The organism is Sphingomonas liriopis, from assembly GCF_024211255.1.
Taxonomy (GTDB): Bacteria; Pseudomonadota; Alphaproteobacteria; order Sphingomonadales; family Sphingomonadaceae; genus Sphingomonas; species Sphingomonas liriopis.
Map to the genome: position 1 here is coordinate 57672 of NZ_JAMLDY010000004.1, position 110059 is coordinate 167730.

Annotated in this window: 114 protein-coding genes and 1 tRNA gene (1 of these 115 running past the window's edge); 56 read left to right on the forward strand and 59 right to left on the reverse strand. The window is 69.1% G+C overall.

The features are described from left to right. The 4 genes from M9979_RS03970 to M9979_RS03985 all read left to right on the forward strand — a co-directional run. Positions 1 to 3011, forward strand: partial view of an error-prone DNA polymerase gene (locus tag M9979_RS03970; protein WP_254288039.1) — the 3' portion only. It extends 316 nt beyond the left edge of the window; 3011 of the gene's 3327 nt are visible here — the last part of the coding sequence; the start codon falls outside the window, past its left edge; the stop codon is at positions 3009 to 3011. A gap of 256 nt (positions 3012 to 3267) precedes the next feature. Then, positions 3268 to 4161 (forward strand): tetratricopeptide repeat protein, encoded by an 894-nt coding sequence (locus M9979_RS03975; RefSeq protein ID WP_254288202.1) that lies wholly within the window; start codon positions 3268 to 3270, stop codon positions 4159 to 4161. Next, positions 4158 to 4772 (forward strand): LON peptidase substrate-binding domain-containing protein, encoded by a 615-nt coding sequence (locus M9979_RS03980; RefSeq protein ID WP_254288040.1) that lies wholly within the window; start codon positions 4158 to 4160, stop codon positions 4770 to 4772. The genes M9979_RS03975 and M9979_RS03980 overlap by 4 nt, the downstream gene beginning before the upstream one ends. Further along, on the forward strand, positions 4769 to 4936 hold the full coding sequence (locus M9979_RS03985; protein ID WP_254288041.1) for a Trm112 family protein: 168 nt from the start codon (positions 4769 to 4771) through the stop codon (positions 4934 to 4936). Before M9979_RS03980 ends, M9979_RS03985 begins: the two co-directional genes overlap by 4 nt. Before the next feature lie 43 nt (positions 4937 to 4979). On the opposite strand, the gene M9979_RS03990 is transcribed toward M9979_RS03985, so the two are convergent. Next, positions 4980 to 5513, reverse strand: coding sequence for an MAPEG family protein (locus M9979_RS03990; RefSeq protein WP_254288042.1), 534 nt, complete (start codon positions 5511 to 5513; stop codon positions 4980 to 4982). Next, the gene (locus M9979_RS03995; RefSeq protein WP_254288043.1) at positions 5510 to 6724 is read right to left on the reverse strand and encodes a UbiH/UbiF/VisC/COQ6 family ubiquinone biosynthesis hydroxylase; all 1215 of its coding nucleotides are present in this window, start codon (positions 6722 to 6724) and stop codon (positions 5510 to 5512) included. The genes M9979_RS03990 and M9979_RS03995 overlap by 4 nt, the downstream gene beginning before the upstream one ends. A gap of 284 nt (positions 6725 to 7008) precedes the next feature. Here M9979_RS03995 and M9979_RS04000 point away from each other — a divergent pair, with 284 nt between their 5' ends. The 5 genes from M9979_RS04000 to ribA all read left to right on the forward strand — a co-directional run bounded on the left by M9979_RS04000 (position 7009) and on the right by ribA (position 14190). Then, positions 7009 to 9321 carry a DNA translocase FtsK gene (locus tag M9979_RS04000; protein ID WP_254288044.1) on the forward strand — a complete coding sequence of 771 codons (2313 nt, stop codon included), beginning with the start codon at positions 7009 to 7011 and terminating at the stop codon, positions 9319 to 9321. A 71-nt stretch (positions 9322 to 9392) separates the two neighbouring features. Next, a complete protein-coding gene (locus M9979_RS04005; RefSeq protein WP_254288045.1) occupies positions 9393 to 11324 on the forward strand; it encodes a S9 family peptidase in 1932 nt (643 codons plus the stop codon). A gap of 80 nt (positions 11325 to 11404) precedes the next feature. Continuing rightward, complete coding sequence (locus M9979_RS04010) at positions 11405 to 12022, forward strand: LolA family protein (protein ID WP_254288046.1); 618 nt, start codon at positions 11405 to 11407, stop codon at positions 12020 to 12022. A 327-nt stretch (positions 12023 to 12349) separates the two neighbouring features. Further along, positions 12350 to 13132, forward strand: a complete 783-nt coding sequence (locus tag M9979_RS04015; RefSeq protein WP_254288047.1) for an exodeoxyribonuclease III — start codon at positions 12350 to 12352, stop codon at positions 13130 to 13132. Beyond that, positions 13129 to 14190: a GTP cyclohydrolase II gene (ribA, locus tag M9979_RS04020; protein WP_254288048.1), complete on the forward strand. Its 1062-nt coding sequence runs from the start codon at positions 13129 to 13131 to the stop codon at positions 14188 to 14190. The genes M9979_RS04015 and ribA overlap by 4 nt, the downstream gene beginning before the upstream one ends. A gap of 100 nt (positions 14191 to 14290) precedes the next feature. On the opposite strand, the gene M9979_RS04025 is transcribed toward ribA, so the two are convergent. From M9979_RS04025 to M9979_RS04075, 11 genes are all read right to left on the reverse strand, one after another. Next, positions 14291 to 14788 (reverse strand): MmcB family DNA repair protein, encoded by a 498-nt coding sequence (locus M9979_RS04025; protein WP_254288049.1) that lies wholly within the window; start codon positions 14786 to 14788, stop codon positions 14291 to 14293. A gap of 63 nt (positions 14789 to 14851) precedes the next feature. Then, positions 14852 to 15484, reverse strand: coding sequence for a cell wall hydrolase (locus M9979_RS04030; RefSeq protein ID WP_254288050.1), 633 nt, complete (start codon positions 15482 to 15484; stop codon positions 14852 to 14854). Between the two features lie 189 nt (positions 15485 to 15673). Then, a complete protein-coding gene (locus tag M9979_RS04035; protein ID WP_254288051.1) occupies positions 15674 to 16000 on the reverse strand; it encodes a DUF1491 family protein in 327 nt (108 codons plus the stop codon). 118 nt (positions 16001 to 16118) lie between these two features. Next, positions 16119 to 16568, reverse strand: a complete 450-nt coding sequence (locus M9979_RS04040; RefSeq protein ID WP_254288052.1) for a PaaI family thioesterase — start codon at positions 16566 to 16568, stop codon at positions 16119 to 16121. Continuing rightward, positions 16558 to 17022: a PTS sugar transporter subunit IIA gene (locus M9979_RS04045; protein WP_254288053.1), complete on the reverse strand. Its 465-nt coding sequence runs from the start codon at positions 17020 to 17022 to the stop codon at positions 16558 to 16560. The genes M9979_RS04040 and M9979_RS04045 overlap by 11 nt, the downstream gene beginning before the upstream one ends. A 68-nt stretch (positions 17023 to 17090) precedes the next feature. Beyond that, positions 17091 to 17699: a ribosome hibernation-promoting factor, HPF/YfiA family gene (gene hpf, locus M9979_RS04050; protein WP_254288054.1), complete on the reverse strand. Its 609-nt coding sequence runs from the start codon at positions 17697 to 17699 to the stop codon at positions 17091 to 17093. A gap of 50 nt (positions 17700 to 17749) precedes the next feature. Then, positions 17750 to 18442 carry a DNA polymerase III subunit epsilon gene (dnaQ, locus tag M9979_RS04055; RefSeq protein ID WP_254288055.1) on the reverse strand — a complete coding sequence of 231 codons (693 nt, stop codon included), beginning with the start codon at positions 18440 to 18442 and terminating at the stop codon, positions 17750 to 17752. Between the two features lie 7 nt (positions 18443 to 18449). Continuing rightward, positions 18450 to 19043, reverse strand: a complete 594-nt coding sequence (gene coaE / locus M9979_RS04060; protein ID WP_254288056.1) for a dephospho-CoA kinase — start codon at positions 19041 to 19043, stop codon at positions 18450 to 18452. Continuing rightward, entirely contained in the window at positions 19040 to 19882 is an 843-nt protein-coding gene (locus M9979_RS04065; protein WP_254288057.1) for a shikimate dehydrogenase family protein, read from the reverse strand. Before M9979_RS04065 ends, coaE begins: the two co-directional genes overlap by 4 nt. After that, the gene (locus tag M9979_RS04070; RefSeq protein ID WP_254288058.1) at positions 19879 to 20472 is read right to left on the reverse strand and encodes a Maf family protein; all 594 of its coding nucleotides are present in this window, start codon (positions 20470 to 20472) and stop codon (positions 19879 to 19881) included. Before M9979_RS04070 ends, M9979_RS04065 begins: the two co-directional genes overlap by 4 nt. Positions 20473 to 20719: 247 nt before the next feature. After that, entirely contained in the window at positions 20720 to 21535 is an 816-nt protein-coding gene (locus M9979_RS04075) for a pyruvate, water dikinase regulatory protein (protein WP_254288059.1), read from the reverse strand. 313 nt (positions 21536 to 21848) lie between these two features. Between M9979_RS04075 and hemE the strand changes: the two genes are divergently transcribed. The 5 genes from hemE (at position 21849) to M9979_RS04100 (ending at position 25981) form a co-directional block, all read left to right on the forward strand. Then, positions 21849 to 22868 (forward strand): uroporphyrinogen decarboxylase, encoded by a 1020-nt coding sequence (hemE, locus tag M9979_RS04080; protein WP_340689042.1) that lies wholly within the window; start codon positions 21849 to 21851, stop codon positions 22866 to 22868. Then, positions 22868 to 23314: a CopD family protein gene (locus M9979_RS04085; protein ID WP_254288060.1), complete on the forward strand. Its 447-nt coding sequence runs from the start codon at positions 22868 to 22870 to the stop codon at positions 23312 to 23314. Before hemE ends, M9979_RS04085 begins: the two co-directional genes overlap by 1 nt. Before the next feature lie 34 nt (positions 23315 to 23348). After that, positions 23349 to 23606, forward strand: coding sequence for a type II toxin-antitoxin system ParD family antitoxin (locus M9979_RS04090; protein ID WP_254288061.1), 258 nt, complete (start codon positions 23349 to 23351; stop codon positions 23604 to 23606). Positions 23607 to 23814: 208 nt separating this feature from the next. Beyond that, positions 23815 to 25071, forward strand: coding sequence for a transcription termination factor Rho (rho, locus tag M9979_RS04095; protein ID WP_254288062.1), 1257 nt, complete (start codon positions 23815 to 23817; stop codon positions 25069 to 25071). Positions 25072 to 25276: 205 nt separating this feature from the next. Further along, entirely contained in the window at positions 25277 to 25981 is a 705-nt protein-coding gene (locus M9979_RS04100; RefSeq protein ID WP_254288204.1) for a TerC family protein, read from the forward strand. 38 nt (positions 25982 to 26019) lie between these two features. On the opposite strand, the gene M9979_RS04105 is transcribed toward M9979_RS04100, so the two are convergent. Both M9979_RS04105 and M9979_RS04110 read right to left on the reverse strand, forming a co-directional pair. After that, on the reverse strand, positions 26020 to 26187 hold the full coding sequence (locus tag M9979_RS04105) for a YegP family protein (RefSeq protein WP_254288063.1): 168 nt from the start codon (positions 26185 to 26187) through the stop codon (positions 26020 to 26022). 111 nt (positions 26188 to 26298) lie between these two features. Further along, entirely contained in the window at positions 26299 to 27021 is a 723-nt protein-coding gene (locus tag M9979_RS04110) for a dienelactone hydrolase family protein (RefSeq protein ID WP_254288064.1), read from the reverse strand. A gap of 72 nt (positions 27022 to 27093) precedes the next feature. Here M9979_RS04110 and M9979_RS04115 point away from each other — a divergent pair, with 72 nt between their 5' ends. From M9979_RS04115 to M9979_RS04140, 6 genes are read left to right on the forward strand one after another with little or no spacing between them, the layout of a single operon-like run. Then, complete coding sequence (locus M9979_RS04115; RefSeq protein WP_254288065.1) at positions 27094 to 27327, forward strand: DUF6489 family protein; 234 nt, start codon at positions 27094 to 27096, stop codon at positions 27325 to 27327. Then, on the forward strand, positions 27328 to 28602 hold the full coding sequence (mnmE, locus tag M9979_RS04120) for a tRNA uridine-5-carboxymethylaminomethyl(34) synthesis GTPase MnmE (RefSeq protein ID WP_254288066.1): 1275 nt from the start codon (positions 27328 to 27330) through the stop codon (positions 28600 to 28602). It abuts the gene before it with no gap. A gap of 54 nt (positions 28603 to 28656) precedes the next feature. Further along, positions 28657 to 30486 carry a tRNA uridine-5-carboxymethylaminomethyl(34) synthesis enzyme MnmG gene (gene mnmG, locus M9979_RS04125; protein ID WP_254288067.1) on the forward strand — a complete coding sequence of 610 codons (1830 nt, stop codon included), beginning with the start codon at positions 28657 to 28659 and terminating at the stop codon, positions 30484 to 30486. Then, on the forward strand, positions 30483 to 31097 hold the full coding sequence (gene rsmG / locus M9979_RS04130; protein ID WP_254288068.1) for a 16S rRNA (guanine(527)-N(7))-methyltransferase RsmG: 615 nt from the start codon (positions 30483 to 30485) through the stop codon (positions 31095 to 31097). Before mnmG ends, rsmG begins: the two co-directional genes overlap by 4 nt. Then, positions 31097 to 31879 (forward strand): ParA family protein, encoded by a 783-nt coding sequence (locus M9979_RS04135; protein WP_254288069.1) that lies wholly within the window; start codon positions 31097 to 31099, stop codon positions 31877 to 31879. Before rsmG ends, M9979_RS04135 begins: the two co-directional genes overlap by 1 nt. Then, complete coding sequence (locus M9979_RS04140; protein WP_254288070.1) at positions 31876 to 32784, forward strand: ParB/RepB/Spo0J family partition protein; 909 nt, start codon at positions 31876 to 31878, stop codon at positions 32782 to 32784. The genes M9979_RS04135 and M9979_RS04140 overlap by 4 nt, the downstream gene beginning before the upstream one ends. 88 nt (positions 32785 to 32872) lie before the next feature. Here M9979_RS04140 and holA read toward each other — a convergent pair whose 3' ends face one another. From holA to M9979_RS04160, 4 genes are all read right to left on the reverse strand, one after another. Further along, on the reverse strand, positions 32873 to 33892 hold the full coding sequence (holA, locus tag M9979_RS04145) for a DNA polymerase III subunit delta (protein WP_254288071.1): 1020 nt from the start codon (positions 33890 to 33892) through the stop codon (positions 32873 to 32875). Positions 33893 to 33902: 10 nt separating this feature from the next. After that, entirely contained in the window at positions 33903 to 34391 is a 489-nt protein-coding gene (gene lptE, locus M9979_RS04150; protein WP_254288072.1) for an LPS assembly lipoprotein LptE, read from the reverse strand. Next, positions 34388 to 36883, reverse strand: coding sequence for a leucine--tRNA ligase (gene leuS, locus M9979_RS04155; protein ID WP_254288073.1), 2496 nt, complete (start codon positions 36881 to 36883; stop codon positions 34388 to 34390). The genes lptE and leuS overlap by 4 nt, the downstream gene beginning before the upstream one ends. 114 nt (positions 36884 to 36997) lie before the next feature. Continuing rightward, positions 36998 to 37441: a DUF3576 domain-containing protein gene (locus M9979_RS04160; protein ID WP_254288074.1), complete on the reverse strand. Its 444-nt coding sequence runs from the start codon at positions 37439 to 37441 to the stop codon at positions 36998 to 37000. A gap of 261 nt (positions 37442 to 37702) precedes the next feature. Between M9979_RS04160 and M9979_RS04165 the strand changes: the two genes are divergently transcribed. Continuing rightward, positions 37703 to 38407: a hypothetical protein gene (locus tag M9979_RS04165; RefSeq protein ID WP_254288075.1), complete on the forward strand. Its 705-nt coding sequence runs from the start codon at positions 37703 to 37705 to the stop codon at positions 38405 to 38407. A 413-nt stretch (positions 38408 to 38820) separates the two neighbouring features. On the opposite strand, the gene M9979_RS04170 is transcribed toward M9979_RS04165, so the two are convergent. Continuing rightward, positions 38821 to 39354, reverse strand: a complete 534-nt coding sequence (locus M9979_RS04170; protein WP_254288076.1) for a thiamine phosphate synthase — start codon at positions 39352 to 39354, stop codon at positions 38821 to 38823. Positions 39355 to 39375: 21 nt separating this feature from the next. Between M9979_RS04170 and M9979_RS04175 the strand changes: the two genes are divergently transcribed. Continuing rightward, on the forward strand, positions 39376 to 40065 hold the full coding sequence (locus tag M9979_RS04175; protein ID WP_254288077.1) for a YggS family pyridoxal phosphate-dependent enzyme: 690 nt from the start codon (positions 39376 to 39378) through the stop codon (positions 40063 to 40065). Beyond that, positions 40062 to 40727, forward strand: coding sequence for an HAD family hydrolase (locus tag M9979_RS04180; protein ID WP_254288078.1), 666 nt, complete (start codon positions 40062 to 40064; stop codon positions 40725 to 40727). Before M9979_RS04175 ends, M9979_RS04180 begins: the two co-directional genes overlap by 4 nt. A 128-nt stretch (positions 40728 to 40855) precedes the next feature. Here M9979_RS04180 and M9979_RS04185 read toward each other — a convergent pair whose 3' ends face one another. Then, entirely contained in the window at positions 40856 to 41455 is a 600-nt protein-coding gene (locus M9979_RS04185; RefSeq protein WP_254288079.1) for an ankyrin repeat domain-containing protein, read from the reverse strand. 58 nt (positions 41456 to 41513) lie between these two features. Here M9979_RS04185 and M9979_RS04190 point away from each other — a divergent pair, with 58 nt between their 5' ends. The 3 genes from M9979_RS04190 to M9979_RS04200 are packed head-to-tail and all read left to right on the forward strand — an operon-like array spanning position 41514 to position 43207. Further along, positions 41514 to 42095, forward strand: coding sequence for an SCO family protein (locus tag M9979_RS04190; RefSeq protein WP_254288080.1), 582 nt, complete (start codon positions 41514 to 41516; stop codon positions 42093 to 42095). A 9-nt stretch (positions 42096 to 42104) separates the two neighbouring features. Beyond that, positions 42105 to 42533, forward strand: coding sequence for a YcgN family cysteine cluster protein (locus M9979_RS04195; protein ID WP_254288081.1), 429 nt, complete (start codon positions 42105 to 42107; stop codon positions 42531 to 42533). Beyond that, on the forward strand, positions 42530 to 43207 hold the full coding sequence (locus M9979_RS04200) for a M48 family metallopeptidase (RefSeq protein ID WP_254288082.1): 678 nt from the start codon (positions 42530 to 42532) through the stop codon (positions 43205 to 43207). The genes M9979_RS04195 and M9979_RS04200 overlap by 4 nt, the downstream gene beginning before the upstream one ends. Here the strand turns inward: M9979_RS04200 and M9979_RS04205 are convergent. The 4 genes from M9979_RS04205 to M9979_RS04220 are packed head-to-tail and all read right to left on the reverse strand — an operon-like array spanning position 43183 to position 48191. Then, a complete protein-coding gene (locus M9979_RS04205) occupies positions 43183 to 45330 on the reverse strand; it encodes a transglycosylase domain-containing protein (RefSeq protein WP_254288083.1) in 2148 nt (715 codons plus the stop codon). The genes M9979_RS04200 and M9979_RS04205 overlap by 25 nt on opposite strands. 52 nt (positions 45331 to 45382) lie before the next feature. Continuing rightward, positions 45383 to 46465 carry an NAD(P)/FAD-dependent oxidoreductase gene (locus M9979_RS04210; RefSeq protein WP_254288084.1) on the reverse strand — a complete coding sequence of 361 codons (1083 nt, stop codon included), beginning with the start codon at positions 46463 to 46465 and terminating at the stop codon, positions 45383 to 45385. Then, on the reverse strand, positions 46444 to 47133 hold the full coding sequence (locus M9979_RS04215) for a methyltransferase domain-containing protein (protein ID WP_254288085.1): 690 nt from the start codon (positions 47131 to 47133) through the stop codon (positions 46444 to 46446). The genes M9979_RS04210 and M9979_RS04215 overlap by 22 nt, the downstream gene beginning before the upstream one ends. Further along, positions 47130 to 48191, reverse strand: coding sequence for a type III polyketide synthase (locus tag M9979_RS04220; protein WP_254288086.1), 1062 nt, complete (start codon positions 48189 to 48191; stop codon positions 47130 to 47132). The genes M9979_RS04215 and M9979_RS04220 overlap by 4 nt, the downstream gene beginning before the upstream one ends. 181 nt (positions 48192 to 48372) lie before the next feature. Between M9979_RS04220 and M9979_RS04225 the strand changes: the two genes are divergently transcribed. The 7 genes from M9979_RS04225 (at position 48373) to M9979_RS04255 (ending at position 57617) form a co-directional block, all read left to right on the forward strand. Continuing rightward, the gene (locus M9979_RS04225; protein ID WP_254288087.1) at positions 48373 to 48858 is read left to right on the forward strand and encodes a hypothetical protein; all 486 of its coding nucleotides are present in this window, start codon (positions 48373 to 48375) and stop codon (positions 48856 to 48858) included. 315 nt (positions 48859 to 49173) lie between these two features. Beyond that, positions 49174 to 50091 carry a hypothetical protein gene (locus M9979_RS04230; RefSeq protein ID WP_254288088.1) on the forward strand — a complete coding sequence of 306 codons (918 nt, stop codon included), beginning with the start codon at positions 49174 to 49176 and terminating at the stop codon, positions 50089 to 50091. Between the two features lie 11 nt (positions 50092 to 50102). Then, entirely contained in the window at positions 50103 to 50576 is a 474-nt protein-coding gene (locus M9979_RS04235; RefSeq protein WP_254288089.1) for a hypothetical protein, read from the forward strand. A 50-nt stretch (positions 50577 to 50626) separates the two neighbouring features. Then, the gene (locus tag M9979_RS04240) at positions 50627 to 51745 is read left to right on the forward strand and encodes a hypothetical protein (protein ID WP_254288090.1); all 1119 of its coding nucleotides are present in this window, start codon (positions 50627 to 50629) and stop codon (positions 51743 to 51745) included. Positions 51746 to 51815: 70 nt separating this feature from the next. Then, positions 51816 to 56810 carry a DUF11 domain-containing protein gene (locus M9979_RS04245; RefSeq protein ID WP_254288091.1) on the forward strand — a complete coding sequence of 1665 codons (4995 nt, stop codon included), beginning with the start codon at positions 51816 to 51818 and terminating at the stop codon, positions 56808 to 56810. Then, positions 56807 to 57010: a hypothetical protein gene (locus M9979_RS04250; RefSeq protein WP_254288092.1), complete on the forward strand. Its 204-nt coding sequence runs from the start codon at positions 56807 to 56809 to the stop codon at positions 57008 to 57010. Before M9979_RS04245 ends, M9979_RS04250 begins: the two co-directional genes overlap by 4 nt. 7 nt (positions 57011 to 57017) lie before the next feature. Continuing rightward, a complete protein-coding gene (locus M9979_RS04255) occupies positions 57018 to 57617 on the forward strand; it encodes a PilZ domain-containing protein (RefSeq protein ID WP_254288093.1) in 600 nt (199 codons plus the stop codon). Positions 57618 to 57624: 7 nt separating this feature from the next. Here the strand turns inward: M9979_RS04255 and M9979_RS04260 are convergent, their stop codons facing one another. The 4 genes from M9979_RS04260 to M9979_RS04275 form a co-directional block, all read right to left on the reverse strand. Continuing rightward, positions 57625 to 58023, reverse strand: coding sequence for a hypothetical protein (locus M9979_RS04260; RefSeq protein WP_254288094.1), 399 nt, complete (start codon positions 58021 to 58023; stop codon positions 57625 to 57627). After that, positions 58020 to 58514, reverse strand: coding sequence for a hypothetical protein (locus tag M9979_RS04265; protein WP_254288095.1), 495 nt, complete (start codon positions 58512 to 58514; stop codon positions 58020 to 58022). The genes M9979_RS04260 and M9979_RS04265 overlap by 4 nt, the downstream gene beginning before the upstream one ends. 60 nt (positions 58515 to 58574) lie before the next feature. Next, positions 58575 to 59081: a hypothetical protein gene (locus M9979_RS04270; protein ID WP_254288096.1), complete on the reverse strand. Its 507-nt coding sequence runs from the start codon at positions 59079 to 59081 to the stop codon at positions 58575 to 58577. A 110-nt stretch (positions 59082 to 59191) separates the two neighbouring features. Next, positions 59192 to 59278 (reverse strand) — tRNA-Leu (locus M9979_RS04275). Positions 59279 to 59410: 132 nt separating this feature from the next. Here M9979_RS04275 and M9979_RS04280 point away from each other — a divergent pair. Continuing rightward, on the forward strand, positions 59411 to 60787 hold the full coding sequence (locus M9979_RS04280) for an MATE family efflux transporter (protein ID WP_254288097.1): 1377 nt from the start codon (positions 59411 to 59413) through the stop codon (positions 60785 to 60787). On the opposite strand, the gene M9979_RS04285 is transcribed toward M9979_RS04280, so the two are convergent. Next, complete coding sequence (locus tag M9979_RS04285) at positions 60750 to 61517, reverse strand: MJ0042-type zinc finger domain-containing protein (RefSeq protein ID WP_254288098.1); 768 nt, start codon at positions 61515 to 61517, stop codon at positions 60750 to 60752. The genes M9979_RS04280 and M9979_RS04285 overlap by 38 nt on opposite strands. A 172-nt stretch (positions 61518 to 61689) precedes the next feature. On the opposite strand from M9979_RS04285, the gene ftsE reads away from it, so the two are divergent. The 4 genes from ftsE to M9979_RS04305 all read left to right on the forward strand — a co-directional run bounded on the left by ftsE (position 61690) and on the right by M9979_RS04305 (position 64658). Further along, a complete protein-coding gene (ftsE, locus tag M9979_RS04290; RefSeq protein ID WP_254288099.1) occupies positions 61690 to 62400 on the forward strand; it encodes a cell division ATP-binding protein FtsE in 711 nt (236 codons plus the stop codon). 172 nt (positions 62401 to 62572) lie between these two features. After that, a complete protein-coding gene (locus tag M9979_RS04295; protein ID WP_254288100.1) occupies positions 62573 to 63442 on the forward strand; it encodes a cell division protein FtsX in 870 nt (289 codons plus the stop codon). Then, positions 63439 to 63975 (forward strand): YdcF family protein, encoded by a 537-nt coding sequence (locus M9979_RS04300; protein ID WP_254288101.1) that lies wholly within the window; start codon positions 63439 to 63441, stop codon positions 63973 to 63975. Before M9979_RS04295 ends, M9979_RS04300 begins: the two co-directional genes overlap by 4 nt. Next, positions 63972 to 64658 (forward strand): lysophospholipid acyltransferase family protein, encoded by a 687-nt coding sequence (locus M9979_RS04305; protein ID WP_254288102.1) that lies wholly within the window; start codon positions 63972 to 63974, stop codon positions 64656 to 64658. The genes M9979_RS04300 and M9979_RS04305 overlap by 4 nt, the downstream gene beginning before the upstream one ends. A 96-nt stretch (positions 64659 to 64754) precedes the next feature. Here M9979_RS04305 and M9979_RS04310 read toward each other — a convergent pair whose 3' ends face one another. Further along, positions 64755 to 65660, reverse strand: coding sequence for a prephenate/arogenate dehydrogenase family protein (locus M9979_RS04310; RefSeq protein ID WP_254288103.1), 906 nt, complete (start codon positions 65658 to 65660; stop codon positions 64755 to 64757). Then, a complete protein-coding gene (gene hisC / locus M9979_RS04315; RefSeq protein ID WP_254288104.1) occupies positions 65660 to 66754 on the reverse strand; it encodes a histidinol-phosphate transaminase in 1095 nt (364 codons plus the stop codon). The genes M9979_RS04310 and hisC overlap by 1 nt, the downstream gene beginning before the upstream one ends. A gap of 61 nt (positions 66755 to 66815) precedes the next feature. Here hisC and metX point away from each other — a divergent pair, with 61 nt between their 5' ends. The 4 genes from metX (at position 66816) to M9979_RS04335 (ending at position 69451) form a co-directional block, all read left to right on the forward strand. Beyond that, entirely contained in the window at positions 66816 to 67946 is a 1131-nt protein-coding gene (gene metX, locus M9979_RS04320; protein ID WP_254288105.1) for a homoserine O-acetyltransferase MetX, read from the forward strand. Continuing rightward, positions 67943 to 68374, forward strand: coding sequence for a GNAT family N-acetyltransferase (locus M9979_RS04325; protein ID WP_254288106.1), 432 nt, complete (start codon positions 67943 to 67945; stop codon positions 68372 to 68374). Before metX ends, M9979_RS04325 begins: the two co-directional genes overlap by 4 nt. Then, on the forward strand, positions 68371 to 68958 hold the full coding sequence (gene metW / locus M9979_RS04330; RefSeq protein ID WP_254288107.1) for a methionine biosynthesis protein MetW: 588 nt from the start codon (positions 68371 to 68373) through the stop codon (positions 68956 to 68958). The genes M9979_RS04325 and metW overlap by 4 nt, the downstream gene beginning before the upstream one ends. Before the next feature lie 79 nt (positions 68959 to 69037). Next, the gene (locus M9979_RS04335; RefSeq protein WP_254288108.1) at positions 69038 to 69451 is read left to right on the forward strand and encodes a response regulator; all 414 of its coding nucleotides are present in this window, start codon (positions 69038 to 69040) and stop codon (positions 69449 to 69451) included. A gap of 60 nt (positions 69452 to 69511) precedes the next feature. Here M9979_RS04335 and M9979_RS04340 read toward each other — a convergent pair whose 3' ends face one another. The 6 genes from M9979_RS04340 to M9979_RS04365 form a co-directional block, all read right to left on the reverse strand. Further along, positions 69512 to 71047, reverse strand: a complete 1536-nt coding sequence (locus tag M9979_RS04340; protein ID WP_254288109.1) for a sensor histidine kinase — start codon at positions 71045 to 71047, stop codon at positions 69512 to 69514. Between the two features lie 32 nt (positions 71048 to 71079). Beyond that, positions 71080 to 71631, reverse strand: coding sequence for a single-stranded DNA-binding protein (ssb, locus tag M9979_RS04345; RefSeq protein ID WP_254288110.1), 552 nt, complete (start codon positions 71629 to 71631; stop codon positions 71080 to 71082). Positions 71632 to 71653: 22 nt separating this feature from the next. Continuing rightward, positions 71654 to 73513, reverse strand: a complete 1860-nt coding sequence (feoB, locus tag M9979_RS04350) for a ferrous iron transporter B (RefSeq protein ID WP_254288111.1) — start codon at positions 73511 to 73513, stop codon at positions 71654 to 71656. Between the two features lie 3 nt (positions 73514 to 73516). Then, on the reverse strand, positions 73517 to 73807 hold the full coding sequence (locus M9979_RS04355; RefSeq protein WP_254288112.1) for a FeoA family protein: 291 nt from the start codon (positions 73805 to 73807) through the stop codon (positions 73517 to 73519). Between the two features lie 406 nt (positions 73808 to 74213). Beyond that, positions 74214 to 74867, reverse strand: coding sequence for a COQ9 family protein (locus M9979_RS04360; protein WP_254288113.1), 654 nt, complete (start codon positions 74865 to 74867; stop codon positions 74214 to 74216). Continuing rightward, positions 74864 to 75814, reverse strand: coding sequence for a DMT family transporter (locus tag M9979_RS04365; RefSeq protein WP_254288114.1), 951 nt, complete (start codon positions 75812 to 75814; stop codon positions 74864 to 74866). Before M9979_RS04365 ends, M9979_RS04360 begins: the two co-directional genes overlap by 4 nt. A 53-nt stretch (positions 75815 to 75867) precedes the next feature. On the opposite strand from M9979_RS04365, the gene M9979_RS04370 reads away from it, so the two are divergent. After that, a complete protein-coding gene (locus M9979_RS04370) occupies positions 75868 to 76941 on the forward strand; it encodes an alkene reductase (RefSeq protein WP_254288115.1) in 1074 nt (357 codons plus the stop codon). Positions 76942 to 77133: 192 nt separating this feature from the next. Here the strand turns inward: M9979_RS04370 and M9979_RS04375 are convergent, their stop codons facing one another. The 3 genes from M9979_RS04375 to recQ form a co-directional block, all read right to left on the reverse strand. Next, entirely contained in the window at positions 77134 to 77559 is a 426-nt protein-coding gene (locus M9979_RS04375; protein WP_254288116.1) for a hypothetical protein, read from the reverse strand. 8 nt (positions 77560 to 77567) lie between these two features. Then, positions 77568 to 78002, reverse strand: coding sequence for a protein tyrosine phosphatase family protein (locus tag M9979_RS04380; RefSeq protein WP_254288117.1), 435 nt, complete (start codon positions 78000 to 78002; stop codon positions 77568 to 77570). Between the two features lie 135 nt (positions 78003 to 78137). Continuing rightward, positions 78138 to 79910, reverse strand: a complete 1773-nt coding sequence (gene recQ / locus M9979_RS04385; RefSeq protein WP_254288118.1) for a DNA helicase RecQ — start codon at positions 79908 to 79910, stop codon at positions 78138 to 78140. A gap of 89 nt (positions 79911 to 79999) precedes the next feature. Between recQ and M9979_RS04390 the strand changes: the two genes are divergently transcribed. The 3 genes from M9979_RS04390 to M9979_RS04400 are packed head-to-tail and all read left to right on the forward strand — an operon-like array spanning position 80000 to position 81265. Continuing rightward, entirely contained in the window at positions 80000 to 80278 is a 279-nt protein-coding gene (locus tag M9979_RS04390) for a metalloregulator ArsR/SmtB family transcription factor (RefSeq protein ID WP_254288119.1), read from the forward strand. Then, positions 80275 to 80934, forward strand: a complete 660-nt coding sequence (locus M9979_RS04395; RefSeq protein ID WP_254288120.1) for an SdpI family protein — start codon at positions 80275 to 80277, stop codon at positions 80932 to 80934. The genes M9979_RS04390 and M9979_RS04395 overlap by 4 nt, the downstream gene beginning before the upstream one ends. Before the next feature lie 49 nt (positions 80935 to 80983). After that, positions 80984 to 81265, forward strand: a complete 282-nt coding sequence (locus M9979_RS04400; protein WP_254288121.1) for a GNAT family N-acetyltransferase — start codon at positions 80984 to 80986, stop codon at positions 81263 to 81265. 1 nt (position 81266) lies between these two features. Here M9979_RS04400 and M9979_RS04405 read toward each other — a convergent pair whose 3' ends face one another. After that, positions 81267 to 83114 carry an ABCB family ABC transporter ATP-binding protein/permease gene (locus tag M9979_RS04405; protein WP_254288122.1) on the reverse strand — a complete coding sequence of 616 codons (1848 nt, stop codon included), beginning with the start codon at positions 83112 to 83114 and terminating at the stop codon, positions 81267 to 81269. Positions 83115 to 83211: 97 nt separating this feature from the next. Here M9979_RS04405 and M9979_RS04410 point away from each other — a divergent pair, with 97 nt between their 5' ends. Further along, on the forward strand, positions 83212 to 83442 hold the full coding sequence (locus M9979_RS04410) for a hypothetical protein (RefSeq protein ID WP_254288123.1): 231 nt from the start codon (positions 83212 to 83214) through the stop codon (positions 83440 to 83442). Between the two features lie 237 nt (positions 83443 to 83679). Here the strand turns inward: M9979_RS04410 and M9979_RS04415 are convergent, their stop codons facing one another. The 3 genes from M9979_RS04415 to M9979_RS04425 form a co-directional block, all read right to left on the reverse strand. After that, positions 83680 to 84351 carry an energy transducer TonB gene (locus tag M9979_RS04415; protein WP_254288124.1) on the reverse strand — a complete coding sequence of 224 codons (672 nt, stop codon included), beginning with the start codon at positions 84349 to 84351 and terminating at the stop codon, positions 83680 to 83682. Positions 84352 to 84470: 119 nt separating this feature from the next. Further along, a complete protein-coding gene (locus tag M9979_RS04420; protein WP_254288125.1) occupies positions 84471 to 85805 on the reverse strand; it encodes a glutamate--tRNA ligase in 1335 nt (444 codons plus the stop codon). A gap of 39 nt (positions 85806 to 85844) precedes the next feature. Further along, entirely contained in the window at positions 85845 to 86375 is a 531-nt protein-coding gene (locus tag M9979_RS04425) for a YcxB family protein (protein WP_254288126.1), read from the reverse strand. Between the two features lie 73 nt (positions 86376 to 86448). Between M9979_RS04425 and M9979_RS04430 the strand changes: the two genes are divergently transcribed. Then, the gene (locus tag M9979_RS04430) at positions 86449 to 87384 is read left to right on the forward strand and encodes a ribose-phosphate pyrophosphokinase (RefSeq protein WP_254288127.1); all 936 of its coding nucleotides are present in this window, start codon (positions 86449 to 86451) and stop codon (positions 87382 to 87384) included. A gap of 338 nt (positions 87385 to 87722) precedes the next feature. Here the strand turns inward: M9979_RS04430 and M9979_RS04435 are convergent, their stop codons facing one another. Both M9979_RS04435 and M9979_RS04440 read right to left on the reverse strand, forming a co-directional pair. Then, entirely contained in the window at positions 87723 to 88073 is a 351-nt protein-coding gene (locus M9979_RS04435) for a PilZ domain-containing protein (protein ID WP_254288128.1), read from the reverse strand. Between the two features lie 25 nt (positions 88074 to 88098). Continuing rightward, complete coding sequence (locus M9979_RS04440; RefSeq protein WP_254288129.1) at positions 88099 to 88617, reverse strand: sterol desaturase family protein; 519 nt, start codon at positions 88615 to 88617, stop codon at positions 88099 to 88101. Positions 88618 to 88748: 131 nt separating this feature from the next. Here M9979_RS04440 and sucC point away from each other — a divergent pair, with 131 nt between their 5' ends. The 3 genes from sucC (at position 88749) to M9979_RS04455 (ending at position 91960) form a co-directional block, all read left to right on the forward strand. Further along, positions 88749 to 89948, forward strand: a complete 1200-nt coding sequence (sucC, locus tag M9979_RS04445; RefSeq protein WP_254288130.1) for an ADP-forming succinate--CoA ligase subunit beta — start codon at positions 88749 to 88751, stop codon at positions 89946 to 89948. Positions 89949 to 90275: 327 nt separating this feature from the next. Next, complete coding sequence (locus M9979_RS04450) at positions 90276 to 91034, forward strand: electron transfer flavoprotein subunit beta/FixA family protein (protein ID WP_254288131.1); 759 nt, start codon at positions 90276 to 90278, stop codon at positions 91032 to 91034. Beyond that, positions 91031 to 91960 carry an electron transfer flavoprotein subunit alpha/FixB family protein gene (locus M9979_RS04455; RefSeq protein ID WP_254288132.1) on the forward strand — a complete coding sequence of 310 codons (930 nt, stop codon included), beginning with the start codon at positions 91031 to 91033 and terminating at the stop codon, positions 91958 to 91960. Before M9979_RS04450 ends, M9979_RS04455 begins: the two co-directional genes overlap by 4 nt. A gap of 110 nt (positions 91961 to 92070) precedes the next feature. Here the strand turns inward: M9979_RS04455 and M9979_RS04460 are convergent, their stop codons facing one another. Beyond that, a complete protein-coding gene (locus M9979_RS04460; RefSeq protein WP_254288133.1) occupies positions 92071 to 92898 on the reverse strand; it encodes an acyl-CoA desaturase in 828 nt (275 codons plus the stop codon). Between M9979_RS04460 and M9979_RS04465 the strand changes: the two genes are divergently transcribed. Next, positions 92897 to 93076 (forward strand): hypothetical protein, encoded by a 180-nt coding sequence (locus M9979_RS04465; protein WP_254288134.1) that lies wholly within the window; start codon positions 92897 to 92899, stop codon positions 93074 to 93076. The two genes, M9979_RS04460 and M9979_RS04465, sit on opposite strands and share 2 nt — an antisense overlap. A gap of 113 nt (positions 93077 to 93189) precedes the next feature. Here the strand turns inward: M9979_RS04465 and M9979_RS04470 are convergent, their stop codons facing one another. The 8 genes from M9979_RS04470 to M9979_RS04505 all read right to left on the reverse strand — a co-directional run bounded on the left by M9979_RS04470 (position 93190) and on the right by M9979_RS04505 (position 101133). Beyond that, entirely contained in the window at positions 93190 to 93432 is a 243-nt protein-coding gene (locus tag M9979_RS04470; RefSeq protein WP_254288135.1) for a hypothetical protein, read from the reverse strand. Beyond that, on the reverse strand, positions 93429 to 94208 hold the full coding sequence (locus M9979_RS04475; RefSeq protein ID WP_254288136.1) for a gamma-glutamyl-gamma-aminobutyrate hydrolase family protein: 780 nt from the start codon (positions 94206 to 94208) through the stop codon (positions 93429 to 93431). The genes M9979_RS04470 and M9979_RS04475 overlap by 4 nt, the downstream gene beginning before the upstream one ends. After that, positions 94208 to 95176, reverse strand: coding sequence for a serine O-acetyltransferase EpsC (gene epsC / locus M9979_RS04480; protein ID WP_254288205.1), 969 nt, complete (start codon positions 95174 to 95176; stop codon positions 94208 to 94210). The genes M9979_RS04475 and epsC overlap by 1 nt, the downstream gene beginning before the upstream one ends. Before the next feature lie 135 nt (positions 95177 to 95311). Next, positions 95312 to 96541 carry an MFS transporter gene (locus M9979_RS04485; RefSeq protein WP_254288137.1) on the reverse strand — a complete coding sequence of 410 codons (1230 nt, stop codon included), beginning with the start codon at positions 96539 to 96541 and terminating at the stop codon, positions 95312 to 95314. Beyond that, the gene (gene nhaA, locus M9979_RS04490; protein WP_254288138.1) at positions 96528 to 97739 is read right to left on the reverse strand and encodes a Na+/H+ antiporter NhaA; all 1212 of its coding nucleotides are present in this window, start codon (positions 97737 to 97739) and stop codon (positions 96528 to 96530) included. Before nhaA ends, M9979_RS04485 begins: the two co-directional genes overlap by 14 nt. After that, positions 97736 to 98950 (reverse strand): MFS transporter, encoded by a 1215-nt coding sequence (locus M9979_RS04495; RefSeq protein ID WP_254288139.1) that lies wholly within the window; start codon positions 98948 to 98950, stop codon positions 97736 to 97738. Before M9979_RS04495 ends, nhaA begins: the two co-directional genes overlap by 4 nt. A gap of 235 nt (positions 98951 to 99185) precedes the next feature. Further along, positions 99186 to 100766, reverse strand: coding sequence for a lysine--tRNA ligase (locus M9979_RS04500; protein WP_254288140.1), 1581 nt, complete (start codon positions 100764 to 100766; stop codon positions 99186 to 99188). Between the two features lie 58 nt (positions 100767 to 100824). Next, the gene (locus tag M9979_RS04505) at positions 100825 to 101133 is read right to left on the reverse strand and encodes a hypothetical protein (protein ID WP_254288141.1); all 309 of its coding nucleotides are present in this window, start codon (positions 101131 to 101133) and stop codon (positions 100825 to 100827) included. Between the two features lie 96 nt (positions 101134 to 101229). Between M9979_RS04505 and M9979_RS04510 the strand changes: the two genes are divergently transcribed. From M9979_RS04510 to M9979_RS04520, 3 genes are all read left to right on the forward strand, one after another. After that, the gene (locus tag M9979_RS04510) at positions 101230 to 103959 is read left to right on the forward strand and encodes an ATP-dependent DNA helicase (RefSeq protein ID WP_254288142.1); all 2730 of its coding nucleotides are present in this window, start codon (positions 101230 to 101232) and stop codon (positions 103957 to 103959) included. Further along, positions 103956 to 104495 (forward strand): SixA phosphatase family protein, encoded by a 540-nt coding sequence (locus M9979_RS04515; protein ID WP_254288143.1) that lies wholly within the window; start codon positions 103956 to 103958, stop codon positions 104493 to 104495. Before M9979_RS04510 ends, M9979_RS04515 begins: the two co-directional genes overlap by 4 nt. A gap of 263 nt (positions 104496 to 104758) precedes the next feature. Next, positions 104759 to 105835 (forward strand): AI-2E family transporter, encoded by a 1077-nt coding sequence (locus M9979_RS04520; protein WP_254288144.1) that lies wholly within the window; start codon positions 104759 to 104761, stop codon positions 105833 to 105835. Between the two features lie 7 nt (positions 105836 to 105842). Here M9979_RS04520 and M9979_RS04525 read toward each other — a convergent pair whose 3' ends face one another. Next, positions 105843 to 106361: a DUF177 domain-containing protein gene (locus M9979_RS04525; protein ID WP_254288145.1), complete on the reverse strand. Its 519-nt coding sequence runs from the start codon at positions 106359 to 106361 to the stop codon at positions 105843 to 105845. Further along, on the reverse strand, positions 106358 to 106846 hold the full coding sequence (locus tag M9979_RS04530; RefSeq protein WP_254288146.1) for a ubiquinol-cytochrome C chaperone family protein: 489 nt from the start codon (positions 106844 to 106846) through the stop codon (positions 106358 to 106360). The genes M9979_RS04525 and M9979_RS04530 overlap by 4 nt, the downstream gene beginning before the upstream one ends. 140 nt (positions 106847 to 106986) lie before the next feature. On the opposite strand from M9979_RS04530, the gene M9979_RS04535 reads away from it, so the two are divergent. After that, on the forward strand, positions 106987 to 107499 hold the full coding sequence (locus M9979_RS04535) for an outer membrane protein assembly factor BamE (RefSeq protein WP_254288147.1): 513 nt from the start codon (positions 106987 to 106989) through the stop codon (positions 107497 to 107499). A gap of 157 nt (positions 107500 to 107656) precedes the next feature. On the opposite strand, the gene pbpC is transcribed toward M9979_RS04535, so the two are convergent. Then, positions 107657 to 109747, reverse strand: a complete 2091-nt coding sequence (pbpC, locus tag M9979_RS04540) for a penicillin-binding protein 1C (RefSeq protein WP_254288148.1) — start codon at positions 109745 to 109747, stop codon at positions 107657 to 107659. Between the last annotated feature and the right edge of the window lie 312 nt (positions 109748 to 110059).

Below are 110059 nucleotides of genomic sequence, written 5' to 3' on the forward strand. Positions count from 1 at the left end.
TGACCACCGGCAATTTGCGCGCGCAAAAGGGTGATTGCATCCTCGGCTTCGGCGATCTCTTGCGCCATGCCGACGACCTGCTGCTGATCGTGCTGACCGCGTCGAGCGAACGCCCGGCGCGCGCCTTTGGCGGGGCGATGCTGCCGCCGCGGCGCAGCGACCCCGATCTGCCCGAAACGCTGCGCCGGCTGAACAGGGCGGCGCCGGGGCGGGTGTGGCTGGGCGTGACGATGCCGCGCGACGGCCGCGACCGGCGGCGCCTGCATCGCCATGCGGGAATAGCGCGGGAGGCGGGCGTGCCGTTGCTTGCGACCTGCGACGCGCTGTTTGCGGAGGCCGGCGACCGGTCGCTCCACGACGTGCTCACCTGCATCCGCGAGGGAACCACCATCCAGGCGGCCGGACGCCGGCTTGCCGCCAATGCCGAACGCCACCTGAAGTCGGGCCGGGAAATGGCGCGTCTGTTCGCCGACCTGCCGCAGGCGGTGGCGGAGAGCATCGCGATCCTCGACCGGATCGACTTCGCGCTGACCGACCTCGCCTACGAATATCCGCACGAACCGGTGCCAGCGGGCTGGAAGGCCCAAGACTGGCTGGAGCATCTGACCTGGCAATGCGCGATCGAGCGGTATGACGGCTGGGTGCCCGACAAATTGCTGGCGCTGATGCGCGAGGAGTTCGCGCTGATCGAGGAGCGTGGTTACGCTCATTATTTCCTGACGGTCTACGATATCGTCCGCTTCGCCCGCACCGTGGAGCCGCCGATCCTGTGCCAGGGGCGCGGCTCCGCTGCCAATTCGGCGGTCTGTTACATCCTCGGCGTCACCTCGGTCGACCCGATGCGCTACGACCTGCTCTTCTCGCGCTTCGTCTCCGCCGAGCGCGACGAGCCGCCCGACATCGACGTCGATTTCGAGCACGAGCGACGCGAGGAGGTGATGCAATATATCTACCGCCGCTACCGTCGGCATCGGGCGGCGATCGCGGCGACCGTCATCCATTATCGCCCGCGCAGCGCGGTGCGCGAGGCGGGCAAGGCGCTGGGCCTTAGCGAAGACGTGACGCAGCGGCTGACCAGCACCGTCTGGGGCAGCTTTTCGCAGCGGTTCGAACAGCGCCGCTTCGACGAGACCGGGTTCAGCACCGACAACCCGGAGATCGCGCGGCTGCGCGACGTGGTCGACAAGCTGCTCAAATTCCCCCGCCACCTGTCGCAGCATGTCGGCGGTTACGTGCTGACGCAGGGGCGGCTCGACGAGACGGTGCCGATCCACCACGCCGCGATGGAGGATCGCACCTTCATCGAATGGGACAAGGACGACATCGACGAATTGAAGATCATGAAGGTCGACATCCTCGCGCTCGGCATGCTGACCTGCATCCGCAAGGCGTTCGACCTGATGCGCGACCACGGGCTGGGCGACCACGATCTCGACAGCATCCCGCCCGACGAGGCGCCGGTCTACGACATGCTGTGCAAGGGCGACAGCATCGGCGTGTTCCAGGTCGAAAGCCGCGCGCAGATCAACATGCTGCCGCGTCTCAAACCGCGCAAATTGTACGACCTCGTCGTGCAGGTGGCGATCGTGAGGCCGGGGCCGATCGAGGGCGACATGGTACACCCCTATCTGCGCCGCCGCGCGGGCAAGGAAAAGCCGGAATTCCCCTCCCCCGCCCCGCCGCACGATCCGAACGAGCTGCGCAATCTGCTGAAGGAAACCTATGGCGTGCCGCTGTTCCAGGAACAGGCGATGAAGCTCGCCATGGTCGCGGCGGAGTTCACCCCCGACGAGGCCAACCAGCTGCGCCGCGCGATGGCGACGTTCCGCAACGTCGGCGGCATGGAGAATTTCGAGGAGAAACTGATCGGGGGCATGGTCCGCCGCGGTTACGAACGCGACTTCGCAGAACGCTGCTACAAGCAGATCGAGGGGTTCGGCAGCTACGGCTTTCCCGAAAGCCACGCGCTGTCGTTCGCGCGGCTGGTGTACGTGTCGTCGTGGATCAAATGCTTTCACCCGGCGGTGTTCGGCTGCGCGATCCTCAATTCGCAACCGATGGGCTTCTATGCGCCTGCGCAACTGGTCGATGATGCGCGCAAGCACGGCGTCGTGGTGCGGCCGATCGACGTCAACCACAGCGGCTGGGACAATGCGCTGGAGCGCACCGACGACGGCGATCTCGCGATCCGGCTCGGCTTTCGGCAGGTCGACGGCTTTCGCCAGGACTGGGCCGATGCGCTGGTCGCGGCGCGCGGCGATCTGCCCTTCGCCGATGTCGAGACGCTCGCCGCGCGCGCGGGGCTGCCGACGCGCGGGCTCAACACGCTGGCCGATGCCGATGCGTTCGGGTCGATCGCGATGGCGCGGCGCGAGGCACTGTGGGAGGTACGACGGACGCCGCCGAAACAGCTCGCCTTGTTCGCCGCGGCCGAGGCGCCCGAACTGGGCGAGGAGGTCGATCCCCGGCTGACGGCGATGCCGCGATCCGAACAGGTCGCGGCGGATTACCAGACGACGCGATTGTCGCTGAAGGACCATCCGATGCGCTTCCTGCGCCCCGTCTTCGCCGCCGAAGGCGTACTGTCGAGCGCGCAGGCGGCACGGACGAAGGACGGGCGGCGCGCGCGGATCGCGGGCGTGGTGCTGGTCCGCCAGCGGCCGGGCAAGGGCAATGCGATCTTCGTGACGATCGAGGACGAGACGGGGATCACCAACGCGCTGATGTGGGCGCACGATTTCGAGGCGAACCGCCGCGCGGTGATGGCGGCGCGGCTGCTGGTGCTCGAGGGCGTGATCCAGCGCAGCGAGGAAGGCGTGATCCATTTGATGACGGTCAAGGCCTACGACCGGACGGAGGAGCTGCGCCGGCTGTCGTCGGATTACGTCGGCGAGACGCCGCTGCTCCGGGTCGACGAGGTGATCCGCACGAAACCGATCGTCAGCCAGGACGTCCGCGGCCGCCATCCGCGCGACGTGCGGATCATGCCCAAATCGCGCGATTTCCATTGATCGGGAAGGCGATGCGCTTCCCTCAAGTCCTTCGTCACCCCGGACTTGTTCCGGGGTCCACCGGGCCGCAGACGTTTCGGCAAGAGGCTCCAGCCGCGCGCCTCGCCGCGGAGTGGACCCCGGAACAAGTCCGGGGTGACGAGGAGGTTGTGGCCTCCGTCCGCCGCAGCCACGCAAAAGCCTTGGCGTGGCCAGCCACGTGCCCCACATGGGCGGCAATTGAAAACGCAAGGAGCATGACGTGGCCACGCTAGGAATGTCGCCAGCCGAAAAGCAGGCGGTCGAGGATTTCCGCCGCGACGTCGTCGAACCGTCGATGACGCAATTGGTCATCATCGATTTCTGGGCGGAATGGTGCGGGCCGTGCAAGGCCCTGGGGCCGACGCTGGAAAAGGTCGCCGCCGCCTATGCCGACAAGGGCGTGCTGCTCGCCAAGATCGATACCGACAAGAACCAGTTCATCGCCGCGCAATTCCAGATCAAGTCCATCCCGACCGTCTATGCGATGTTCCAGGGCCAGCTGGTCGCCGACCTGACCAGCGCGCGCACCGAATCGCAGCTGCGCACGATCCTCGACCAGTTGCTCAAGCAATTGCCGATCCAGTCGGCCGAGGCGGATGCCGCCGCCGAGATCGAACCGCTGATCGCGATGGGCGAAGAGGTGCTGGCGAGCGGCGACGCGACACGAGCGCTGTCGATCTTCGACCAGCTGATCGCCATGGCACCCGACAACCCCGCGGTGCTGTCGGGCCATATCCGTGCGCTCGTCGCCGCCGGGCAGACCGATGCAGCGCAGGCGGCGATCGACGCGCTGCCCGCCGACATCAAGGATGCCGGCATCGACCGCGCCAAAGCGGCGCTCGCGCTCGCCCAGAGCGCGCCGCCGGTCGAGGACTTTTCCGGCCTCGCCGCGGAGGTCGCCGCCAACCCCGACGACCACGACCGCCGCTTCGCGCTCGCCAATGCGCAGATGGCGGCGGGGGATCGCGACGGCGCGGCGGATAACCTCCTCCACATCGTCGCCGCGGACCGCGAGTGGAACGAGGGCGCCGCACGCCAGCAGCTGCTCAAGCTGTTCGAGGTGGTCGGGCTGGTCGATCCCTGGGTCGCGGCGCAGCGGCGGCGGCTGTCGGCGATCCTGTTCGGATGACCGGCCCCACGCGCCTGTCGATCTTTCCGCTGCCGGGAGCCCTGCTGTTCCCCGGCATGCACCTGCCGCTGCACATCTTCGAACCGCGCTATCGCGCGATGGTCAGCGACGCGATGGCGCGCGACCGGCGGATCGGGATGATCCAGCCGATGTCGGGCGGCGATACGCCCGGGCTCTATGCGATCGGGTGCGTCGGCCGAATCGCCGAGGTCGAGGCGCTGGACGACGGCCGCTACAATCTGGTGCTGGAGGGCGTCGCGCTGTTCCGCGTGCTGCGCGAACTCGACGTGACGACGCCGTTCCGGCAGGTCGAGGCGGAGCTGCTGCCGGTGATCGAGGACGAGGCGCTGTCGCTCGGCCGGCGATCGTCGCTGGAATTGGAATCGCGCCGCTTCGCCGATGCCCAGGGCTATTCGGTCGATTGGGAGGCGGTCGGCCGATTGGATGACGAGAGCCTGGTCAACGGCATCGCGCAGATCGCACCGTTCGACACCGCGGCGAAACAGGCGCTGCTCGAGGCGACCGACATCGAGACGCGGGCCGAGCTCATCATCCAGCTGATGCAATTCTTCGGCCGCCACGACGGCGAGGACAAGGTGACGTTACAGTGAGCCTCGATCCGTGGTTGCTCGAACGGCTGGTCTGCCCGGTGACGCGGCAGCCGCTGCGCTACGACGAAGCCGCGCAGGAGCTGGTGTCGGAGGCGGCAGGGCTCGCCTATCCTATCCGCGACGGCGTGCCGGTGATGCTGGTCGAGGAGGCGCGGCGGATCTAAGCTGCCGATCCGTTCGTGCCGGACCTGTCGAAGCACGGACGGTTCAGGGGATCAGCGCAAACCCCGCGACCAGCAGCGCCGCGACGCTGGGGTAGAAGGTCAGCGCAAACCCCAGCGACCGCGCCGCCGCGCCGTCGCGATAGCCGCTCCAGAACAGCAGCCGCCCGGCCGAGAAACAGGCGACGAACAGCGCCACCGGCTCACGCGCATGGTCGTCGACGAGAACCAGCGCGGCATAGGCGAAGCCGGCAAGCAGCGCCTGTTCGATCGTGTTGCGCAGCACCGCATTGGCGGCGTCGACGCGAGGATCGACACCATCGCCGCCACCGATCGCCGCCGCCGACAGGAACCGCGCCCGCGCGACCGAACCGACGCTCACGGCGATCCACAACCCCAGCACCAGCGCAGCGATGCCGAACGTGGTCAGCCGCGCCTCCAGCGTCGCGGCATGGCTGCGCGCGAGGCCGACGACGACCGCCGCGATCGTCACGACCATGCCGATGGCCATGCCCCGCAGCACGCCGCGCTGCGCGGTGTCGAGCGGCGAGGTCGGCGGCGGCACTACCGGCCCGGTCACACCAGCAGCCCCTGCAACAATTTGGGCAGCGTCCCGCTCTCGCCGCGCGCCTCCGCCATGAACCGGTCCTTGAGCGGCGGCAGCCGGTCGACCGCGGCAATGCCGAAGCGGCGCACCGCGCTCGCCGTCTTGCCGGGGATGCCGAACAGCCGGGTCAGCGTGTCGGTGGCGGCGGCGACCATGAACGTGTCGAGCCCGCGCCAGCGCTGGTAGCGGTCGAGCAAGGCGGGATCGCCGAGGTCGAGGCCAAGGCGCTTGCCCTCGACCAGCACCTCCGCCAGCGTCGCGACGTCGCGCAGGCCGAGATTCAGCCCCTGCCCCGCGATCGGATGGATGCCGTGCGCGGCGTCGCCGACCAGCACCAGTCGTTCCGCGGTGATCCGCGCGGCATGGTGGAAGCCGAGCGGATAGCTTGCCCTCGGGCTCGGCGCGGTCAGTTCGCCGAGGAACCCGCCCATCCGCTTGCTCGCCTCCGCCAAAAAGGCGCGGTCGCCGAGCTTCATCATCGCGGGGCCGTCCGCGCCCTTCACCGACCAGACGATCGCCGAACGGTGGCCGATCTCGTCATCGGGCAGCGGCAGCAGCGCGAACGGGCCCGCGGGATAGAAGATTTCGTAGGCGACATCTTCGTGGGAATGTTCGTGATGGAAGGCCCCGACGATCGCGGCATGGTCGTACTGCCAGCGCGCCACCGGAATGCCCGCCGTCTCGCGCGTCGGCGAGTGGCGCCCTTCGGCGGCGATCAACAGCGGTGCGGTGATCGTCGCGCCCGAATCGAGCGTCGCCGTGACGCCGGCAGGGCCACGGACAACGTCGATCGCGCGGGTCCGCATGCGCAGGTCGACCTGTGTCGCGGCCGTCGCCGCGTCGAACAGCGCGCGGCGCAGCAGCTTGTTCTCGTACATCGTGCCGAGCGCGCCATCGCCGTCGGCGGGACGGAAATCGAGCTTGCCGGGCGCGAGGCCGTCGCTGACCCGGATGTGGCGGATCGCGCAGCCTTGGCCCCCCAGCGTCGCGCCGATGCCGATCGCGTCGAGCATCCGTCCGCTCGCGCTGGCGATCGCAGAGGCGCGCCCGTCGAAGCCGGGGGCGAGCATCACCGCCGGATCGGCGGGATCGACGACGATGCTGGTCATGCCGTGTGCGTCGAGCGCGAGCGCGAGCGTGGCGCCGACCAAGCCGCCGCCGAGGATGATGACGTCTGTGTCCATGGCGCTTCCCTATAGGCCGACGCGGCATGTGCCAACGGCAACGGCCGCCTACCCTACGTCGTCACCCCGGACTTGTTCCGGGGTCCACTCTGCGGCAAGGCGAAGGGCTTGAGGCGCAAACGCACGCCCGCGGCCCGGTGGACCCCGGAACAAGTCCGGGGTGACGGAGGAAATGGATCGGGTGTCCCGTCCTCTATGCCCGCCTGACCGCCAACCGCTTGACGTGGCGCCTGCGCCGGCCGATGAATCTTGGTGGATTTTCGCGACATTGAAGGGATCGGGCGATGGCGAGCCGTGCGCAGCCAGGCTTGTTGCGTGAGACGGTGAAGGCAGGGGCGGTGCGCGGCGGTGCGCTGATCGCCGCGATCGTGCTGTTCCTCGTCACCGCGCTGATGGTGCTGGCGCTGGCGAGCTATCATGCCAGCGACGCGGCGCTCAACACCGCGTCGGGCGGGCCGATCCAGAATCTGGCGGGGCCGCCCGGCGCGTGGTTCGCCGATCTGGCGCTGACGCTGTTCGGGCCGGCGGTGGCGCTGCTGCTGCCGGTCGCGCCGATCGTCGCGGCGCGGCTGTGGCGCGACCAGCCGCCGGGGCGTTGGCTGGCGATGCTGCGCAATGCCGCGCTCGGCGTCGCGCTGATGGCCGCCGCGCTCGCCTTCGTGTCCGATTCGTCGGTGCTGGCGCTGCCCGCCGGCTGGGGCGGGGTGATCGGCCTGTCGGTCGCGCATCTGGTCGAATGGGGCCTGTCCTTCGTCGGCCAGCCGGGGGCGGAACGCTGGGCGGCACGCGGCATCGGGTTGATCGCCGGTGTCGCCGGCATCATCGTCTGGGCGAAGAGCCTCGAGATCGATCTGGGCGATCGCCGTTTCCGCCTGCGCCGGTCGCGTGCGCCGCTCGATCCCGATGCGCTGTCCGACGGCTACGACCTCGACGAGGACGACGAGCCGTTGCAGCTGGCGCGCAAGGTCGTCGAGCCTCGCGCGGTCGCCGAGCCCGATCCGCGCCCTGCGCCGGTGATCGCCGACCGCAACCTTGCCCCTTCGGCGGCGAAGCAGAAGCCGCGCCAGCAAAGCCTCGACCTTGGCCATAGCTATACGCTGCCCGGGCTCGACCTGCTTACCCCTGCCCCGCCCGCGCCCAAGGGCCAGATCGACAAGGCCGCGCTGGAGCGCAACGCGCGCCTGCTCGAGAACGTGCTCGACGATTTCAAGGTGCACGGCGTCATCAACGAGGTACGCCCCGGCCCGGTCGTGACGATGTACGAGCTGGAACCCGCGCCGGGGATCAAGGCGAGCCGCGTCATCGCGCTCGCCGACGACATCGCGCGCAACATGTCGGCGGTATCGGCACGCGTCGCAGTGATCCCGGGGCGCAACGTCATCGGCATCGAACTGCCCAACCAGAAGCGCGAATCGGTGTCCCTGCACGAACTGGTCGGCAGCCAGACGTTCGAGGACCAGGCGGCGCAGCTGCCGATCATCCTCGGCAAGAACATCGCCGGCGATCCCGTCATCGCCGACCTCGCGCCGATGCCGCATCTGCTCGTCGCGGGTACGACGGGGTCGGGCAAGTCGGTCGGCCTCAACTGCATGATCCTGTCGCTGCTCTACCGGCTGACGCCCGAGCAATGCCGGATGATCATGATCGATCCGAAGATGCTGGAACTCAGCATGTACGACGATATCCCGCACCTGCTGTCGCCGGTCGTCACCGATCCCGCCAAGGCGGTGCGCGCCTTGAAATGGGCGGTCGAGACGATGGAGGACCGCTATCGCCAGATGTCGTCGGTCGGCGTGCGCAGCCTCGCAGGATTCAACGACAAGGTGCGGGGCGCGAAGGCGAAGGGCCAGCGGCTCGGCCGGCGCGTGCAGACCGGCTATCATCCCGAAACCGGCCAGCCGGTATACGAGGAGGAACCGCTCGACTACGAACCGCTGCCGCAGATCGTCGTCATCGTCGACGAGCTCGCCGACCTGATGATGACCGCGGGCAAGGAGGTCGAGTTCCTCATCCAGCGGCTGGCGCAGAAGGCGCGCGCCGCGGGCATCCACCTCATCATGGCGACGCAGCGCCCCTCGGTCGACGTCATCACCGGCGTCATCAAGGCCAACCTGCCGACGCGGATCAGCTTCCACGTCACCAGCAAGATCGATTCGCGCACGATCCTGGGCGAACAGGGCGCCGAACAGCTGCTCGGCAAGGGCGACATGCTCTACATGCCGGGCGGCAAGGGCATCGTCCGCGTCCACGGCCCCTTCGTCAGCGACGACGAGGTGCGCGGCATCGCCGATCACTGGCGCGCGCAGGGCCAGCCCGACTACATCTCGTCCGTCACCGAAGAGCCCGAGGATGGCTTCACGCTGGAGGGCGCGCCCGAGGGCGAGGATTCGGCGGAGGACCAGCAGTATCGCGCCGCGATCCAGCTGGTGTGCGAATCGCAGAAGGCGTCGACCAGCTGGCTGCAGCGCCAGTTGCGCATCGGCTACAACTCCGCGGCGCGGCTGATCGAGAAGATGGAAAAGGACGGTATCGTCGGCCGACCCGACCATGTCGGCCGCCGCGAGGTGCTGCGCGATACCGAGGGGCACGCGATCTGATCGTTTGCGCTTGATCCCTGCCGCCGCGGCGCCATGCTGCCGGGCGTAGCATCGCATTTCGGGGGATCATCATGAAGCGCATCACCGCCGCCGCCGTCCTCACCCTCGCCGATACGGCGGTGGCGCAGGACCGGCCCGCCAGCGTCGCGGCGCCGGCGGCGATCGTCGCCGACGGCACGCCGGCGGTGCCGCAGGCGCTCGCCGACGAGACGCGGCCGTATATGGAATCGCGCGCCGCCAGCTTCGACGGCTGGAACCCGGCGACGCGCGGGGTGCTGATCGCGACGCGCTTCGGCAATACCGCGCAGCTGCACGAGGTGGCGACGCCGCTCGGCATGCGCCGCCAGCTGTCGTTCGAGGCGGATACGATCGCGGGCGCGAGCTATGCGCGCCGGCGCGGCGATGTGCTGGTCGTACAGAAGGACGTCGGCGGCAGCGAATTCTGGCAGCTCTATACGCTGAAGGACGGCCGCCTGACGCTGCTGACCGACGGCAAGAGCCGCAACAGCATGAACGCGTGGAGCCACGACGGGCGGTGGCTCGGCTATTCCTCGACGCGGCGCAACGGCACCGACAACGATCTGTACGTCATCGACCCGCGCGATCCGAAGAGCGACCGGCTGGTCGCGAAGGTGTCGGGCGGCGGCTGGGCAATCGCCGATTTCGCCCCCGATGCGAAAACCGCGGTCGTCGCCGAATATCTGTCGGTCAACAAATCCAACCTGTACCTGATGACGCTCGCCACCGGCCGCATGGTGCCGATCGGCGATCCCAAGAAGCCGATCGCCTATGGCGGCGCACGGTTCGCGCCCGACGGCAGTTTGTGGGTGACGTCGGACGAGGGATCGGATTTCCAGCGGCTCGGCAGGATCGACGTCGCGACGGGCCGCTTCACGGCGATCGCCCCCGAGCCGAAATGGGACGTCGATGCCTTCGATATCGCCGAGGACGGCCGCACGATCGCCTATGTCGTCAACGAGGCAGGGATCAGCCGGCTGAAGCTACTCGACGTCGCCAACCGCCGGGTGCGCATTGTGCCGCTGCCCGCGGGCGGGATCGGCGGGGTGGAGTTCGCCCCCTGGGGTGCGCTCGGCTTCACGCTCACCTCGGCGAAGGCACCGACCGACACCTATTCGCTCGATCCCGCGACGCTGAAGGTCACGCGCTGGACCGCGAGCGAGACCGGCGGACTCGACGCATCGCGCAACGTCGAACCCGAATTCGTCGAGGTGAAGAGCTTCGACGGCGAACCCGTCTCGGGCTTTCTCTACCGCCCCGATGCCAAACGCTGGCCGGGCCGGCGGCCGCTGTTGTTCAACATCCACGGCGGGCCGGAGGGGCAGGCGACTCCCGGTTTCCTCGGGCGTACCAACTACCTCATCAACGAACTGGGCATCGCGGTCTTCTATCCCAACGTGCGCGGCTCGACCGGGTTCGGCAAACGCTTCGTCGCGCTCGACAACGGCCCGTTCAAGCGCGAGGATTCGGTGAAGGACATCGGCGCTTTCCTCGATCGCTTCGCCGGCGACCCGCGCATCGACGCGAAGCGGATCGCGGAGACCGGCGGCAGCTACGGCGGCTACATGTGCTATGCGGTAGCGATCCGCTACGGCGACCGGTTCAAGGCGGCGAACTGCATCGTCGCCATCTCCAATTTCGTGACGTTCCTGGAGAACACGCAGAGCTATCGCCGCGACCTGCGCCGCGTCGAATATGGCGACGAGCGGGTGGCGGCCGAGCGTGCCAAGCTGGTCGAGATCAGCCCCCTCACCCGTGCCAAGGAACTGAAGATCCCGCTGATGGTGGTGACCGGCGGCAACGACCCGCGCGTGCCCGCGTCGGAGGCGAACCAGATGGTCGCCGCGGTTCGCGCCAACGGCGTGCCGGCCTGGCACCTGCTGGCGAAGGACGAAGGCCATGGCTATGCCAAGAAGGAGAATCAGGACTATCAGTTCTGGACCAGCCTGATGTTCTGGCGCGCCAACCTGCTCGGCGGCAAGTGACCGGTGCGCCGCCGGGCGTGAACCCCGGCGGCGTTCGGCGGTTAAGCGGCCATTCAATGCACCCGCCTCACAGGACCCCCATGATCCGATACGCCTTCGCGCTCGCCGCCGCCCCGTTCGTCCTCTCCGCGCCCGCCGTCCTGCCCGCGCAGGCGACCGGCGATCTCGCCGCCGTGCAGCGGCACCTCCAGTCGGTCGAGACGATGACCGCCGACTTCACGCAGACCGATCGCAACGGCAAGGTGCTGACCGGCACCTTCACGCTCAAGAAGCCGGGCAAGCTGCGCTTCCAGTATGAAAAGGGCGTGCCGATCCTGATCGTCGCGGAAGGGGGCGCGCTGACCTTCATCGATTATTCGGTGCGGCAGGTGCAGCGCTGGCCGATCAGGAATTCGCCGCTGGGCGTGCTGCTCGATCCGACCCGCGACATCACGCGCTATGCGAAGCTGGTGCAGACCGGCAACGACCGCGTCGTCTCGGTCGAGGCGAACGATCCCAAACATCCCGAATATGGCAAGATCACGCTGATCTTCGCGCGCCAGCCGAACGCGCCGGCAGGACTCGCCCTGCAGGGCTGGGTGGCGCTCGACAGCCAGAACAACCGCACGACGATTCGCCTGTCGAATCAGCGCTTCGGCGTGCCGGTGAGCGACGGAACGTTCAAATGGAACGACCCACGGCGGCCGAACGTGCGTTGATGAACGCGAAATAGGTCAGCCATTCATCCACGCGACAGGTTCAAACGCCTAGAAGGGCCCTCGCGGATGTGGGGCGTTCGGGATTTTTCCCCCTGTTGCCCGGACGACATCAACCACTTCCCGCCTGCGTGACGAACGCCAGGTCGGCCCTCGCTCCATGCCCCCGGAGCGGGGGCCTTTCTGCGCAGGCAAGCCTGAACGGCTTCGCCGTCAGCCTTGCCGAGCACGGCCGGCGGGCCTGAAGGCCCGTCCGACGTCATGGGCTTTGCCCATGACGTGCTCCCGCAAACCTTGCCCGCCCCCCACGCCCCGCCTAGATGCGACCGCGTGAAGATCGTCTCCTGGAACATCAATTCCGTCCGCTTCCGGATCGCCATCGTCGAGCAGTTCCTGCGCGAGGCCGAACCCGACGTGCTGTGCCTGCAGGAAACCAAGGTGATCGACGCCGACTTCCCGTTCGCGATGTTCCGGAGCCTCGGCTACGACCATATCGTCATCCACGGCCAGCGCATGCACCACGGCGTCGCGACCTTGAGCCGCGTGCCGATCGTCGCGGACGACCGTTTCGACTGGCAGGCGAATGCCGAGGCGCGGCACGTCGGCGTGCGGCTGCCCAACGGCGTGCGGCTGGAGAACGTCTATGTTCCCGCCGGCGGCGATGTCCCCGACCGCGAGGTGAATCCCAAGTTCGGGCAGAAGCTCGACTTCGTCGCGCGGATGATCGACTGGTCGCGCGGGCTCGACATGCCGACGATCCTGACCGGGGATTTCAACATCGCGCCGCTGCCCAGCGACGTGTGGAGCCACAAGGCGCTGCTGAAGACGGTCAGCCATACGCCGATCGAGGTCGAGGCGCTCGACCAGTTGCAGGCGTCGAACGACTGGGTCGACCTGGGCCGGCATTTCCACCCCGCCCCGGCGCGGCTGCACACCTGGTGGAGCTATCGCTCGCCCGACTGGACGGTGAACGATCGCGGCCGGCGGCTCGACCATATGTGGGCGACCGCCGACGTGGCGAAGACGGCGACCGCGCACACGGTGTTCGAAGCGTGCCGCAGCTGGCTGTCGCCGTCGGACCATGTGCCGATCATGACCGAGTTCGATTTTTGAACGCCGCGCGCAGCGTCGCGCGGGCGATCGACGCGCTGCGCCGCGGCTGGCCGATCGCGATCCACGCGCCGGGCGAGGCACCTTTGCCCCTGCTCGCGATCGAGACCGCCGATCCGCTGGGCGTCGCGGCGTTCGCGCCCGGCGGCGACTATCCGCTGCTGATCTCGAGCGGGCGCGCGGCGACGCTCAAGCTGACCAACCAGCTGCCCGCCGCCGATCCCGACACGCCGGTTGCGATCGAGCCGGCGCCGTGGCTCGACTTTTCGACCGCGGTGGCACTCGCCGATCCGCAGTTCGACCTGGCAACGCCGCTGAAGGGGCCGTTCCGCACGATGGCGATCGACCGACCGGTGGCGAGCCTCGCCGCGATCAGGCTGGCGCGGATCGCGGGACTGCTGCCCGCCTTCGTCATCGACGGGCGCGATCCCGAAGTGACGATCGACCCCGCGGCGATCGACCGGCATCAGGACGCCGCCGGGCTGCATCTCGCGACTCGCGCGCGGCTGCCGGTCGAGGGCGCCGAGGACGCCGAGATCGTCGCCTTCCGCTCGCCCGATTCGGCGGACGAGCATGTCGCGCTGCTGATCGGCCAGCCCAATGGATCGCCGCCATTGGTGCGGCTGCACAGCGAATGCCTCACCGGCGACGTGCTCGGCAGCCTGAAATGCGATTGCGGGCCGCAGCTGCGCGCCGCGATCCAGGCGATCCGGGCGAACGGCTGGGGTATCCTGCTGTACCTGCGGCAGGAGGGGCGCGGGATCGGGCTGGTCAACAAGCTGCGCGCCTATGCGTTGCAGGATCAGGGGTTCGATACGGTCGACGCCAATACGCGGCTGGGGTTCGCCGTCGATGCGCGCGATTTCGGGGTGGCGGCGCGGATGCTCGACCTGCTCGGGCAGCGGGACGTGCGGTTGCTGACCAACAATCCGGCGAAGGTGGCGGGGCTGGAGGCGGCAGGCGTTTCGGTGGTCGAGCGGGTGCCGCATGCGCTGCCGGCCAATCCGCACAATGCGCGGTATCTGGCGACGAAGCGGGACCGGACGGGGCATCAATTGTAGGCGTCTCGCCCCTGCCCTCACCCCTCGACGGCCGCGCCGTCTTTTCCCTCTCCCAGCGGGAGAGGGAAGGAGCGCCGAAGGCGCGGGAGGGCGAGGGCGATCAGGCCGACAGGGTCAGTGCCTCGGGATCGACGAGCCCGGTCAGCCGCCGCGCCGCGCGTCGTGCGAAGGCGAGCGTGCAACGTTTGCGGACATGCGCCGGCAACGGCACGGTATGCGCCTCACGCACGATCGCAGCATCGTAGCGATCGGCGACGATCACCCCCGTGCGTTCGGGCAGGAACGCCACGCCATCCAGCGGTGACAGGTCGAACCCCGCCGGCACCGCCCAGTAATAGCGATCGCACGACCCAAGATAATCGGGCCATTTGCCGTCGCCCATCAGGTCGGCGCGCGACACCTTGATTTCGACGATCACCAGCTGCCCACGTGCGTCGATCGCCATCAGGTCGGCGCGACGGCCGCCGTCCAGCGGGACTTCGGGAATGGTGGTGAGGTCGTGGCGGAGCAGCATCCGCGTGACGCCGCGCGCGACATCGGCGGCGCAGATCGCGGGATCGCCGCCGTCCACACACGAAGCGGGGGCCATGTCCAACATGACCCCCGCTTAGGAACATTCGGCGAACGGGGCAAGCGCCCCGCGATGCGATCGGCGCCGGAATCAGCGATAGAAGACGTGGTTGCCGATCATCGCGATCTTGGTGAGGTTGCCGCCGGGACGGCGGTTGGGCGTGTTGAAGAACAGCGCCTTGGGGGCCGGGCTGTCCCAGGCTGCGGCAAGCGCGACGCGGGCGACGGCGAGCGCGGTGCGCCACGCGGCGCGACCTTCGTCGATCGACGGGATCTCGCCGCCGCGCACGAAGCTGAACTGCCCGCGCTGCTTGACGACCGAGCAGACGTCGGCGGGGAAGCGGCCCGACTTCGAACGGTTGATGATGACGTTGGCGACCGCGAGCTGGCCGGCGAGCGGCTCACCCTTCGATTCGAAATAGATCGCACCGGCGAGGCAGCGCTGCGTAGCGTCGGCATCGGCGCTGTCCTGCGCGGCGACGGCTTCGGCGAGGCTGTTGTAATCCTGGTCCTCTTCTTCCTCGACCGCCGGGATGGGCTGAACCATCGGCTGGGCGGGAGTGGCCTGCGGCGTGACGCTCGCGGCGGGAAGGGGAACCGAAACGGGGAGTACCGGGTTGATGACCCGGATGGTCGAGGCGGGCGCCGGAATCGCGGTGCGATCGAGGTCCGAGGCCTTAACCGGCGAGCTGTGGCTGATGAGGCCCGCCAGAGAGAACGTCATCGCCGCAATTGCTACGGCGCGCTGCATGATCGTCATTGAGGTATTCGATATGCGGTTGGACCACGGACCCGATCGGCAGGCCGATCGTCCGGGCATCCCCCCGACTGCGTCACCGACCCGGATCGCACCCAGGCGCGGCACAACGCGCTTTCAACGTGCGCGAGCCTTTCGTCACGCGAGTGTCACGAGTCAATTCGTCAGGATCGTTTCAGCGGCGAACCGTTCGGCTTCCGGGACGTCCAGTTCGATCACCCACAGATCGGGGTCGCGGTCCCGGCGTCGGCGCCAATAGGTTTCGGCCCCATCGGCAGGGACCGATTCGGCGAGAATCGCCTTGCCGTCGAAGTCGAAGCTGCGCTCCAGCACCCGAACCGGCGATGAACGACTCTCGATCAGAATCAGGATCGCGCCGCCTTGCGGGTCGCCCTTGGCGCGGACCATGGCGATGCCGCCGGCGTCGTTGACCCGGCGCAGCAGCGCGCCGACGGTGAGGTGGGTGGGGAGGCGATCGCTCATTCGACAGCTGCCCGCCCGCCGCTCCGTTCATGCTGAGCTTGTCGAAGGGCCTGAGTCTCATCGTACTTCGACAGGCTCAGCACGAACGGCAGGAGGGAGGCCGGCCCACGTTCGCTCATTAGGTACGATAGCCCGGCAACCCCGACAGCGGAATCTGCGAGCGCATGAACGTCCCCGTACCCCGCGCCGCTTCCTCGCCGTCGGCATCGATCAACCGCGCGTCCGCAACGTAGACGCGGCGCTTGCCGCTGATCCAGCGACCCTCCGCCACCACCGGCCCGGCCTTGAGCGGCTTGGTCAGCAGCAGGTTGAACGCCGTCGTCAGCAGGAAGCGGTCGGTGACCAGGCTGTTCGCCGCGTAGAAAGCGGCGTCGTCGAGCATCTTGAAATAGCTGGTGCCATGCGCCGCGCCGGCGGCGTGGTAATGGCTCTCATCGATGCGGAAATGGATACGCGCGACGCCCGTCTCGACGATCTCCAGCCGCGATTCGAACAGGCGGTTGATCGGTGCGGCCGCATAGAGCGATTCGAGCGCGCGGTAATGCGCCGACGCGCCGTCAGGCGGCATCGCGCGCCGCATCCGCCGTGAACAAAGCGTAGAGCGCGTCGGGCGAGCCCGCGCCGCGCAGCTTGGCGAGGAACGTCCGGTCGCGCAGCCGGCGCGAGACGCGGGCAAGGGCCTTCAGATGCTCGGCACCCGCATCGACCGGCGAGACCAGCATGAAGACGAGATCGACGGGCAGGTCGTCGACCGCCTCGAACTCGATCGGCTGGGCGAGGCGCATGAAGACGCCGGTCACCGCGGGCAGATCGGGCAGACGCGCGTGCGGGATCGCGACGCCGCCGCCGAACCCGGTCGAACCGATCTTCTCGCGCGCCGCCAAACGCTCGGCGGTCAGCCGGCCGTCGAGGCCGATCGCATCGGCGGCGGTGGCGAGCTGCGCGAACAGCGCCTTCTTATGCGCCGCGGCGACATCCTTGTAGACCGCCTCTGGGCGCAGCAGATCGCTGAAGTCGTGCATGCGTCACTCGAATGAAAGCAAAAGGGCCCCGCCGGGCCCTGTATCGGTTCCGGCGGGGTGGCGATAGATCAGCTGGCGGCGGGTTGCTGCGCCGCCTGGCGCTGCGGTTCGACCCAGCCGATCGTGCCGTCGCCGCGGCGATAGACCATGTTGTGTGCGCCGGTGCCGGCATTCTTGAACAGGAGCGCGGCGGTGTTGCGCAGGTCGAGCATCATCACCGCATCCGACACGCTGGCTTCGGGGATATCGACGCGCGTCTCGGCGATGATGAGCGGCGCATCGCCGACATCCTCCTCGCTCGCGGCAGGCTCCTGGAACAGCGTATAGCCGGCGTTGTCGTAGCCCATGTCCTCCTGGATCGCCGCCGCCTCGCCGGCATGACGGTCCTTAAGCCGGCGCATGTAGCGGCGCAGCTGCGTCTCGATCTTGGCGGCCGCGCCGTCGAAGGCGGGATGCGCCTCCTGCGCCTGGTGGCTGCCCTTGAGCACCAGCCCTTTCATGACGTGGACGACGATATCGCAGCGGAAGCCGACATCGTGCGGCCCCTTGCCGAACGTCACCTCGGCCGAGATGGCACGTTCGAAATGCTTGTTGGCGATACCCTGCAGTCGGTCGCTCACATGATCCTTGAGCGCGTCGCCTGTCGCGACCTGATGACCAGAGACCCGGATATCCATTGTCTTCTCCATTGTTGTGGGCCGGCCTGTTGGCCTTTGCCCGGTTGGCGCTAGTCGAACGCCCCGACCCCCCAAAGCGGATCCTGTAGCTTGGAAACAAATGCTGCGTGCGCCGCAAGTTCCGTGTCGGAGGCGCGGAAGCTGCGCGGCGGGCGGACGGTGACCGGGCGGCGGACGGCGACCTGCACCGTCTCGACCGCGGCGACCTCGCTGACCAGCCCGAGGCCGATCTGGCGACCGCCGAGCAGCTCGACATAGACCTGCGCGAGCAGCTGCGCGTCGAGCAACGCGCCGTGCAGCACACGGTGCGAGCGATCGACGCCGAAGCGCGAACACAGCGCGTCGAGCGTGTGCTTGGCACCGGGATGGCGGCTGCGCGCGATCTGCAGCGTATCGACCATCCGGTTGACGTGGACCGTCTGGCGCCCGCACTTCGTCAGCTCGCCGTTGAGAAAGGAAAAGTCGAAGCCGGCATTGTGCGCGACGAGCGGTGCGTCGCCGAGAAACTCGATCAGCGCATCGACGCCCTCGGCGAACCGGGGCTTGTCGCTGAGGAAGGCTTCGGAGATGCCGTGCACCGCCTGCGCCTCGGCCGGCATGTTGCGTTCGGGATGATAATAAGCGTGGAAGGTGCGGCCGGTCTCGACGCGGTTGACCATCTCGACGCAGCCGATCTCCACCAGCCGGTCGCCACCGGCGAAGCTGAGGCCGGTGGTTTCGGTGTCGAAGACGATCTCGCGCATTCGACCTTTATCCGCCTGCGCGCGCCGCCATGCAAGCGATGACGCGGCGAACCGCGTCGCGCGTCCGGTCGAGAGCGACGTCGGTGGCGATGACATGGGTCGCGCGAGCGCGCTTGTCGGCGTCGGGCAGCTGGCGGGCGAGGATCGCTTCGAACTTGGCGGCGGTCATGCCGGGGCGGGCGAGGGTGCGGGCGCGCTGCACGTCGGGGGCGGCGGAGACGACGAGCGTCGCATCGACGTTGCGGTCGCCGCCGGTCTCGAACAGCAGCGGCACGTCGAAGACGACGAGCGGCGCGTCGGCATGCGCGGCGAGGAAGGTGGCGCGCTCCTCGGCGACGGCGGGGTGGACGATGGCTTCGAGACGCTTCATCGCGGTGTCGTCGTTCAGGACGGCCGCGGCGAGGGCGGGGCGGTTCACGCCGTCGGCATCGGTGGTGCCGGGAAAGGCCGCCTCGATCGCCGGGACGACCCGGCCGCCGGACCCTTGCAGGCGGTGGACTGCGGCATCGGCGTCGAAGACGGGCACGCCCTCGGCGGCGAACATCGCCGCGACGGTGGACTTGCCCATGCCGATCGAGCCGGTGAGGCCCAGCACCTTCATGCCAGTAGCGCCTCGCGCAGTTCCTCGTCGCGGTCGCGTGGCGGCGCGGCGCCGAAGAACAGTTCGAAGGCGAGCGCGGCCTGGCCGATCAGCATCTCGAGCCCATCGACCGTCTCCAGCCCGCGCGCCCGCGCGGCGGCGAGCAGCGGCGTCTCGAGCGGCGAATAGACGATGTCGTAGACGACGCCGTCCTCGCCGAGGTCAGCGATATCGATCTCGAGCGGCGGCTGGCCCGCCATGCCGAGCGTGCTGGCATTGATCAGCAGCGCGGTGTCGGCGGGCAGGGGGGCGGTGAGCGGCAGCGCCTGGCCCTTGAGTCCGAACGTCGAGAGCAGCACCCCCGCCTTCAACACGTTGCGGTTGAGCAGCGTCACCGGCCCGACGTCCATCCGCGACAATGCGAAAAGGATCGCGCGCGCCGCGCCGCCGGCACCGACGACGGTGACCGCGCGACCGGTGAAGTCGAACCCGGCGAGCGGCGCGTAGAAGCCGCCGGCGTCGGTGTTGGTGCCGACCGCGACGCCGTCGTCGGCGCGGAAGACGGTGTTGATCGCGCCGATGCCGCCGCGCACGTCGCCGCGATCGTCGACATGGTCGAGCGCGGCGAGCTTGTGCGGCATGGTGATGTTGCAGCCGCGCCAATCGGGATCGTCGCGCCGCTCGGCGAAGAAGCGCGGCAGGTCGTCGGCCGTCACCAGCGTCTTGCGGTATTCGGCGTCGAGACCGAGCTGGTCGAGCCAGAAGCGGTGGATGATCGGCGATTTCGACTGGACGATCGGATCGCCGATCACTTCTGCGTAGGGCCGGCCTCCGCCGGCGGGTGCGTGGAGACGGGTCATGCGGGGATCACTTCGCGGATTCGGAGATAGTCGAGGACGTTGAGCAGCGGCAGCCCGAGCACGGTGAACTGGCTGCCTTCGATCCGGGTGAACAGCTGCGCGCCGGGCCCTTCGATCCGGTAGCAGCCGACGCAGCCGGCGATCGCCGGCCATTCCTGGTCGAGATACGACTGGATGAAGGCGGGCGAGAGCGGGCGGACGTGCATGCGCGCCGCCTCGACATGGCGCCAGACCGGGCGGCCGTTTTCGGCGATGACCGCGGCGCTCCACAGATCGTGGCGCGCGCCGGACATGCGGGCGAGATGGTCGGCGGCCTGTTCGCGGCTCTCGGGCTTGTCGAGCAGGCTGCCGTCGGCGAGCGCGACGACGCTGTCGCTGCCGAGCACCAGCCGGCCGGGGTGGCGGAGGCTGACCTTGATCGCCTTCAGCTCGGCGAGCGCATCGGCGAGGTCGCGGGGTTTGCTGCCGGCGAGCGACGCCTTGGCGGCGTCCTCGTCGACGCCGGCGGCAGTCGCGTCGAAGGGCACGCCAGCGGCGGTCAGCATCGCGCGGCGGGAGGCGCTTTGCGAGGCGAGGAGAAGGGGGGTCATGCTGCCGTCCCTCCTTCGTCATCCCGGCGAACGTCGGGACCCATGGACGCGCAACGCTGATGGTGAAGCGCCAACGCCGATCGATCGAAATCATGGGTCCCGGCGTTCGCCGGGATGACCGAGGAAAAACGCGTACCCTTCCCGCGAAGGTGGGAATCCATAATGGCTGACGTTAGGGATAGAGCCGCGCATTCGGCGACTATGGATCCCCGCCTGCGCGGGGATGACGGATGGAGGAGAAGAAGGCTCACCCCGCCGCCTTCCGCTCGTTGGCCAGCGCGATGATCGCGGCGGCGGTTTCCTCGATCGAGCGGCGGGTGACGTCGATCACCGGCCAGCCGTTGTCGGCGAACATCCTGCGCGCGAAGGCGATCTCGCGCGTCACCGCTTCCTCCTCGACATACGCCGTGTCGGGCATCTGGTTGAGCGACAGCAGCCGGTTGCGGCGGATCTGGATCAGCCGGTCGGCACTGGTGGTCAGGCCGACGACGAGCGGGTTGCGGAGCTGGAACAGGATCGGCGGCGGCGGGCTTTCGACCACCACCGGAATGTTCGCGGTCTTCCAGCCGCGGTTGGCGAGATAGATCGAGGTCGGCGTCTTCGACGAGCGCGACACGCCGGCGAGCACGATCTCCGCCTCCTCCCAATCCTCCGACGCGATGCCGTCGTCGTGCGCGATCGTCCACTGGATCGCATCGACGCGTGCGAAATAGGCGGCGTCGAGCGCATGCTGCCGGCCGGGTCGGGCCTTGGCCTGCTGGCCGAGCAGCCCCGACAGCGCATCGTTGACCGGATCGAGCGGCGCGACCGCGGGCAGGCCGAGCGCGAGGCAGCGCTGTTCGAGGATGCGGCGCGTCGCGACATTGACCAACGTGAAGATCACCAGCCCCGGATTCTGCGCGATCTCGTGCAGGATGCGTTCGAGATGCGCCTCGGTACGCACCATCGGCCAGAAATGGCGGACGGTTTCGACGTCGTCATACTGGGCAAGCGCCGCCTTGGCGATATTCTCGAGCGTTTCGCCGGTCGAGTCCGACAGGAGATGGAGGTGGAGGCGCATCATCGCGCGCTCCGGGGCAGACCTGTGGACAACATGGGCATAACGGATAGGGCAAGTCGGCACCCTCGCCAAGCGACCGGCGCGACGTGGACAACCCGCGGTTCATCCACAATTGCGCGCACAGGGCATGGTTTTATCCACAGCCTGTGGATCATGGTGACGGGGTGCGGCGAATCCCCGCGGAATCGGCGATCCTTGCCGGTCAACCTGTGGGTGATTACGGGACGAAACGCTTTATCCCGCGTTCCACGTGCCAACCACTGCATCATCCTTTTCTAGAATCTTCTTATATAGGAAGAAGGCCCTGTCCGATCCTGTGAACAAGCCGCTACTCGCCACGTTGCAGGGCGCCAAGCCGTCGGTGCCGCCGATGTGGCTCATGCGCCAGGCGGGGCGCTACCTTCCCGAGTATCGCGCGCTGCGGGCGGAGAAGGGGGGCTTTCTGGCGCTGGCCACCGATCCGGTCGCGGCGGCGGAGGTGACGCTGCAACCGATCCGGCGCTTCGGCTTCGACGGCGCGATCCTGTTTTCCGACATCCTGATGGTGCCGTGGGCACTGGGGCAGGACCTCACCTTCGGGCCGGGCGAGGGGCCGCGGCTGACGCCCCCGCTGGTCGATCATGCGCTGGACGCGCTGCAAGGCGTGCCTGAGCGCCTCGAACCGGTCTATGCGACCTGTGAGGCGGTGGCGGCGGCCTTGCCCCCTGAGACGACGTTCCTGGGCTTTGCCGGGTCGCCCTGGACGGTGGCGACGTACATGGTCGCTGGGCAAGGATCGAAGGATCAGGGCGAGACGCGCGGTTTCGCTTATGCCGATCCGGCGGCGTTCGGGGGGATCATCGATGCGATCGTGGCGATGACGATCGAGTATCTCGCGCGACAGATCGAGGCGGGGGTCGAGGCGGTGCAGCTGTTCGACAGCTGGGCGGGGTCGCTGTCGCCGGCGCAGTTCGAACGCTGGGTGATCGCGCCCAATGCGGCGATCGTCGCGGGCCTGCGCGCACGGTGCCCGGAGGCCGTCATCATCGGCTTTCCGAAGGGGGCAGGGGGCAAGCTGCCTGCCTATGCGCGCGAGACCGGGGTCGATGCGATCGGGCTCGACGAGACGGTCGATCCGGTATGGGCGGATGCGGTGCTGCCGAAGGGGCTGCCGGTGCAGGGCAATCTCGATCCGCTGGCGCTGCTCGCCGGCGGCGCGGCCCTGGACGACGGGATCGACCGCGTGCTGGCGGCGTTCCGCGACCGGCCGCATGTGTTCAATCTGGGGCATGGCATCGGCCAGTTCACGCCGATCGCACATGTCGAGCAGCTGGTCGCACGGGTGAGGGGATCGTGATGGCGATGTTGGCGGGCGCGTATCTGTGGATCGTCGCGGCGCATGTGATCTTCGTCATCTTCTGGATGGCGGGTCTGTTCATGCTGCCGCGCTACCTCGTCTATCATCAGGAGGCGCTGGCGGCGGGCCGTGCCGACGAGGCGGCGCTGTGGGTCGAGCGGGAGACCAAGCTGCGGTCGATCATCCTGACGCCGGCGATGATCGCGGTGTGGGTGCTTGGGCTGCTGCTCGCGACGGTGGGCCAGCATTGGGGCGCGGGGTGGCTGCATGCCAAGCTGGTCTTCGTGCTGCTGCTCTCGGGCTATCACGGCTGGGCGGTCGGCTATGCGAAGCGGCTGGCGAAGGGCGTGATGCGTCTCGACGGCCGGACGCTACGCATGCTCAACGAGGTTCCCGCGCTGGTCGCGACGGCGATCGTCGTGCTGGTGTTCGTCAAGCCGTTTTGATAATAGTTGATAACGGCCATCGAGGGAGACCGATATGATCAGCGCGGATCTGGGGCAGCCACTGGAAACGTTCGTCGCCGATCTGGTGAAGACCGGGCGCTACAATTCTAAGAGCGAAGTGCTGCGCGAAGGCGTGCGGCTGATTCAGGATCGCGAGGCCCGGCTGGCCGTGTTGCACGCGGCGATCGATCGCGGGTTGGCAGATGCGGATGCAGGCCGGACGCATCCGGCTGAGGAGGTGTTCGCCGAATTGGAAGCCCGGTATCGGGCCATGCTCCCTGCCGCCGAATGATCGTCCGCTTCACGTCCGAGGCAAGAAGCGACCTTCTTGCCATCGGCGACTATTAAGTCCGCTTGACGAACCCCGTCCCCCCTCTTACCTCCTGACCGCGCGTAGAGCTGCCGTCCGGTGGTTCCGCGTTCCTCTCCCGGCTTTCACGTCGTTGCGGTTCCTTCGCCGACCCAAGCTATCTCCCCCGACTACGCATTCGGATTATTCCATGCATCTCAAAGACTTGAAGAAAAAGACCCCCGCCGAGCTGGTCAGCATGGCCGAAGAGCTGGGGGTCGAGGGCGCCTCGACGCTGCGCAAGCAGGATCTGCTGTTCGCGATCCTGAAGGTGCAGGCCGAGAACGGCGACCAGATCATGGGCCTCGGCACGATCGAGGTCCTGCAGGACGGCTTTGGCTTCCTGCGTTCACCGGAGGCCAATTATCTCGCCGGGCCGGACGACATCTACATCTCGCCCAACCAAGTGCGCAAACACGGCCTCAGGACTGGCGACACCGTCGAGGGCGAGATCCGCGCGCCCAAGGATGGCGAGCGCTATTTCGCGCTGACCAAGCTCACCTCGGTCAACTTCGACGATCCCGAAGCGGTGCGCCATCGCGTCAATTTCGACAACCTCACGCCGCTGTATCCGGAATCGAAGCTGACGCTCGATCCCGCCGACCCGACGCAGAAGGACAAATCGGCGCGCGTCATCGACATCGTCTCACCCCAGGGCAAGGGCCAGCGCACGCTGATCGTCGCGCCGCCGCGCGTCGGCAAGACGGTGATGCTGCAGAACATCGCCAAGGCGATCACCGACAACCATCCCGAGGTGTTCCTGCTCGTCCTCCTCATCGACGAGCGGCCCGAGGAAGTCACCGACATGCAGCGTTCGGTGAAGGGCGAGGTGGTGTCGTCCACCTTCGACGAACCCGCGCAGCGCCACGTCCAGGTCGCCGAGATGGTGATCGAAAAGGCCAAGCGCCTCGTCGAGCACAAGAAGGACGTCGTGATCCTGCTCGACAGCATCACCCGCCTTGGTCGCGCCTACAACACCGTCGTGCCCTCATCGGGCAAGGTGCTGACCGGCGGCGTCGATGCCAATGCGCTGCAGCGCCCCAAGCGCTTCTTCGGTGCGGCGCGTAATATCGAGGAGGGCGGTTCGCTGTCGATCATCGCCACCGCGCTGATCGACACCGGCAGCCGCATGGACGAGGTGATCTTCGAGGAGTTCAAGGGCACCGGCAACTCCGAGATCGTCCTCGATCGCAAGGTCGCCGACAAGCGCGTCTTCCCGGCGCTGGACGTCGGCAAGTCGGGCACCCGCAAGGAGGAGCTGCTGGTCGACAAGGACAAGCTCAGCAAGCAATGGGTCCTGCGCCGCATCCTCATGCAGATGGGGACGATCGACGCGATGGAATTCCTGCTCGACAAGATGAAGAATTCGAAGACCAACGAGGACTTCTTCGACTCGATGAATCAGTAAGGTTTTTTTGCCTTCTACCTACCGTTCGCCCTGAGCTTGTCGAAGGGCAGGTGAGTCTCATCGTACTTCGACAGGCTCAGCACGAACGGGGGGAATTGGTAAACGATCGTCGATCCACAACGCGCGGAAGCCACATGGCTTTCGCGCGTTGCTGCGTTATGGGCTCATCCATCAACCGGGAGTGTGAAACGTGTCCATCATCGCCATGCTGAGCGCTGCCGCCGCCAGCGGGCCGGGGTCTCCGGCCGAAATCTGGCAGCATATCGTCAACGATTTCTCCAACATCGGCACGCCGGCCGCGCTGGCGGCGTTCGTGCAGGTGCTGATGATCGACGTCGTCCTGGCGGGCGACAATGCGATCGTCGTCGGCGCGCTCGCCGCAGGCCTGCCGGTCGACCAGCGCAAGAAGGTCATCCTGATCGGCATCCTCGCCGCGCTGGTGCTGCGCATCGTTTTCGCGCTGACGGTGAGCTGGCTGCTCGGCGTGATCGGGCTGATCTTCGCGGGCGGCATCCTGCTATTGTGGGTGGCGTGGAAGATGTGGCGCGAGCTGCGCGAGAGCCACAATGCCGGATCGCCCGAGGTATCGGGCGACGAGACGTCGGGGTTGAAGCCCGCCAAGAGCTTCGCCGCGGCGGCCTGGGCGGTCGCGGTCGCCGACGTGTCGATGAGCCTCGACAACGTCCTCGCCGTCGCGGGCGCGGCGCGCGACCATCCCGGCATCCTCATCATCGGCCTGTTGCTGTCGGTGGCGCTGATGGGGATCGCGGCGAACCTGATCGCCAAGTACATCGAGCGCTATCGCTGGATCGCCTACATCGGCCTGCTGGTGATCGTCTATGTCGCCGGCAAGATGATCTACGAAGGGGTCGTCGATCCCAACGTCGGGGTGCTCAAGCTGTTCGGATAAGGAAAGGGGGGCCGCGAGTCCCCCTTTTTCGTGCCGGATCAGACCTCCTTCACCGGGGTGGCGACGGTCGTGCTCTTGAGCAGCGCGATGACGTGTTCGCAGCTGGCCTTGGTGGTGTAAGATTCGCCCGACGCCAGCGTCTCGTGATTGCCGCCCTTCAGGCGCCAGCGCCATTGGCCGGCCTGCGGGTAGATTTCGTAGTACATGGCTTTCTCTCCTCGTGCGGACATTGCCGCGACGAGGGAGAGTAGCAGGCCGCCCGTCCGGATGGCGGGGAAGCGCATCCGGCGTGGCGACGATCGGCTCCCTTTCGGAGCCTAACCCAGATGCTCGGCGAAGAAGGCGGCGGTGCGTTCGTCGGCCTGCGTCGCGGCGGCATCCGAGCGGCGCGCGCCGAATTCGGTGGCGAAGCCGTGATCCTCGCCGGGATAGTCGTACAGCGTGACCTTGGGATGATCGTCGAGTCCGGCGTGCATCGCGGTCTGCGCGGTCTTGTCGACGAAATGGTCGTCCTGCGGGATATGGAGCAGGACGGGGTGGGCGATGGCATGGCTTTCGCCGAGCAAACCATCGATGCCGACGCCGTAATAGCCAACCGACGCATCGACGTCGGTGCGCGCGGCGGTCATGAAGGCGAGGCGGCCGCCGAGGCAATAGCCGACGACGCCGACCCGGGCGGCAAGGCCAGTGCCGGCCTGCGCATCGTTGAGCAGCGCGCGGGCGGTGCGGATCGTCGCCTCAATATCGCAGATGCCGGCGTCCTGGTCGAACTTGCCCATCAGGCCGAGCGCCTGCTGCATCTGGTCGGGGACGTCGGGGTCGAGCTGGATCCCCGGCGCGATCGGCCAGAACAGGTCGGGGGCGAGCGCCAGATAGCCGTCGGCGGCGAGTCGGTCGCACTTGCTGCGGATACCGGCGTTCACCCCGAAGATCTCCTGGATGACGACGATCGCGGCACGCGGCGTGCCGGCGGGTTCGGCGACGTAGACGTCGAAACGGCCGCGGCCGTCAAGTGTCTCGATTGGGATCGTCTTGCTCATGGGGTCCTCTCTCGCGCGTCGGGCTGCGCTCGGCTATGCAGGCGGGCTACGGGCTGCTCAAGGGGTGAAACGATGAAGGTGACGGTGAATGTGGACCTGACCCCGGAAGAGGCGCGGCGGGCGATGGGGCTGCCCGACCTGACGCCGCTGCACGACCGCTATGTCGCATCGTTGCTGGAAACGATGAACGGACAGGTGCGGCCCGAAATGCTCGAGAACATGATGAAGAGCTGGGCGCCGATGAACGAGGCGGGCTTTGCGATCTGGCGGCAGATGTTCGAGCAGGCGACGAAGACGGGCAATTAGATGACGACGATCTTCGCGCTGTCGAGTGGCGCGGCACCGGCGGGGATCGGCGTGATCCGGGTGAGCGGGCCGCAGGCGTTCGCCGCGGTGGCGGCGCTGGCCAGCCGCCTGCCGGAACCGCGGACGGCGCGGATACGGGGGTTGCGCGATGGCGCAGGTGCATTGCTCGACCGCGCGCTGGTATTGATCTTTCCGGGCCCTGCGACCGCGACCGGCGAGGATCTGGCCGAGCTGCATTGCCATGGCGGCCGCGCGGTGATCGCGGCGGTACTACGCGCGCTGGGCGAAATGCCGGGGTTGCGGCCGGCGTTGCCGGGGGAATTCACCCGGCGGGCGCTCGGCAACGGACGGATCGATCTGGCGGAGGCCGGCGGGCTCGCCGATTTGCTGTCGGCGGACACCGAGCGCCAGCGCGTCGCGGCGCTCGCCGCGGCGGAAGGGATCGTCAGCCAGCGGGTGCGGGGCTGGCTCGACCGGCTGGCGATGCTGGCGGCGCTGACCGAGGCGCAGCTCGACTTCGCGGATGAGGACGACGTCGGCGACGACGGGCAGGCGATCGCGGCGGTGCTCGCCGGCAAGACTGCGCTGGCGGACGAGTGGCGCGACATCCTCGCCAATCCACCGGTCGAGCGGCTGCGCGACGGCGTCCGCGTCGTCCTGGCCGGGCCACCGAACAGCGGCAAATCGACGCTCGTCAACCTGCTGAGCCAGCGCGACCTGGCGATCGTGTCGTCGATCGCGGGGACGACGCGCGACCGGGTCGAGGCGACGGTGACGCGCGACGGGCTCGTCTATGTGCTAACCGATACCGCGGGACTGACCGAGAGCAACGATCCGATCGAGCGGATCGGCGTGACTCGTGCTGGGGAAGCGATGGCGGGGGCGGACGTCCTGCTGTGGCTTGGCGATACGCGTCCGCCGCGCGACGACGCGCTGTGGCTCCACGCCCGTGCCGACGTGGTGGGGCGTCGCCGGATCGAGGGCACCGACGTCGCCGTTGCGCAGAGCGATCCGGCCAGCATCGAAACCCTCTGGCGGCAGATCGCGCTTCGGGCCGAACGGCTGATGCCGCGTGGCGATGCGCTGGCGTTTCGCGAGAGCGAGCGGGCGGCATGTCGGGAGGCACTGTTTGCGATCGATGATCCTGCCGACGACCCCTTGCTGGTCGCGGAGCAGTTCCGCGTCGCGATCCGTGCGTTGGGAACGATCCTCGGGATCGACGCGACCGAGGCCATGCTCGACACGCTCTTCGGACGCTTCTGCATCGGCAAGTGATGTTCCACGTGGAACAGTTTTGACGATCCTCATCGAGTGGCATAGGCGCATGGCATGTATGACGTGATCGTCGTGGGTGGCGGCCATGCCGGCACGGAGGCCGCCGCTGCCGCCGCCCGGCGCGGTGCGAACACCCTGTTGATAAGCCATGACCGCCGTTACATCGGCGCGATGTCGTGCAACCCGGCGATCGGCGGGCTGGGCAAGGGGCATATCGTCCGCGAGGTCGATGCCTTTGATGGGCTGATCGGACGCGCTGCCGACGCTGCGGCGATCCATTATCGCATGCTCAACCGCAGCAAGGGCGCAGCGGTGCAGGGGCCGCGGGTGCAGGCGGATCGGCGGCGCTATGCGGTGGCGATCCAGCATATGCTTGCGGCCCTGCCGACACTGACGATCGTCGAGGGCGACGTCGATGCGCTGCTGCTCGATGCGGGGCGGGCGATCGGGGTGATGCTCGGCGACGGCAGCGGGATTCCGGGACGCACCGTCGTGCTGGCGACCGGCACCTTCCTGGGCGGGCGGATGTTTCGTGGCGACGAACGCCACGAGGGCGGGCGGATCGGCGAACGGCCGGCGCGCAAGCTCGCCGAACAATTGCGCGCGCTGGGATTGCCGCTCGAGCGGCTGAAAACGGGAACACCGCCGCGGCTCGATGGCCGCACGATCGACTGGGCGCGGCTGGAAGAGCAGCGCTCGGACGCCGATCCATGGACGATGTCGCCGATGACCGCGGAGCGTGAATTACCGCAGGTCGCCTGTGCGATCACCCGGACCAGCGAGGCGACGCATGCGGCGATCCGTGGCGGGCTCGACCGGTCGCCGCTGTTCGGCGGGGCGATCGCGGGGCAGGGTCCACGCTATTGCCCGTCGATCGAGGATAAGGTGCATCGCTTCGGCGATCGCGACGGGCATCAGGTCTTTCTCGAGCCTGAAGGACTCGACGATACGACGGTCTATCCCAACGGCCTGTCGACCTCGTTGCCGGTCGATGTGCAGCAGGCGATGATCCGCAGCATCGCCGGGCTGGAACGCGCGACGATCACCGTGCCGGGCTACGCGGTGGAATATGACTATCTCGATCCGCGCAGCCTCGATGCGACGTTGGCGCTGGCGGCGATCCCCGGCGTCTATTGCGCGGGGCAGCTTAACGGCACGACGGGGTATGAAGAAGCGGCGGGGCAGGGGCTTGTCGCTGGGCTCAATGCGGCGGCGGTCGCGTGCGATCTGCCGCCGTGCGTGCTCGATCGCGCATCGAGCTATACCGGGGTGATGATCGACGATCTGGTGTTGCAGGGCGTGACGGAGCCGTATCGCATGCTGACCGCGCGCGCGGAATATCGCTTGTCGCTACGCGCGGACAATGCCGAGACGCGATTGGGGCCGATCGCCGAGGCTCTGGGATGTCTGGGTAAGGCGCGGCTGGCGCACCAGCACAGCCGACGCGATGAGGGAAATGCCGTCCGCGAGGCGCTGCGAACATCGGTCACAGCATCGCATCTGGCGTCGCTGGGTGCACAAGTCGCACAGGATGGCAGCCGGCGGAGCGGGTATGAGTGGCTGCGGATGCCGAGCGTGACCCTTGCCATGGTCGCGCCGGATGTTGTGGCGCCACCTGCCGTCCTCGACGAAGTGATCGAGGACGCGCGCTATGCCCCCTATCTCGAACGGCAGGCGGAGGAGGTCGCACGGATGCGACGCGAGGAACATGCGCTCCTGCCCGCCGATCTCGATTATGCCGCGGTCCCGGGGCTGTCGAACGAGATGATCGACCGGCTCGGCCGGGCACGTCCGGCGTCGCTCGGCGCGGCGGCGCGAGTGCGGGGCGTGACGCCGGCGGCGGTGTCGGCGATCTATCTCTACTCGCAACGGTGGGCGGCATGAACGAAGACGATGCCAAGGCGGTGATCGTCGAGCGCTTCGGCGCGGCGAAAGCCGATCGCGTCGCGGCCTTTCTGACGCTGGTGGCTCAGGAGAGCGACCGACAGAATTTGATCGCTCCGTCGACGGTCGCGACGATCTGGACCCGCCATGCGCTCGATTCGGCACAGCTATTGTTCCACGTGGAACAACCGGAGTGCGAGTGGCTCGATATCGGCACCGGGGGCGGCTTTCCGGGATTAGTAGTCGCGCTGCTATTCGACGGCCCCGTCACGATGGTCGAACCGCGAAAGAAGCGTGCCGCCTTCCTCCGGCAATGCGTAGACGATCTTGGCGTCGACAATGCTCGCGTGCTGGCCAATAAGGTTGAGGCCGTCGATGGGCAGTTCGCGATTATCTCGGCGCGCGCGGTGGCATCGGTCGAAAAGCTTTTGCAAGCGGCCGAGCATTGCGCCACACCGGACACACGCTGGATCCTGCCGCGCGGGCGGATGGAGCCAGAGCAGTTGACCGCCCTGCGGCGTGACCGCAGCCGAGTGTTTCACGTGGAACATAGTGTAACCGATCCGAACTCGACGATCCTGATCGTCGATCGCCGCAAGGGACGCGTGTGATGACCTGTATCGCAGTCGCCAATCAGAAGGGCGGGGTGGGCAAGACGACGAGCGCGATCAACCTTGCCACCGCGCTGTCGGCAACGGGCAAGAGCGTACTGCTGATCGACCTCGATCCGCAGGGCAATGCCTCGACCGGCCTCGGCGTCGGCAAGGCACAACGCGAACGGTCGAGCTATCACGTCCTCGTCGGCGAGGCGGAGATCACCGACGCGGTCGTCACCACGCGCGTGCCGCGGCTCGATCTGGTGCCGGCGACGCAGGACCTGTCGGGCGCGGAGATCGAGCTGGTCGAATTCGAGCATCGCACCCATCGGCTCGACCGTGCGCTGGCGCGGGCCGTGGATCGCTGGGACATCGTGCTGATCGATTGCCCACCGTCGCTCGGACTGCTGACGATCAACGCGATGGTCGCGGCGGACAAATTGCTCGTGCCGCTGCAATGCGAATTCTTCGCGCTCGAAGGGCTGTCGCAGCTGCTGACCACGGTCGAGCGCATCCGCGAACGCTTCAATCCGGGGCTGGCGATCCTCGGCGTCGCGCTGACGATGTACGACCGGCGCAACCGGCTGACCGATCAGGTCGCCGCCGACGTGCGCGCGGTGCTGGGCCAAGTGGTGTTCGACACGGTGATCCCGCGCAACGTGCGGCTGTCGGAAGCGCCGAGCCATGGCCTGCCCGCGCTGATCTACGACCATCGCTGTTCGGGGTCGGTCGCCTATATCGACCTAGCGCGTGAGATGATCCAGCGCCTGCCACAGGCGGCGGCGGTGGCGGCATGAGCGACAGCGGCAAGCGCGTCCGGCCGGGCGGGCTGGGGCGCGGGCTGAGCGCGCTGCTCGGCGAGATGGCGAGCGAGGCGCCGGTTGCGCCGGGAACCAAGGGCCATGTACCGAGCGGCGTACGGATGCTGCCGGTGAGCGCGCTGTCGCCGCATCCCGACCAGCCGCGCCGGCATTTCGACGACGCCTTGCTCGACGAACTGGCGGCGTCGATCGCCTCGCGCGGGCTGATCCAGCCGATCGTCGTGCGGCCGCATGGCCATGACTATCAGATCGTCGCCGGCGAACGCCGCTGGCGCGCGGCGCAGCGCGCGCGGCTGCACGAGGTGCCGGTCGTCGTCCGCGATTTCGACGATGCGCAGACGCTCGAGATCGCGCTGATCGAGAATATCCAGCGCCAGGATCTCAACGCGATCGAAGAGGCGCAGGCCTATCAACGGCTCGCCGGCGAATATGGCCATACGCAGGAAGCGCTCGCCAAGATCGTCCACAAATCGCGCAGCCATGTCGCCAACCTGTTGCGATTGCTGGAACTTCCCGCCGCGGTACAGAGCCGGGTGACCGACGGATCGCTGTCGATGGGGCATGCCCGCGCGCTGCTCGGTGCACGCGACGTCGAGGCGCTGGCCGAACAGGTCGTCGACCGCGGACTATCGGTGCGCGAGACCGAAAAGCTCGCGAAGGGCGCGAAGCCCGAACGCGGCGGCAGCAACGGTGCGCGCGACCGCGCTACCCCCGCGGCGCACGATCCGGATATTGCGGCGCTCGAACGGCAATTGTCCGATCTGCTCGGCCTGCACGTCCGCGTCGCGCATAGCGACAAGGGGGGCACGCTGACATTGTCCTATTCGACGCTCGACCAGCTCGACATGGTCTGCCAGCGGCTGACCGGCGATACGATCTGACGCTTTTAATTACCACCGTTCGCCCTGAGCCTGTCGAAGGGCCTGAGTCTCACCTGTGCTTCGACAGGCTCAGCACGAACGGGTCGCTCTAACCCCGCCGCTCGACGCCACGCGTCAGCTCGGTCAGTGCATGGTCGGCCAGCACGCTCCCCGCATTGCCGCTCGCCATCACGGCCCGTTCGGCCTGGCGGACGCGCGACAAGGCAGCGGCGAGCATCGCGGCGTTCCAGCGGCGCAGCGCCTGGGCGGTGCTCGCTTCCTCGCGAAAGAAGATGCGGTGGCGTTTGAAGACGGTGTCCTGGCCTGCGCCGGCGTCGATCTCCGCCTTCATCTCGGCGAGCGTCATCAGCCTGCGGGCGAGCAATCGCAGCCAGGGGATGGGGGAGGTGCCCGCTTCGCCCAGCCGCGCGAGTTCGGCGCCGAGCGCGGCGGTATGGCCGCCGACGACCGCCTCTACGACCTGACCCATCTCCGCTTCGCCCAGATCGGCGCCGATCGCGTCGAGCGCTTTATCGTCGAGGTCGTGCGGCCGGTCGGGCGCGGCATCGAGGAACAGCGCCAGCTTCTCGATCTCGCGCGCCAGCACCGCGCGATCGCCGCCGCACGACGCCGCCAGCCGCGCCGCGCTGGTGCCACCCGGGCGCAGGCCATGGTCGCGCGCCATCGTCGCGGCGAGCCGCTCCAGATCGGCGGCGCTGGGTTCGTAGGCGGCGAACGCCATCGCACGACGCGAATCGATCGCGAGCTTGACGATCTTGGCGGTCGATTTGACCGTCGGGGCGAGCGCGACGACCGGATTGCCGGCGTGATCCGCCTCCAGCAGCGCGGTGAACGCCTCGAGGCATTCCTCGCCCGCCGGCGACACGCGGATATGGCGCGCGCCGCCGAACAGCGACAGCGAGGCGGCCTCGTCCGACAGCCGCGCCGGATCGGAGCGCAACGTCGCGCCGTCGAGATCGACGCGCTCCGCCTCCAGCCCCATCGCCTTGGCGAGCACCCCGGCCAGTTCGGCGGTGGCGGATCCGTCGGGGCCATGGAGCAGGTACAGCCGGATATCGGCGGAAGGCCGTTCGAGCGCGGCGCGGATATCGCGCGCGTTCGCCTTCACAGCATCGGCCTCATCGCGCCGGGCGGCGCTGTGCGTAGAGCGCGAGGCGGGAGACGATCTGGTCGGCGACGATGCCGGATAGGCGTTCCAGCGCGGTATTCTCCGCCGCGATCGTCGCATATTCCGACTGGACGACGTCGATCCCCGCATCGGAGCCCGCGGTCGCGTCGATCAGCACGCTGCCGTCGGCGAGGTCGACCAGCTGATAGCGCGCGCGCAACGTGCGCCGCTCGCGGCTGACGCTGTCGTCGCGGCGGACGCCGAGGCCGGCGATCTTGTCGTCGAGCCGGACGTCGAGCCGATATTGCGGCGTGCCGTTCGCGGTCAGCCGATCGCGCAGCGCATTGGTCATCAGCCAGCCCGACTTGCCCTCGATCGGCGCGACCTCGACCCGCGTCAGCGTCGCCGCGACCGTGCCGCCGGCACCGCCGCCATACAGCGGCTTGAGCCCGCAGGCCGCGAGCAGCGCCAGCGGCGCGAGGATCAGCAGCCGCCTCATGCGACGAGGTTCACGAGACGTCCGGGCACGACGATCACCTTTTTCGGGGGCCTGCCCTCCAGGATACGCACGATCTTGTCCGACGCCAGCGCCGCCGCCTCGATCTCCTCGCGCGGCATGTCCTTGGGCAGCGTCAGCGTGTCGCGCAGCTTGCCGTTGACCTGCACCGCGATCGTCACCTCGTCCTCGACGAGCAGCGCGGGATCGACCTCGGGCCAGGCGGCATCGGCGATCAGGCCGTCGAAGCCCTTCGCGGCCCAGGCTTCCTCGGCGACATGCGGGACCATCGGCGCGACGAGCAGCATCAGCGTATAGATCGCATTGCCGCGCGACGGCGACGGCACGGCGCGCTCGATCGCGGTGCACAGTTCGTAGATGCGCGCGACCGCCTTGTTGAAGGCGAGCGCCTCGATATCCTGTTCGATCGCGAGGATCGTCTGGTGCAGCTTGCGGTCGAGCGCGACGTCGCCGCCTTCGCCCGGCGCAATGCCTTCGCCGTCGAACAGCCGCCACAGCCGCTGGACGAAGCGCCACGCACCCTCGATCCCCGATTCGCTCCACGGCAGATCGCGCTCGGGCGGGCTGTCGGACAGCATGAACCAGCGCGTCGCATCGGCGCCGTAGCGGTCGACGATCGGTTCAGGATCGACCGTGTTCTTCTTCGACTTCGACATCTTCTCGACGCGGCCGATCGTCACCGGCTGGCCGGTCGCGGTTTCGATCCCGTCGCTGATGTCATCGGGCGACAGCCAGCGGCCATCCGACGATTTGTACGTCTCGTGCGTCACCATCCCTTGCGTGAACAGCCCGGTGAACGGCTCGGCGATATCGAGCTGCCCCATATGCTTGAGCGCACGCGTCCAGAAGCGCGCGTAGAGCAGGTGGAGGATCGCATGCTCGACGCCGCCGATATACTGGCCGACCGGCAGCCAGCTCTCGGCGACCGCGCGATCGAACGGCCGGTCCTTGGGCTGGCTGGCGAAGCGGATGAAATACCACGACGAATCGGCGAACGTGTCGAGCGTGTCGGTCTCGCGCACCGCCGGCTTGCCGCACGCCGGGCAATCGACGTGCTTCCACGTCGGATGGCGATCGAGCGGATTGCCGGGGATCGCGAAGCTCACGTCCTCGGGCAGCACGACGGGCAGCTGGTCCTTGGGGACGGGGACGACGCCGCAATCCTCGCAATGGACGATCGGGATCGGCGTACCCCAGTAGCGCTGGCGGCTGACACCCCAGTCGCGCAGGCGATAGACGGTCGAGCCCTTGCCCCAGCCGCCGTCCTCGGCACGGGTGATGACCGCGCGCTTGGCGTCCTCGACGTCCATCCCGTCGAGGAAGTGCGAGTTCACCAATGCGCCGGGACCGGTGTACGCCTCGTCGCCGGCAAAGACGGCGTCGGTCTGGTCGCCGTCAGACACGACGCGCTGCACGGCGAGGCCGTATTTGCGCGCGAAGTCGAGGTCGCGCTGGTCGTGCGCGGGCACGCCCATCACCGCGCCGGTGCCGTAGTCCATCAGCACGAAATTCGCGATATAGACGGGCAGCTGCCGCTCCGCATCGAACGGATGCGCGGCGGTGAGGCCGGTGTCGAAGCCGAGCTTTTCCTGCGTCTCCAGCTCGGCCGCGGTGGTGCCGCCCTGTTTGCAGCGCGCGATGAACGCGGCGACCGCGGGATCGCCGGCGAGCGCCTGCGCGATCGGATGATCCGCCGCGACCGCGACGAAGCTGGCGCCGAAGATCGTGTCGGGGCGCGTCGAGAAGACGTCGATCGTCTCGCCATTCGATACCCGGAAGCCGAACGTCAGGCCCTGGCTCTTGCCGATCCAGTTCTCCTGCATCAGCTTGACCTTGTCGGGCCAGTGTTCGAGCTTGCCCAGCCCCTCGATCAGCTCGTCGGCGAAGTCGGTGATCTTGAGGAACCACTGGTTCAGCTTGCGCTTCTCGACCAGCGCGCCCGATCGCCAGCCGCGGCCGTCGATCACCTGTTCGTTGGCGAGCACGGTCATGTCGACCGGGTCCCAGTTGACCGCCGATTCCTTGCGATAGACGAGGCCGCTCGCGACCATGTCGAGGAACAGCGCCTGTTCGTGGCCGTAATAGTCCGGCTCGCACGTCGCGAGTTCGCGCGACCAGTCGAGCGCGAAGCCGAGCCGCTTCAGCTGCGCCTTCATCGTCGCGATATTCTGGCGTGTCCAATTGCCCGGATGCACGCCCTTCTCCATCGCCGCATTCTCGGCCGGCATGCCGAACGCGTCCCAGCCCATCGGGTGGAGCACTTCGTACCCGCGCATCCGGCGGAAGCGCGCGAGCACGTCGCCCATCGTGTAGTTGCGGACATGCCCCATGTGGATGCGCCCCGACGGATAGGGGAACATCTCCAGCACGTAGCTTTGCGGTTTGCCGCTATCGTCGCGCGCGGCAAAGGTCTGGCGGTCGTCCCAGACCCTTTGCCAGGCCGAGTCCGCGGTCAGCGGGTTGAAACGAGTCATTGATCGTGAACTCCGTTCACGGTGCGGTGCCGGCCCACTCCCCCACCCGGCCACCCAATCAGGATACTATGTGGGCGGCCGGGTGGGGGAGTGGGCCGGCACCGCATGCGGGCGTCAGCCCGCGATCGACGCGCGGCGCAGGTCGCGGGCGCGGGTGAGGATCACGTCCTCCAGCTTCTGCGTCGTCGCGGCGGCGACGGGGGCGGAAACCCACTGGCCACCGCGGTTGACCTCGCGCAGCGCCGCGACGCGCACCGCGTCGGCGCGCAGGTCCTGGTCGAGGATCGAGACGGTCACCTTCATCCGCTCGCTCGGCACCTGCGGGTTGACGTACCAGTCGGTGACAATGACGCCGCCGTTGGAATCGGTCTGGACCAGCGGCATGAACGACAAAGTGTCGAGGCTGGCGCGCCACAGATAGGCGTTGACGCCGATCGTCGTCACCTTCGACGCGGCGAGATCGGTCTTGGCTACGGCGTTGCCGCCGCGGCCACCGCAGGCGGCGAGCGGCAGGGCGATGGCGGCGACCATGAGGGCGGTGCGCAACGAGCGGATCATGGGCGTGACTGTCCTGCAAAAATTGGAGCGCCCTTGCTCTATAGATGCGGGGGGTGCCCCGCAAGCGAGGGTTCTGTGCCGCCGGCTGCCATGTAGGCCGCCCACAAACCCACAATATGTGTGCGGATTGCAACAGTCGGACAAAATGATGCATCGGCCAGCGATACTTCCATATTGGCGCGGGCCGGAATCATGGTAGGCGCGTTGCAGCGGGAGTCGAGGGGACTGCTTGTGTTTGCGATGCGTGCCACGGGGCGTGCGATGGCTGGGATGATGGCGGTGGCGCTCGGCGTGACCGGTGTCGTCGTCGCGCCCGCCTTCGGTGCCGCCGAACGCGTGCAGCCCGCCAGGCGACCCGCCGCCACGTCGCGCTTCGCCGGATCGTTCACGCCCGCCGCCGCCGACCCGCGGCTCGCCGCGGCGATCGCGCGCGGTGGCCTGGACGGCGCCGATTTCCGCTTCACCCCGGCCGAGGCGCGTCAGGACAAGCGCGCGGTGACCGTCGCCGTCCGTGCCCGGTCGAGCCGCACGACGCTGGCCGATGCCGGCCGCGCCGCCGCCGCGGTGCAGGCGCCGACCGTCGGCATCCAGCCGATCGCCTACAACCTCGGCGTGTCGCTGGGCTGGAAGCGGTTCGCGGTGTCGGGCGCGATCAACCGCGTCGATCTGGGGCCGATCCCGGGCAGCCGCGAATCGACCGACGTCGCGCTGACCTATCGCGCCGGCCGCGCGAGCAGCCGCGTGCTGGCGGTCGCCGACCGCCCGCTCGAGACGACGGCGACGCCGAAGCTGACGCAGGACATGCCGAGCTATTCGGTCGACGTCAGCAGCTCCTACGCGCTGACCCGCAACCTCGATCTGACCGCCGGCATGCGCTATCGCTCGGACCGCGAGCGGCTGACGCGAGTCGACGACAACCGGCGCGACAGCCAGTCGGTCTACGTGGGCACCGCCTTCCGCTTCTGATCGGCGGCCCGCGACGTTGCGAGGCTCGCGCAAGTGCTCCGCGAAACCCACGGGTGCTCCCGCGAAGGCGGGAGCCCAGGAGCCGCAAATACCAGCAGCGGTTGCTCTGCTGGGCTCTGGGTTCCCGCCTGCGCGGGAACACGGGTTCGCAGCTTTCGACGTTTACCGGGCTATGCCCGTCCACTGACATTCGCGTCCCATGGCGGCGTGTGAAAGAAAAAAGAGTGTTTCGCGCGGAGGCGCGGAGGACGCAGAGGTGTCACGCCTGCCGCGTCAGCGGCGCTCTCCATCAGGCCGTCAAGATGACAGGACCACGCGCGCCCCACGCGCAACACCTCTGCGTCCTCAGCGCCTCCGCGTGAACATCTCTTCTTCTTCAGCAGGTCGGTGCCCCCGCCGAACGTCGATCGGCCCTATGCTGGATGACGGGACACAACCACCAGACCGTCGATCGCCGCCCAACCCTCGAACCCATAGCGCCGTACGCGCAGCCAGCGCGCCGCCGTCATGCCGCCCAGCGCCACGCGTCCCGCATCCAGCCCGTGCGTGATCGCCAGTGCCCGGCGCAGTCCCAGCGCTACGGCGCCCGGATGCGAGCGCGTGGCGAAGACCGGCGACACGAACAGCCACGTCGCGCCTGCGCGGACGCCGCGTATCGCCTCGCGCCGATCGTGCGCCGCATGGGTGAGCGCCCGCCGAACGCCATGCGAGGGCGCCCCCGCCAAATTACCCGCCGCGCTGATTCGCAGCCCGCGCGCGCGGGCCAGCCGCCGGACGCGCAGGAACAGCCGGTGACGCTCCGCGCGGGGCAGGCCGTAATGGCGGAACACCACGCCCGCGCCCGGCGGCAGCGCGCGCAGCGTCGGGAACAGCGCCTTGCCGATCCGTTCGTCGGTCATCAGCCAGGCGTGGCGGCGCGGATCGCAATTGCGGTTCAGATTGGCCACCACGCCGCTATAGCGACGCGCATGACCGCTGCCACTCCCCCGCTCGAGGCCCCTCCGCTTGAGGCCGTCGTCGCCGGCATCGCCCACGCCGCCCGCCTCGCCGGCCGCAAGCCCGCCGACGTGACGCTGATCGCCGTATCGAAGACGCACGAGGCGGCGGCGATCCGTCCGCTGCTCGACGCCGGGCACCGCGTGTTCGGCGAGAATCGCGTCGCCGAGGCGGCGGCGAAATGGCCGGCGCTGCGCGAGGCCTATCCCGGCGTCGCGCTGCACCTGATCGGCCAGCTCCAGTCGAACAAGGCGGACGAGGCGGTCGCGCTGTTCGACGCGATCCACGCGGTCGATCGCCCGTCGCTGGTCGAGGCGCTGGGCAAGGCGATGGCGAAGAGCGGCCGGCGGCCCGATTGCTTCGTGCAGGTCAATATCGGTGCCGAGGAGCAGAAGGGCGGCTGCGCGATCGCCGACCTGTCGGCGTTGCTCGATTCGGCGCGCGGCGCCGGGCTGCCGGTGGTCGGGCTGATGTGCATCCCCCCCGCCGATCTCGAGCCGGCGCCCTATTTCGCCTTGCTCGCCAAGCTGGCGCGCGAGGCGGGGCTCGACAGGCTCAGCATGGGCATGTCGTCCGATTATGCGACCGCGGTGACGCTGGGGGCGACGCACGTCCGCGTCGGCAGCGCGCTGTTCGGCGCGCGCGGGAGTGCCGCGGCGTGAGGTTCGCCGGGCTGCTGTTCGACTTCGACGGCGTGCTGATCGAGAGCGAATATGCCGGCAACCGCCAGATCGCCGAATGGCTGACCGGGGCCGGACATCCGACGACGCCGGCCGATTCGATGGCGAACTTCATGGGGCTGGCGGGCCCCGATTTCCTCGCCGCGATCGAACGCTGGATCGGCGGGCCGGTGCCCGACGGCTTCCACGCCGCACGCGCCGCGGAGGATGCGCGCGCGATGGCGGACGGGATCGACGCGGTCGCGGGCGCCGTCGCCTTCGTCCGCGCGCTGCCCGCCGATCTGCCCAAAGCGGTGGTGTCGTCCAGCCCGACGCAGTGGATTCGCCGCCACCTCGACCATATCGGCCTGGGCGATGCGTTCGGCGACCATATCTATAGCGGGCGCGAACATGTCGCGAAGGGCAAGCCCGCGCCCGATCTCTATTGGCACGGCGCCGCGGCGATCGGCGTCGCGATCGCCGACTGCGCGATCGTCGAGGATTCGCCGGTCGGCGCCACCGGTGCGGTCGCGTCCGGCGGCTATGTCATCGGCCTGTGCGCCGGCACCCATTGCGGCGTCGGCCACGACGCGCGGCTGCGCGCGCTCGGCGTCGATGCGGTGGCGGCGGATTTCGCGGAGGTCGCGCGGCTGGTGGGGGCCTGACCGTCCCGCCATAATCCGTCATCCCCGCGAAGGCGGGGATCCATACTGGCTGATCTTTCGGCTCGATCCGCTGGCGTCATCATTATGGATCCCCGCCTGCGCGGGGATGACGTGAAATACGGCGGCCGTCAGAACTTCGGCCCGGCCACCTGTGCGCGGACCTTCTTCGGCGCGTCCTTGAACAGCGTGACCATCACCGGATTACGCGAATCGCGCAGCGCATAGGCGCGCGCCGACAGGCCCGCCATATTGTCGGTCTGGTCGGGATCGGCGCCCTTGGCGAGCAGCGTCCGCGCGATCGGCTCGTTGCGCGCGTTGACCGCCAGGATCAGCGGCGTCTGCCCCGATCCGTTGGCGAGGTTGGGGTTCGCCTTGTAGCTCAGCAGCAGGTCGACGAGGTCCTCGCGCCCCGCCAGCGCCGCCAGCATCAGCGGCGTGTTGCCCTTGGCATCGCGGATGTTGGGGTCCGCCTTATGCTGCAGCAGATATTGCATGTAGAGGTTGCCCGAATGACCCACCAGGATGTGCAGCGCGCCCTTGCCGGTGGTCACCGCCTTGGTGTTGATGATCGTGCTGCCCGGCGTCTCGATCATCGTGGTGACGACCTTGCCGTCCTCCTTCTCGATCGCGGACAGGAATTTGTAGCTTTCCGACTGCTGCTGCGCGGCTGCGGGGACCGCAGCGGCGGCGAGCGCGAGGGTGAGGAGGAAACGGCGGCGAAGCATCATAGGGTCCCTTGACGAAGGCTTGCGGGGGCGGGGGTAACAGATCACAGCTGGCACGGTCATGAACATTCTGCGTTTCGCCCCGATTGCAGCCATCGCCCTTGCTGCCTGCCACCCCGCCGCGACCGAGGCGCCGCCGCTCGCCGGCGCGAGGATCGGCGGGCCGTTCACGCTGACCAACCAGGACGGGCGCACCGTCACCGACCGCGACTTCGCCGGCCAATATCGCATCATGTATTTCGGCTACACCTATTGCCCCGACGTCTGCCCGACCGACGCGGCGGCGATCGGCAAGGCGCTGGCACAGATCGACAGGAGCGATCCCGAGCTCGGCCGCCGGATCGTGCCGATCTTCGTCACCGTCGATCCCGAGCGCGATACGCCCGCCGTGCTCAAGGCTTTCGTCGCCAATTTCCACCCGCGCATGGTCGGGCTGACCGGCACGCCAGCGCAGATCGCCGCGGTGTCCAAGGCGTTCGCGGTGTTCGCCGGCAAGGGCGAGGCACAGCCCGGCGGCGGCTATCTGATGAACCACAGCCGCACTACCTATCTGATGGACCCCGACGGCAAGCCGCTCGCGCTGCTGCCGTCCGACAAGGACGCGCAGGCGGTGGCCGCCGAGATCGGGCGCTGGGCGAAATGACGAAATACCATGAGTAGATTTTGGGAGTTGCCGATCGAGCAGCTCGACCGCGGTCAGTGGGAGGCACTGTGCGACGGCTGCGGCAAATGCTGCATCCACAAGCTGGAGGACGAGGATACGGGCGAGGTCGTGCCGACCAACGTCGCCTGCCGCCTGCTCGACCGGCGCAGCGGTTTCTGTTCGGACTACAAGCATCGCCGCGCCTATGTCCCCGAATGCGTACGGCTGACCGCGGGCAACGTCCGCGATATCGACTGGCTGCCCTCGACCTGCGCCTATCGCCTGCGCGCCGCGGGGGAGCCGTTGCGCGACTGGCATTATCTCATCAGCGGGGATCGCGAATCGGTGCACACCGCCGGCATCTCGGTGCGCGGCTGGACGGTGAGCGAGGACGATGTCGGCGACCTCGAAAACCATATCGTCGATCGCGAATTGTGAACGAGCCGCCGTTCGAGGTGATCCGCCATCCAACGGCGCGGCGGATCCGGCTGAGCCTCGACCCCGCCAGCGGCCGCGCCCGGCTGGTGGTACCAAAGCGGGCAGCACTGAAACCGGCGCTCGCCTGGGCGGCGGGCAAGGCGGAGTGGATCGCCGAGCAGCGCGCCCGCCTGCCAAGCCCGCGGCCCTATGCGCCCGGCATGGTGCTGACCGTCGCCGACCGGGTGCTGACGATCGACTGGCAACCGGGCAGCCGCCGCCGTGTCGAGCTAGAGGGCGACACGCTGTCGCTGTCGGGACCGCTGGAAACGCTGCCGCGCCGCGTCGAGACGTGGCTCAAGCGGCAGGCGCTCGACCTGCTCGCTACCGAAACCGCCGAATATGCAGCGAAGGCGGGGGTGACCGTCGCCCACGTCGCCATCGGCGATGCCCGCGGCCGCTGGGGCAGCTGTGCGCATGACGGGACGATCCGCTACAGCTGGCGGCTGATCCTCGCCCCCGGCTGGGTGCGGCGCGCGACCGTCGCGCACGAGGTCGCGCATCGCGTCCACATGAACCACGCCCCCGCCTTCCACGCGCTGGTCGAGCGGCTGTACGACGGCGATCCCACCCCGGCGCGCGCATGGCTGCGCGACCATGGCGCGGCGCTTCACTGGGTCGGGCGGTCGTCCTGAAGCGGGCGTTGCAGCGGCTGGCGGACCACCGGCGGCACCGGCCGCGAATCGTCGCGGCCTGACGGTTCGCGGCGATCGTCGCGCGCCGGCGCGTCGCGGCCGGTGACGCGATCGATCAGATCGTCGAGCTGCTGCTGCGGCTGCGCGGTCGGCGCCGCCCGCGGCCCCTCCTCACCCTCCTGCGCCTGTTCGTCAGGCGATTGCTGGGGCAGGGGATTGCCGTCGGCATCGACCATCTGGCCCCCCGTTTCGGCATCGGGCTGGCCGAAATACGTCTCCTCGTCGGGCTCCAGCTGCCATTCGGGCAGCGTCACCTGCGTCTCGAACTGTTCGATCGGGCGGCTCGCGGTGGCGGGCTTCATGAACGCGGCGAACGCCTTGGCGGGCGCGGTGCCGCCGTGCAGCCCGGCGATCGGGCGCGCATCGTCGCGGCCCATCCACACGCCGGTGGTGAGGCCGCTGGAGAAACCCAGGAACCAGCCGTCCTTCAGCGACGTCGTCGTGCCGGTCTTGCCCGCCACCGGCCGGCCGATCTGCGCGGCGCGACCGGTCCCTGTGTTGACCGCGGTCTGCAACAGGTCGGTCATCTGCGCCGCGACATAGGGCGCGACGAGCACGCGGCTGCGATCGACCTCGTGGCGGTAGATTTCCTGCCCGTTCGCGGTGACGCGGGTGATGCCATAGGGGGTCACCGCCACGCCCTTGTTGGCGACGCTGGCGAAGGCGCGGGTCATGTCGATCAGCCGCACGTCGCTGGTGCCGAGCACCATCGCCGGATGCGTGTTGATCGGCGTGGTGATGCCGAAGCGGCGCGCCATGTCGGCGATGGTGGCAAAGCCCACCTCCTGTCCCAGCTTTGCGGCCACCGTGTTGAGCGAATAGGCGAAGGCGGTGCGCAACGTCACCGATCCCGAATTGCGCCGCGAATCGTTGCGCGGGCTCCAGCCGTCGATCGTGACGGGTTCGTCGACGATCGAATCCTCGGGCTTGTGCCCCGCCTCCAGCGCGGCGAGATAGACGAACAGCTTGAACGCCGATCCCGGCTGGCGCTGCGCCTGCGTCGCGCGATTGTAGATCGAGGCGACATAATCCTTGCCGCCGACCATCGCGCGCACCGATCCGTCGCGGTCGAGGCTGACCAGCGCGCCCTGCGCCCCCGCCGGCGCATTCTCGCGCACCGCCACGTCGGCGGCGCGCTGCATCGCGGGATCGAGCGTCGTCCACACCTCCAGCGGTGCGGTCGTCTCGTCGATCAGCGTATCGAGCTGCGGCAGCGCCCAGTCGGTGAAATAGCGCGCCGAATTCTGCTGCTTTTCAGGGGTCAGCCTCAGGTCGTCGACATCGGCGTCATCCGCCTGGCCCTGCGTGATCACCTCGGCGCGGACCATCTGCTTCAGCACCACGCCAGCGCGGCCCTTGGCGGCGTCGACGTCCGCGGTCGGCGAATAGTTGGACGGCGCCTTGACCAGGCCGGCGATCACCGCCGCCTCGGCGATGCTCAGCCGGTCGGCGCCATGACCGAAGAACTTGCGGCTCGCGGCGTCGATGCCATAGGTGCCGCCGCCATAATACATCTTGTTGAGGTACAGTTCGAGGATCTGGTCCTTGGAGAATTTGCGCTCCAGCGCCAGCGCCAGGATCCATTCGCGGAACTTGCGGCCGAACTTCTTCTGGTTGTTGAGGAAGACGTTGCGCGCCAGCTGCTGGGTGATCGTCGATCCGCCCTGGATCCAGCGGCCGCGTTCGTAGCGGACCTGGACCGATCGCGCGATGCCGATCGGATCGACGCCGGGATGGCTGCGGAAGCGGCGATCCTCGACCGCGACGGTGGCGTCGCGCATCACGCCGGGGATCTGCGCATAGGGCAGCCATTCGCCATAGCTCGGACCCAGCGAGGCGATGATGCTGCCGTCGGCGGCATGGACGCGGATCATCTGGCCGTTGGGCGAGGATTTCAGCTCGTCGAAGCTCGGCAGCTGCGAGCGCGCGACATAGACGGCGATGACCAGCGCCCCCAGCGCCAGCACGGCGAGGCCGATCAGGATCTGGAGGGTGACGACGATCCGCCGCCGCCAACGCGAGCGGGGGGCGGGAGCGGAGCGGGGGGTACGCGCACGGGCCATGAAGGACGTTGCAATTACGCGTTAACCCCCCTCCCGACAAGCGGTGTTGCCGTCACCACCCCACGCGCGTCGCCTGCGCGATCAGCCCGATCAGGCCGGGGGGCATCATGGCGATCGCGGCGGCGGCCCCGCGATGCTCGGCGATGCGGCGGACCAGTCCGGCGACCGCCATCGGCCGCGCCAGCTGTCCCGCGAACCGCACCTGCCATGCCGCAGCCGCATCCGGGCCGTCACGCAGGCACGCATCGGCGGCGGCGATGCCGCTGGCGAGCGCGATGCCCATGCCTTCGCCGGCGAGGGAGGGAATGACCCCGGCCTGATCGCCGAGCCGAAACAGCCCGGGCGTGCCGTGCCGCTCGCGCCAGCCATAGGGCACGTTGGCGATCGCATCGATCGGCGTGCCGGCGGAGAGATACGCCAGCCGTTCGCCCAGCCGCGGATGCGCGGCGCCGAGCATCGCGAGCAACGCCGCGGGGCTGCCCGCCTCGTGCAGCCGCGACCGGTGCACCGCCATGCACAGATTGGCGCTGCCATCCTCCTGCAGCGCGATGCCCGCATAGCCGCGGTCGAACAGGTGCAGCTCGATCCGCTCGCCCAGCGCCCGGGTCAGCACCGGCGCCGGGCTTAGCCGGACGCGCAGCCCCAGCGTCGGATCGACCCCGCGCGCTTCGGCGGGCCGGGCGAGGCCGCGCAGGTCGTGCTTGCCGGTGGCGAGGAACAGCGACTCCGCCCCGATCGCTCCGCCGTCGGCGAGCTGCGCGACCTGCCCCTCGACGCTGCGCACGGTGACGCCGGTTTCGATTTCGGCCCCCGCACGCGCGGCGGCGGCACGCAGCAACGTATCCAGCCGATGCCGCGACACGCCGATCGCCGGCCGCGGCAGCGCCGCCTCGCGCACCCGCCCGCCGGCATAGACCACGACGCGGGTCAGCCGCTGCCGGTTGAGGCTGTCGGGATCGACGCCCAGGCTGGCGATCCGGTCGAGCGTCCGCCAGCTGACGAACCCGCCGCACAAGGCATCGCCTTGCGGGTGCCGCTCGACCAGCAGCGGACGCAGGTCGCCCTGCGTCAGCCGGATCGCCGCCGCCGACCCCGCCGGCCCGCCGCCGACGATCAGCGCAGCCGTTCGACGCACAGCCGGAACGGAAAGGCGCGGAACACGCGCGCGTCGCGCACGCCCGCCGCGGCGAGCAGGGGCGGCCATTCCGCCGGCCGATACGATCGCGCGATCGACAGCGTGCCGTCATGGCGGACGATGGGGTGCCAGCGCGCGAGCCTTGCGAGCAATGGAAAGCCGGCATGCGCGACGCCATGACGGTGGAGGTCGTTGACCAGCCAGCCGCGCGCCGCCTCTGCCTCCATGAAGCGCAGGAAGGCGATCAGCTGCGCCCGCGTCATATGATGCGCGACGAGGCTGGAGATGACGACGTCCCAGCCTTGCCCGGCAAGATCCGCATAATCGCCGGTGCGCCATGCGATCGGCAGCCCCGGCGGCGTATGCGCGCGCGCCGCCGCTTCGCTGCGCGGGTTGAGGTCGACGCCGACCAGCTCGGCGGCGATACCCCGCCGCTCCGCCCAGCGCGCGATGCGGCGCAGCATGTCGCCGTCGCCGAACCCGACGTCGAGCAGCCGCAGCGTCTTCGCATCGCCCACCGCGCGGTTCAGGAAGGCCAGCGTCGGCCGTGCCGCGAGCGTCACGGTATTGACCCGCGCCAGATCGGCGACGACCGCGGCATAGACGTCCGGCGGCAGGTCGTCGGCGTCCATCAGCTCTTCGGCCTCGGCCCGCACGGCGAGGCTCATGCCGCGAACCGCAGCGCCAGCCCTTCGGCGGCAAGACCGGGACCGAAGGCGAGCGCGACACCGTCGCGCGCGGCGGGCGGATCGGCGAGCAACCGGGCGAGCACGAACATCAGCGTCGCCGACGACATATTGCCATTGTCGGCGAGCACGCCGCGCGACGGCGCCAACGCACCCTCGGGCAGCGCCAGCGCCGCCTGCACCGCATCGAGGATCGATCGCCCGCCGGCATGCACCGCCCAGAACAGGTCGGCCGCGTCTGCGCCGCCGGTGACGGTGCCGGCGAAACCGGCATCGGCCAGCGCGCCGGCGATCCGCCCCGGCACCGCCCCGTCGAGATGCATCGCGAAGCCGGTGTCGGTGATCGTCCAGCGGATCAGCGCGTCGCTGTCGGGCAACGTCGCCGCGAACGGCTGGCCGAGTTCGATCCCGCCCGCCTCGCCGGTGACCAGCGCGGCGGCGGCGCCGTCGCCGAATTGCAGCATCGCGAGCAGCGGCTCGATCGCGGCGGTTTCCTGCAGGTGCAGCGACGACAGTTCGACGGTGACGACCAGCACGCGCGCCTGCGGTTCCGACCGGACGATATGCCGCGCGCTACGCAACGCCACGACCGCGGCATAACAGCCCATGAAGCCGATCAGCAGCCGCTCGACCGACGGCGCCAGGCCCAATCGCGCGGCGATGATCTGGTCGATCCCCGGCGCGACGAAGCCGGTGCAGCTGGCGACGACCAGATGCGTGATCCCGTTCACGTCGACCTGCCCTGCCAGATCGGCCACCGCGGCGAGCGCCAGCGTCGGCGCCTCCGCGGCATAGACCGCCATCCGTGCCGCCGTGCCGGGCGCGGCGCCGGCGTAGAACCCGCCCGGATCGACCGGGCTCCCGCCGTCGTCCGTCGCCAGCACCGACCAGCGGTGCGCGATGCCGGCACGTGCCGCCATGCGCGCGAACAGCGGCGCGGTACGCGGCTGGACGCGCGTCTGCGCCCAGCCGATGAAGGCCTGATGGACGTCATTGCGGGGCACGGCAGTGCCGACGGCATGAAGGTAGGCGGGCACCATGTTCCTTTGTCACCCGTGACGATGCGGGCGGATAGCAGGAACGCAAGGGCGCGCGACAAGGATGCATGCGCCGACGACTTGGTCACTTGGCGATACTGCTCGCCATATGTCGGAAATTCTTGTCTTTTGTTTATGACGGATGATAGTTTGGACAAAAGACAACGACGCCGGGGGAAGCGACGTGCCACATGAGTCCATCGCCGGTCTGGTCAAGGACCTGACGACGCAGCTCTCCGCGATCGCCGTCGAATTCGGCACGCGGGCCGATCGGCTGGCGGATCATGCCGACGATGCCGGCGCCGACGCGGGCGATACGGACATCGCCGGGGTGGCGCCCGAACCGCGCGAACTCGCCAAGCAACTGCTCGCGCAGCGGCTGGCGCGCTTCGATCATTTCCCCGCCGAACTGTTCCACGAACCCGCCTGGGACATGCTGCTCGCGCTGTTCGTCGCGCACGAGGAACGGCGGACGATGAACGTCAAGACATTGGTCTCGAGCGCGCATGCGCCGGTCACCACCTCGCAACGCTGGATCGATCACTTGCACAAGTTGAAGCTGATCGACCGGGTCATCGACACCGTCGACCGGCGGCGGATGGAAATCTCGCTGAGCGATTCGGGCCATACCGCGGTCGTCGCCTACCTGCGCCGTCTCGGCGCCGCCTGACCTTTGCGATTCGCGCGCTAAGTCCTCGCAACCACGACAAGAATCTATTAGGTCAGCATCGGATAACCAATCCATCCGGCATGCGATCGCACCCGATGCGGGCGGGGATCGACCGCCGCATGCCTTGCAGGGGCCGAACAACAAACCGGCCGAAATGGGTGCAAGGCAACTATCGATCGCCGATTTGGTTCCGTAGTTTTTGTTTAAGCACGCAAGCCGATTTTCGTCTCCGGGCACATACCGGGGCGAAATTTGCGCAGACGACCATTCCTTGATCCACGAACGAACGGACGGACACCGGCAGCGGTAGCGGCTATGTCGCTGATCGGCGCCGCATTCCTGCTGCCCGGCGTGGCGGCGGCGGATACCCGCGCCGGCGCCCGGATCGTCAACGTCGCGACGTTGACTGCGCGCGATGGCGATGGCGAACGGACGCTGCCGTCGAACCCGGTATCGCTGACCGTCGCCGAACGGCTCGACGTCGCGCTGACCCGCACCGACGATGCGGTCCTCGCGGTCGCACCGGGCGGCGTCGCGGTGCCGCTGCTGCTCGTCAACCGCGGCAACGGGCTCGAGGCGTTCGATCTCGTCGCGCTGCCTTCCGACACCAGCGCGCGGGTGCGGCTGATCGCGATCGACCGTGACGGCGACGGCCGCTTCGATGCCGCGATCGACACGCCGCTCGCCGATGGCCGCACCCCCGAACTCGAACCCGGCGCGACGCTGCGGCTGCTCGTCGTGCTCGATCCCGCCGCCGCGGAGGTCACCGCCACGACGCTCACCGCGGTGGCGCGCGCCGCGACCGGCAGCGGGCCGGCGGGCACGATGTTCGCCACCCGCGGCGACGGCGGCAGCGACGCGGTCACCGGCAGCACCGATGCGCGCGCCGAGGTCGTCGTGCCGCTCGGCACGGAGGCGACCGCCGCGCCCGTCCTCGTCAAGTCGCAGAGCGTCCGCGCACCCGATGGCTCCACCAACCCGGTCACCGGGGCGGTCGTCACCTATCGGCTGGAGGCGCGCTTCGCCGCCGCCACCGCCGCCGCGCGCATCGCCGATCCGATTCCCGTCGGCACCGCCTACGTCCCCGGCAGCCTGACGCTCGACGCCGCCGCGCTCAGCGATGCGGGCGGCGACGACGCCGGCGAGGGCGATCCCCGCGGCATCGCGGTCGATCTCGGCGACGTCGCCGCCGCCGCGACGCGCACCGTCACTTTCCAGGTCACCATCCAATGAGGAACCCTGCCATGACCCTTCGCCTGCTGGGCGCCGCCGTCGCGGTCGCCGCCATCGCCGCACCGGCGCTCGCCGCCGGGCCGCTGACCATGACGACGCGGATGATGGTCGAGAAGCGCAGCGCCGCGGCCGACGGGACGACCCGCACGACGCTGGTCCCCGCCGTCCGCGTCGCGCCGGGCGACCGGATCACCGTCGTCCTCGCCTATCGCAACACCGGGCCTGCGCCGATCGGCAACGTCGTGCTCGCCAATCCGGTGCCGCGCAACGTCGCCTATCGCGCCGTCGCGCCCGGAACGCCCGCGCCCGACGTCTCGGTCGACGGCAAGACCTACGGCAGCCTCGCCGATCTTCGCGTCAGGACGCCCGACGGCGCGACGCGGGCGGCGGGCGCCGACGATGTCACCCACGTCCGGTGGCGCCTCTCCAGCCCAATTGCGGCCGGGCAGGGGGGCGAACTCGCGTTCCAGGCCGTCCTCAAATGATCACCCCCCGCACGAACCACAGACAAAACCACAGACAAGGAGCACGACATATGACCGCAACAGGGGCGCGGCGTTGGTTGCTGGCCGGAACGGCCGCGATCGCGTCGATCGGGAGCGCGCAGGCGCAGACCGTCAATCCCAACGCCAACGGCACGCTCGCCGGCACGACGATCACCAACACCGCCACCGCGAGCTACACGGTCAACGGCACCGCAGGCACCGCGACGTCGAACACCGCGACCTTCCTGGTCGATCGCAAGGTCAACCTGACGGTGGTGCCGGTCCAGAACACGGTGCAGGTCAATCTGGGCCAGACCGGCGCGTACACCAGTTTCCAGGTGACCAACGCGACCAACGACTATCAGGATTTCCTGCTGTCGGCGAACCAGACGATCCTGACCGGCATCCTGACCGGCACGGACACCTACGACCTTGCCGACCTCAAGATCTACGTCGATTCGAACGGCAACGGCACCTATGACGCCGGCGTCGACACCGCCGAATTCATCGACGAACTGGCCCCCGACGGCCGCGCGACGGTGTTCGTCGTCGGCAACATCCCGGCATCGCCGATCGGCACGATGGCGCAGGTCGGGTTGCAGGTGCGCACCGCCGCCGGCGGCGGCACGGGTACGCCGGGTGCGGTGCTCGTCGCCTCGGCGGTCAACCTCGACAACCAGACCGACGTGGTGTTCGCCGACGACGACAACGACGGCCTGCTCGGCTACGACGCGCTGCGCAACGGCGCCGGCTGGGCCTATGGCAGCTACGATATCGGCGTCCATGCGGTGAACCTGACCGTCGCCAAGAGCGCCAGCGTGGTCTCCGACGGCGTCAGCGCGCTCAATCCCAAGGCGCTGCCGGGTGCGATCGTGCAATATTGCCTGACCGTCACCAACGGCACGCTGACGACCCCGGCAAGCGGGATCAACCTGACCGACGTCATTCCGGCCAACACCACCTACGTTCCGGGATCGATCACCATCGGCGGCCTCGGCACCAACGGCGTGTGCCTGGTCGGCGGCTTCCCCCAGAACGACGACGGCACGCAGGCGACGGGTCCGTATCGCGGATCGTACGACGCCGGGACCAAGACGGTGACGGCGACGATCCCGACGCTGCTCGGCGGCACCTCGCTCGCCGCCAGCTTCCGCGTGAAGATCAACTAAGCCCCACCCCTCCCGCACAAGGAAACCTCCGATCCCGGCGCGGACCCCCGCGCCGGGAAAGGGACCCTGCATGCCCATCGTCCGGCCCATCCTCCACGCGCTCGCGCTTCTCGCAGGCCTCGGCACCATGCCGCCGGCCGTCGCGCAGACGCATGTCGAGAATGTCGCCACCCTGACCTGGCGGTCGGGGGCGGGCGACCGGACCATCCGTTCCAACACCGTCGCGCTCGACACCGTGCGCGGCAAGCGCCCCACCAGTTTCACCTTCCGCCTGCTGCCCAACGGCTACGTCCCCACGGGCATGAAGTGCGAAGGCACGCCGCCGATGTTCACCCCGGCGCCGATCGACGCCGCGACGCTGGCCGGTTCGCCGCCGCTCGCCGCGGTCGACGTCACCTCGCCGCTCATCATGGTCATCGATGCGGAGGGCAACAACCGCGATCCCCTGGTCCGCGAGACCGTGATGATCGATTTCACCACCGGCACGATCACCGGCAAGCTGCCGCTGCTCGAAACCGGGGCGAACACCGGCGTCTTCGCGGGCGCGGTCCCCGCCGCCAACGACCAGAGCGACCCGGCGCTGTCGCGCTGTTCGCTCAATCTCAAGCGCGGCGACCGGCTGCGGCTGAGCTTCGTCGAGGACCAGTACAGCTACGGCTCGTCCATCGACCTGCTGATCGATCCCGCCGGCTATACGTTCGATTCGCGCACCGGCGCCGTCGTCGACGGTGCGCAGGTGACGCTGCTCGACGAATCGGGCCAGCCCGCGACCGTGTTCGGCGACGACGGCGTCAGCCGCTATCCCGCCACCGTCGTCAGCGGCGCCGCGGTCACCGATGCCTCGGGTCGCCGCTACTCCGGTATGCCGGGCCGCTTCCGCTTCCCGTTCGCACGGCCGGGCCGCTATTCGCTGAAGATCGCGCCGCCCGGCGACTATACCGCGCCGTCGGTGGTCGACCGCGCCGCGCTGGCGGCGTTCCGCGACCCGGCAGGCAGTCCGTATATCATCGCCGATGCCAGCTATGGCGGCTTCCTGACGCTCGCCGACCAGAATCCGGTCTACGTCGACGTGCCGCTCGACCGGCCGGGCAACGGCACGCTGCTGCTGACCAAGACCGCGTCGGTGCGCGAGGCGTCGCCGGGCGACTTCGTCCAGTACCGGCTGCTCGTCCGCAACCGCGATTCGATCCCCGCCACCGGCCTGATCGTGTCCGATTACCTGCCGCAGGGGCTTCGCTACGAACGCGGCTCGACCCGCGGCGGCGGCGAGCCCACCGTCACCAGCGACGGCCGCAACCTCGGCTTCGCGATTCCCACGATCCCGGCGAACGGCACCGCCGACATCCGCTACGTCGTCACCGTCACCCCCGGCGCGCCGACGGGAGAGGCGCTCAACCGCGCGCAGCTATCCGGCACCGGCGGCGTGACGAGCAACCCCGCCGCCGCCTCCGTCCGCCTGCGCCCGCTGCTGTTCACCGACGCGATGACTGTCATCGGCCGCGTGACCGAGGGCGATTGCGGCGATCCCGTCGCCAGGCGCAAGGGGCTTGCCGGCATCCGCCTGCTGCTCGAGGACGGCACCTTCGTCGTCACCGACCGCGACGGCCTGTACCATTTCGAAGGGGTGCGCCCCGGTCGCCACGTCGTCCAGATCGACACCGCCAGCGTCCCCGCCAGCCACGAACCCGTCGCCTGCGACGTCGACACCCGTCAGGGCCGCAGCGCGATCTCTCGCTTCGTCGAGGCGGATGCCAAGATTGGGGGCGGCGTTCTCAAGCGCGTTGATTTCCAGCTCCGCCCGACCGGCAAGACCGCCGCCGCCATCGACGCGCTCCCCGTCACGGTCGCCTCCGATGGCGAGGCGGCGGGCAACCGCAACTGGCTGGCCGGCCAGACCCCGGGCATCGGCTGGCTGTTCCCGCAGGTCGATCACAACCCGCGCTCGCCGGTGCTGCGCGTCGCGATAAAGCACGCGCCCGGCCAACGCGTCGCGCTCACCATCAACGGCCGCGCCACCGATCCGCTCGCCTTCGACGGCACGGACGCGAGCGACGCGGTCGCGGTGTCCAAATGGACCGGCCTGCCGCTCACCATCGGCGACAATCGCCTCGTCGCGCGCATCCTCGCCACGGACGGCAGCGTCGTGCAGACGCTCGACCGTTCGGTCCATTACGCCGGCGCCGCCGTCCGCGCCGTCGTCGACCTGACCAAAAGCCGGCTCAAGGCCGACGGCCTCAACCGCCCGCTGATCGCGGTGCGGGTCACCGATGCCGACGGCCGCCCGGTGCGCGCCGGCACGCTGGTGCCGTTCCGCGTCGACCAGCCCTATCAGGCGGCGATCGAGGCGGCATTGCAACAGGGCCGCCAGCTCGCTGGGCGTGAGGCCGCGGCAACCACCGCGCGCGTCGTCGGCGACGACGGCTATGCCTTCATCGCGCTGCAACCCACGACGCAGGCAGGCGCGGTCCACGCCGTCGTCACGCTGACCGAGGACAAACAGGTCCGCAGCAGCGAGATCCGCGCTTGGCTCGACGCCGCGCAGCAGGACTGGATGGTCGTCGGCTTCGGCGCGGGGACGATCGGCTACGACATGCTCAGCAAGCACCGCAGCGCGCTGCCCCGCGCCGAGCGCAACGCGGTCGTCACCGACGGCCAGCTCGCCTTCTACGCCAAGGGCCGGATCAAGGGTTCGTGGCTGCTGACCATCGCCTACGACAGCGACCGGACCTACGATCCGACGCGGGGCCTGCTCGGCACGATCGATCCCGACCGCTATTACACCGTCTACGGCGACGGCAGCGCGCAGGGCTATGACGCCGCCACCCGCCGCAAGCTGTACCTGCGCCTCGAACGCCGCGAATTCTACGCATTGTTCGGCGATTTCGAGACCGGCTTCACCGACACGCAGCTGACCCGCTACAGCCGCACGCTCAACGGCGTGAAGGCGGCGTACGAGGGCCGCAAGCTGTCGGTGCAGGGCTTCGCGGCGAAGACCGACACGCTGTACGCCCGCGACGAGATTCAGGGCAACGGTTTGTCCGGTCCCTATCGCCTGCGCGCGCGCGGTATCGTGCCCAACAGCGACAAATTGCGCATCGAGGTGCGCGACCGCTTCCGCTCGGAACTGATCGTCTCCTCGACGCAGCTGACCCGTCATATCGATTACGACATCGACGTGAGCCTCGGCACGGTGCGCTTCCGCGAACCGGTGCTGAGCCGCGACGCCAACCTCAACCCCGTCTTCATCGTGGCCGATTACGAGGTCGAGGGCGGCCGCACCGAACGCCTCGCCGCCGCCGCGCGCGCCGCCGCCAAGCTCGGCCGCGTCACGCTGGGCGCCAGTGTCATCCGCGACGAGACCGATGGCAACGCGACGATCGCCGGCGCCGACGTCAAGGCGCGGATCGGCGCCGCCACCGAAGTCCGCGGCGAGATCGCGACGGGCGGTAAGCAGGGCCTGGGCCATGCGATCGCCTTCCTCGCCGAGGCGGAGCATCACGGTGGCGGCATCGATCTGCTCGGCTACGTCCGCCAGCAGGATGCAGGCTTCGGCGTCGGCCAGCAGAACCTCGTCGAGGCCGGCACGCGCAAGTTCGGCCTCGACGGCCGTGCCGCGCTCACCGACCGGCTCAGCATCACCGGCACCGCCTGGTATCAGGACATGCTCGCCAGCCTCGCGACTCGCACCGCGGGCGAGGCGCGGCTCGAATACCGCCGCGCCACCGGCACCGTCTTCGTCGGCGGCCAGTTCGCCTCCGACCGCGGCCTCGACGGCGGCAACCGTGATTCGCGCCTGCTCACCCTTGGCGGCAGCCAGGTGCTGTTCGGCGGCAAGCTCACCCTCGCCGGCCAGACGCAATTCGCCCCCGGCGGCGACAAGGCGTCGATCGACTTCCCCGTCCGCCATCAGCTGACCGCGGCATGGAAGGTGAAGAACGGCATCCGCCTGCTCACCGGCTACGAGATCGCCAGCGGCAAGGACTTCACCGCGCGCACCGCGCAGATCGGCTTCGACGTCGCGCCCTGGACCGGCGCCAAGCTGATGAGCACGCTGAATCAACAGGCGATCGGTGAGAATGGCGGCCGCACCTACGCGCAATACGGCCTCAGCCAGGCATTGCCGCTCGGCAAGCGCTGGTCGGTCGATGCGACGCTCGACGCGACCAGCACGGTGCGCGGGGCGCTGCCGGCGGGCGCGGTCGTCAACGCCTTCCAGCCCGTCGCCTCGGGCGGCGCACTCGGCAACGGCGGCGGCATCGGCGGGACGAGCGGCGGCGATTTCACCGCGGCGACGCTCGGCGCCACCTATCGCGCGCCGCACTGGTCGTGGACCGGGCGCATCGAATATCGCGACGGCCGCAACGACGACCGCTTCGGCATCGTCACCAGCCTGCTGCGCACGCTGGGCGAGGGCAAGACGATCGCATCGAGCCTGCGCGCCTTCCGCGTCCGCACCGCGGCGGGGGCGATGGCGACGCAGGCGAGTGCCGACCTCGCGCTCGCCTGGCGCCCGCTCGACAGCCGCTGGTCGCTGCTCGAACGGCTCGAATTCCGCCACGAGAGCGCGGACGGCGCGTTCGACGACGGCAACGTGCTCGGCGTCCCCGCCTACGGCGCCGGCGATCAGGTGACGAGCCGCGTCGTCAACAACCTCGCGCTCAACTATCGCAGCGGTCCCGAGGGGTTGGGCCACGGTTTCGAAGCCACCGCATACTACGGCGCGAAGTACGTCGCCGGCCGCTATGCCGACGACACCTATGACGGCTTCATCGACGTCGTCGGCTTCGACCTGCGCCAGGATATCGGCCCGCGCTTCGACATCGGCATCACGGGGTCGGTCCAGCATGCGTGGAACCGCGGTGTCTGGTCGTGGAGCGGTGGCCCCTCGGCGGGCGTCTCGCCGGCCAAGAACGTGTGGATCAGCGCGGGCTACAACATCGCCGGCTACCGCGACCGCGATTTCGAGGCGGATCGTTATACCCGTCAGGGGCCCTATGTGACGATGCGACTGAAGTTCGACCAGCGGACGCTGGGCGGCGCGACCCGCGCGCTGTTCGGCCGATGACCGCCGCATCGCCGACGCTCGAATGGCTCGCCCGCCATTATGCCGCGCTCGACGTTACTGTCGCGGAGGCGCTGATCGACGGCGAATCGGCGCAGGCGGTGCGCGAATGCCGGATGGCCGATGCGACCTTCTGGCAGCGCGTCCGCTATCGCTCACGCATGCTCCGCATCCTGCACGCCCCCCGAACCCGAGAGGATTGATCCGCCGATGCTGCACGAGCCCATCATGCCGGCCGCCGCCATCCCGATCGACCAGCGCAGCGGCCGGCGGCACGCCATCGTGCTGCTCGTCGGCCGGGTGCGACATGCCGATGGCGAGGCGGCGTGCCTCGTCCACGACATATCGGCGAACGGATTGATGGCGCGCTTCACCGCCGCGCCGATGGTCGGCGACCGGCTGTGGATCGAGGTGCGCGGCCTGCCGGAGGTCGCGGCGACCGTCCGCTGGGTCGACGGCTTTCGCGGCGGCGTCGAATTCGACACCGGACAGGATATCGCCGGCGTCTTCTGCCTGCGCGACGATCACGGCCACGTCGCGCGCACCCCGCGCTTCACGATGACCGCCAGCGCCAGCCTGCGCATCGCCGACCGCCGCATCGCGGTCGACATCCTCGACATCTCCCCCGGCGGCGCCAAGCTGCGCGGCGATATTCCCCTCGCCGCCGGCCAGGCGGGCAGCATCGTCCTGCCCGAACTGGAAACGCCGATGTTCGGCACGATCTGCTGGCACCGCGAAGACCGCCTCGGATTCCGCTTCGCTACCCCCCTGACGCTCGCCAACCTGTCGCGGGTACTCGGCTGCGGGTGAGGGGGGATCAATCGCCGGTCACCTCCCCCTCGTCGTCGCGCACTTTGGCCGCGAAACGGCGGCGACTGGCATCCTTGATGATCTCCTCCATCTCGAACAACACGGGATAGCCTTCATCGGTCTTGCCATTCTCGCCGTTCGGATCTGCAGCGAACAAGGCCTTGGCGCGCGCGGCGAGGCCGATCAGCGTCGCGTAGCGCTCCTCGCCCAGCTTGGATCGTACGACGGCGAAACCTTCCGTCAGCTGCTGAAAGCAATAATCGATGTCATGTTCCGGAAAATACCCGGTCTTGTCGACGAATGTCGGCGCACCCAAAATCATCGATCCCAGCATATCGTAGATTTCACTTAGAGATCCAGGAATATAGACAGCACGCTTGCCAATCGGCTTAGGGAGCATGTTCATCGGTTCATCTCCGGACGCGTAATAATGTAGGAATATCGGCCACCCAGTTGGCGAGGACGAATGATTACGACATGGCTAGGCCGAAAATCGGTATCAAAAAACCCTCTGATCTGAGCAGTCTTCAGTGTTTTTTCCGTGAGGGTTACGTCGAAGGCGATCTTGTCGACGCGGGCGTCGGGGCGTCGATAGGTCGTTTCATTTTCTGAACTTATATTCTCGCGACGATTGACACGCACAGGACCGCTGCCGCTGGTATCGATGCCAAGATTGCTATATTGTTCGCGCAATCTGGTACGGACTTGCCGATCTATATAATTACCTAGTGCTTCAGAATCCGATAGCCTCGGCTTAACGCGTCCCGCCCTTATGTGTGCTAGTCCCTGCTCATACGCGCTATCCGCCTGTAGCTGAACAAACCGGAAAGTCTCGACTTGAAGAGGTTTCGTGTCGCCCTTGATACGCAAAATCACCGCTGCACGCTGGAAGCGCAAGTCATTGAGAGCGTTACTTCGCCCTATTACCGAGGTGATCGGACCAATGCTGTCGTAATGCTATCTGGGATCGATCGTCTTGATTTCGGCGATCACATTGCGGATGTGGTTGTCCAAAATAGCACCGGCCGCCGCATCTGCCGGGCCGGTAATATCCAGTAGATTGTTTGCAGCTGCCAGGATGGTGCCGCCTGGCGTTCCTCGCAACCCGGGGAAGACATGCTCCAATGTCATCGGATCCTCAAACGCGCGACTGTTGCTTCCGCGGCCAGCCATCGGCGGCTCTCCAACGGGGCCCCTCGACTGGTTCGCGACCGCCGAGCGCGATGTGATTTCGCGGATCACGCGGGTTGCATAAGGAGCTGGTCGGCGTTTGGCATCCGGGGTGAACCTGGTGCCGCGTGCTCCTGCTAGACCGCCCGGTCCAAAAGTGAACCGGCCGTCATCGGGGTCATGCCAGGGATTGAACTTGAGTTCGACGCCGTCGACCGACCGTATCGTCGGCCAATGTCCCGTTCGCAGCCACGTCGTATAGGCGCGTCGTCGTGTCTCCGTCGATATCTCCATGCCACCGCTCCCGTCCGTTGCGGCTGGAACAGATCAGCAACATTTTCCAACAAGACAAGCGAAAACCCGCAATCGCTTGATTGCAGGTGACATATTCGCTCGGGGAAAAGTGGTGCGGCCGAGAAGACTCGAACTTCCACGGGCTTTCGCCCACAACGACCTCAACGTTGCGCGTCTACCAATTCCGCCACGGCCGCACGTGAAGAACGCCGGGCGAAGCCGGCATCTGGCAGGCGCAGGCCCCTAGCAAAGGCTTGTCGGCTCCGCAACGTCCCTTTTCGCATCGATGCGCCTTTTCGCCCGTGCGCCAAGCGGGTACCGCCGCGGCGATGACCCAAGCGCCCCCCGCCACGACGATGCGTGCCGAAACGCGGTGGCTGCTGGCGCTCGCCTGGCCGGTGGTGCTGACCAGCCTCAACTGGACGCTGCTGCAGGTCACCGACGTGATGGTCGTCGGCCTCGTCTCGACCGAGGAGGTCGCCGCATTGGGGGCGAGCCGCGCGCTGGGCTTCGTCGGCATCGTCACCGGGCTCGCCTGGCTGTCGGGGGTGCTGGTGATGGCGTCGCGCGCGGACGGAGCCGGCGACCTGCCGCGCACCGGCGGCGTGCTGCGCGAGGGGTTGCTGCTCGGGGCGCTGCTCGGCTGCGCGATCGGCGGGCTGTTCCTCGCCTGTGCCGAGCCGCTGCTCGCGCTGCTCGGCGTCGCCGCCGACCGAATCGACGCAAGCGCGCGCGTCGTGCGCGCCTTCGCGATCGCCTATCCGTTCCAGCTGGTCAACGTCGCCGCCGCCTTCTTCCTCGAAGGGGTCAGCCGCCCGCGCCGCGTCACGGTCGTCAACCTGTCGGTGCTGCCGGTCAACGCCGTCCTCGCCTGGGCGCTGTCGGCGGGGCATTTCGGCTTGCCGGCGCTGGGCGCGGTCGGCGCGGCGCTGGCGACCAGCATCGCCTCGCTGCTCGGCGCGGTCGGCATGGTGGCGAGCGCGCTGACGCTGCCGCGGGCGCGCGAACGCGGCGTGCGGCGCCGCGATGCCGCAGCCTGGTCGGCGGTGCCGCGCGGCGCGCTGGCCCTGGCGGGGTTCGGCATCGTGCCCGCGATCGCGTCGGGGTTGGAACTCGCCGGCTTTTCGGTGCTGATCGCGCTGTCGACGCAGTTGGGCGATGCCGCGGCGCATGCCTTCCAGATCGTCTTCTCGATGCACAACGTCACCTTCGCGGTGGCGCTCGGCCTCGGTTCGGCGGCGGGAGTGCGCGCCGGCAATGCGGTGGGCGAGGGGCGGCCGCAGGCGGCGGTGCGGCGCACGCTGATCGCGGTGGTGCTTGCCGCCGGCGCGCTGGGGCTGGGCGCGCTGCTGCTGGCGGGCGCCGCGCCTGCGCTCGTCGCGCTGTTCCCGGCGACCGCGGAGGTACACCGCGCCGCGACCGCGATGCTGCCGCGCTGGGCGCCGTTCATCGTCTTCGACGGGATCCAGGTGGTGCTGGTCTATGCGCTGCGCAGCCTCGGCGATCAGGTCGTCGCCGGGGTCAATTCGATCCTCGCCTATTTCGTCGTCACCGGCGGCGCGGGCTGGTGGCTGGTCCACCACGGCGTCGGGCCGATGGCGCTGGTCTGGGCGTCGGGCCTGGGGATGCTGGCCGCCGCGCTGCTCCACGGCGCGCGGTTCGCGCAGGTCAGTTGGCGGCTGCGCCATTCTCCCCGGCGAAGCTGAGCTCCAGCCGCTTCGAATTGGACGGTACGTCGAGCTTGGCCGAATTGAAGTCGATCGACCCGCCGGGGTTGAGCGTGCGCTGCTGCGGCGTGATCGTCCAGCTGTAGACGATGCGGCCCTGCGCATCGCGCAGCTCGGCGCGGATATCGGGGACGCGCTGGCGCTCGCCCGACGGATTGGTCACCTGCCCGCTGACCGCGAACAGCTCCGACCCGTTCTCCAGCTCGCGCCGCTCGATCGGATTGTCCTTCAGCCGCAGCGGCGATTCGTCGGTGCCGACCGGCAGCCCGATCCGCGCGAGCAGCCCCGGCGCGCCCAGGAACAGGATCGCGCCGATCCCGGCGATCATCAGCAGCCCCGCGGCGACCGCGATCACCGTCCAGCGCTTCGACGTGTTGCGGCGCGGGCGGAACGGCGGGCGGTGGGCGAAGGCGTCGTAATCGGGCGCGGCGACCACCGGTTCGGGTGCGACGGACGCGGCGGGGCGCGACGAGGGGATGACCGCAGGTTCGAGGAACGGCGGTGGCGCCGCGTCCGCCTCGTCATCAGCCTCGTCCGTCGGCAGCGCCTGCTGCGGCACGAGCGCGAGCGGCGGCTCTTCTTCGGGGATCGGCGGATCCTGGAACCAGCTGTGCCGGCAATTCGCGCAGCGCACGGTGCGCCCCTCCGCCCCGATCGCGCTGTCGGGCACCAGATAGCGGGTGCGGCATTCGGGGCATTCGAGGATCATGCGCGACGCTTCACGGAACGGGGCGCGGCCCGGTGACCGCGATCCCGGCGATTCTAAGCACGCCAGCCGCCCGCGTGGCAAGCTTGAAGCCGCGCGCCGCCCATGCGAAGGCTGGTCCGCAGGGCGGATGCCGCCCACGGGCACCTCAGACGGAGCGGTTGCGGCCAGGCGCATGGCAAATATCGTGCAGTTCGAAAATGTTGGGCTGCGGTATGGCACGGGCCAGGAAACCCTGTCGGACATCAGCTTCACGCTGGGCAGCGGCGCCTTCTATTTCCTGACCGGGGCGAGCGGCGCGGGCAAGACCTCGCTGCTCAAGCTGCTCTACCTCGCACAGCGCCCCAGCCGCGGCATCATCCGCCTGTTCGGCGAGGATGCGGTGACGATGCCGCGCCGCCGCCTGCCCGGATTCCGCCGCCGTATCGGCGTCGTCTTCCAGGATTTCCGGCTCGTTCCGCACCTGTCCGCCTGGGACAATATCGCGCTCCCCCTGCGGGTCGCCGGCGTGCCCGAAGAGGATATCGAGCAGCCGGTGCGCGAGATGCTCGCCTGGGTCGGCCTCGCCGAACGCGCGCAGGCGCGGCCCGCGACGCTGTCGGGCGGCGAGCAGCAGCGCGTCGCGATCGCGCGCGCGGTAATCGGCCGGCCGGAGGTACTGGTCGCCGACGAGCCGACCGGCAACGTCGATCCCGAGATGGCCGACCGGCTGATCCATCTGTTCGAATCGCTCAACAAGCTCGGCACCACCGTCGTCGTCGCGACGCATGATTTCCAGCTGCTCAACCGCGTGGCCGGCGCGCAGATGATGCGGCTCGACAAGGGCCGGCTGCTCGATCCGACCGGCGCGTTGCGCTACCCGCCGTCGATGAAGGGCCACCCATGAGTGGGGTGTGCGCCATCGGAGGGCCGCCTCGGAACGCGTCGAACCTTCCGCACCACCCTTCTGCCCGCCCCGGCGAAGGCCGGGGTCCAGTTTGGCCGGCCGCCGTACGTCATCCTGGACGTTCCCCCGACTGGACCCCGGCCTGCGCCGGGGTGGCATCGTGGGGGTGGGCATGAGCGGCGCCGACCGGCGCGTGCTCGACGAGGCGGGCGGCTTGCGCGCGATGACCTGGGTCATGGCGATCATGCTGTTCCTGACCTTGCTCGCCGCCGCCCTGGGCCTCGGCACGCGCCAGTCGGCGCAGGCGCTCGAACGCCAGCTCGCCGGCCGGCTGACGGTGCAGCTGGTCGAGGGCAGCCCGGTGGCGCGCGATGCACTGGCGGCGCGGACGCTCACCGTGCTGCGCGCTATGCCCGAGGTGCGCCGTGCGACGCCGGTCAGCCGCGCCGACCTGACCCGCCTGCTCGAACCCTGGCTGGGACGCGCCGATGCCGATGCCGATCTGCCGGTACCAGCGATGATCGACGTCGATCTCGCCACCGGTGCCGATCCGGACCGCGTCGTCGCCGCGGTGCGGCGGGTCAGCGCCGGCGCCCGCGTCGATCGCCATCAGCGCTGGATGTCGCCGGTCAGCGGCTTCCTCGACACGCTGACCTGGCTCGCGCTCGGCCTCGTCGTGCTGATGCTGGTCGCGACCGGCGCGGTGGTGGTGCTGGCGGCGCGCGCCGGGCTGGAGACGCATCGCGCGACGATCGAGGTGATGCACATGCTGGGCAGCACCGACGTGCAGGTCGCGCGGCTGTTCCAGCGACGGATCGCGCTCGATGCGGCGCTCGGCGGGGCGGTGGGCGGGATCGCGGCGCTGGCGGTCCTGGCCTTTCTGGGCACGCGGATCGCGGCCTTGGGATCGGAGCTGCTCGGCGGCATCACGCTGGGCCTCGGCGACTGGGTGCTGCTCATCCTGCTGCCGGTCGGTTTCGTCGTGCTGGCGACGGCGGCGGCGCGGGTGACGGTGGTCGGCGCGTTGAGGAAGGCGCTGTGATCGTCCGCCTGTTCGGCCTCGTCGCGCTCGCCTGGTGCCTCGGCTTCGCCGCGTTCATGCTGCTGCTGCCGCCGCCGCTGGAGGGCAATACCACCGATGCGATCGTCGTGCCGACCGGCGGCGCGGGGCGGATCGACCGCGGCATCGCGCTGTTGCAGCGGCGGCAGGCGCGGCGGATGCTGGTCACCGGCGTCGCGCCGGGGGTGCGGCCGATCGACCTCGCGCAGACCTATCGCACCCCGCCCAGCCTGTTCGCCTGCTGCATCGACCTCGGCGCCGATGCGGTCGACACGCGTTCCAATGCCGAGGAGACCGCGGCCTGGGTGCAGACGCACGGCTATCGCACCGTCCGCCTCGTCACCTCCGACTGGCACGTCCCGCGCGCGCGGATGGAACTGGCCGCGGCGATGGGGCCGGGGGTTCGCGTGCTCGGCGATGGCGTCCCCAGCACGCCGCGGCTCGGCACCTTGGTCAACGAATACAACAAGTTGGTCCTGCGCCGCGTGGCGCTGTGGCTGGGGGTGGGGGTATGAACCGGCTGCGAACGATCGCCTTCTCGGCGCTGTTCTACGGCCTGTCGGTGCCGATCGTGCTGAGCGTGCCGGTGTCGGCGCTGTTCGGCCGCGCGGCGGTGATGCGCCACGCGCACGTCTGGGCACGGATGCACCGCTTCCTCTATCGCCACGTCATGGGCATCCGCGTGGTGGTCGAGGGGCAGGCGCCGGCGGGCGCGGTCTTCTACGCCGCCAAGCATCAGGCGATGTTCGAAACGCTGGAGCTGCAGCTGGTGCTCGGCGGGCCGGCGATGGTCATCAAGCGCGAACTCAGCAAGCTGCCCTTCTGGGGCTGGGCGGCGATGCAATATGGCGGGATCGTCGCCGACCGCGAGGCATCCGCCGGCGCGCTCCGATCGATGATGCGCGCCGCCAAGGCGCTGCGCGTGGAGGGGCGATCGATCCTGATCTACCCGGAGGGCACGCGCGTATCGCCGGGCGAACGGCCGCCGCTGCAATCGGGCTTCGCCGGTCTGTACCGCACGCTCGGCCTGCCGGTGGTGCCGATCGCGCTCGATACCGGCACGGTCTGGCCGAAGCAGGGGGCCAAGCGCCCGGGGCTGGTGACGATCCGCCTTGGCGAACCGATCCCGCCGGGATTGCCGCGCGCCGAGATCGAGGAACGGGTGCATGCCGCGATCAACGTGCTGGATCGCGGATAATCCCCGCACCACCCCCCACCGTTCATGCTGAGCTTGTCGAAGCAGGGTGAGTCCCAATGCCCCTCGACAGTGGATGGGTGAGGGTAGGCAGCCGGATCAATGACTCCGCCCGAAATCGGGCTTCGCATCGTCCTGCCCCTGTTCGATGATCGACCGCCGGATCGCGCGGGTCCGCGTGAACAGGTCGAACAGCTGATCGCCATCGCCCCAGCGGATCGCGCGCTGCAGCATCGTCACATCCTCGGTCAGCCGCTGGAGGATCTCCAGCACCGCCTCGCGGTTGTTGAGGAACACGTCGCGCCACATCACCGGATCGGACGCGGCGATCCGGGTGAAGTCGCGGAAACCGCCCGCGGAGAATTTGATGACCTCGCTCTGCGTCACCTCCTCGAGGTCGCTGGCGGTGCCGACGATCGAATAGGCGATGAGGTGCGGCACATGGCTGGTCACCGCCAGTACCAGGTCGTGGTGCTTCGGCGTCATCACCTCGACCTGCGCGCCGAGCGCTTCCCAGAAGGCGCGCAGCCGCGCGACCGGCGCCTCGCCCGTACCCTCTTCGGGGGTCAGGATGCACCAGCGACCGCGGAACAGCGTCGCGAAGCCTGCCTCCGGCCCGCTATGCTCGGTGCCGGCGACGGGGTGGCCGGGAACGATCGTCGCGTGCGGCAGCACCGCGCGCAATGCCGCGAGCACGCTCTCCTTCGATCCGCCGACGTCGCTGACCACCGCGTCGGCGGGCAGATCGTCGGCGAACTCCGCCGCGACCGCCCCCATCGCGCCGACGGGCACGCACAGCATGACGAGGTCGGCATCGATCACCGCCGCGCCGGCGCTGTCGGCGATGTCGTCGGCCAAATCGATGCGGGTCGCGATGCTGCGTACCTCGGGATCGGCGTCATAGCCGGTGATCCGCACCGTCGGCATGTTGGCCCGAACGCTGCGCGCCACCGACGAGCCGATCAGCCCCAGCCCGATGATCGTGACGCGCGCGAACGGCAGCATCAGCCGGCCTGATCCGTCGCGGTGCGCAGCACGTCCACCACGTCGCGCATCTCCGCCTCGGTGCCGATCGTGATCCGCAACCCGTGCGGCAGGCCCTGTCCGGGCAACCAGCGCGTCGCATAGCCCGCCGCCATCAGCGCCTTGTACGCATCCTCCGCGGTCAGCAGCCCCTCGAACAGCACCAGCACGAAATTGGCCTTGCTCGGCACCGCGCGCAGGCCGGGGAGGGCATCGACCTGTTCGCTGAACCAGCCGCGCCACTGGCGGTTGTGCTCACGGCTGTGCGCGACGAACGCCGCGTCGCCCAGTGCGGCGATCGCCGCCGCCTGCGCGCCGATGCTGAATGCGAAGGGCGCGCGGATGCGGTGCATCGCCGCGATGATCTCCGCCGACGCGTAACCCCAGCCGACGCGTTCGGAGGCGAGGCCGAAGATCTTCGAAAAGGTCCGCGTCACCAGCACATTCGACGCGGTGCGGGCGAGCTCCAGCCCGCCGTCGTCATCCGCCGGGTCGAGATACTCGGTATAGGCCTGGTCGAGCACCAGCAGCACCGATTCCGGCAGCCCGGCGTGCAATCGTGCGATCTCGTCGCGGGTCGAATAGGTCCCGGTCGGATTGTTGGGATTGGCGACGAACACGATCCTGGTCTTCTCGGTCACCGCGGCGAGGATCGCGTCGACGTCGGTCGCATAGTCGCGATCCGCCACCACCACCGGCGTCGCGCCGACCCGCCGCGTCGCGATCTCGTACACCGCAAAGCCATAGCGGACGTGGATGATCTCGTCCCCCGGCCCGGCGAAGGTGCCCGCGGCGAGGTGCAGCACCTCGTCCGATCCGGTGCCGTAGATCAGCCGTTCCGCCTCGACGCCGTAATGTGCCGACAATGCCGCGCGCAGGTCGACCGCGGCGGCATCGGGATAGCGTTCCAGATGCCCGGCCGCCTCGCGATAGGCGGTGCGCGCGGGTTCGGGCGTGCCGAACGGATTCTCGTTCGACGACAGCTTGACGACCTTGCGGCCGTCCTCGCTGGTGGCGCGGCCGGGGACGTAGGGCGCGATGCCCAGGATCCAGGATTTGGGGGCGGGTGCGGTCATGGCAGCGGCCTTAGCGGGCGGCGGCTTGCGTTGACAAGAAGAGCACCGTAGCGAGACCGCGATGACCGGCGACGACCGTTTCGGATGCAACCGCCATGTGACGCTGCCGGGACCGCTCCGCCTCGACGGCGGCATGCTGCTGTCGCCGGTCGAGATCGCCTATGAAACCTATGGCACGCTCGACGCCGACGGCGGCAACGCGATCCTCGTCTGCCACGCGCTGACCGGCGACCAGCATGTCGCCTCCGAACATCCGCGCACCGGCAAGCCCGGCTGGTGGACGCGGCTGATCGGCCCGGGCAAGCCGATCGATCCGGCGCGCGATTTCGTCATCTGTTCGAACGTGATCGGCAGCTGCATGGGATCGTCGGGCCCCGCCAGCGTCAACCCGGCGACCGGCCGGCCATGGGGCATGGCCTTCCCGGTCATCACCATCCGCGACATGGTGCGCGCACAGGGCATGCTGCTCGACCATCTCGGCGTGGCGCGGCTGAAGGCGGTGGTCGGCGGCTCGATGGGCGGCATGCAGGCGCTGAGCTGGGCCGCGACCTTCCCCGAACGCATCGCCGCGGCGGTGGTGATCGCCTCGACCGCGCGCCATTCCGCGCAGAACATCGCCTTTCACGAGGTCGGGCGACAGGCGATCATGGCCGACCCCAAATGGCAGGGCGGCGACTATTACGGCGGCGAACCGCCCGCCGCCGGCCTCGCGGTCGCGCGCATGGCCGCGCACATCACCTATCTGTCCGAAGCGGGCCTCACCGAGAAATTCGGTCGCCGGCTGCAGGCGCGCCCCGGCAAGGAGGACGGCACCAAGAGCTTCGGCTTCGACGCCGATTTCCAGGTCGAAAGCTATCTGCGCCACCAGGGCCTCGCCTTCGTCGACCGGTTCGATGCCAACAGCTACCTCTACATCACCCGCGCGCTCGATTATTTCGACCTCGCCGAAGAGCATGGCGGGCTGCTCGCCAATGCCTTCCGCGATGCACCGACACGCTTCTGCCTCGTCAGCTTCGACACCGACTGGCTGTATCCGACCAGCGAATCGCGTGCCATCGTCCAGGCGCTCAACGCCGCCGGCGCGCCGGTCAGCTTCGTCGAACTGTCGTCGCCCTATGGCCACGACGCCTTCCTGCTCGACGCGCCGGAGATGAACCGAGTGGTCGACGGCTTCCTGAAGGGCGGGCGATGATCGATCTCGACGATGACCGCGACCGGCTCGATGTCGCGCGCATCCACGGCTGGCTGGCGTCGAGTTACTGGTCGCCCGGCATCGCCCGCGACGTGGTCGAGCGCGCGATCCTGGGATCGCATTGCCTCGGCGCGTATCGCGACGGCGAGCAGGTCGGCTTCGCCCGCGCGATCACCGATCACGCGACCTTCGCCTGGATCGCCGACGTGTGGATCGACGAGGCGGCGCGCGGGCAGGGCTTGGGGCGGCGCATGGTCGGCTGGTTCGTCGATCATCCGGCGTTCGCGGGCATCCGCCGCATCGGCCTCGTCACCGCCGACGCGCACGGCGTGTACGAAGCGCTCGGCTTCCACGCTTTGCTGCGTCCCGATCGTTACATGGAGCGGCTGTCGCCGGAGGCCGCGGCGATGCTGCGGGCGGCGCCATGAGCCTGCGTTCCGACCTCGCGGTGATCGCCGGCCATGTCGCGGAAGGAAGCCGCGTGCTCGACGTCGGCTGCGGCGACGGCGCGCTGATGGCGGCGTTGCGCGACGACCGCGGCTGCGACGCGCGCGGGCTGGAGATCGACGCGGGCAACGTCGCCTCCGCGGTCGCGCGCGGGCTGTCGGTGATCCAGGGCGATGCCGACGTCGATCTCGCCGGCTATCCCGATCGCAGCTTCGACTATGCGATCCTCAGCCAGACGCTGCAGACCGCGCGCGCGCCCGATGTCGTGCTCGACCATCTGTTGCGCATCGGCCGGCGCGCCTTCGTCAGCTTCCCCAATTTCGCGCAATGGCGCGTGCGCCTGTCGCTGCTGTGGGGCGGGCGGATGCCGGTGACGCGGCAATTGCCCGAGAGCTGGTTCGACACGCCCAACATCCATCACGTCACGATCGACGATTTCCGCGAGCACCTCAAGGAACGGGGCGTGACCGTGGAGGGCGCGTGGTTCCTGTCGGGCGACCGCCAGCGCAGTTCGGCCGCGGCCAATCTGCTCGCGCAGCACGCCGTCTTCCTGCTGCGCCGGTGACGATGACGACCGCCGCCAGCGCTCACTCGGGAACCAAAGGGGCGAATCGGAGTTTGCCTACTCCAAGTCTGGGAACATCATGACCAAAACCGCTTTGATCGTCGAAGACGAGATTTTCGTTGCCCTGGACCTGGAACGCATTCTGTTGGACGCCGGCTACGCCGTCGCGGCGATCGCCGCCGACAGCGCCAGCGCGCTGGAGGCGGCCCCCGGTTGCGGCTTCGCCTTCGTCGACGTCAACCTGCGCGATGGCGCGACCGGCCCCGGTATCGCCGAGCGGATGGCGCGCGATTACGGCGTCAAGGTCGTCTTCGTCACCGCCAATCCGGCGCAGATCGATTGCGGCAGCGACTGCGCGCTCGGCTATATCCGCAAACCGTTCAGCGAAGCCGCGATCCTCGCCGCCGCCGCGATGGCGAGCGACAGCGGGTCGATGCCCGCCAACGACGATATCGTGATGCTCGGATCGACCGGCACCGGCCTCACCGCCTGACGCGCAGGCCGGGCTCGCCGCGTACGACGGCTACACGCGCTCCAGCCAGGAACGTCGCCGCTAGGTCCGGCTGAACGCCGCCACCGGTACGCGCACGATCACCACCAGCCCCTCGGGCCGCCATTCGCGCATCACCGATCCGCCCAGCTGGCGCACCGCCGACAGCTCGATCAACTGGCTGCCGAACCCGTGCGGGCCATCGGGCTCGCGCACCGGCGGCCCGTCCTGCTCGGCCCAGCGCAGCGTCGCATGATCGCCTTCGCGTGCCACGGTGACGTCGACGCTACCGTCGTCGGTCGACAGCGCGCCATATTTGGTCGCGTTGGTGGCGAGCTCATGGAACAGCAGCGCCAGCGGCGTCGCCGAACGGTCGTCGATCGGAATCTCGTCGCCCGCAATCGCGATCGGCTGGCGATCCTCGCGCCGATAGGGTTCGAACAATTCGGCGAGCAGCCCGTGCAGGCTGTCCTGCTTCACCATCGGCCGCGACGCCGGGCTGTGCGGCCGGACGAAATCGTGCGCGCGGCCCAGCGCGGTGATCCGCTGGCGCAAATCGGCGGCGACCGGCGCGAACGCCGGCCGGCTGCGCGCCGCGAACGAGATCAGGCCCGAGATCACCGAGAAGATGTTCTTGATCCGGTGCGACAATTCCTGGCTGATGAGCTCGCGTTCGTGCAACGCCAGTTTCTGTTCGTGAATGTCGGTGCAGGTGCCGAACCAGCGCGTGATCCGCCCCGCCGCATCGCGGATCGGCAGCGCGCGGCCGAGCACCCAGCGATAGGTGCCGTCGAAATGCCGCAGCCGGTATTCGATCTGATAGGGATCGCCGGTGCCGAGCGAATGCCGCCACACGTCCCAGGCGCGCGCCTGATCCTCGGGATGGAAGACGTCGTTCCAGCCTTCGCCGTCGGTCGATCCTTGCGGAGTGCCGGTGAATTCGTACCAGCGCGCGTTGTAATAATCGTGGAATCCGTCGGGCAGCGTCGACCACACCATCTGCGGCATCGTGTCGGCGAGCGTACGGAATCGGTCCTCGCTGTCGGTCAGCTGGCGCCGCGTGTTGCGCTCGGCGGCGCGCCAGGCGGCGGCGTCGCGGCTGTCGCGCAGCCGCGCCATGACGTTGTCGGCCAGCGTCGCCAGCCCCTGCATCTGCAGCGGCGTCAGCCCGTCGCGCGGCACGGTATCGATGACGCACAGCGATCCCAGCGGAATGCCGTCGTCGGAGATCAGCGGCGCGCCGGCGTAGAAGCGGATGTGCAGGTCGCCGGTGACCAGCGCATTGTCGGCGAAGCGCGGATCGCGCGTCGCGTCGGGCACCACCATGATCCCGTCGCCCAGCATCGCATGCGCGCAGAACGACATCTCGCGCGGCGTCTCCGTCTCGGACAGGCCGGTGCGCGCGATGAAGGTCTGGCGCGTCGTCTCGACCAGGCTGACCAGCGCGACCGGTGCCTCGCACAGCGCCGCGGCGAAATCGGTGATCTGCTTCAGCGCGGAACTGTCACGTAGCGATTCGAGGTCGTAGGTCGCCATCGCCGCGGCGCGCGCGGCCTCGTCGACCGTCCAGCCGGGGGCGGTCGGCGCGGCGCAGAGCATCGCGGGATCGAGCGAAGGAGACGTCTGCGTAATCAGAACGGCACGTCGTCGTCGAGATCGTCGGCGAAGCCCCCACCCTGGCCGAAGCCGCCACCGCGATTGCCGCCGCCCGCGGGCGCACCGCCGCGGCTGCCGCCCGAACCGCCGCCGAAATCGTCGCCGCCGCTCCAGTCGCCGCCGCCGCTCCGCCCGCCGCCGGCCCCACCGCCCGCGCCGCCACCCTGGCCACCGTTCGGGCCGTCGAGCATCGTCAGCACGCTGTTGAAACCCTGCAGCACGACCTCGGTCGAATAGCGGTCCTGGCCCTGCTGGTCCTGCCATTTGCGCGTCGTCAACGCGCCCTCGATATAGACCTTCGACCCCTTGCGTAGGAAGCGTTCGGCGACGTTGGCGAGGCCTTCGTTGAAGACCTTGACCGTGTGCCACTCGGTCTTTTCCTTGCGCTCGCCGGACATCTTGTCCTTCCACGATTCGGATGTGGCGATGCGCAGTTCGACGACCTTGCCGCCGTTCTGGAAGCTGCGGCTTTCGGGGTCGCGCCCCAGGTTGCCGACCAGAATGACCTTGTTGACGCTGCCCGCCATGGAATGCCCCGAAAAAGTGAATCTAGAGGCCGGCGAAAACCGCGAGCCAATAGGTGATACCGGCCATGATGTAGGCGGCGGCGAACAAATAGCCAACCATGAACAGCGGCCATTTCCACCCGTTGGTCTCGCGCCGGGTCACCGCGATCGTGCTGATGCATTGCGGCGCGAAGACGAACCACATCAGGAAGGCGAGCGCGGTCGGCAGCGTCCAGCGGCCGCGAATCTGGTCGGTGATCCGGTCGGTGCCGCTGCCGTCGGTATCGTCGATTGCATACACCGTGCCGATCGCCGACACCGCCACCTCGCGCGCCGCCATCGCCGGCAGCAGCGCCAAGGCGATGTCGCGGTTGAAGCCGATCGGCTTGACGACGTACTCGATGCCGTGGCCGATCCGCCCGCCGATCGAATAGTCGACCGGGCTGATGCCACTACCCTCGGGGGGGTTCGGGAAGCTCAGCAGCAGCCACAGTACCACGGTGGTCGCGGCGATGATCGTACCCGCGCGCTTGAGGAAGATGACCGCGCGCTGCCACAGCCCGATCAGCACGTCGCCGATCCGCGGCACCTGATACTTCGGCATCTCCATCATGAAGCCCGACGACGCGCCCTTGGTCACCGTCCGGCGCAGCACCAGCGCGGCGACATAGGCGCCGGCGATGCCGATCACGAGCAGCCCGAACATCACCACCCCCTGCAACCGCACGAACGGCGCAATCTGCGTATTGGGGATCATCGCACCGATGATGAGCGTGTACACCGGCCAGCGCGCGCTGCACGTCATCAGCGGCGCGATCAGGATCGTGGTCAGCCGGTCCTTCTCGTCCTCGATCGTCCGCGTCGCCATGATGCCGGGGACGGCGCAGGCGAAGCTCGACAGCAACGGGATGAACGCGCGCCCCGACAGCCCGACGGTCGCCATCAGCCGGTCCATCAGGAACGCCGCGCGGACCATGTATCCCGACGATTCGAGGATCAGGATGAACAGGAACAGGATCAGGATCTGCGGCAGGAAGACGATCACCGCGCCGACCCCGGCGATCAGCCCGTCGGTGAGCAGCGAACGGAGGAAGCCATCGGGCAGCGCGCCCTTGATCGCATCCTGCAACCAGCCAAACCCTGCGTCGATCGCGTCCGCCGGCACCGCGGCCCAGGTGAACACCGCCTGGAACATCACGAACAGGATGGCGACGAGCAGTACCGGCCCGGCGACCGGATGCAGCGCCACCGAATCGAGCATATGCGCCCAGCGCCGCCCCGCGGTCTCCGACACCGTCGCCGCGGTCGCGATCTGCCGCGCGCGGCGTTGCAGCTGGACGATATCGTCCTGCGTCCCCGCCGACACGTCGGGCGTCCGCCGGCCACCACCGCCGACCGCCTCGCCCAGCGCGGCACGCAACGCGTCGAGCCCGCGCTTCCTCACCGCGACGGTCGGGATCACCGGCACGCCGAGTTCGCGCTCAAGGACGGCGGCATCGAGCGTCAGCCCGTCGCGCTCGGCGAGATCGACCATATTGAGCGCGACGACGACGGGCAGGCCGAGCGCGATCAGCTGCAGCGTGAAGCGCAGATGGTTGTCGAGATTGGCGGCGTCGACCACCACGACCAGCGCGTCGGGCAGCCGTTCGAGGCTGCTCGCGCCGGTGACGACGTCGCGGGTGACGCGCTCGTCGGGGCTGGACGGTTCGAGGCTATAGGCGCCGGGCAGGTCGATCAGCTCGACCGGCCGCCCGTCGTCGAGCACCAGCCGGCCCGAATGGCGTTCCACCGTGACGCCGGGATAATTGCCGACCTTCTGCCGCGCGCCGGTCAGCGCGTTGAACAGCGCGCTCTTGCCGGCATTGGGATTGCCGACCAGCGCGACCAGCGGGGATGCGTGCACCGGTTATTCGGCGGCGACGGCCGGCGCCACATGCACCGCACCAGCGACCGCGCGGCGCAGCGCGACGGTCATCCGGCCGATGCGGCAGGCGATCGGCCCGCTGCCCAGCGACGCGCGGTGCAGCACCTCGACCGCGACGCCCTCGTCGAAGCCCAGTTCGCGCAACCGCCGCGCCTCGGGCACCGCCAGCCGCGCCCAGTCGATACCGGCGACGGTCGCCGGCTGGCGCCGGGGCAGCGAGACGAGGTCCAGAGCGGTCTGTGGGGCGGGCACGACGGTACGCGACATATCCATGATGCGACTGATTATCATTTACGCGCGGACGAGTAAAGCAGGCGGTCGCTCGGTTCGACATTCGGATCGCCTGACGGCGTATCGAAGAAAGAAGGGTATTTCGCGCGGAGGACGCGGAGGTGTTGCGTGCGCGGCGGCGCGTGGTCCTGTCACCGCGACGGTCTGATGGAGCGTGCAAGCGCCGCGGCAGGCACGACATCTCTGCGTCCTCCGCGCCTCCGCGCGAACACAATTCCGGTTCGCAGCAGGCGAGCGCGCGGTCATTTGAGGTCACGCGAAGACGCGAAGACGCAAAGATGTTTGGCTGTCGGCACCGTCACCGCTCGAGCCGCCGATGGTGAAAAGCTGCCGCTTCCCCGATGACCGCCCTCTTCGCGTCTTCGCGTGTTCGCGCGAAAATCGAGAATCACACCACCGGGTAGCGCAGCCGCCCGACGAAGCGCGACAGGCTCGGCCGATGTTCGTAGCGCTTCACGAACCCCGCCTTGGCCTTTTCGAAGCGCATGATCCCGTCGATCCGCCGCGCCAGGAAGGCGCGCGTGTCGGCATGGCCGTCGCTGTCGTCGTCCAGGAACACCGTCACGCTCGCGGCGTAGACGCCGAGCAGGATCGTGCGCTTGGTATAGTGATTGTAGTCGGTGGCGGTATCGCCCGCCATCCGCCACATCAGGTCGACGCTGCGCCAACCGAGCCGCGCCCCTTTGGCGACGTTCTGCGGCAGCGCGAGGATGGTCAGCGCGCGGCGCAGCGATTCGCGGTTCGCCGCCACCGCGTCGAGTCGCGCCTCGACCAGCGCGGTGATCCGCGCACGGATCTTCATCGCCGCCAGCGTCTCGGGCGGCAGCGTCACCGCAAGGCCCGCATCGATCGACGCGAACCAGGCATCGATCATGTCCGCCGCGCCGCCGGGAAAGGCGAGGCGCGCGACGTCGCGGTCGATTCCCTCCGCGTCCGCCGCCATGTCGCGCGCCGCATCGCCCCAGCCGTCGAACGCGGCATTGGCGGCGATGCCGGGCGCCAGCACCGCGCGGATCTCGTCGAGTGTCAGGTCTTCGTTCATGGCCCCATCTCCTGCGCCGACGCGCGCGGTGGCGCAACCTCGCTCCGCCGCACCAGCACCAGCGCGATGGCGACCAACGCGACGCCGATCCAGTCGGCTCCCTGCAGCCGCTCGCCATAGACGACCCAGCCGACCGCGCCCGCGACGATCGGCTGGATCAGCAGCGCGATCCCGACGACCAGGGGCGACAATTGGCCGAGCGCGAAGATCATGCAGCCCTGTCCCACCACCTGGCTGACCAGGGCGAGGCCGAGCAGCGGCGTCCAATGGTGCGGCATCACCCGCTCGCCGAGCAGCAGCGCGAAGGCGAGCAGCGGCAGCGCCGTCGCCACGCTCGACAGCGCCAGCGCGGGCAGCGGCCGCATCGCGCCCCGCGCCCGCGCCATCAGCACGATATAGACGGTGTAGAGGATACCCGCGAGGATACAGAGCAGGTCGCCCGCCAGATGCCGCGGATCGAGTTGGTACGAGCGGCCGAGCAGCAGCCCCGCGCCGATCGCGGCGAGCAGCAGCGCCACGCCCTGCATCCGCGACGGCCAGGCGCGCGCGACGAGGAAGCCGTACAACGGATAGATCAGGATCGCCGAATTGCCGAACAGCGTCGCATTGGCCATCGTCGTGCGGACGATGCCGAGGTGCCAGCTGCCGAGGTCGGCGGCGAAGGCGACGCCGCCGATGGCGAGCATGATCCACAGCCCGCGCGCCATCCGCACCGGCCGCGCGCCCGCGGCGAACGCCAGCGCGGCGAGACAGGGGATGGCGATCGTGATCCGCCAGAACCCCGCCGCCACCGGCCCGACGTCGGCCAGCCGCACGAACCACGGCCCGAACGCCAGCGCGACATTGGCGAGGACCAGTGCGGCAAAAGCGAGACCCGCGGATGCCGTAGCGGCAGGTGCGTCGTTTGCGTCCGCGACAGTTTTTCTTGGGGGCCGGCGCTGGTGCATGCCGCCCTGTAGCGTCCTATCTTGCCGCCGTCAGGCCACTTACGGAGCATCCCATGCCGAGCCTCTTCGATCCGATCCAGCTGGGCGACATTTCCGCCGCCAACCGCATCCTCATGGCGCCGCTCACCCGCGGCCGCTCGACCGACGATCACGTGCCGACCGACATCATGGTCGATTATTACCGCCAGCGCGCCGGCGCCGGCCTCATCATCACCGAAGGCACCGGCGTCAGCCGTCAGGGTCTCGGCTGGCCGAACGCGCCGGGCCTGTGGACCGACGCGCAGGTCGAGGCATGGAAGCCGGTGACCGCCGCGGTGCACGAGGCGGGCGGCAAGATCGTCGCGCAGATCTGGCACATGGGCCGCCTGGCGCGCCCCGACGTGACCGGCGTCACGCCTTTGTCCTCTTCGGCGACGCGCGCGCCCTATCACAAGGAGGACAACCCCTATGCCGAGGCGCAGGCGGCGACGCTCGACGACATCAAGCGCGCGCAGGACGATTACGCCACCGCGGCGACCAACGCGATCCGCGCCGGCTTCGACGGCGTGCAGCTGCACGGCGCCAATGGCTATCTGATCGACCAGTTCCTGCGCGACGGCACCAACCATCGCGACGACGATTACGGCGGCAGTCCGGAAAACCGCATCCGCTTCATGCGCGAAGCGGTCGCGCGGGCGATCGACGCGATCGGCGCGGGCCGCACCGGTATCCGCCTGTCGCCCAACGGCGAGACGCAGGGCGCCGACGACAGCAACCCCGAAAGCGTCTTCGTCCCCGCCGCCGCCGCGCTCGACGCGCTCGGCATCGCCTTCCTCGAACTGCGCGAGCTGACCCCCGAGGGCACGTTCGGCGCCAGCGACGTTCCCAAGCTGTCGCCGCTGATCCGCCAGGCGTTCAAGGGTCCGCTGATCCTCAATCAGGATTACACGCTGGCGGGCGCGCAGGCCGAACTCGAATCGGGCGTCGCGGACGGCATCGCCTTCGGCCGCAAGTTCATCGCCAACCCCGACCTCGTCGACCGCCTCCGCCAGGACGCACCGCTCGCCAAGGACAACCAGGCGACGTGGTATTCCAAGGGACCGGAGGGCTACACCGACTATCCGGCGCTGGAAACCGCGGCGGCGTAACGTAACGGCCGTACGGCCTTATCTCCCTCGTTCTCTCCCCCCGTTCGTGCTGAGCTTGTCGAAGTACGATGAGTCTCACCTGCCCTTCGACAGTGAACAGGTGAAGCATCCCCCGGATGTTTCAGCCGAGCCTGGGAAGGCTCGGCGACCTGTTCACCAGGGCGAACGGGGGCACCTTCCCTCGCGGAAGACCTACCGCCCCATCTCCGGCACCAGCCGCTTGAGGTCCGCCGGCGCCAGCCGCCGCACGTCGAGCGCATCCACCCCCGCGACCAGCACCGGCCCCAACCGCCGCTCGCCGCTGTCGATCAATATCCCCTCCGCGGTCGAGCGCAGCGCCCCCCAGGCGACCTCGCGCACCACGATCCCCGCGCCCTGCCGCCGCATCACCGCGACGCGGCCGGCGCGATCGACCGCCAGCGCGCCGCCGCCGTCGGCACCGACCACCGCGCCCTGCGTATCAAAGCCGGGCAGCGCCGCCTCCGCGGCTTCCGCCGCTTCCTCGGGGCTGGCGATGCGCACCGGCCGCCGCCGCGCCAGCACCCAGCCGAGCGCGGCGAGCAGCAGCACGGCGGCCACGCCGCCGCCGATCGCATATCCCCACATGGCGTCGGTCATTGCCGGGCTCACTGCCCGCCGGCGAGCGCGTCCAGCGTCGGCCGCATGCCCGACAGGTCATAGCCCGCGCCCGCCGCCTGCCGCTCGAGCAACTCGGGGTCGCGCCCCGCCTTCGCTGCGGCCAGCGCCCACAGGTTGCAGCTGCGCGTCCCCGACCGGCAATAGGCGAGCACCGGCCCGTCCGCCGCGGTCAGCGCCGCGGTCATCGCGTCGATCTGCGGGTGCGAGAAGCCGGCATGCGTCACCGGAATCGCGGTATAGAGCAGCCCCGCCGCATCCGCCGCGGCGCGGATCGCCTCGCCCGCGGGCTGGCCCGCTTCCTCGTCGTCGGGGCGGTTGTTGACGATCGCGACGAACCCCGCCGCCTTGATCGCGGGCAGGTCGTCGGGCGTGATCTGGGGAGCGACGCTGACGCGGTCGTTGACGGTGCGGATGTCGGCCATCCGGTCCCGTTACGCGATCAGCCGAGCCGCGTCAGCCTGTTTTGGCGGGTGGCGATCCCTCTATTTCCGTTCGCCCTGGTGGACAGGTGGAACTCAATGTGCTTCGACAAGCTCAGCACGAACGGGAGGCGAAGCTCACCCCGCGTCGCGGATCACCTGCAGGAACGCATCGCCATAGGCCTCCAGCTTGCGCGCGCCGATCCCCGACAGGTGCATCAGCGCCGCGCGGCTGTCCGGGCGCTGCGCCGCCATCTCGCGCAGCACCGAATCGTGGAAGATGACATAGGGCGGCACCCCCGCCTCCTTGGCGAGGTCGCGGCGGCACGTGCGCAGCGCCTCGAACAGCGGATTGTCCGCCGGGTTCGCCGCCACCCCCGCATCGCGCTTGCGCCCACCCCGCGCGCGCTTGGGCGGCAGCACCAGCATCACCCGCGCGTCCTCCTTCAGGATCGGCCGCGCCGCCGGCCCGAACTCCAGCCCGCCATGCGCATTGGTCCTCAGCGCATCGCGCAGCAGCAGCGCCCGCGCCACCGGCTTGACCAGCGCCGCCTCCTCGCCATCGACGATCCCCCAGACCGACAGCGATTCGTGCCCGCGATCGACGCTGCGCTCGGTCGATTGGCCCAGCAGCACCTGCTCGACATAGCCGACGCCGAACAATTGCCCCGTGCGGAACACCGCCGACAGGAACTTGCGCGCCGTCTCGGTCGCATCGACCGCGTCCGGGCTCCCGAGGCAATTGTCGCAATTGCCGCAATCCTCATGGCGGTCCTCGCCGAAATGCTTGAGCAGGATGCGCCGCCGGCATCCCGCGGTCTCGACCAAAGCGCCCAGCGCGGCGAGCCGCGTCCGCTCGCCCGCCTGCCGGTCGGGCTCGACCTCGCCGATCCGCTGGCGTGCGCGCGCGAAGTCCTCCGCGCCCCAGAACAGATGCGCGACCGCCGGATCGCCGTCGCGCCCCGCGCGGCCGGTCTCCTGATAATAAGCCTCGATCGACTTCGGCAGCCCGGCATGCGCGACGAAGCGGACGTCGGGCTTGTCGATCCCCATCCCGAACGCGACCGTCGCACAGATCACCATGTCTTCGGACGCGACGAAATCCGCCTGGTTCTTCTGGCGGATGTGCGGATCGAGCCCCGCGTGATAGGCGCGCGTCGGCCGCCCGCTGCGCCCCAGCGCCTCGGCCAGCTTCTCGGTCGCGGCGCGGGTCTGCGCATAGACGATGCCGGGGCCGGGCGTCGCGGCGATGACGTCGGCGATCTGCTTGGTCGTGTTCGCCTTGGGACTGATCGCATAGCGGATGTTCGGCCGGTCGAACCCCGACACGATCAGCCCGTCCTGCGGGATTCCCAGCTGCTGCAGGATATCGCTGCGGGTATGCGCATCCGCGGTCGCGGTCAGGGCGAGACGCGGCACGTCCGGAAACGCATCCATCAATGGCGCCAGCAACCGGTAGTCGGGGCGGAAATCATGCCCCCATTCGCTGACGCAATGCGCCTCGTCGATCGCGAACAGGCTCAGCGGGGCGCTGGCGAGCAGCTCGCGGAAATGCCCCGTCGAGGCGCGCTCGGGCGCGATATAGAGCAGGTCGAGCTCCCCCGCCCGGAACCGCGCGATCGATTCGGCGCGATTCTGGTCGGCACTGGTCAGCGTCGCGGCACGGATGCCGACCGCCTCGGCGGCGCGCAGCTGGTCGTGCATCAGCGCGATCAGCGGGCTGACGACGACGCACGTCCCCTCCAGCATCACCGAAGGCAATTGATAGCACAGCGACTTGCCCGCGCCGGTCGGCATGACGCCGAGCGTCCGCTCCCCCGCCAGCACGCGCGCGACAACATCCTCCTGCACCCCCCGAAACGCCGGAAAGCCGAAGACACGCGACAAGGTGGGCAGGGGATCGGGGATCATCGTCGTCCATGTAGGGGCGCGGCCCCCCAGCGTCGAGGCGATCGCTATGTTAGCCTTGACACTAATTAGCCGTAATGCTAACAAATGGCATGGACACCGTGTTCGACGCTTTGGCGCATCCGACGCGCCGCCGCATCCTCGAGCTGCTGAAGCGCGGCGGGATGACCGCGGGCGATCTCGCCGCGGCGTTCGACGTGTCGAAGCCGACGATGTCGGGCCATTTCGCCAGACTGCGCGACGCCGGCCTGATCCAGGGCGAAACCCGCGGCACCAGCACGGTCTACACGCTCAACCTCTCCGTGCTGGAAGAGGTGATGATGGGGTTCATGGGCCGGCTGAAGGTCGGCGAAGGGGAAGGTCGGGAATGACCAATCGCGGGTTGAAGCTGGCATCGGTCGGCGTCGTGCTGGGGATGACCATTGTCGCGCTCGTCGCGCTGTACCGGCTGCCGCCCGGTGCGCAGCTGCCGACGCACTGGAACGCCGCGGGCGAGGTCGATCGCCGGATGAGTGCCCCCGGCGCCTTGTTCTTCGGCATCGGCATGTCCGCGCTGCTCAGCCTCGTGCTCGCGGTTGTGCCCGCGCTCGAACCGAACCAGGCGCGGCGCGATGCCGGCGCGCCGGTGTTGCGCGCGGCTTGGGCCGGGCTGCTGGTGCTGATGGTGGCGGTCGAGGGCGCCGTCGTCGCGCCCGCCTTCGGCTGGCACCTGCCGACGTTGCTACCCCTGGCGGGGGCGGGCTTGCTGCTCATCGTCATCGGCAACGTCCTGCCCAAATCGCGCCCCGGCTTCTTTGTCGGCATCCGCACCCCCTGGACGCTGACCGACCCGGAAAACTGGATCGCGACGCATCGCCTCGGCTCGCGCACGATGATGCTCGGCGGTGCGACGATCGTCGCTGCCGCGGTGCTGCCGCTCGGCGCCGGCGTGCGACAGGCGCTCATCATGGCTGCGGTCGTCGTCGCGGCGCTGCCGCCGCTGATCTTCTCGTGGTGGTTCTGGCGGCGGCGCGCCGCGCACCGATAGGATGCAGCCGGATCGGCCGGTCGCGCGTTTGCCCGGCATGAACCCCGATATGAGCCCCGATATGAACGACGTCATCGACAACCGTGCCGCGGCACGCTTCGAACTCACCGAACAGGGCGACACCGCGATCGCCGCTTACACGCGCGAAGGCGACACGATCGTCTTCACGCATACCGAGGTGCCGCCCGCGCTGGAGGGCCACGGCGTCGGCTCGCGGCTGATCGCCGGCGCGCTGGCGCAAGTCCGCGCGGCGGGCCTCAAGGTCGTGCCGGTCTGCGCCTTCGTCGCCGCCTATCTGCGGCGCCACCCCGACGCGGCGGACCTCGCCTGACCTATTCCGCCGCCAGCGCACCCTCGCTCGCGCCCGCGACGTCGTCGTCGTCGCGCTCCTGCGCCTGCCGCGCCCACATTTCGGCGTAGAGCCCGCCCTGCCGCAGCAATTCGGCATGCGTACCACGCTCGGCCACGCGGCCGCCGTCGAGCACGACGATCTGGTCGGCATGGACCACCGTCGACAGGCGGTGCGCGATGACGATCGTCGTGCGCCCGCGTTCGATCGCCTCCAGCGTGTCGAGGATCTCCGCCTCGGTCCGGCTGTCGAGCGCGCTCGTCGCCTCGTCGAGGATCAGGATCGGCGGGTTCTTGAGCAGCGTGCGCGCGATCGCGACGCGCTGCTTCTCGCCGCCCGACAGCTTCAGGCCGCGCTCGCCGACACGGGCGTCATAGCCCTCGGGCTGGCGCTCGATGAAGCCGGCGATCGCCGCGCCCGCCGCCGCCGCCTCGATCTCCGGCCGCCCCGCGCCTTCGCGGCCATAGGCGATATTGTAGCCGATCGTGTCGTTGAACAGCACCGTGTCCTGCGGCACGATACCGATCGCGGCGCGCAGCGACGCCTGCGTGACGTCGCGGATATCCTGTCCGTCGATCGTGATCCGCCCCGCACCGACGTCGTAGAAACGGTACATCAGCCGCGCGAGCGTCGACTTGCCCGCCCCCGACGGCCCGACCACCGCCAGCGTGCTCCCCGCCGGCACGTCAAGGTCGAGCCCGCCGAGAATGTCGCGATCGGGATCGTAGCCGAAGCGCACGTCCTCGAACCGGACATGCCCCGCGCCGATGACGAGCGGCGTCGCGCCCGGCGCATCGGTCACCTCGGCGGGCGTGTCGATCAGCGCGAACATGCTCGCCATGTCGATCACCCCCTGGCGGATCGTGCGATAGACCATGCCGAGCAGGTCCAATGGCCGGAACAGCTGCGCGAGCAGCGTCGAGACGAACACCACGTCGCCCGCCGAGAATCGGCCCTGGCTCCACCCCCAGGCGACATAGGCCATGCCGCCGCCCAGCATCAGGTTGGTGATGAGCGCCTGGCCGACGTTGAGCCAGGCGAGGCTGTTTTCCGACTTGGTCGCCGCCGCGGCATAGGCGGAGATCGCGGCGTCGTAGCGCTTGGCCTCGCGCTCCTCGGCACCGAAATATTTCACCGTCTCGAAATTGAGCAGCGAATCGACCGCATGCGCGACCGCACCGGTGTCGAGGTCGTTCATCTGCGCGCGCAAGGCGTTGCGCCAGTCGGTCACCTTCTGCGTGAAGACGATATAGACGCCGACCATCGCCACCGTCGCCGCGACCAGCGGCCAGCCGAAGCTGTGCCAGAAGATGCCGAGCACGAGGCCCAGTTCGAGCACCGTCGGCGCGATGTTGAACAGCAGGAAATACAGCATCGTGTCGATGCTCTTGGTGCCGCGCTCGACCACCTTGGTGACGGCGCCGGTGCGCCGCTCGAGGTGGAAGCGCAGGCTGAGGCCGTGCAGGTGGCGGAAGACGTTCGCGGCCAGCCGCCGCGTCGCATCCTGTCCGACCCGCTCGAACACCGCGTTGCGCGCATTGTCGAACAGCGTCGTCGAAAAGCGCGACGCCGCATAGCCGATGACCAGCAGGATCACGATCGTCGCGACGCCCCGGTCGCCGACACTCATCCGGTCGACCGCATATTTCAGCGTATAGGCGGCGCCGAACACCTGGACGAGCTTGCTGGCGACAACCAGCGCCATCGCGCCGACGATCCGCGCCTTCAGCCCCGGCTCGCCCGCCGGCCACAGATAGGGCAGGAAACGGCGGAGCGTGGGCAGCAGCGGCTGGTCGGCGCGGGTATGGCCGGTGGGATCGACGGGAGGCATTGCCCCCCATGTAGGCACGCCCGCGCACGCACGGAAGCGGACACGCGGAACATACTGCCACGCTTGGGGATTTTACCGTTCCGAGAGTGAGGCGAAGATGGAACCGTTGTTCTACGTCATGGCGATCATGGGCTGCGCGGACGGCAACGTCCAATGCACCGAAGCGCGCGTCGTCCCCGTGCGCTACCAAAGCATGGCGCAATGCCGCGCCGCGCTCCCGGCGCAGCTCGCGCGCAACACCGACATCGACTATCCGATGCTCGGCGCTGCCTGCCGCACCGCCGGCGCGCAGGTCGCCAGGAACGACGCGAAGCCGCCGAAGCTGTGATCCGGGCACGTTGCCACCGCTAAAATCGGCCGCGCCCCTACTATGCGATCGTCATCCCACCATTCGAGGGGAGTGACCGCAAATACCGTTCGCCCTGAGCCTGTCGAAGGGCCTTGAGACTCAAGGTGCTTCGACAAGCTCAGCACGAACGTAACGGTGGCGGACAAGCGAGGCGCCGCTCCGGTCCGGCCCACACTCATGCTCGCCTCCCGCCCCCAAACAACGGCCCCCCACGCCTCAATCCTCCATCCGAAACGTCAGCGTCATCGTCCGCCACGCCTCCACCGGCACGCTGCCGCGCGTCGCCGCCCGGAACCGCCACGCCTTCAGCGCGCGCTCCTGCGTCGCCTGCCAGAAGGCGTCGCTCGTCGCGGTCACCCGCTCGATCTGCTTCACGCGGCCGTCGGTGCCGACCAGCACGCGCACCGTCACCCGCCCGTCGCGATTGGCGCGCCGCTCGCTCGGCGGATAGATCGGCTGGAAATCGTCGGCATAGCGCGGATCGACGCTCGGCCCGACCAGCGGCAACGGCGGCGGCGGCGCGGGCGACGCCTCGACGACCGGACCGGTGTCGGTGCCCAGCATCGGCCCTGCGATCGGCGGCGTCACGGTCGTCGTCGTGGCGACATCGACATGGCTCGGCACCGGAATCGGCGGGATCGGCGCGAAGATCGTCTCGGTCGGCCGGTTGGGCGTGGGCTCCGCCGGCTTGGCCTCGGGCGGCGTCGGCGGGGGCGGCGGATCGAGCGGGATATTCTCGGTGATGAGCGTATGTTCGGGACTGCCCGGCAGGATCTTCGGCCCGGCGAACATCAGCGCGGCGACCAGCGCGGCGTTGATCGCGACGGCGGCGGTGAGGCCACCGGGGTTGAAACGGGTCGGCTGGGGGTAGCGATCTGCGTACATCATCCGTCTCCTCGTGCTGCGATCGACTCGAACTGGTCTCCTGTCAGAATTGGAATGTTACATTGTAACGTATCAGCGTCAAGCGCCCTTCGCCGAAGCGTCCACGCGTGACCTTTGTGACCTTATCCGGCGGCGGAGAGCCGCGCGACCGCCCGCTCGCGCCCGATCAGCGGCAGCAGCGCCGCCATGTCGGGTCCATGGTCGAGCCCCGTCAGCGCCTGCCGCAACGGCAGGAACAGCGCCTTGCCCTTGCGCCCCGTCGCCGCCTTCAGCGCCCCGGTCAGCGCATGCCAAGGATCCCCCGCCCAATCGATCGTGCCCGCGACCGCCGCCGCCTGCACCAGATAGCCGCGCGTCTCGTCGTCCATCGTCGGCGCGTCGATCGGCCCCTCGATCACCCGCCACCAGTCCGCTGCCTCGGCGACGCGCGCCAGATTGGGCCGCACCGCGTCCCATTCCGCCGCGCCCATGCCTGCCGGCAGGCGATCCGCCACCGCCGCAAACGGCAGCTGATGGACGATCCGCGCATTGACCTGCGCCAGCTCCCCCTCGTCGAACCGCGCCGGCGCCCGCCCGAAGCGCGCGAAGTCGAACGCCGCAATCAACGGTGCCGGATCGACCACCGGCTCGACCGGATCACTGGTTCCGATCCGCGCGAGCAGCACGATCACCGCCTGCGGCTCGATGCCCTCATCGCGGAAATGCGCGACGCCCAGCGACCCCAGCCGCTTCGACAATTTGCCTTCCGTGCCGGTCAGCAGCGCCTCGTGCGCGAAGCGCGGCGGCGCCACGCCCATCGCCTCGAACATCTGCAACTGCAGCGCGGTGTTGGACACATGATCCTCCCCCCGCACGACATGCGTGATGCCAAGATCGGCGTCGTCGATCGCCGACGGCAGCATATACAGCCACGAACCGTCGGCACGGCGAATGACCGGATCGCTCATCGTCTTCGCATCGAACGCCTGCGGCCCGCGGATCAGATCGTCCCACGTGATCGGTGCGTCATGATCCAGCTTGAACCGCCAGTGCGGCCGCACGCCGTCCGCCTCCAGCCTGGCGCGATCCGCGTCGCCCAGCGCCAGCGCCGCACGATCGTAGACCGGCGGCAATCCGCGCCCGAGCAGGATCTTGCGTTTCAGGTCCAGTTCCTGCGCGCTCTCATACGCCGGATAGATGCGCCCCGCCGCGACCAGCGCGTCGAAGCGCGCCTGGTACAGCGCGAACCGCTCCGACTGGCGCACTTCCAAATCCGGCGTCAGCCCAAGCCAGGCGAGATCGGCACGGATGCCGTCGACGAACCGCTCCTCCGATCGCTCGGCATCGGTATCGTCGATCCGCAGCACGAACCGCCCGCCGTGCCTCTGCCCGAACATCCAGTTGTGCAACGCCGCCCGGATGTTGCCGACGTGCAGGCTGCCGGTGGGCGAGGGAGCGAAGCGGGTGATGACGGTCATCCCCGCGGCCTAGTCAGCGTAGGGGTGGCCGACAAGCGTTCAGCGCCGATGCGGCGCGTGGCGCGCCAGCGTCGCGACCAGATCCTGCCGCGCGTCGCTGTCGAGCGCGTGCGCCGGGATCATACGGAACAGCAGGTCGGTCAGGTAGACGAGCGTGACGCGCGTATCGCTCTGCCACGCATGGACGTCGTCCCAGCCGAGCCGTGTGTGCCCCGACGAAGTCTCCCATTCCAGCCCGGCATCGGACCAGCGCGCCGTGACCTGTCGCTGCAACAGGCGGTTCTGGCGGTACAGCCGCCGGGCACGGCGCGGCAGCAACAGCCACGTCAGGCCGATGAGCAGCGCCAGCGCCGCCAGACCGCCGATCACGCCGCTGACGACCGCGATGACCGCCGTCCACGGATACTCGCCGACCGCGAACAGGATGCCGCCGAGCACGCTCGCGGCGACGATCGACAGTGTCGTGATGCGGATCAGGAAGCGCCGCGATCGCAATTGGCGCACGTTGGCGGCGCGCAGGCTGGCGAGGTGGTCGCGCTCGTCGATGTGGAACGTCGCCTGCCCGGCCATCGCCATCCTTGCCTTTGCGCAATCGCGTTTCGCCGACTAAGGCCGCTCGCATCCTGGGGCGGAGGCGTAGCGCATGAAACTGATCACCGGCAATTCCAACCTTCCGCTGGCGAAGGCGATCGCCGCCTATCTGGAAAGCCCGCTCACCGACGCGCTGGTCCGCCGCTTCGCCGACGAGGAGATCTTCGTCGAGATCCAGGAGAACGTCCGCGGCGAGGACGTGTTCGTGATCCAGTCGACCGGCTTTCCCGCCAACGACAACCTCATGGAATTGCTCATCATCATCGATGCGCTCAAGCGCTCGTCGGCGCGGCGCATCACGGCGGTGATCCCGTACATGGGTTATGCGCGGCAGGACCGGAAGCCCGGCCCGCGCACGCCGATCTCGGCGAAACTCGTCGCCAACCTCATCACCGTCGCCGGCGCCGATCGCGTGCTGTCGATCGACCTGCATGCCGGGCAGATCCAGGGCTTCTTTGATATCCCGACCGACAATCTCTACGCCGCACCGGTGATGTCGGCGGACATCGTCGCGCGCTTCAAGGGGCGCAACCTGATGGTCGTCTCGCCCGATGTCGGCGGCGTCGTCCGCGCGCGCCAGCTCGCCAAACGGCTCGACAACGCGCCGCTGGCGATCGTCGACAAGCGCCGCGAGCGCGCCGGCGAATCGGAGGTGATGAACATCATCGGCGACGTCGAGGGGCGCTTCTGCATCCTGGTCGACGACATCGTCGATTCGGCGGGCACGCTCTGCAACGCCGCCGCGGCGCTGCGCGAAGCGGGGGCGGAGGACGTCGTCGCCTATGTCACGCACGGCGTACTGTCGGGCGGCGCGGTCGCGCGCGTCGAGGGATCGACGTTGCGCGAGCTGGTCATCACCGATTCGATCGGCAACCACGAATCGATCGGGAAAGCGGGCAAGATCCGCCACCTGCCGATCGCGCCGCTGCTCGGCGAGGCGATCAAGCGGATTGCGGACGAGACGAGCGTGTCGTCGCTGTTCGACTGACGGCCGAGCGCAGGCGCGGCCACGCCCGCGCCGATGCGCGTCAGCGCAGCGCTCGACCCGGCCAGCGGGCGCGCCACAAAGCGCGTCCCGACTGACGGCGGCTTTGCCGACGTCCTTTTCCTCACGTCCGATCGTCATTGCGAGCGTAGCAAAGCAATCCAGGGTTGCTGGACAAAGCGTTGGGTTGCTTTGCTAAGGTCGCAGTAGCGCTTTCAGGAAGATGTGCCGTACCATCAGCGACGCCGGCAAAGCCGCCGTCGGACGGGTTCGGCTAACGCCGACCCGCCGGCCGAGCCAGCCATTGCGCGTGCCGCGCATCGGCTCGGACGTAGCCGAGCCTATCGCTGGCTGAGCGCAATGATGTGATCGAACACCGCCGGGTGCAGCGGCTTGGCGAAGGCGCAGCCGTATTTGAACTTGTCGCGCCATGCGACCACCGCCTCGAGTCCCGCGAGGCCCGGGAGCGTCAGCCACACGACCGTTCCCGGCCACAAGGTGAAGCTCGTCTCGGCGCGGAAGCCGGACAGCGACAGGTCGGTCACCTCGATCTCGAAGCGGGTCTGGCCGCGATCGCGCAGATGCGCGCGCATCTTGACCGCCTTGCGCAGCGCGAGACGCGCCTCGTCGCTGGCATCGTCGACATCGAAGGCGATCGGCTCGAATGGCGGCGTGAAGAGCGGCTGTTCCATGGCACGACGAATGCCATGCCATTGGTTACTTTTCTGCCAACGTATCCGCCGCGGCGGGCGCCCGCACGCCGTGCCGGCCGCGCCGCTTCAGTTCGGCCTTCAAATCCTCCGGCCGGGGCGCGACGAGGAAGCCGAAGCTGACGTTGCCCTCGCGCGTCTCGACGACGTGATGCAGCCGGTGCGCCTGGACGATCCGCTTCATATAGGCGGACTTGGGCAGGTAGCGCGTCGGGATCCGCTGATGGACGATGACGTCGTGGAAACCGAAATAGATCGCGCCATAGGCCGCGATGCCCGCACCGATCCACGCGAACCCCGGCCACCAGCCCAATTGCACCCCGCCGAGCAGCAGCACGAACGACGGCACCGCGAAGATGACCGCATAGAGGTCGTTGAGCTCCCAGTTGCCGTGGCGCTTGGTGTGGTGGCTGGCGTGCAGGAACCAGCCCCAGCCATGCATCACCCAGCGGTGCGCCGCATAGGCGAACCCCTCCATGCCTATCACCGTGCCGAGGAACAGGAGGATGCCGAGCAGCCAGGACATGCGGTTTCCGTCTAATGCGAAGCGTTTGCGATAACGATCGGGCCCCGCGTCATATCCGGGGTGGATTCGCCGCGCGGCCTGTGCAAAAGGCCACGTCAATCTCCTCTTTATAGCATAATGCGAGGCAGGCCATGAACATCCACGAATATCAAGCCAAGGAACTGCTCGCCAAGTTCGGCGTCCCCGTTCCCGCCGGCTTCGCCGCACTGAGCGTCGAGGAAGCCGTTGCCGCCACCGAAAAGCTCCCCGGGCCGCTCTACGTCGTCAAGGCGCAGATCCACGCCGGTGGCCGCGGCAAGGGCAAGTTCAAGGAATTGGGCCCCGATGCCAAGGGCGGCGTCCGCCTCGCCAAGACCGCCGACGAGGTCCGCGCCGCGGCAACCGACATGCTCGGCAACACGTTGGTGACGATCCAGACCGGCGATGCGGGCAAGCAGGTCAACCGCCTGTACGTCACCGATGGCGTCGACATCGCCAAGGAATTCTACCTCGCATTGCTCGTCAACCGTGCGACGGGCCGTGTTTCCATGGTCGCCAGCACCGAAGGCGGCATGGACATCGAGACCGTCGCGCACGACACGCCCGAGAAGATCCACAGCATCGACATCGATGCCGCGACCGGGTTCCAGCCGCATCACGGTCGTGCCGTCGCCGCCGCACTCGAACTGACCGGCGACCTCGCCAAGCAGGCCGCCAATGTCGCATCGAAGCTGTACGACGCCTTCCTCGGCACCGATGCCGAGCAGATCGAGATCAACCCGCTCGCCGTCACCGACGATGGCAAGCTGATGGTCCTCGACGCCAAGGTCGCCTTCGACGGCAACGCGATGTTCCGTCACAAGGACCTGATGGAATTGCGCGACACCACCGAAGAGGACGCGATGGAGCTGGAGGCGTCGAAGTACGACCTCGCCTACATCAAGCTCGACGGCGACATCGGCTGCATGGTCAACGGCGCCGGCCTCGCGATGGCGACGATGGACATCATCAAGCTCAATGGCATGTTCCCGGCCAACTTCCTCGACGTCGGCGGCGGCGCCAACAAGGAAAAGGTGACCGCGGCGTTCAAGATCATCCTCGCCGATCCTGCGGTGAAGGGCATCCTGGTCAACATCTTCGGCGGCATCATGAAGTGCGACATCATCGCCGAGGGCATCGTTGCCGCGGCGAAGGAAGTGAACCTGTCGGTGCCGCTGGTCGTCCGCCTCGAAGGCACCAACGTGCAGGCCGGCAAGGACATCCTGGCCAATTCGGGCCTCGCGATCGTGCCCGCGAACGACCTGGGCGATGCGGCGAAGAAGATCGTCGCCGAGGTGAAGAAGGCGGCGTGACGCTTCGTTCCTCCCTCGCGTCAGCGGGGGAGGGGACGTTCGCGCAGCGCATGGTGGAGGGGCGTTTTCCGCGAGCTACGGCGTGCGCCGCTTGCCTCCCCCTCTGTCGCCTTCGGCGCCACCTCCCCCTTTCGGGGGACGTTGGGACCGAAAAAATCCTCGGGCCCGGGCATCATGTCCGGGCCCGATTCGTTTGGCATAGCGTGCATGCCGTTACGGCAAACGGCGGTTCGCATACTCGCCTTGCGAAAACGACGGAAAACAGCCATGTGACCCGCCGATACGATGCCGGAAACAGGCATCGGAGGCGCAATCGGAAGGAAGCTGATGAAGGTGCTGGTGCCGGTCAAGCGCGTGCTTGATTACAACGTGAAGCCCCGCGTGAAGGCGGACGGGACGGGCGTCGATCTGGCGAACGTCAAGATGAGCATGAACCCGTTCGACGAGATCGCGGTCGAAGAAGCCATCCGCCTCAAGGACCCTGCGCGTGGTGGGGGCGTCACCGAGATCGTCGTCGTCTCGATCGGCGAACCCAAAGCACAGGAAACGCTGCGCACCGCGCTGGCGATGGGTGCCGACCGCGCGATCCTCGTGACGTCGGACACCAAGGTCGAGCCGCTGGGCGTCGCCAAGATCCTCGCCAAGATCGTCGAGGAGGAACAGCCGCAGCTGGTGATCCTCGGCAAGCAGGCGATCGACGACGACAACAACCAGACCGGCCAGATGCTCGCCGGCCTGCTCGGCTGGGGCCAGGGGACGTTCGCGTCGAAGGTCGAGCTGACCGAGGGCAACGTCACCGTGACGCGCGAAGTCGATGGCGGGCTCGAGACCGACTCGTTCACGCTGCCGGCGATCGTCACCACCGACCTGCGGCTCAACGAACCGCGCTATGCCTCGCTGCCCAACATCATGAAGGCCAAGTCGAAGCCCTTGGCGCAGAAGACGGCGGCGGATTACGGCGTCGACGTGACGCCGCGCCTGACGACGCTCAAGGTCGTCGAGCCCGCCAAGCGCACGGCGGGCATCAAGGTCGCGGATGTCGATGAACTGGTGACGAAGCTCAAGGCGATGGGAGTGGCGAAGTGAAGACGCTCGTCTGGGTCGAACATGACGGTACGGCCGTCAAGGATGCCACGCTCGCCGCGGTGACCGCCGCGTCGCAGCTGGGCGAGGTACATCTGCTGGTCGCCGGCGAGGGCGTCGATGGCGTCGCAGCTGCGGCCGCGAAAATTGCCGGCGTGGGCAAGGTCCATGTCGCCGACGATGCGGCCTATGCCCATGCGCTCGCCGAGAATATCGCGCCGCTGGTCGTCGATCTGATGGGGCATCACGATGCCTTCGTCGCGCCGTCGACCACCACCGGCAAGAACGTCGCGCCGCGCGTCGCCGCATTGCTCGACGTCATGCAGATCAGCGACATCATGTCGGTCGAGTCGGAGGATACCTTCACCCGCCCGATCTACGCCGGCAATGCGATCGCGACGGTGCAGACGTCGGATGCCAAGAAGGTCATCACCGTGCGCGGCACCGCCTTCGACAAGGCGGCGACCGAAGGCGGATCGGGTACGATCGAGGCGGTGGCGTCGCAGGGCGACACCGGCGTCTCCACATTCGTCAACGCAGAGATCGCGGCGAATACGCGGCCCGAGCTGACGAGTGCGAAGATCATCGTGTCGGGCGGCCGCGCGCTGCAGAATGGCGAGAACTTCCATGCGATCATCGAGCCGCTCGCCGACAAGCTCGGCGCCGGGGTCGGGGCGAGCCGCGCGGCGGTGGATGCGGGCTATGTCCCCAACGACTATCAGGTCGGCCAGACCGGCAAGATCGTCGCACCGGAAGTCTATATCGCGGTCGGCATCTCGGGCGCGATCCAGCATCTTGCCGGCATGAAGGACAGCAAGGTCATCGTCGCGATCAACAAGGACGAGGACGCGCCGATCTTCCAGGTCGCGGACATCGGCCTGGTCGGCGACCTGTTCAAGGTCGTGCCCGAACTGACCGAGAAGCTCTGACGCCGGAAGGCGGGCAGCCGGGGCTGCCCGCCGGTGACGCCGAAGCGCCAGCGAGGCGACATCCGTCGGCACGGCCAGCGCCGCTACAGCGGCGACTGACGACGCGGGATTTACTCCCGCGTCGTGGCCACGGGCACACCGACGGCAACCCGCCGCAACCCATCGCGCGGCACGAGCATCACGGGCTCCTTCAGCCCCCACACCAGCCCTATCCGCCGCAAGGCCAGCAGCGTCCACCAGCCCGGATCGGCCTGTCCCGGTTCGACGCCCAGCCGCGCCGATTCGGGCCAGGCATGGTGGTTGCCGTGCCACGCCTCCCCGAATGTCACCAGCGCGGCCGCGGGCAGGTCATGCCCCTGCACGGCGACGCCATCGACGCTCCAGCCTTGTGGTCCGCGCCGGTGGGTGATGTGGCCGACCAGCCAATGCCCGGTGACGCCGACCGCCACCCGCACCGGCACGCCCCACACCAGCCAGGGCAGACCGCCCGCCCACAGGAACAACGGTGCCCAGGGCAGCTGCTGCGCCATCCAAGTCCGCTCCAGCAGGCGCAGCACGACGTCGTCGCGCAATGCGGGCTCGGGGGCGAATCGCGGCGGGCGGGCCAGGTCGAGCCGGCAATGCATCTGCCACCATGCATCGCGTAGCAGCGGCGCGCGATGCGCGTGCAGGTCGTGGCAGGCCGCCTGTCGCTGCGCCCAGTCGCGCATGTCATGGAGCCGCACCATGCCGAGCGGCCCCGCCATGCCGACCAGCGTACCCAGATAGGCCAGCACGCGCGCGAACCAGCGCGGCGCTTCCAGGCTGCGGTGGATCAGCAGCCGGTGCAGCCCGATCGAATGACCGAGGCACAGCGTGATCGCCGATGCTCCCGGCCACAACAGGATCGCGCCGGGCGTCACGTACAATGGCGCCAGCACCAGCGCCGAGCCGGTCATGCCGATCGAGGCGGCGGGGCTGGTGACCAGCGAAAAGCGTGGCCAGTTCGTGTTCTACGCGCTGGTGCCGGAAAGCCTCGCCAACACGTTCAACGGCTTCGTGCAGGAGGTGTGCCCGGTGTCGCGGCCGCTGAAGCGCGAGAGCGCGACGCTGGCGGAGAAGGCGAAGGGTCAATAACCGCTGTCATCTACGGTTCGACGATCTACGCAAAAAGGCGGCCCGATCCCAGCAAGATCGAGCCGCCAGTCTACGCCTAGGGAGCTACCTGGCGTGTTCGTGGAACCGGGAAACTAGAGCGCGTTGCCCGTCGCCGGGGCGGTCGCATTGTCGTCGACCGCGGCGGCGCCGTTGTCGATGGCAAGGCCGTTGTCGACCGCGAAGGCGTCGCTGTTGCCGAGGCTGGCGTCACCCTCTTCGTTGAGCGTCAGCGTGTCGGTGGCGGCGGCGTTGTTGCCGGCGTCGGTCTTGGGACCGCATGCGGCGAGGCTCAGCGCCGCGATGCCGAGCGCTGCAGCCAGGGTCAAAGTCTTCATCTAGTCCTCCGTGTTGAAAGCGTGTCGGTGTGCCCGCGCAGGCCGGCACCGATCAGGGAAAAGAAGGCGCGGCTCGCCGGCGCCTCGGCGACGTCCCATTCGGGATGCCATTGCACGCCGAGCACGTCGGCGCCGCAGGGGCGGGCCGACACCGCCTCGATCAGGCCGTCGTCGGCGGCGATCGCCTCGATCGTCAGGCCCGACCCCAGCCGGTCGATGCCCTGCTGGTGCACCGAATTGACCCGCATCCGCCGCGTGCCGGTGGCGTCCGCGAGGCGGCCGTCGGCGACCAGTTCGACGTCGTGGCCGTGATGGAAGAGCGATTCGTAATCCCCCTCCCACGCGCCGCGGTGATGACGGTCGGCGTGGGGCGCGGGGGCGAGCGTGCCGCCGAACAGCACGTTGATCTCCTGCAACCCGCGGCAGATGCCGAAGACGGGCTTGCCCGCCGCGATCATCCGGCCGGCGAGCGCCAGCGCCACCTCGTCACGCGGTTCGTCCACCACCTGCCCGGTGGGGAGCGGCGGCCCGCCGTAGCGCCATGGCGCGACATGGCTGCGCGATCCGGTGAGCAGCAGGCCGTCGAGGATCTGAGCCAGCGTCGCGACATCGGCGGTGTCGGGCATCGCCGGCACCAGCAGCACGGTGGCGCCGGCGAGCCGGGTGAGCGGCGCGACGAAGCGGCTGGCGACGACCTGTACCGGCCGGTCGGCGACTTCGTTGCAGCACAGCACGCCGATCACCGGCCGGCGTGCGGGATCGGTTCGCTGCGCCATCACACCACCACCGCCACGAGCGTGTCGCGCAGCGCATGGCCGGCGGAGGGAGCGAGCAAATCCGCGTCCGGCTGGACGACGACCCCGCCGGGGGGCACGTCGGTCAGCAGCCAGACGTTGCCGCCGATCGTCGCGCCATCGCCGATGCGCACGGGGCCGAGGATCGTCGCGCCGGCGTAGATCACCACATCGTCGCCGACCACCGGATGGCGTGCGTAACGCCCCCTCGGCGAGCGGTGCGCGGCGCCGAGCGGGCTGCGCGCGCCGAGCGTGACATGCTGGTAGAGCCGCACGCCGCTGCCGACGATCGCGGTCTCGCCAATGACGACGCCGGTGCCGTGGTCGATGAAGAAGCGTTCGCCGATCGTCGCACCGGGGTGGATGTCGATGCCGGTGCGTTCGTTGGCGAGTTCGGAGATCAGCCGCGCGACGATCGGCGCGCCCAGCCCATGCAGCTGATGCGCGATGCGGTGGTGCAGGCTGGCGATCGCACCGGGATAGCAGACCAGGATCTCGTCGGTGCTGCCCGCGGCGGGATCGCCCAGGAACGCGGCCTCGACGTCGCTGTCGACCAGCCGGCGGATGTCGCCCAGCGTGTCGGCGAACAGGCGGACGATCGTCGCGGCCTGATCGGCGTCGAAGCGGCTGCGCGCCTCGATCTGCCAATAGCCGAGCTCGTGATCGATCTCGCGCTCCAGCTCGGTGAAGGCGGCGGATAGCTTGGCGGCGACGAAGCGGTCTTCATCGGCGGCGGTGACACGCTGGAAGCCGAGGCGGCGGGGGTAGAGCGCCTCGGCGAGCAGCGCGACGATCCGCTCGATCGCGCTGCGCGACGGGAAGACCGCGGCGGCGCGCTGCGGCTGCTGGCGTTCGCGCCAGGCGTCGCGCGCGCTGCGCAACGCCGCGACCGCCTCGCCGAGCGTGGCGCCGGCATGCTGGTCGGATGCGATCGACGCGGCGGTGGTCATCGCGACGCGGTTCGCAGGCGGACAGGCAATGGCGTCGTCGACATGGCGGCTTCTCCAGGGCGCCATGATATTCTACTGAATTAATAGGAATAGAAAGAAAAGCTTTGCGGTCGCCAAGCCCGGCTGGACGGCGGGTTACGGTTCGGCGGGGCGTGGTACGGGCCGGTCCGGCAGCGGGAGCGGCGCGACGCGGGCGAGCATCGCGCCGACGATCAGCGCCAGCCCCGCCAGCGCGAGACAGAAGGCGGTGACCCCCGGCCAGCCCGCGCGCGTCCAGGCGACGCCCCCGGCGGACCCGAGGACGCTCGATCCCAGATAATAGAAGAACAGGTACAGCGCCGCGCCCTGGCCGCGATTGCCCAATGCGCGGCGGCCGACCCAGGCGCTGGCGATCGAATGTGCGCCGAAGAAGCCGATGGTGACGAACGCGATCCCGGCGATGACCAGCCACAACGGCGCCGCACCGGTGGCGAGGATGCCGCCGATCAGCAGCACGACCGGCAGCCAGAATATTCGTCGCCGTCCGACCCGTCCGGCAAACGATCCGAACAGCGCCGAACTCGCCGAGCCGAGGACGTAGAGCAGGAAGACGAGCCCGACCGCCGCCTGGCTGAGGCCATAGGGCGGCGCGAGCAGGCGGAAGCCGGCGTAATTGTAGATGGTGACGAAAACGCCCATCAACAGGAACGCCTCGGCATAGAGCAGGGGCAAGGCCGCGTCGCGGAACAGCGCGGCGGCGCCGGCGAGCGGGCTGCCGCCGCGGCCCGCGACGAACCCGCGCGACGGCGGCGCGAGTCGCCGGAAGGCTTCGGCCATGACGACGCCGGCGAGGCCGACGCTGCCCAATGCCCAGCGCCAGCCGGCGACGTCGGCGACCAGGCTGGCGACGAGTCGCCCGCCCATCCCGCCCAGCGCGCTGCCCGCGATATAGAGGCCCATCGCCGCGCCGACCGAGGCGACGTCCACCTCCTCGGCGACATAGGCCATCGCCACCGCCGGTACCCCGGCGAGCGCGACGCCGGTCAGCAGCCGCAGCGTCAGCAGCATCGGCCACCCGGGCACCAGCGCCGCGGCGAGGGTTAGCGCGCCGGCGAGGAACATCGCGCACACCATCAGCGGCCGCCGCCCGACCCGGTCGGACAGGATGCCGGCGAACAGGATGCCGATCGCCAGCGGCCCGGTGGCGAGCGATACCGCGAGCGACGCGCCCTCCGCGCTTAACGCAAAATCGGTGGCGAACAGCGGCAGCAGCGGCTGCACCGCATAGAGCAGCGAGAAGGTCGAGAAGCCTGCGAACAGCATCGCGCCCGTCAGCCGGCGATAGGCCGGCGTGCCCCGGCGCAGCGGCGTGTCAGCGGGCGGCACGCCGCCGTCCACAGCTAGCCAGTATCGCGACCCCCGCCAGCGCCGAGAGGATCGATCCCGCGAGCACGCCGATCTTCACCTCCGCCATCACCGCCGGATCGGCGAAGGCGAGGCCGCCGATGAACAGGCTCATCGTGAACCCAATCCCCGCGACCAGCGCCATGCCATAGAGCTGCGCCCAGCTGACTCCGGCCGGACGCCGTGCAACCCCCAGCCGGTCGGCGCCCCAGATCGCGCCGAAGATGCCGGCCTGTTTGCCGACGAACAGCCCGAGCGCGATCCCCAGCACCAGCGGCTGGGTCAGTGTCGCGAGGCTCGCACCCGCCAGCGACACGCCGGCATTGGCGAAGCCGAACAGCGGCACGATGCCGAAGGCGACCCAGGGGTGCAGACCCTGCTCCAGCCGGTGGAGTGGCGAGGTCGCATCGTCGGGCGCGCCGGGCGAGGGGCGGATGGGGATAAGCATCGCGGTCAGCACCCCGGCGATCGTCGCATGCACCCCCGATTGCAGCACGAACAGCCACAAAGCCGCGCCGGCGAGCAGATAGGGCCACAGCGCCATCACCTGCCGCCGGTTGAGCACGTAGAGGACGACCAGCGCCAGCGCCGCCCCGGCCAGCGCCAGCACCTGGATCGTCTCGGTATAGGCGATCGCAATGATCGCCACCGCGCCCATGTCGTCGACGATCGCCACCGTGGTCAGCAGCAGCTTCAGCGCCGATGGCACCCGGCTGCCGAGCAGCGCCAGCACGCCGATCGCAAAGGCGATATCGGTGGCGGCGGGGATCGCCCAGCCGGGCTGCAACCCCGGTTCGGCGCCGGCGACGAGCAGGAAGACGAGCGCCGGCACCGCCATTCCGGCCGCCGCGGCGATGAAGGGCAGGCGACGCCGGTCGGCGCTGGCGAGGCGTCCGTCGACGAACTCGCGCTTGATCTCCAGCCCGACGAGCAGGAAGAACAGCGCCATCAGCCCGTCGTTGATCCAAAGATGCACCGTCATCGGCCCCAGCGCCGGCGTCAGCGTCGGCCCGGTGCGATAATGGAGCAGCGCCTCATAGCCGGGCGCGGTGGCGGGCAGGTTGGCGACGACCATCGCGCACGCGGCGGCGGCGATCAGCACGATGCCGCCCGCCGCCTCGCTGTGCAGGAAATCGCGCAGCGCGCTGTGCGTGCCGCGGCGGGGGGGACGGGACGTCATCCGGTGTGGCGTAACGGCTGCGCGGGCGCACGCAAGCCGCTCGCGCCGCGCTCGACCATCGCTGCCACCGACAGGATCGCGAACCCGCCGAGCGCCAGCCCGCAGCCGACCAGCCCGGTCGAGGTCCAGCCCAGCCCCGCGGCGATGGCGAGCCCGCCGAGCCACGGCCCGATCGCATTGGCAGTGTTGAACGCCGAATGGTTGAGCGCGGCGGCAAGCGCCTGCGCATCGCCGGCGACGTCCATCAGCCGTGTCTGCAGCACCGTGCCGAGCGCGCCGCCTAGGCCGATCGCGAAGACGTCGAACGTCATCGTCCACACATTGCCCGCGGCAAGCGGATACAGCGCCAGTGCCCCCGCCGACCACAGCAGCAGCGCTCCCGCGGTCGGCATCAGCGCGCGATCGGCGAAGCGCGGGACGACGAGGTTGCCGATCGTCATGCCGGTGCCGAACACCGCCAGCATCAGCGGTACGCTGCGCGGGGACAGGCCGGTGACGTCCATCAGCGTCGCCGCCAGATAGGTATAGACCGCGAACATGCCGCCGAAGCCGATCGCGCCGGTACCGAGCGTCAGCCACACCTGCGGTCGCTTCAGGGCACCGAGTTCGCGCAACGGACTGGCGCTGCGGTCGGGCGCGTCGATCGGCGCGAGCAGCGCGACGAGCCCGGCGGTGGTCAGCGCCAGCAGCGCGACCAATGCGAAGACCCAGCGCCAGCTCGCGATCTGGCCGAGCAGGCTGGCGAACGGCACGCCGACGATCGTCGCGACGGTGAGGCCCAGCATCACCCGCCCCACCGCCTGTGTCCGCCGGTCGGCGGGCACCAGCGACGCCGCGACCAGCGAGGCGATGCCGAAATAGGCACCGTGCGGCAGCCCGGCGAGGAAACGGAAGGCGAGCATCCAGCCATAGCTCGGCGCGAGCGCGGACAGCGTATTGCCGATCGCGAACAACGCCATCAGCCCGATCAGCAGCGTCCGCCGCGACATCTTCGCCGACAGCACCGCGATCGTCGGCGCCCCGACCACGACGCCGAGCGCATAGGCGCTGATGACATGGCCGACGGTCGGCGCATCGATGCCGAGCCCGCGCGCGAGATCGGGTTCGAGGCTCATCGCGGCGAATTCGGTCGTCCCGATCGCGAATCCACCGACGGCGAGCGCGAGATGGACGAGGCCGGGATGTGCCGCGGCGGTGTGGCGTAGGGTCATGAGGTGTGTCGGCCGCTATTGCTGCAATGCAGCAAACAACGGGTGGAGGGTGGGGGAGGTTCCGCTTCGAATGCTGACCTGAAGCGCGTCACGGCCCGCCCCATATCCCCCGTCACCCCGGACGTGTTCCGGGGTCCACCGGGCCGCGGGCGTATCGTCCCGCATCAAGCCCTTCGCCTCGCCGTGGAGTGGACCCCGGAACAAGTCCGGGGTGACGAACGGAGTGGGAGCGGGCTCAGCCCACCTTCGCCAGCGCCTCGGCGATCAGGCGGCGGCTGTTGTCCACCCCGTACAGGGCGATGAAGCTGCCCATCCGCGGCCCCTGTTCCGAGCCGAGCAGCGTCTCGTACAGCGCCTTGAACCAGTCGCGCAGGGTGTCGAACCCAGCGGTCTTGCCGATCTCGTAGACGACGTTCTGGATGTCCTCCGCGCTCGCCTCCGCCGGCAGCGCGGCGAGGTCGGCGTCGAGGCGGCGCAACGCCGCGACCTCGACCCCCTCGGGCGCGCGGCGCTTCAGGGTCGGTGCGACGAAATCGCGGGCATAGGCGAGCGCATAGCCGATCAGCCGGTCGAGTTCCGGGTCCCGTTCCGGCGTCGCATCGGGGACGTAGTTGCGCAGATAGCCCCAAACCTGCTCCTTGCTCGCCTCGCCCATCACCCCGACGAGGTTGAGCAGCAGGCCGAACGTCACCGGCAGCGTCGCGGTCGGCACCTTGCCGTCATGGATATGATGGACCGGATTGCCGAGCCGCTGCGGTGCCTCCTGCGTCGGATAATTGCCGCGGAACTGCCAGTAATCGTCGACCGCGCGCGGGATGACGCCGAAGTGCAGCGCCTTCGCCTTCTTGGGCTCGCGATAGGCGAAGAAGGCGAGGCTTTCCTCGGGACCATAGGTCAGCCACTGGTCGAGGCTGAGGCCGTTGCCCTTCGACTTGGAGATCTTCTCGCCCTTCTCGTCGAGGAACATCTCGTAGTTGAAGCCTTCGGGCGGGCGGCCGCCGAGGACGCGGGCGATCTTCGACGACTGCGTGACCGAATCGATCAGGTCCTTGCCCGCCATCTCGTAATCGACGCCCAGCGCGACCCAGCGCATCGCCCAGTCGACCTTCCATTGCAGCTTGCTGAGGCCACCAAGCGCCGACTGGACGACGCGTTCGCCGTTCTCGTCGGTGAAGGCGATCGTGCCGGCGTCGGCGTCGACCACCTCGACCGGCACCTGCAGCACGACGCCGCTGGTCGGGCTGACCGGAAGGACCGGCGAATAGGTCTCGCGGCGCTCGGCGCGCAGCGTCGGCAGCATCACGTCGAGGATGCCCTGATAGTGGCGCAGCACGCCCTTGATGGCGTCGTCGAACTTGCCGCCCTCGTAATAGTCGGTGGACGACGCGAACTCGTAGTCGAAGCCGAAGCGGTCGAGGAATGCACGCAGCATCGCGTTGTTGTGCGCGGCGAAACTGTCGAACTTGCCGAACGGATCGGGGATTCGGGTCAGCGGCTTGCCGAGATGCGCGCGCAGCATGTCGCCGTTGGGGACGTTGTCGGGCACCTTGCGCAGCCCGTCCATGTCGTCGCTGAACGCGATCAGCCGCGTTGGCTGGTCGCTGAGCGTGTGGAAGGCGTTGCGCACCATCGTCGTGCGCAGCACCTCGTTGAACGTGCCGATATGCGGCAGCCCCGAGGGGCCGTAGCCAGTCTCGAACAGGATCGGCGCGCCGCCGGGCTTGCCGTCGGGATAGCGCTTGAGGAGCTTGCGCGCCTCCTCATAGGGCCAGGCCTTGGCGTCGAGGGCGGCGGAGCGCAGGTCGATATCGGTCATAGCGCCGCGGGACTAAGCACCCCGGGCGTTTACGGCAACTCCCTTGGCAGGCGCGACCTTAGCGGCATCGATCCTTTGCGGTGATCGTGCGGTCGATCGCACGGCCGGCAAAGGCGCCGCCGACCGCGCCGCCGATCGTGCCCAGCGCGCCATGGCCGAGCACCGAATTGCCAAGCAGCGCACCGCCGACGCCGCCCGCGACGAGGCCGGTGGTGCCGCTCGAATGGCGGCAGCGCTTGACGTGACGATAGCCGCGCTCGTGCGAATGGCGGTAATGATGGCGGGCCTCGGCCTTGCTGGCCGGAACCACGAAACTGGCGGGGAGCGCGAGCGAGACGGCGCCGAGCGCGAGCAGCAGATGACGCATGGAGACTGATCCTAATCAAGCGGATGACCCGTGCCGAACGTGCGATGAGCCGTCGGGTTGCACCGGCGCCCGGTTGCCATTCTGTTCCCGGGGCGTATGGCCGGTCGCGTGATCCCCTATCCCGCCCTCCACGCCAGCCACGGCGGCATCTGGATCGCCACCGACGAGGGGACGCGACCGATCGGGCGCGGCGAGGCGATCCGCATCGCCGCGGATACGCCGGTGATCCTGCTCAACGCGCCGCTGGTCGGGCAGCGGCTCGGCTATCCCGAGCTGTCGGGACTCGACCTGCTCGAACTATTCGCCTTTCTCTATCCGGCGCGGTTCGCGGTGCCGACGCCCAACGGGCTGGCGCGCGCGGTCGATCTGTCGCCGCCCGACACCGACGAGGGCGTCGCCGCCTTCCTGCGCGAGGCGGCGGCGGCGTTGCTTGCGGTGCCCGAGGGGGACTGGCCCGAGCGCGAGGGCGCGTGGACCGCGGCGCAGTCGCTGACCCGGCTGCGCTGGCCATGGGCGCCGGCGATCGCGCCGCTGCTCGCCAAACCACGCGTCAACGAACGCTGGCTGTTCGCGACGCTGCCCGAATGGGAAGAGGCCGGCCCGCGCCCCGCACCGCTGACCGTCGCGATCTCGCCCGCCGACGCCGAGGCGCGGCTCGTCGATCTCACCGGCGATGGCGCCGAGGAGCGGCTGGGGCAGCGCGCCTTCGCCGCGGCGGCGACCGATGCGTTCGCGCCGCGGGCGATGCGCGATGCGCCCAATCTGGTGCTGGCCGAGGCGGGGACGGGGATCGGCAAGACGCTGGGCTATCTCGCGCCGGCGTCGCTGTGGGCGGAGCGCGCCGGCGGCGCGGTGTGGATCAGCACCTATACCAAGGCGCTGCAACGCCAATTGTCGAAGGAGACCGAGCGGCTGTTCCCCGATGCAGCCGAGCGTCGGCAGAAGGTGGTGACGCGGAAAGGTCGGGAAAATTATCTGTGCCTCCTCAATCTGGAGGATGCCTTGCAGGGCGGCTTCGCCGGCCGCGCCGCGATCCTCGCGCAACTGGTGGCGCGCTGGGCGGCGTATAGCGCCGATGGCGACATGGTCGGCGGCGACCTGCCCGGCTGGCTGCCGACGTTGTTTCGGCGCAACGGCCCGACCGCGCTGACCGACCGGCGCGGCGAATGCGTCTATGCCGGCTGTCCGCATTACCGGAAGTGCTTCATCGAACGCGCGGCGCGCGCCTCCGCCGAGGCCGACGTGGTGATCGCCAACCACGCGCTCGTCATGGTCAATGCGGCGCGGGGCCGCGAGACGACGACGCGGCCGACGCGCTACGTCTTCGACGAGGGGCATCATCTGTTCGAGGCGGCGGATTCGATGTTCGCCACCGCATTGACCGGGCAGGAGACGATCGAACTCAGGCGCTGGATCCTGGGGCCGGAAAGCGGCGGACGCGGGCGGCGGCGGGGCTTGCAGGCGCGCCTGTCCGACGTCGCCAGCTATGACGAACAAGGCGGCATCGCGATCCAGGACGCGATAGAGGCGTCGCAGCATCTCGCCAGCGACGGCTGGCTGGGGCGGATCAACGAAGGCGCGCCGTTCGGGCCGATCGAGCATCTGCTCGCCGCGGTGCGTGGCCTGACCTATGCGCGCGCCGAGCAGCCGGGTGATGCCGGTTACGGGCTGGAGACCGAACTTGCCGAGCCGACCCCCGAATTGATCGAGGCGGCGGCGCCCGCCGCGGCGGCGCTCGATGCGCTGGTGCGGCCGCTGGTGACGCTGGGGCGGCGACTCGAAGCGGTGCTAGCCGAGGCGCCAGACTGGATGGATGCGCCGGCGCGGGCGCGCGTCGAGGGGGCGATCGCGTCGATCGGCTGGCGCGCGGAAACGGTGGCGGCGTGGCTGGCGCTGCTGGCGCGCGTCGGCGGTCCGGTCGATCCGGCGCATGTCGACTGGCTCGCGGTCGATCGGATCGAGGGGCGCGAATATGATATCGGCCTGCACCGCCACTGGCTCGACCCGACCAGGCCGTTCGCCGAGATCGTGCTCAAGCCCGCGCACGGCGCGCTCGTCACCTCGGCGACGCTGACCGGGGGCGGAGACTGGGAGACGGCGGAGGCGCGTGTCGGTGCGCCGCATCTCGCGCGTGCGCCGTCGCGGTTCGAGGCGCCGAGCCCGTTCGATTATCCCAATCATGCCGAGGTGCTGATCGTTACCGACGTCAAGCGTGGCGATCTGCCCGCGCTCGCCAATGCCTATGCGCGGCTGATCGTCGCCGCGGGTGGCGGCACGCTGGGGCTGTTCACCGCGATCCGGCGCTTGCGCGGCGTGCATGGCCGGATCGCCGACCGGCTGGCGCGCGAGGGGCTGCCGCTGCACGCGCAGCACGTCGATCCGATCGATACCGGCACGCTGGTCGATATCTTCCGCGACGATCCGCACGCCTCGCTGCTCGGCACCGACGCGCTGCGCGACGGCGTCGACGTGCCGGGATCGTCGCTGCGGCTGGTGGTGATGGAGGGCGTGCCCTGGCCCAAGCCGAGCGTGCTGCATGCCGCGCGACGGCTGGCCGGCGGCGGGTCGGCCTATGACGACCGCATCGTGCGCGCGCGGCTGGCACAGGCGTTCGGGCGGCTGATCCGCCGTGCCGACGATCGCGGTGCGTTCGTGATGCTGTCGTCGGCCTGCCCCACGCGGTTGCTGTCGGCGTTTCCGCCCGGCGTCGGCATCGCGCGCGTGACGCTCGACGAGGCGGTGGCGCGGGTGCAGGCACGGCTTTCCTTACCCCTTAACATCGGGCAAGAGGCGCCTCTCGCGATCGATCACGGAGACGCCGGTTGAAGACGCTGACGCTGCTGCGCCACGCCAAGTCCGGGTGGGACGATCCGGTGACCCGCGATTTCGACCGTCCGCTCAACGCCAAGGGCAAGCGTGCGGCGCAGGCGGTGGGGCGCAACATGCGCAGCCTCGACCTCGCGTTCGACCATGTCGTCGCCTCGCCCGCGGTGCGCGTCGGCGAGACGCTGGATGCGGTGGTGGCGGGTTATGGCCGCACGCTCGCGCCGGTGTGGGAACGGCGCATCTACCTCGCCTCGGCGGCGACATTGCTCGACGTCATCCACGAACTGCCCGCCGGGGCGGAGCGCGTGCTGCTGGTCGGGCACAATCCGGGGCTCGAGGATCTGGTGCTGATGCTGGTGCCGGAAGCGTCCGAGGGACTGCGGGCATTGGTCGAGGAAAAATACCCGACGGCGACGCTGGCGGAAATGACGTTCGATATCGACGACTGGTCGGCGGCGCGCGCCGGCGGTGCTATGCTGAGCCGATTCGTACGGCCGCGCGACCTCGATCCAAGCCTCGGGCCGGACGACGGCTGATTTCGCGCGAAGACGCGAAGGTGTTGTACTCGCGGCGTCGTCCTCTCTGCTTTCTACCGATGTACCTGCGGCCCCTTAAGGTGTGAAGAGCTGCCGCGGCCCAAAACGAAACACCTTCGCGTCGTCGCGTCTTCGCGCGAAAATCTTCTTAGCCTTCTCCTCTTCCCCTCCCGTGAACCAACCTCAACCCGAGACGGACCCGAAACGGTCCTGACGGGTTCATGCCCCGGTTCGCACGGGGACGGACGGACAAGGGGACTGACGTGATCGATAGACGAAGGCTCGAATCGGGCGGGCTGATCCTGTTCCTGGGGCTCATCACGGCGGCGCTGCTGCTCGTCGTCTGGACCTTCGTCGGTGCGCTGCTGTGGAGCCTGCTCGCGGCGATCCTGTTCCAGTCGCTGTTCCGCTGGCTGCTCGCGCGCTGGCCGGGGCATCGCAACCGCGCGGCGGCGGCAACGCTGCTCATCATCCTGGTCGCGGTCATCATCCCGGCGCTGGCGATCGGCGGCATGGTCATCGACCAGTCGGCGGGCGTCTATGCCAAGGTACAGAGCGGCCAGATCGATTTCGCGCGCTATTTCCAGCAGGTCCACGACGCGCTGCCGCAATGGGTCCAGCATCCGCTCGACCGCGCCGGCCTCGGCAGTTTCGATACCGCGCAGGCGCGGATCGCGGAAGGCTTGCGCAACAGCTTCCGCGGGATCGCGAGCCAGGCGCTGTCGATCGGGCGCAACGCGGCGGCGTTCCTGCTCGCCTTCGGCGTCGGGCTGTATGTGACCTATTTCCTGTTGCGCGACGGCGAGCGGCTGGCGCCGGCGATCCGCGACGCGCTGCCGCTGGAGCGCGACGTCGCCGACCGGCTGCTCGACCGGTTCGTGTCGGTGGTCCGCGCGACGATCAAGGGGTCGGTGGTCGTCGCGCTGGTGCAGGGCGCGCTGGGGGCGATCACCTTCTGGATCGTCGGGCTGCCCGCGGCGCTGCTCTGGGGCCTGTTGATGGCGCTGGCGGCGCTGCTGCCCGCGATCGGGCCGGCGCTGGTGTGGGGGCCGGTCGCCGTCTACCTGCTCGCCACCGGCGCGGTGTGGCAGGGCGTCGTCGTGATCGTGTCGGGCGTCGCGGTGATCGGGCTCGCCGACAACATCCTGCGGCCGATCCTCGTGGGGCGCGACACCGGCATCCCCGACTGGCTGGTGCTGGTGACGACGCTGGGCGGGATCGAGGTCGCCGGCCTCAGCGGCATCGTCGTCGGCCCGCTGGTCGCCGCGCTGTTCATCGCCGGCTGGCAGATCCTGACCGAGCAGCGTGAGCGCCAGCGGGTCTCGCTTCCGACGGGGTAAGGGCCAGTCAGCGTTTCTCCAGCAGCGATTGCAGCCCCTGCAGCGGGCTGAACGGCCGGTGCTCGTCCTCGGGGATCACCCCGGCCTCGCGCAGCACCGCCTCGGCATCGGGGCTGCGCAGGAACGGATCGAGCGCCAGCGCCATCGTTTCCGCCGCCGCTTCGCCCAGATCGACCGCGCCGCCCTCGATCTCGACCGTGTCGAGCGCGCCTTCGTCGAGTTCGACCTCCTCCTGATCGTCGAGCCGTTCGACGAACAGCAGCGCGACGGGTTCGTCGATCGTCGCGTCGAGCGGCACGCCCGTCACCGAGCATGCCTGCACCACCGCGCCGGTGACGCGGCCGCGCACCGCGATCCCCGCCGCTTCGCGCTTCACCGCCAGCACCGCGTCGAGCCGCGCGACCGACAGCACGCCGAAGCGCGCCGCCAGCGCCGCGCGCTCGGCCTCGGTCGCGGCAATGCGTACCTCGCGCTCGCCCGCGCCGATCGCGTCGAGGCGTTCGGGACGGCTGAATTCGGGGGTCATGGCAGATCTCCCGCGGTCAGCCGGTCGAGCGGCGTGGTCGCCAGCGCTTCATGCAAGGTGGTCAGCGCGGTCGCGACATGCGCCACCGCCTCCGGTGTGGGCGCGTCGCCACGATAGAGGTTGCGGACCAGCGCCGGGGCGAGGTCGCCCGCTGCCAGACCGTCGCGATAGGCGCCGAGGCGGCCGCCGAGCATGCTCATCATCTTGCCGATATGCTTGCCGACGACGATGTCGCCGATCCCCATCTGGCGCAGCTGGCCGTCCATGTCGTCGACGAACCGCTCGGTCAGATGCGCCGATAGCGCGGCGGCCTCGGGCTGCGTCTCGAGCCGCAGCAGCACCATCGCCAGCACCGCGGCGATCATGTCGAACCGGCCGTCGACGGTATCGGGCACCGCGCCCGCCAGATACCAATGCTCGGCCCGGCCACGCGTCACCACCGCGTTATACAAGGGCAGCGCCGCCTCGCGCGTGTCGCCGAACAATCGTCCCCACCAACCCAATGTCTGTCCCCGTCATCCGCGTGCATGGCACCGGCGCTTGAAGCGTGTGCGATCCTCGCATATCGAGGCGATCGGCGGGCGATGCAATCGACCATGCACGCGTGCCGCCGCTGGAGATAGTGATGAGCGTATCCTTTGCCCGTGTCGGCGCCCGCATCGGTCTGGTCGCGGGTGTCGGGCTGACCCTCGCGATGGGGGCCTGCGCGCCGCTGCGCTCGCATCAGGGCTATATCATCGATGCCGATCTGGTGAATTCGGTGCAGCCGGGCGTCGACAACCGCGCCTCGGTCGCGCAGGTGCTGGGGCGGCCGACGATCGCCAGCCAGTTCGGCACGCAGGACTGGTATTATGTCGCGCGCGACAGCCGCAACCTCAATTTCCAGAAGCCCAAGGCGAAGGACCAGATCGCGCTGAAGATCAGCTTCGACGCCAACGGCACCGTCACCTCGGTCACCCGCACCGGCGCCGAGCAGATCGCCAGCATCGATCCCTATGGCAAGACGACGCCGACGCTGGGCAAGAAGCGCGGCTTCTTCGAGGATCTGTTCGGCAATATCGGCACCGTAGGCGCGGCGGGCACGGGCGGCCAGGGTGGCCGCGGCGGTGGTGGTGGCGGCGGTCGCGACACGCCGTAACACCCGGTATCGGCTCCCCCGGTTGGTCGCGCCGCCTGCTACGCATCGGCGCGACCGTGCCGTGCTTGGACCGGCACTGATCCCGAAAGGGGAAAAGGGATCAGTGGCCGCTAACGCGCCGCCATCGGAATGGTTCTGGCACGCTCGCGCTTTTTCGTCAGCGCACCGTGAACATCACCTGATCGACCACCCGCCCGGCCAGATCGACCAGCCGTAGCCGGTGCGCGCCCGGCCCGGGCAGGATCAGCGCGGGCCGATCCGCCTGCCCGATATCGCGCCGGTCAAGCATGATGCGATGCGCCATGGCGGCACCGCTGACGCCGATGCTCAGACGCTGGCGGTCGATCGGGATATCGGGGTCGAGCGCATAGACGCTGCCCGATACCGGGTTGGTGATGCGCGGCCGCCGCGATTCGGCGGGGGCGGCGGCGATCAGCCTCTGTGCAGTACCGCGCAGGAAATAGTCGCGGCGCGGCTCCTCGATATGGTCGGCGAAGGCGACGGGGGAAGCGACGACGTCGGCGGGGGCGGCGGGCTCGCGGCCCGGGCTGCGCGCATGGAGCGCCAGCATCACGTCGCGCCACACCGGCGCCGCGCCGCTGGTGCCGGAGACGGCGCGCATCGGATCGCCCTCGGCATTGCCGACCCAGACCGCGACGGTGAAGCGGTTCGAGAAGCCGACGCACCAATTGTCGCGCATCGCCTTCGACGTCCCCGTCTTCACCGCCGCCCAGAACGGCAGGCGCAGCGCCGAATCGAGGCCGAAGGTCGCGGCGCGGGCATTGGGATCGGCGATGATGTCGGCGACGATCCACGCCGCGGCGGGGCTGACGATCGCGCGTGGGCTGGTCGCGGACTGGTCGCGGGTCACGCGCAGCGGGCGCCAGCGCCCGTGATCGGCGAGGGCGCGATAGGCGGCGGCCTGTTCGAGCAGCGTGACCTCCGCCGAGCCCAGCGCCAGCGAAAAGCCGTAATAACTGCCGTCCTCGACAAGGCCGCGATAGCCGAGGTCCCAGAGGCGGTCGCGGAACGGCTCGACGCCGACGAGCAGCAAAGTGCGCACCGCGGGGACGTTGAGCGAGCCGGCGAGCGCGGTGCGCGCCGACACCGGACCCTTGAAGCCGCGATCGTAATTCTGCGGCACGTAGAGGCCCGAGGCGGTGTCGAGCTGCACCGGCGAATCGTCGAGGATCGACGCCGCGGTGAGGTAACGGCGCTCGATTCCAAGCGCGTATAGGAACGGTTTGAGCGTTGACCCGGCCTGGCGATAGGCATTGGCATTGTCGACCGCCGGCGCGGTCGAGGCGCCGCCGATGCCGCCGACATAGGCGAGCACCTCTCCGCTCGCATTGTCGACCACTACCACCGCGCCGTCGCGCGCACGGGTGCCGCCGAGGCCGAGCAGCTGCCGTCGCAGCGCCGCCGCGGCGAAGCGCTGGATATCGGCGTCGAGCGTCGTGGTGACGCGCAGCCCCGCCTTGGTCAGCAGCCGGTCGGCGAGATGCGGCGCGAGGCCGGGATCGAGCGCAAGGCTGCGCGCCGGACCGAGCATCGCCGCGGCGAGCGCGGGGAAGCGGGTGCAGTCGCGTGTTGCGGCGAGCGCGCAGGCGCGGCGGGCGATCGTCGCGGCATCGGCGCGCGGATCGGGGAGCAGCGCGGCGAGCAGCAGGCCGTCGTCGCGGGTGAGGCTGGCCGGGGTCTTGCCGAACAGGCCGAGTGCGGCGGCGCCAATCCCCTGCGCCTCGCCGCGATAGCCGGCGAGGTTGAGATAGGCTTCGAGGATCTGGTCCTTGCTCCAGCGCGATTCGAGCGCGCGGGCGGCGCGGAGCTGGCGGAGCTTGTCGAGCCAGCCGCGCGCGCCGGGGCGCGCGAGGCCGGGAGAGAGGAAGGCGGCGAGCTGCATCGACAGCGTCGAGGCGCCGCGAACCTTCCGAGGATCGAGCCGGTGGCGCGCGGCGGCACCGAGCGCGAGCCAGTCGACGCCACCATGGTCGCGGAAGCGATGGTCCTCGGCCGCGACGATCGCATCGCGCGCAGGCGGCGCGACCGCGGCGAGCGGCGTCCAGGCGAGCCGCCGCGCGGCGAAATCGACGCGGGCGCTGTCGATCAGCCGGCCGTGGCGATCGTAGAGCCATGATTCGGACGGGTGCCAGCGGCTACGGACTTGCGCGTAATCGGGGAGCGCGGGCGGGCGGGTGGCGTAGTCCAGCGTGCCACCGGTGACGGCGAGCACGCCGACGAGCGCCATGACGCGGGCAGGGGTTATGTGAATGGAAAGGCGCGCGCTCATGCCGCGGATGGTGTTTTCTGCTCCACCCCGGCGAAGGCCGGGGTCCAGTCGGGCAAACGGTCGCGGATCATCGCCGCCGCGCCGCCACTGGACCCCGGCCTCCGCCGGGGTGGACGCTGTGGGAGCCATCAGCGCGCATCACGGGCGCCCGTCGCGCCAGCGCAGCGGGAGAACGAAACCGCCCCCCAATTCCTCCGTCACCCCGGACCTGTTCCGGCGTCCACTCCGCGGCGAGGCATACGCTTCGAGGCGAAACCGTACGCCCGCGGC

What these genes read in the sequence shown, in the direction of transcription:
- M9979_RS04525 (WP_254288145.1), bottom strand. Translation starts at nt 106,361, where the DNA reads ATGACCCCCGAATTCAGCCGTCCCGAACGCCTCGACGCGATCGGCGCG.
- recQ (WP_254288118.1), bottom strand. Translation starts at nt 79,910, where the DNA reads ATGATCCCCGATCCCCTGCCCACCTTGTCGCGTGTCTTCGGCTTTCCG.
- M9979_RS03980 (WP_254288040.1), top strand. Translation starts at nt 4,158, where the DNA reads ATGACCGGCCCCACGCGCCTGTCGATCTTTCCGCTGCCGGGAGCCCTG.
- M9979_RS04505 (WP_254288141.1), bottom strand. Translation starts at nt 101,133, where the DNA reads ATGCGTCATCTGCTGCTCGCGCTCGGCGCCGTCTCGCTCGCGCTCCCC.
- M9979_RS04185 (WP_254288079.1), bottom strand. Translation starts at nt 41,455, where the DNA reads ATGATGCTTCGCCGCCGTTTCCTCCTCACCCTCGCGCTCGCCGCCGCT.
- epsC (WP_254288205.1), bottom strand. Translation starts at nt 95,176, where the DNA reads ATGACCACCGCCGCGTCGATCGCATCCGACCAGCATGCCGGCGCCACG.
- M9979_RS04460 (WP_254288133.1), bottom strand. Translation starts at nt 92,898, where the DNA reads ATGACCGGCTCGGCGCTGGTGCTGGCGCCATTGTACGTGACGCCCGGC.
- M9979_RS04380 (WP_254288117.1), bottom strand. Translation starts at nt 78,002, where the DNA reads ATGGCCGACATCCGCACCGTCAACGACCGCGTCAGCGTCGCTCCCCAG.
- M9979_RS04025 (WP_254288049.1), bottom strand. Translation starts at nt 14,788, where the DNA reads ATGTTGGACATGGCCCCCGCTTCGTGTGTGGACGGCGGCGATCCCGCG.
- M9979_RS04365 (WP_254288114.1), bottom strand. Translation starts at nt 75,814, where the DNA reads ATGCACCAGCGCCGGCCCCCAAGAAAAACTGTCGCGGACGCAAACGAC.
- M9979_RS04260 (WP_254288094.1), bottom strand. Translation starts at nt 58,023, where the DNA reads ATGAACATGCTCCCTAAGCCGATTGGCAAGCGTGCTGTCTATATTCCT.
- M9979_RS04085 (WP_254288060.1), top strand. Translation starts at nt 22,868, where the DNA reads ATGGCGATGTTGGCGGGCGCGTATCTGTGGATCGTCGCGGCGCATGTG.
- M9979_RS04235 (WP_254288089.1), top strand. Translation starts at nt 50,103, where the DNA reads ATGACCCTTCGCCTGCTGGGCGCCGCCGTCGCGGTCGCCGCCATCGCC.
- pbpC (WP_254288148.1), bottom strand. Translation starts at nt 109,747, where the DNA reads ATGGCGCTCGTCGGCGTGCTCGCCGTCACCGGTGGCACGCTGGACTAC.
- M9979_RS04425 (WP_254288126.1), bottom strand. Translation starts at nt 86,375, where the DNA reads ATGGCCGGGCAGGCGACGTTCCACATCGACGAGCGCGACCACCTCGCC.
- M9979_RS04510 (WP_254288142.1), top strand. Translation starts at nt 101,230, where the DNA reads ATGGCCGGTCGCGTGATCCCCTATCCCGCCCTCCACGCCAGCCACGGC.
- M9979_RS04450 (WP_254288131.1), top strand. Translation starts at nt 90,276, where the DNA reads ATGAAGGTGCTGGTGCCGGTCAAGCGCGTGCTTGATTACAACGTGAAG.
- M9979_RS04400 (WP_254288121.1), top strand. Translation starts at nt 80,984, where the DNA reads ATGAGCCCCGATATGAACGACGTCATCGACAACCGTGCCGCGGCACGC.
- rho (WP_254288062.1), top strand. Translation starts at nt 23,815, where the DNA reads ATGCATCTCAAAGACTTGAAGAAAAAGACCCCCGCCGAGCTGGTCAGC.
- M9979_RS04065 (WP_254288057.1), bottom strand. Translation starts at nt 19,882, where the DNA reads ATGACCCGTCTCCACGCACCCGCCGGCGGAGGCCGGCCCTACGCAGAA.
- M9979_RS04355 (WP_254288112.1), bottom strand. Translation starts at nt 73,807, where the DNA reads ATGGATATGTCGCGTACCGTCGTGCCCGCCCCACAGACCGCTCTGGAC.
- M9979_RS04440 (WP_254288129.1), bottom strand. Translation starts at nt 88,617, where the DNA reads ATGTCCTGGCTGCTCGGCATCCTCCTGTTCCTCGGCACGGTGATAGGC.
- M9979_RS04230 (WP_254288088.1), top strand. Translation starts at nt 49,174, where the DNA reads ATGTCGCTGATCGGCGCCGCATTCCTGCTGCCCGGCGTGGCGGCGGCG.
- M9979_RS04390 (WP_254288119.1), top strand. Translation starts at nt 80,000, where the DNA reads ATGGACACCGTGTTCGACGCTTTGGCGCATCCGACGCGCCGCCGCATC.
- M9979_RS04270 (WP_254288096.1), bottom strand. Translation starts at nt 59,081, where the DNA reads ATGGAGATATCGACGGAGACACGACGACGCGCCTATACGACGTGGCTG.
- M9979_RS04430 (WP_254288127.1), top strand. Translation starts at nt 86,449, where the DNA reads ATGAAACTGATCACCGGCAATTCCAACCTTCCGCTGGCGAAGGCGATC.
- M9979_RS04435 (WP_254288128.1), bottom strand. Translation starts at nt 88,073, where the DNA reads ATGGAACAGCCGCTCTTCACGCCGCCATTCGAGCCGATCGCCTTCGAT.
- M9979_RS04110 (WP_254288064.1), bottom strand. Translation starts at nt 27,021, where the DNA reads ATGAGCAAGACGATCCCAATCGAGACACTTGACGGCCGCGGCCGTTTC.
- M9979_RS04195 (WP_254288081.1), top strand. Translation starts at nt 42,105, where the DNA reads ATGAGTAGATTTTGGGAGTTGCCGATCGAGCAGCTCGACCGCGGTCAG.
- M9979_RS04135 (WP_254288069.1), top strand. Translation starts at nt 31,097, where the DNA reads ATGACCTGTATCGCAGTCGCCAATCAGAAGGGCGGGGTGGGCAAGACG.
- M9979_RS04115 (WP_254288065.1), top strand. Translation starts at nt 27,094, where the DNA reads ATGAAGGTGACGGTGAATGTGGACCTGACCCCGGAAGAGGCGCGGCGG.
- M9979_RS04165 (WP_254288075.1), top strand. Translation starts at nt 37,703, where the DNA reads ATGGCTGGGATGATGGCGGTGGCGCTCGGCGTGACCGGTGTCGTCGTC.
- M9979_RS04090 (WP_254288061.1), top strand. Translation starts at nt 23,349, where the DNA reads ATGATCAGCGCGGATCTGGGGCAGCCACTGGAAACGTTCGTCGCCGAT.
- rsmG (WP_254288068.1), top strand. Translation starts at nt 30,483, where the DNA reads ATGAACGAAGACGATGCCAAGGCGGTGATCGTCGAGCGCTTCGGCGCG.
- M9979_RS04285 (WP_254288098.1), bottom strand. Translation starts at nt 61,517, where the DNA reads ATGATCCTCGAATGCCCCGAATGCCGCACCCGCTATCTGGTGCCCGAC.
- M9979_RS04495 (WP_254288139.1), bottom strand. Translation starts at nt 98,950, where the DNA reads ATGACCCTACGCCACACCGCCGCGGCACATCCCGGCCTCGTCCATCTC.
- M9979_RS04160 (WP_254288074.1), bottom strand. Translation starts at nt 37,441, where the DNA reads ATGATCCGCTCGTTGCGCACCGCCCTCATGGTCGCCGCCATCGCCCTG.
- metX (WP_254288105.1), top strand. Translation starts at nt 66,816, where the DNA reads ATGACCGGCGACGACCGTTTCGGATGCAACCGCCATGTGACGCTGCCG.
- M9979_RS04500 (WP_254288140.1), bottom strand. Translation starts at nt 100,766, where the DNA reads ATGACCGATATCGACCTGCGCTCCGCCGCCCTCGACGCCAAGGCCTGG.
- M9979_RS04215 (WP_254288085.1), bottom strand. Translation starts at nt 47,133, where the DNA reads ATGAGCCTCGCCGTGCGGGCCGAGGCCGAAGAGCTGATGGACGCCGAC.
- M9979_RS04010 (WP_254288046.1), top strand. Translation starts at nt 11,405, where the DNA reads ATGATCCGATACGCCTTCGCGCTCGCCGCCGCCCCGTTCGTCCTCTCC.
- sucC (WP_254288130.1), top strand. Translation starts at nt 88,749, where the DNA reads ATGAACATCCACGAATATCAAGCCAAGGAACTGCTCGCCAAGTTCGGC.
- dnaQ (WP_254288055.1), bottom strand. Translation starts at nt 18,442, where the DNA reads ATGCGCGAGATCGTCTTCGACACCGAAACCACCGGCCTCAGCTTCGCC.
- M9979_RS04375 (WP_254288116.1), bottom strand. Translation starts at nt 77,559, where the DNA reads ATGACCGACGCCATGTGGGGATATGCGATCGGCGGCGGCGTGGCCGCC.
- M9979_RS04335 (WP_254288108.1), top strand. Translation starts at nt 69,038, where the DNA reads ATGACCAAAACCGCTTTGATCGTCGAAGACGAGATTTTCGTTGCCCTG.
- leuS (WP_254288073.1), bottom strand. Translation starts at nt 36,883, where the DNA reads ATGACTCGTTTCAACCCGCTGACCGCGGACTCGGCCTGGCAAAGGGTC.
- M9979_RS04340 (WP_254288109.1), bottom strand. Translation starts at nt 71,047, where the DNA reads ATGCTCTGCGCCGCGCCGACCGCCCCCGGCTGGACGGTCGACGAGGCC.
- M9979_RS04360 (WP_254288113.1), bottom strand. Translation starts at nt 74,867, where the DNA reads ATGAACGAAGACCTGACACTCGACGAGATCCGCGCGGTGCTGGCGCCC.
- M9979_RS04395 (WP_254288120.1), top strand. Translation starts at nt 80,275, where the DNA reads ATGACCAATCGCGGGTTGAAGCTGGCATCGGTCGGCGTCGTGCTGGGG.
- M9979_RS03975 (WP_254288202.1), top strand. Translation starts at nt 3,268, where the DNA reads ATGTCGCCAGCCGAAAAGCAGGCGGTCGAGGATTTCCGCCGCGACGTC.
- coaE (WP_254288056.1), bottom strand. Translation starts at nt 19,043, where the DNA reads ATGAAGGTGCTGGGCCTCACCGGCTCGATCGGCATGGGCAAGTCCACC.
- M9979_RS04075 (WP_254288059.1), bottom strand. Translation starts at nt 21,535, where the DNA reads ATGATGCGCCTCCACCTCCATCTCCTGTCGGACTCGACCGGCGAAACG.
- M9979_RS04240 (WP_254288090.1), top strand. Translation starts at nt 50,627, where the DNA reads ATGACCGCAACAGGGGCGCGGCGTTGGTTGCTGGCCGGAACGGCCGCG.
- M9979_RS04255 (WP_254288093.1), top strand. Translation starts at nt 57,018, where the DNA reads ATGCTGCACGAGCCCATCATGCCGGCCGCCGCCATCCCGATCGACCAG.
- M9979_RS04140 (WP_254288070.1), top strand. Translation starts at nt 31,876, where the DNA reads ATGAGCGACAGCGGCAAGCGCGTCCGGCCGGGCGGGCTGGGGCGCGGG.
- M9979_RS03995 (WP_254288043.1), bottom strand. Translation starts at nt 6,724, where the DNA reads ATGGACACAGACGTCATCATCCTCGGCGGCGGCTTGGTCGGCGCCACG.
- M9979_RS04245 (WP_254288091.1), top strand. Translation starts at nt 51,816, where the DNA reads ATGCCCATCGTCCGGCCCATCCTCCACGCGCTCGCGCTTCTCGCAGGC.
- M9979_RS04045 (WP_254288053.1), bottom strand. Translation starts at nt 17,022, where the DNA reads ATGCACGACTTCAGCGATCTGCTGCGCCCAGAGGCGGTCTACAAGGAT.
- M9979_RS04410 (WP_254288123.1), top strand. Translation starts at nt 83,212, where the DNA reads ATGGAACCGTTGTTCTACGTCATGGCGATCATGGGCTGCGCGGACGGC.
- mnmE (WP_254288066.1), top strand. Translation starts at nt 27,328, where the DNA reads ATGACGACGATCTTCGCGCTGTCGAGTGGCGCGGCACCGGCGGGGATC.
- M9979_RS04070 (WP_254288058.1), bottom strand. Translation starts at nt 20,472, where the DNA reads ATGACCCCCCTTCTCCTCGCCTCGCAAAGCGCCTCCCGCCGCGCGATG.
- M9979_RS04105 (WP_254288063.1), bottom strand. Translation starts at nt 26,187, where the DNA reads ATGTACTACGAAATCTACCCGCAGGCCGGCCAATGGCGCTGGCGCCTG.
- lptE (WP_254288072.1), bottom strand. Translation starts at nt 34,391, where the DNA reads ATGAGGCGGCTGCTGATCCTCGCGCCGCTGGCGCTGCTCGCGGCCTGC.
- M9979_RS04035 (WP_254288051.1), bottom strand. Translation starts at nt 16,000, where the DNA reads ATGAGCGATCGCCTCCCCACCCACCTCACCGTCGGCGCGCTGCTGCGC.
- M9979_RS04030 (WP_254288050.1), bottom strand. Translation starts at nt 15,484, where the DNA reads ATGACGTTCTCTCTGGCGGGCCTCATCAGCCACAGCTCGCCGGTTAAG.
- M9979_RS04295 (WP_254288100.1), top strand. Translation starts at nt 62,573, where the DNA reads ATGAGCGGCGCCGACCGGCGCGTGCTCGACGAGGCGGGCGGCTTGCGC.
- ssb (WP_254288110.1), bottom strand. Translation starts at nt 71,631, where the DNA reads ATGGCGGGCAGCGTCAACAAGGTCATTCTGGTCGGCAACCTGGGGCGC.
- M9979_RS04250 (WP_254288092.1), top strand. Translation starts at nt 56,807, where the DNA reads ATGACCGCCGCATCGCCGACGCTCGAATGGCTCGCCCGCCATTATGCC.
- M9979_RS04190 (WP_254288080.1), top strand. Translation starts at nt 41,514, where the DNA reads ATGAACATTCTGCGTTTCGCCCCGATTGCAGCCATCGCCCTTGCTGCC.
- M9979_RS04305 (WP_254288102.1), top strand. Translation starts at nt 63,972, where the DNA reads ATGAACCGGCTGCGAACGATCGCCTTCTCGGCGCTGTTCTACGGCCTG.
- hpf (WP_254288054.1), bottom strand. Translation starts at nt 17,699, where the DNA reads ATGGATATCCGGGTCTCTGGTCATCAGGTCGCGACAGGCGACGCGCTC.
- M9979_RS04220 (WP_254288086.1), bottom strand. Translation starts at nt 48,191, where the DNA reads ATGGTGCCCGCCTACCTTCATGCCGTCGGCACTGCCGTGCCCCGCAAT.
- M9979_RS04280 (WP_254288097.1), top strand. Translation starts at nt 59,411, where the DNA reads ATGACCCAAGCGCCCCCCGCCACGACGATGCGTGCCGAAACGCGGTGG.
- M9979_RS04040 (WP_254288052.1), bottom strand. Translation starts at nt 16,568, where the DNA reads ATGCCGCCTGACGGCGCGTCGGCGCATTACCGCGCGCTCGAATCGCTC.
- M9979_RS04310 (WP_254288103.1), bottom strand. Translation starts at nt 65,660, where the DNA reads ATGCTGCCGTTCGCGCGCGTCACGATCATCGGGCTGGGGCTGATCGGC.
- M9979_RS04405 (WP_254288122.1), bottom strand. Translation starts at nt 83,114, where the DNA reads ATGCCTCCCGTCGATCCCACCGGCCATACCCGCGCCGACCAGCCGCTG.
- M9979_RS04415 (WP_254288124.1), bottom strand. Translation starts at nt 84,351, where the DNA reads ATGATGTACGCAGATCGCTACCCCCAGCCGACCCGTTTCAACCCCGGT.
- metW (WP_254288107.1), top strand. Translation starts at nt 68,371, where the DNA reads ATGAGCCTGCGTTCCGACCTCGCGGTGATCGCCGGCCATGTCGCGGAA.
- M9979_RS04535 (WP_254288147.1), top strand. Translation starts at nt 106,987, where the DNA reads ATGAGCGTATCCTTTGCCCGTGTCGGCGCCCGCATCGGTCTGGTCGCG.
- M9979_RS04325 (WP_254288106.1), top strand. Translation starts at nt 67,943, where the DNA reads ATGATCGATCTCGACGATGACCGCGACCGGCTCGATGTCGCGCGCATC.
- mnmG (WP_254288067.1), top strand. Translation starts at nt 28,657, where the DNA reads ATGTATGACGTGATCGTCGTGGGTGGCGGCCATGCCGGCACGGAGGCC.
- M9979_RS04005 (WP_254288045.1), top strand. Translation starts at nt 9,393, where the DNA reads ATGAAGCGCATCACCGCCGCCGCCGTCCTCACCCTCGCCGATACGGCG.
- M9979_RS04420 (WP_254288125.1), bottom strand. Translation starts at nt 85,805, where the DNA reads ATGACCGTCATCACCCGCTTCGCTCCCTCGCCCACCGGCAGCCTGCAC.
- M9979_RS04470 (WP_254288135.1), bottom strand. Translation starts at nt 93,432, where the DNA reads ATGAAGACTTTGACCCTGGCTGCAGCGCTCGGCATCGCGGCGCTGAGC.
- M9979_RS04465 (WP_254288134.1), top strand. Translation starts at nt 92,897, where the DNA reads ATGCCGATCGAGGCGGCGGGGCTGGTGACCAGCGAAAAGCGTGGCCAG.
- M9979_RS04100 (WP_254288204.1), top strand. Translation starts at nt 25,277, where the DNA reads ATGCTGAGCGCTGCCGCCGCCAGCGGGCCGGGGTCTCCGGCCGAAATC.
- ftsE (WP_254288099.1), top strand. Translation starts at nt 61,690, where the DNA reads ATGGCAAATATCGTGCAGTTCGAAAATGTTGGGCTGCGGTATGGCACG.
- hisC (WP_254288104.1), bottom strand. Translation starts at nt 66,754, where the DNA reads ATGACCGCACCCGCCCCCAAATCCTGGATCCTGGGCATCGCGCCCTAC.
- M9979_RS04475 (WP_254288136.1), bottom strand. Translation starts at nt 94,208, where the DNA reads ATGGCGCAGCGAACCGATCCCGCACGCCGGCCGGTGATCGGCGTGCTG.
- M9979_RS04370 (WP_254288115.1), top strand. Translation starts at nt 75,868, where the DNA reads ATGCCGAGCCTCTTCGATCCGATCCAGCTGGGCGACATTTCCGCCGCC.
- nhaA (WP_254288138.1), bottom strand. Translation starts at nt 97,739, where the DNA reads ATGACGTCCCGTCCCCCCCGCCGCGGCACGCACAGCGCGCTGCGCGAT.
- M9979_RS04175 (WP_254288077.1), top strand. Translation starts at nt 39,376, where the DNA reads ATGACCGCTGCCACTCCCCCGCTCGAGGCCCCTCCGCTTGAGGCCGTC.
- M9979_RS04205 (WP_254288083.1), bottom strand. Translation starts at nt 45,330, where the DNA reads ATGGCCCGTGCGCGTACCCCCCGCTCCGCTCCCGCCCCCCGCTCGCGT.
- M9979_RS04000 (WP_254288044.1), top strand. Translation starts at nt 7,009, where the DNA reads ATGGCGAGCCGTGCGCAGCCAGGCTTGTTGCGTGAGACGGTGAAGGCA.